General features: G+C 69.0%; 100 protein-coding genes (2 of these 100 cut by a window edge). 37 read left to right on the top strand and 63 right to left on the bottom strand.

What is annotated here, in order from left to right; genetic code table 11:
• Positions 1–249, top strand: partial view of a cupin domain-containing protein gene (locus tag FJ887_RS00750; RefSeq protein WP_137826539.1) — the 3' portion only. 63 nt of this gene lie to the left of the window's left edge; the window shows 249 of its 312 coding nt (coding positions 64–312); its start codon lies off the left edge, out of view; it ends in the stop codon at positions 247–249.
• 305 nt (positions 250–554) lie between these two features.
• Here FJ887_RS00750 and FJ887_RS00745 read toward each other — a convergent pair whose 3' ends face one another.
• Positions 555–2,033, bottom strand: coding sequence for a glutamate-cysteine ligase family protein (locus FJ887_RS00745; protein WP_140954870.1), 1,479 nt, complete (start codon positions 2,031–2,033; stop codon positions 555–557).
• A gap of 159 nt (positions 2,034–2,192) precedes the next feature.
• On the opposite strand from FJ887_RS00745, the gene FJ887_RS00740 reads away from it, so the two are divergent.
• Positions 2,193–3,365, top strand: coding sequence for a M20 family metallopeptidase (locus FJ887_RS00740; protein ID WP_140954871.1), 1,173 nt, complete (start codon positions 2,193–2,195; stop codon positions 3,363–3,365).
• Between the two features lie 338 nt (positions 3,366–3,703).
• Here the strand turns inward: FJ887_RS00740 and FJ887_RS00735 are convergent, their stop codons facing one another.
• Complete coding sequence (locus FJ887_RS00735) at positions 3,704–4,648, bottom strand: FkbM family methyltransferase (RefSeq protein ID WP_140954872.1); 945 nt, start codon at positions 4,646–4,648, stop codon at positions 3,704–3,706.
• Between the two features lie 134 nt (positions 4,649–4,782).
• On the opposite strand from FJ887_RS00735, the gene menC reads away from it, so the two are divergent.
• Positions 4,783–5,907 (top strand): o-succinylbenzoate synthase, encoded by a 1,125-nt coding sequence (menC, locus tag FJ887_RS00730; protein WP_137826570.1) that lies wholly within the window; start codon positions 4,783–4,785, stop codon positions 5,905–5,907.
• Positions 5,908–6,026: 119 nt separating this feature from the next.
• Here the strand turns inward: menC and FJ887_RS00725 are convergent, their stop codons facing one another.
• The gene (locus FJ887_RS00725) at positions 6,027–7,652 is read right to left on the bottom strand and encodes an SLC13 family permease (protein WP_249356880.1); all 1,626 of its coding nucleotides are present in this window, start codon (positions 7,650–7,652) and stop codon (positions 6,027–6,029) included.
• A 94-nt stretch (positions 7,653–7,746) separates the two neighbouring features.
• Here FJ887_RS00725 and FJ887_RS00720 point away from each other — a divergent pair, with 94 nt between their 5' ends.
• Together FJ887_RS00720 and FJ887_RS00715 are read left to right on the top strand one after the other, a co-directional pair.
• Positions 7,747–8,673 (top strand): LysR family transcriptional regulator, encoded by a 927-nt coding sequence (locus FJ887_RS00720; protein WP_137826571.1) that lies wholly within the window; start codon positions 7,747–7,749, stop codon positions 8,671–8,673.
• A gap of 99 nt (positions 8,674–8,772) precedes the next feature.
• On the top strand, positions 8,773–9,891 hold the full coding sequence (locus FJ887_RS00715; RefSeq protein ID WP_137826572.1) for a tartrate dehydrogenase: 1,119 nt from the start codon (positions 8,773–8,775) through the stop codon (positions 9,889–9,891).
• 97 nt (positions 9,892–9,988) lie between these two features.
• Here FJ887_RS00715 and FJ887_RS00710 read toward each other — a convergent pair whose 3' ends face one another.
• The 4 genes from FJ887_RS00710 to FJ887_RS00695 all read right to left on the bottom strand — a co-directional run bounded on the left by FJ887_RS00710 (position 9,989) and on the right by FJ887_RS00695 (position 16,365).
• Complete coding sequence (locus FJ887_RS00710; RefSeq protein ID WP_137826573.1) at positions 9,989–10,897, bottom strand: cation diffusion facilitator family transporter; 909 nt, start codon at positions 10,895–10,897, stop codon at positions 9,989–9,991.
• 428 nt (positions 10,898–11,325) lie between these two features.
• A complete protein-coding gene (locus FJ887_RS00705) occupies positions 11,326–13,278 on the bottom strand; it encodes a flotillin family protein (RefSeq protein WP_137826574.1) in 1,953 nt (650 codons plus the stop codon).
• Between the two features lie 272 nt (positions 13,279–13,550).
• The gene (locus FJ887_RS00700; RefSeq protein WP_137826575.1) at positions 13,551–14,003 is read right to left on the bottom strand and encodes a DUF3817 domain-containing protein; all 453 of its coding nucleotides are present in this window, start codon (positions 14,001–14,003) and stop codon (positions 13,551–13,553) included.
• A gap of 322 nt (positions 14,004–14,325) precedes the next feature.
• Positions 14,326–16,365, bottom strand: a complete 2,040-nt coding sequence (locus tag FJ887_RS00695) for a M28 family peptidase (protein WP_137826576.1) — start codon at positions 16,363–16,365, stop codon at positions 14,326–14,328.
• A 348-nt stretch (positions 16,366–16,713) separates the two neighbouring features.
• On the opposite strand from FJ887_RS00695, the gene FJ887_RS00690 reads away from it, so the two are divergent.
• Positions 16,714–17,823 carry a VIT1/CCC1 transporter family protein gene (locus FJ887_RS00690; protein WP_137826577.1) on the top strand — a complete coding sequence of 370 codons (1,110 nt, stop codon included), beginning with the start codon at positions 16,714–16,716 and terminating at the stop codon, positions 17,821–17,823.
• Between the two features lie 215 nt (positions 17,824–18,038).
• Complete coding sequence (locus FJ887_RS00685; protein WP_137826578.1) at positions 18,039–18,914, top strand: aminodeoxychorismate lyase; 876 nt, start codon at positions 18,039–18,041, stop codon at positions 18,912–18,914.
• A gap of 27 nt (positions 18,915–18,941) precedes the next feature.
• On the opposite strand, the gene FJ887_RS00680 is transcribed toward FJ887_RS00685, so the two are convergent.
• Entirely contained in the window at positions 18,942–19,235 is a 294-nt protein-coding gene (locus FJ887_RS00680; protein WP_137826579.1) for an MFS transporter, read from the bottom strand.
• A 190-nt stretch (positions 19,236–19,425) separates the two neighbouring features.
• On the opposite strand from FJ887_RS00680, the gene FJ887_RS00675 reads away from it, so the two are divergent.
• Positions 19,426–19,722, top strand: a complete 297-nt coding sequence (locus FJ887_RS00675) for a DUF4235 domain-containing protein (RefSeq protein ID WP_137826580.1) — start codon at positions 19,426–19,428, stop codon at positions 19,720–19,722.
• A 151-nt stretch (positions 19,723–19,873) separates the two neighbouring features.
• On the opposite strand, the gene aroD is transcribed toward FJ887_RS00675, so the two are convergent.
• The gene (aroD, locus tag FJ887_RS00670) at positions 19,874–20,743 is read right to left on the bottom strand and encodes a type I 3-dehydroquinate dehydratase (RefSeq protein WP_137826581.1); all 870 of its coding nucleotides are present in this window, start codon (positions 20,741–20,743) and stop codon (positions 19,874–19,876) included.
• A 459-nt stretch (positions 20,744–21,202) separates the two neighbouring features.
• Here aroD and FJ887_RS00665 point away from each other — a divergent pair, with 459 nt between their 5' ends.
• The 4 genes from FJ887_RS00665 (at position 21,203) to FJ887_RS00650 (ending at position 25,155) form a co-directional block, all read left to right on the top strand.
• A complete protein-coding gene (locus tag FJ887_RS00665; RefSeq protein WP_137826582.1) occupies positions 21,203–22,495 on the top strand; it encodes a quaternary amine ABC transporter ATP-binding protein in 1,293 nt (430 codons plus the stop codon).
• On the top strand, positions 22,495–23,439 hold the full coding sequence (locus tag FJ887_RS00660) for an ABC transporter permease (RefSeq protein ID WP_137826583.1): 945 nt from the start codon (positions 22,495–22,497) through the stop codon (positions 23,437–23,439). The genes FJ887_RS00665 and FJ887_RS00660 overlap by 1 nt, the downstream gene beginning before the upstream one ends.
• Before the next feature lie 46 nt (positions 23,440–23,485).
• On the top strand, positions 23,486–24,394 hold the full coding sequence (locus FJ887_RS00655) for a glycine betaine ABC transporter substrate-binding protein (RefSeq protein WP_137826584.1): 909 nt from the start codon (positions 23,486–23,488) through the stop codon (positions 24,392–24,394).
• A gap of 245 nt (positions 24,395–24,639) precedes the next feature.
• Positions 24,640–25,155, top strand: coding sequence for a methylated-DNA--[protein]-cysteine S-methyltransferase (locus FJ887_RS00650; protein WP_137826585.1), 516 nt, complete (start codon positions 24,640–24,642; stop codon positions 25,153–25,155).
• Between the two features lie 154 nt (positions 25,156–25,309).
• Here FJ887_RS00650 and FJ887_RS00645 read toward each other — a convergent pair whose 3' ends face one another.
• The 10 genes from FJ887_RS00645 to FJ887_RS00600 all read right to left on the bottom strand — a co-directional run bounded on the left by FJ887_RS00645 (position 25,310) and on the right by FJ887_RS00600 (position 35,128).
• Entirely contained in the window at positions 25,310–26,644 is a 1,335-nt protein-coding gene (locus FJ887_RS00645) for a Dyp-type peroxidase (protein ID WP_502799905.1), read from the bottom strand.
• Between the two features lie 109 nt (positions 26,645–26,753).
• Positions 26,754–27,386, bottom strand: coding sequence for a copper chaperone PCu(A)C (locus FJ887_RS00640; RefSeq protein WP_137826587.1), 633 nt, complete (start codon positions 27,384–27,386; stop codon positions 26,754–26,756).
• A 334-nt stretch (positions 27,387–27,720) separates the two neighbouring features.
• Positions 27,721–28,386 carry a hypothetical protein gene (locus FJ887_RS00635; RefSeq protein ID WP_137826588.1) on the bottom strand — a complete coding sequence of 222 codons (666 nt, stop codon included), beginning with the start codon at positions 28,384–28,386 and terminating at the stop codon, positions 27,721–27,723.
• A gap of 129 nt (positions 28,387–28,515) precedes the next feature.
• Positions 28,516–28,986, bottom strand: coding sequence for a cysteine hydrolase family protein (locus FJ887_RS00630; RefSeq protein WP_137826589.1), 471 nt, complete (start codon positions 28,984–28,986; stop codon positions 28,516–28,518).
• A 46-nt stretch (positions 28,987–29,032) separates the two neighbouring features.
• Entirely contained in the window at positions 29,033–30,223 is a 1,191-nt protein-coding gene (locus FJ887_RS00625; RefSeq protein WP_137826590.1) for an N-acetylglucosamine-6-phosphate deacetylase, read from the bottom strand.
• Positions 30,220–31,023: a DeoR/GlpR family DNA-binding transcription regulator gene (locus FJ887_RS00620; protein WP_137826591.1), complete on the bottom strand. Its 804-nt coding sequence runs from the start codon at positions 31,021–31,023 to the stop codon at positions 30,220–30,222. Before FJ887_RS00620 ends, FJ887_RS00625 begins: the two co-directional genes overlap by 4 nt.
• 10 nt (positions 31,024–31,033) lie before the next feature.
• Positions 31,034–31,990 (bottom strand): class II fructose-bisphosphate aldolase, encoded by a 957-nt coding sequence (locus FJ887_RS00615; protein WP_140954873.1) that lies wholly within the window; start codon positions 31,988–31,990, stop codon positions 31,034–31,036.
• Entirely contained in the window at positions 31,987–33,258 is a 1,272-nt protein-coding gene (locus tag FJ887_RS00610) for a PfkB family carbohydrate kinase (RefSeq protein ID WP_250786136.1), read from the bottom strand. Before FJ887_RS00610 ends, FJ887_RS00615 begins: the two co-directional genes overlap by 4 nt.
• On the bottom strand, positions 33,255–34,202 hold the full coding sequence (locus FJ887_RS00605; RefSeq protein WP_137824978.1) for an ROK family protein: 948 nt from the start codon (positions 34,200–34,202) through the stop codon (positions 33,255–33,257). Before FJ887_RS00605 ends, FJ887_RS00610 begins: the two co-directional genes overlap by 4 nt.
• Complete coding sequence (locus FJ887_RS00600; RefSeq protein ID WP_137824977.1) at positions 34,199–35,128, bottom strand: SIS domain-containing protein; 930 nt, start codon at positions 35,126–35,128, stop codon at positions 34,199–34,201. The genes FJ887_RS00605 and FJ887_RS00600 overlap by 4 nt, the downstream gene beginning before the upstream one ends.
• Positions 35,129–35,247: 119 nt before the next feature.
• On the opposite strand from FJ887_RS00600, the gene FJ887_RS00595 reads away from it, so the two are divergent.
• Entirely contained in the window at positions 35,248–36,648 is a 1,401-nt protein-coding gene (locus FJ887_RS00595) for a sugar porter family MFS transporter (protein ID WP_137824976.1), read from the top strand.
• Positions 36,649–36,774: 126 nt separating this feature from the next.
• Here the strand turns inward: FJ887_RS00595 and FJ887_RS00590 are convergent, their stop codons facing one another.
• From FJ887_RS00590 to dcd, 11 genes are all read right to left on the bottom strand, one after another.
• Positions 36,775–37,449 (bottom strand): hypothetical protein, encoded by a 675-nt coding sequence (locus FJ887_RS00590; RefSeq protein WP_249356693.1) that lies wholly within the window; start codon positions 37,447–37,449, stop codon positions 36,775–36,777.
• A gap of 8 nt (positions 37,450–37,457) precedes the next feature.
• Entirely contained in the window at positions 37,458–39,482 is a 2,025-nt protein-coding gene (locus FJ887_RS00585; protein ID WP_249356692.1) for a sensor histidine kinase, read from the bottom strand.
• Positions 39,479–40,231: a response regulator transcription factor gene (locus tag FJ887_RS00580; protein ID WP_137824974.1), complete on the bottom strand. Its 753-nt coding sequence runs from the start codon at positions 40,229–40,231 to the stop codon at positions 39,479–39,481. The genes FJ887_RS00585 and FJ887_RS00580 overlap by 4 nt, the downstream gene beginning before the upstream one ends.
• Entirely contained in the window at positions 40,221–40,616 is a 396-nt protein-coding gene (gene mnhG, locus FJ887_RS00575) for a monovalent cation/H(+) antiporter subunit G (RefSeq protein WP_137824973.1), read from the bottom strand. The genes FJ887_RS00580 and mnhG overlap by 11 nt, the downstream gene beginning before the upstream one ends.
• Positions 40,606–41,247: an MrpF/PhaF family protein gene (locus tag FJ887_RS00570; protein WP_137824972.1), complete on the bottom strand. Its 642-nt coding sequence runs from the start codon at positions 41,245–41,247 to the stop codon at positions 40,606–40,608. The genes mnhG and FJ887_RS00570 overlap by 11 nt, the downstream gene beginning before the upstream one ends.
• Positions 41,244–41,837, bottom strand: coding sequence for a Na+/H+ antiporter subunit E (locus FJ887_RS00565; protein WP_137824971.1), 594 nt, complete (start codon positions 41,835–41,837; stop codon positions 41,244–41,246). Before FJ887_RS00565 ends, FJ887_RS00570 begins: the two co-directional genes overlap by 4 nt.
• On the bottom strand, positions 41,837–43,417 hold the full coding sequence (locus tag FJ887_RS00560) for a Na+/H+ antiporter subunit D (RefSeq protein WP_137824970.1): 1,581 nt from the start codon (positions 43,415–43,417) through the stop codon (positions 41,837–41,839). The genes FJ887_RS00565 and FJ887_RS00560 overlap by 1 nt, the downstream gene beginning before the upstream one ends.
• Positions 43,414–44,109: a Na(+)/H(+) antiporter subunit C gene (locus FJ887_RS00555; RefSeq protein WP_249356691.1), complete on the bottom strand. Its 696-nt coding sequence runs from the start codon at positions 44,107–44,109 to the stop codon at positions 43,414–43,416. Before FJ887_RS00555 ends, FJ887_RS00560 begins: the two co-directional genes overlap by 4 nt.
• Complete coding sequence (locus FJ887_RS00550; RefSeq protein WP_137824983.1) at positions 44,106–47,156, bottom strand: Na+/H+ antiporter subunit A; 3,051 nt, start codon at positions 47,154–47,156, stop codon at positions 44,106–44,108. The genes FJ887_RS00555 and FJ887_RS00550 overlap by 4 nt, the downstream gene beginning before the upstream one ends.
• Positions 47,157–47,281: 125 nt before the next feature.
• Complete coding sequence (locus FJ887_RS00545) at positions 47,282–48,280, bottom strand: hypothetical protein (protein WP_137824969.1); 999 nt, start codon at positions 48,278–48,280, stop codon at positions 47,282–47,284.
• The gene (gene dcd / locus FJ887_RS00540; RefSeq protein WP_137824968.1) at positions 48,277–48,855 is read right to left on the bottom strand and encodes a dCTP deaminase; all 579 of its coding nucleotides are present in this window, start codon (positions 48,853–48,855) and stop codon (positions 48,277–48,279) included. The genes FJ887_RS00545 and dcd overlap by 4 nt, the downstream gene beginning before the upstream one ends.
• 484 nt (positions 48,856–49,339) lie before the next feature.
• Here dcd and FJ887_RS00535 point away from each other — a divergent pair, with 484 nt between their 5' ends.
• The 3 genes from FJ887_RS00535 to FJ887_RS00525 all read left to right on the top strand — a co-directional run bounded on the left by FJ887_RS00535 (position 49,340) and on the right by FJ887_RS00525 (position 53,056).
• Positions 49,340–50,698: an LPXTG cell wall anchor domain-containing protein gene (locus FJ887_RS00535; protein WP_137824967.1), complete on the top strand. Its 1,359-nt coding sequence runs from the start codon at positions 49,340–49,342 to the stop codon at positions 50,696–50,698.
• Between the two features lie 6 nt (positions 50,699–50,704).
• Positions 50,705–51,817: an ABC transporter gene (locus tag FJ887_RS00530; RefSeq protein WP_140954874.1), complete on the top strand. Its 1,113-nt coding sequence runs from the start codon at positions 50,705–50,707 to the stop codon at positions 51,815–51,817.
• A 279-nt stretch (positions 51,818–52,096) separates the two neighbouring features.
• The gene (locus FJ887_RS00525) at positions 52,097–53,056 is read left to right on the top strand and encodes a hypothetical protein (RefSeq protein WP_140954875.1); all 960 of its coding nucleotides are present in this window, start codon (positions 52,097–52,099) and stop codon (positions 53,054–53,056) included.
• A gap of 72 nt (positions 53,057–53,128) precedes the next feature.
• On the opposite strand, the gene FJ887_RS00520 is transcribed toward FJ887_RS00525, so the two are convergent.
• The 3 genes from FJ887_RS00520 to mmsB form a co-directional block, all read right to left on the bottom strand.
• Positions 53,129–55,186, bottom strand: a complete 2,058-nt coding sequence (locus FJ887_RS00520) for an NHL domain-containing thioredoxin family protein (protein ID WP_140954876.1) — start codon at positions 55,184–55,186, stop codon at positions 53,129–53,131.
• Positions 55,187–55,316: 130 nt separating this feature from the next.
• Entirely contained in the window at positions 55,317–56,048 is a 732-nt protein-coding gene (locus FJ887_RS00515; protein WP_137824963.1) for a YggS family pyridoxal phosphate-dependent enzyme, read from the bottom strand.
• Positions 56,049–56,318: 270 nt separating this feature from the next.
• Positions 56,319–57,230 carry a 3-hydroxyisobutyrate dehydrogenase gene (mmsB, locus tag FJ887_RS00510; protein WP_137824962.1) on the bottom strand — a complete coding sequence of 304 codons (912 nt, stop codon included), beginning with the start codon at positions 57,228–57,230 and terminating at the stop codon, positions 56,319–56,321.
• A 132-nt stretch (positions 57,231–57,362) separates the two neighbouring features.
• Between mmsB and FJ887_RS00505 the strand changes: the two genes are divergently transcribed.
• Entirely contained in the window at positions 57,363–58,238 is an 876-nt protein-coding gene (locus FJ887_RS00505) for a LysR family transcriptional regulator (protein ID WP_140954877.1), read from the top strand.
• An 81-nt stretch (positions 58,239–58,319) separates the two neighbouring features.
• Here FJ887_RS00505 and FJ887_RS00500 read toward each other — a convergent pair whose 3' ends face one another.
• From FJ887_RS00500 to rpmB, 7 genes are all read right to left on the bottom strand, one after another.
• Entirely contained in the window at positions 58,320–59,069 is a 750-nt protein-coding gene (locus FJ887_RS00500; RefSeq protein WP_140954878.1) for a 3-hydroxybutyrate dehydrogenase, read from the bottom strand.
• 296 nt (positions 59,070–59,365) lie between these two features.
• On the bottom strand, positions 59,366–60,721 hold the full coding sequence (locus FJ887_RS00495; RefSeq protein WP_140954879.1) for an MFS transporter: 1,356 nt from the start codon (positions 60,719–60,721) through the stop codon (positions 59,366–59,368).
• Between the two features lie 492 nt (positions 60,722–61,213).
• Positions 61,214–63,280: a bifunctional copper resistance protein CopD/cytochrome c oxidase assembly protein gene (locus FJ887_RS00490; RefSeq protein WP_140954880.1), complete on the bottom strand. Its 2,067-nt coding sequence runs from the start codon at positions 63,278–63,280 to the stop codon at positions 61,214–61,216.
• Positions 63,281–63,499: 219 nt separating this feature from the next.
• The gene (locus tag FJ887_RS00485; protein WP_137824957.1) at positions 63,500–63,787 is read right to left on the bottom strand and encodes an HU family DNA-binding protein; all 288 of its coding nucleotides are present in this window, start codon (positions 63,785–63,787) and stop codon (positions 63,500–63,502) included.
• 69 nt (positions 63,788–63,856) lie between these two features.
• Positions 63,857–64,162, bottom strand: coding sequence for a 30S ribosomal protein S14 (rpsN, locus tag FJ887_RS00480; RefSeq protein WP_009376593.1), 306 nt, complete (start codon positions 64,160–64,162; stop codon positions 63,857–63,859).
• 6 nt (positions 64,163–64,168) lie between these two features.
• Positions 64,169–64,336: a 50S ribosomal protein L33 gene (gene rpmG, locus FJ887_RS00475; protein WP_035756283.1), complete on the bottom strand. Its 168-nt coding sequence runs from the start codon at positions 64,334–64,336 to the stop codon at positions 64,169–64,171.
• Positions 64,336–64,572, bottom strand: coding sequence for a 50S ribosomal protein L28 (rpmB, locus tag FJ887_RS00470; RefSeq protein WP_137824956.1), 237 nt, complete (start codon positions 64,570–64,572; stop codon positions 64,336–64,338). Before rpmB ends, rpmG begins: the two co-directional genes overlap by 1 nt.
• 712 nt (positions 64,573–65,284) lie before the next feature.
• Here rpmB and FJ887_RS00465 point away from each other — a divergent pair.
• Positions 65,285–66,409, top strand: a complete 1,125-nt coding sequence (locus FJ887_RS00465; protein WP_140954881.1) for a protein kinase — start codon at positions 65,285–65,287, stop codon at positions 66,407–66,409.
• A 271-nt stretch (positions 66,410–66,680) separates the two neighbouring features.
• On the opposite strand, the gene FJ887_RS00460 is transcribed toward FJ887_RS00465, so the two are convergent.
• The 6 genes from FJ887_RS00460 to FJ887_RS00435 form a co-directional block, all read right to left on the bottom strand.
• Positions 66,681–68,120, bottom strand: a complete 1,440-nt coding sequence (locus FJ887_RS00460; RefSeq protein WP_140954882.1) for a dihydrolipoamide acetyltransferase family protein — start codon at positions 68,118–68,120, stop codon at positions 66,681–66,683.
• A 15-nt stretch (positions 68,121–68,135) separates the two neighbouring features.
• Positions 68,136–69,110 (bottom strand): alpha-ketoacid dehydrogenase subunit beta, encoded by a 975-nt coding sequence (locus tag FJ887_RS00455; protein WP_140954883.1) that lies wholly within the window; start codon positions 69,108–69,110, stop codon positions 68,136–68,138.
• Positions 69,110–70,204 (bottom strand): pyruvate dehydrogenase (acetyl-transferring) E1 component subunit alpha, encoded by a 1,095-nt coding sequence (gene pdhA, locus FJ887_RS00450; protein WP_249356690.1) that lies wholly within the window; start codon positions 70,202–70,204, stop codon positions 69,110–69,112. The genes FJ887_RS00455 and pdhA overlap by 1 nt, the downstream gene beginning before the upstream one ends.
• A gap of 431 nt (positions 70,205–70,635) precedes the next feature.
• Complete coding sequence (locus FJ887_RS00445; protein ID WP_140954884.1) at positions 70,636–72,153, bottom strand: hypothetical protein; 1,518 nt, start codon at positions 72,151–72,153, stop codon at positions 70,636–70,638.
• The gene (locus FJ887_RS00440) at positions 72,150–72,956 is read right to left on the bottom strand and encodes a hypothetical protein (RefSeq protein WP_140954885.1); all 807 of its coding nucleotides are present in this window, start codon (positions 72,954–72,956) and stop codon (positions 72,150–72,152) included. The genes FJ887_RS00445 and FJ887_RS00440 overlap by 4 nt, the downstream gene beginning before the upstream one ends.
• A 10-nt stretch (positions 72,957–72,966) precedes the next feature.
• Positions 72,967–73,212 (bottom strand): hypothetical protein, encoded by a 246-nt coding sequence (locus FJ887_RS00435; RefSeq protein ID WP_137824949.1) that lies wholly within the window; start codon positions 73,210–73,212, stop codon positions 72,967–72,969.
• 394 nt (positions 73,213–73,606) lie between these two features.
• On the opposite strand from FJ887_RS00435, the gene purB reads away from it, so the two are divergent.
• Positions 73,607–75,040: an adenylosuccinate lyase gene (gene purB / locus FJ887_RS00430; protein ID WP_140954886.1), complete on the top strand. Its 1,434-nt coding sequence runs from the start codon at positions 73,607–73,609 to the stop codon at positions 75,038–75,040.
• Positions 75,041–75,152: 112 nt separating this feature from the next.
• Here the strand turns inward: purB and FJ887_RS00425 are convergent, their stop codons facing one another.
• The 4 genes from FJ887_RS00425 to FJ887_RS00410 form a co-directional block, all read right to left on the bottom strand.
• Positions 75,153–75,890, bottom strand: coding sequence for a maleylpyruvate isomerase family mycothiol-dependent enzyme (locus FJ887_RS00425; protein ID WP_140954887.1), 738 nt, complete (start codon positions 75,888–75,890; stop codon positions 75,153–75,155).
• Positions 75,891–75,895: 5 nt separating this feature from the next.
• Complete coding sequence (locus tag FJ887_RS00420; protein WP_140954888.1) at positions 75,896–76,849, bottom strand: fumarylacetoacetate hydrolase family protein; 954 nt, start codon at positions 76,847–76,849, stop codon at positions 75,896–75,898.
• Positions 76,846–77,949: a cupin domain-containing protein gene (locus FJ887_RS00415; RefSeq protein WP_140954889.1), complete on the bottom strand. Its 1,104-nt coding sequence runs from the start codon at positions 77,947–77,949 to the stop codon at positions 76,846–76,848. The genes FJ887_RS00420 and FJ887_RS00415 overlap by 4 nt, the downstream gene beginning before the upstream one ends.
• A 799-nt stretch (positions 77,950–78,748) precedes the next feature.
• Positions 78,749–79,585, bottom strand: a complete 837-nt coding sequence (locus FJ887_RS00410) for an IclR family transcriptional regulator (protein WP_137824944.1) — start codon at positions 79,583–79,585, stop codon at positions 78,749–78,751.
• An 82-nt stretch (positions 79,586–79,667) separates the two neighbouring features.
• On the opposite strand from FJ887_RS00410, the gene FJ887_RS00405 reads away from it, so the two are divergent.
• The gene (locus FJ887_RS00405) at positions 79,668–80,951 is read left to right on the top strand and encodes an MFS transporter (protein ID WP_140954890.1); all 1,284 of its coding nucleotides are present in this window, start codon (positions 79,668–79,670) and stop codon (positions 80,949–80,951) included.
• A 52-nt stretch (positions 80,952–81,003) separates the two neighbouring features.
• On the opposite strand, the gene FJ887_RS00400 is transcribed toward FJ887_RS00405, so the two are convergent.
• The 3 genes from FJ887_RS00400 to FJ887_RS00390 form a co-directional block, all read right to left on the bottom strand.
• On the bottom strand, positions 81,004–82,371 hold the full coding sequence (locus tag FJ887_RS00400; RefSeq protein WP_140954891.1) for an MFS transporter: 1,368 nt from the start codon (positions 82,369–82,371) through the stop codon (positions 81,004–81,006).
• Between the two features lie 232 nt (positions 82,372–82,603).
• On the bottom strand, positions 82,604–83,662 hold the full coding sequence (gene bla / locus FJ887_RS00395) for a class A beta-lactamase (RefSeq protein ID WP_140954892.1): 1,059 nt from the start codon (positions 83,660–83,662) through the stop codon (positions 82,604–82,606).
• A 105-nt stretch (positions 83,663–83,767) separates the two neighbouring features.
• A complete protein-coding gene (locus tag FJ887_RS00390; protein WP_140954893.1) occupies positions 83,768–85,669 on the bottom strand; it encodes a penicillin-binding transpeptidase domain-containing protein in 1,902 nt (633 codons plus the stop codon).
• 95 nt (positions 85,670–85,764) lie between these two features.
• Between FJ887_RS00390 and FJ887_RS00385 the strand changes: the two genes are divergently transcribed.
• Together FJ887_RS00385 and FJ887_RS00380 are read left to right on the top strand one after the other, a co-directional pair.
• The gene (locus tag FJ887_RS00385; RefSeq protein ID WP_181365619.1) at positions 85,765–86,763 is read left to right on the top strand and encodes a LysR family transcriptional regulator; all 999 of its coding nucleotides are present in this window, start codon (positions 85,765–85,767) and stop codon (positions 86,761–86,763) included.
• Entirely contained in the window at positions 86,760–87,650 is an 891-nt protein-coding gene (locus tag FJ887_RS00380) for a serine hydrolase (RefSeq protein WP_140954895.1), read from the top strand. Before FJ887_RS00385 ends, FJ887_RS00380 begins: the two co-directional genes overlap by 4 nt.
• Positions 87,651–87,674: 24 nt before the next feature.
• Here FJ887_RS00380 and FJ887_RS00375 read toward each other — a convergent pair whose 3' ends face one another.
• The 3 genes from FJ887_RS00375 to FJ887_RS00365 form a co-directional block, all read right to left on the bottom strand.
• A complete protein-coding gene (locus FJ887_RS00375) occupies positions 87,675–88,406 on the bottom strand; it encodes a response regulator (RefSeq protein ID WP_140954896.1) in 732 nt (243 codons plus the stop codon).
• 128 nt (positions 88,407–88,534) lie between these two features.
• On the bottom strand, positions 88,535–90,793 hold the full coding sequence (locus tag FJ887_RS00370; RefSeq protein ID WP_250786135.1) for an ATP-binding protein: 2,259 nt from the start codon (positions 90,791–90,793) through the stop codon (positions 88,535–88,537).
• Positions 90,794–90,944: 151 nt separating this feature from the next.
• Positions 90,945–92,816 carry an MOSC domain-containing protein gene (locus tag FJ887_RS00365; protein WP_140954897.1) on the bottom strand — a complete coding sequence of 624 codons (1,872 nt, stop codon included), beginning with the start codon at positions 92,814–92,816 and terminating at the stop codon, positions 90,945–90,947.
• Positions 92,817–92,927: 111 nt separating this feature from the next.
• On the opposite strand from FJ887_RS00365, the gene FJ887_RS00360 reads away from it, so the two are divergent.
• The 3 genes from FJ887_RS00360 (at position 92,928) to FJ887_RS00350 (ending at position 95,860) form a co-directional block, all read left to right on the top strand.
• Positions 92,928–93,218 (top strand): metal-sensitive transcriptional regulator, encoded by a 291-nt coding sequence (locus FJ887_RS00360; RefSeq protein WP_137824935.1) that lies wholly within the window; start codon positions 92,928–92,930, stop codon positions 93,216–93,218.
• A gap of 129 nt (positions 93,219–93,347) precedes the next feature.
• Positions 93,348–93,560, top strand: a complete 213-nt coding sequence (locus FJ887_RS00355) for a heavy-metal-associated domain-containing protein (protein ID WP_140954898.1) — start codon at positions 93,348–93,350, stop codon at positions 93,558–93,560.
• Positions 93,560–95,860: a heavy metal translocating P-type ATPase gene (locus FJ887_RS00350; protein ID WP_140954899.1), complete on the top strand. Its 2,301-nt coding sequence runs from the start codon at positions 93,560–93,562 to the stop codon at positions 95,858–95,860. Before FJ887_RS00355 ends, FJ887_RS00350 begins: the two co-directional genes overlap by 1 nt.
• 308 nt (positions 95,861–96,168) lie before the next feature.
• Here FJ887_RS00350 and FJ887_RS00345 read toward each other — a convergent pair whose 3' ends face one another.
• Positions 96,169–96,894, bottom strand: coding sequence for a MerR family transcriptional regulator (locus FJ887_RS00345; protein WP_181365687.1), 726 nt, complete (start codon positions 96,892–96,894; stop codon positions 96,169–96,171).
• Between the two features lie 68 nt (positions 96,895–96,962).
• Here FJ887_RS00345 and FJ887_RS00340 point away from each other — a divergent pair, with 68 nt between their 5' ends.
• Positions 96,963–98,015, top strand: a complete 1,053-nt coding sequence (locus FJ887_RS00340) for a hypothetical protein (RefSeq protein ID WP_137824931.1) — start codon at positions 96,963–96,965, stop codon at positions 98,013–98,015.
• A 378-nt stretch (positions 98,016–98,393) separates the two neighbouring features.
• Complete coding sequence (locus tag FJ887_RS00335) at positions 98,394–99,338, top strand: endonuclease domain-containing protein (protein ID WP_249356688.1); 945 nt, start codon at positions 98,394–98,396, stop codon at positions 99,336–99,338.
• Positions 99,339–99,755: 417 nt separating this feature from the next.
• Here FJ887_RS00335 and FJ887_RS00330 read toward each other — a convergent pair whose 3' ends face one another.
• Complete coding sequence (locus tag FJ887_RS00330) at positions 99,756–100,019, bottom strand: hypothetical protein (RefSeq protein WP_137824930.1); 264 nt, start codon at positions 100,017–100,019, stop codon at positions 99,756–99,758.
• Between the two features lie 284 nt (positions 100,020–100,303).
• On the opposite strand from FJ887_RS00330, the gene FJ887_RS00325 reads away from it, so the two are divergent.
• From FJ887_RS00325 to FJ887_RS00310, 4 genes are all read left to right on the top strand, one after another.
• Positions 100,304–100,966, top strand: a complete 663-nt coding sequence (locus FJ887_RS00325; protein WP_249356687.1) for a hypothetical protein — start codon at positions 100,304–100,306, stop codon at positions 100,964–100,966.
• A complete protein-coding gene (locus tag FJ887_RS00320; RefSeq protein WP_137824929.1) occupies positions 100,966–101,916 on the top strand; it encodes a response regulator transcription factor in 951 nt (316 codons plus the stop codon). The genes FJ887_RS00325 and FJ887_RS00320 overlap by 1 nt, the downstream gene beginning before the upstream one ends.
• A 3-nt stretch (positions 101,917–101,919) precedes the next feature.
• Positions 101,920–103,200, top strand: a complete 1,281-nt coding sequence (locus FJ887_RS00315; protein WP_137824928.1) for a sensor histidine kinase — start codon at positions 101,920–101,922, stop codon at positions 103,198–103,200.
• A gap of 341 nt (positions 103,201–103,541) precedes the next feature.
• Positions 103,542–104,381, top strand: a complete 840-nt coding sequence (locus FJ887_RS00310; protein WP_250786134.1) for a M15 family metallopeptidase — start codon at positions 103,542–103,544, stop codon at positions 104,379–104,381.
• 368 nt (positions 104,382–104,749) lie between these two features.
• Here FJ887_RS00310 and FJ887_RS00305 read toward each other — a convergent pair whose 3' ends face one another.
• Positions 104,750–105,265 carry a DUF1990 domain-containing protein gene (locus tag FJ887_RS00305; protein WP_137824926.1) on the bottom strand — a complete coding sequence of 172 codons (516 nt, stop codon included), beginning with the start codon at positions 105,263–105,265 and terminating at the stop codon, positions 104,750–104,752.
• 133 nt (positions 105,266–105,398) lie between these two features.
• Here FJ887_RS00305 and FJ887_RS00300 point away from each other — a divergent pair, with 133 nt between their 5' ends.
• Positions 105,399–105,851, top strand: a complete 453-nt coding sequence (locus FJ887_RS00300) for a MaoC family dehydratase (protein WP_137824925.1) — start codon at positions 105,399–105,401, stop codon at positions 105,849–105,851.
• 46 nt (positions 105,852–105,897) lie between these two features.
• Here the strand turns inward: FJ887_RS00300 and otsB are convergent, their stop codons facing one another.
• Both otsB and FJ887_RS00290 read right to left on the bottom strand, forming a co-directional pair.
• Positions 105,898–108,543 carry a trehalose-phosphatase gene (gene otsB / locus FJ887_RS00295; protein WP_137824924.1) on the bottom strand — a complete coding sequence of 882 codons (2,646 nt, stop codon included), beginning with the start codon at positions 108,541–108,543 and terminating at the stop codon, positions 105,898–105,900.
• A gap of 49 nt (positions 108,544–108,592) precedes the next feature.
• Complete coding sequence (locus FJ887_RS00290; RefSeq protein ID WP_137824923.1) at positions 108,593–109,243, bottom strand: hypothetical protein; 651 nt, start codon at positions 109,241–109,243, stop codon at positions 108,593–108,595.
• A 93-nt stretch (positions 109,244–109,336) separates the two neighbouring features.
• Here FJ887_RS00290 and FJ887_RS00285 point away from each other — a divergent pair, with 93 nt between their 5' ends.
• The 4 genes from FJ887_RS00285 to FJ887_RS00270 all read left to right on the top strand — a co-directional run bounded on the left by FJ887_RS00285 (position 109,337) and on the right by FJ887_RS00270 (position 112,332).
• Positions 109,337–110,014 (top strand): ArsR/SmtB family transcription factor, encoded by a 678-nt coding sequence (locus tag FJ887_RS00285; protein WP_137824922.1) that lies wholly within the window; start codon positions 109,337–109,339, stop codon positions 110,012–110,014.
• Between the two features lie 287 nt (positions 110,015–110,301).
• Positions 110,302–111,558 carry a serine hydrolase domain-containing protein gene (locus FJ887_RS00280; RefSeq protein ID WP_137824921.1) on the top strand — a complete coding sequence of 419 codons (1,257 nt, stop codon included), beginning with the start codon at positions 110,302–110,304 and terminating at the stop codon, positions 111,556–111,558.
• On the top strand, positions 111,555–111,935 hold the full coding sequence (locus FJ887_RS00275) for a hypothetical protein (RefSeq protein ID WP_137824920.1): 381 nt from the start codon (positions 111,555–111,557) through the stop codon (positions 111,933–111,935). Before FJ887_RS00280 ends, FJ887_RS00275 begins: the two co-directional genes overlap by 4 nt.
• A 184-nt stretch (positions 111,936–112,119) precedes the next feature.
• Entirely contained in the window at positions 112,120–112,332 is a 213-nt protein-coding gene (locus tag FJ887_RS00270) for a hypothetical protein (protein WP_137824919.1), read from the top strand.
• 154 nt (positions 112,333–112,486) lie between these two features.
• On the opposite strand, the gene FJ887_RS00265 is transcribed toward FJ887_RS00270, so the two are convergent.
• Positions 112,487–112,906: a Rieske (2Fe-2S) protein gene (locus FJ887_RS00265; RefSeq protein ID WP_140955807.1), complete on the bottom strand. Its 420-nt coding sequence runs from the start codon at positions 112,904–112,906 to the stop codon at positions 112,487–112,489.
• A gap of 102 nt (positions 112,907–113,008) precedes the next feature.
• Between FJ887_RS00265 and recQ the strand changes: the two genes are divergently transcribed.
• Complete coding sequence (recQ, locus tag FJ887_RS00260) at positions 113,009–114,844, top strand: DNA helicase RecQ (RefSeq protein WP_137824917.1); 1,836 nt, start codon at positions 113,009–113,011, stop codon at positions 114,842–114,844.
• On the opposite strand, the gene FJ887_RS00255 is transcribed toward recQ, so the two are convergent.
• Positions 114,832–114,894, bottom strand: the 3' end of a protein-coding gene (locus FJ887_RS00255) for a VOC family protein (protein WP_137824916.1). Its footprint extends 387 nt past the window's final position; only the last 63 of its 450 coding nucleotides appear in the window; the start codon falls outside the window, past its right edge; the stop codon is at positions 114,832–114,834. The two genes, recQ and FJ887_RS00255, sit on opposite strands and share 13 nt — an antisense overlap.

The raw sequence follows: 114,894 nt of genomic DNA, 5'->3' as shown, positions 1-114,894 counted from the left end.
GGAGTGTTCCGAGTGACGAAGTGGACGATCGAGCCCGGCGGGATCATTCCGATGCACCGGCACGAGCACGAGTACGTCGTCGTGCCCATGGTCACCGACACGATGCACGTGCGCAATGCCGACGGCACCGAGCTCACAGCGGAGCTCGAGGCCGGCGTCGCCTACACGCGTGCCGCCGGTTCCGAGCATGAGGTCTCCAACCCGGGCAGCGACGAGGCGGTCATCTTCGTCGAGGTCGAAAGGCTCTGACGGGGCTGAGCTGGCGGGCTGGCTTGATGCTCGCTGGTGAGCAGTTGGCGCGACTCAGCGTCGGCGCCTCTCGCGCCGGAGCCGATTCTCCGGACGCAAAGTGTCGAATTTCGCTGGCAGAATCGACACTCTGCGTCCGGAGAATTGCCGGCTTCCCGTCGATTCGCCGCCGCCCACTGACTTCAGGTCGTTCTGGGCAGATTCTTCAGCCGAAAATCTGTCCAGAACGACCTGGAGTCGGGGCGTGGGGGCATGGCGAGAGGGGTAGTGAACTCAATACCCGTCCGGCAGTGAACTCAACCCCCTCACGCGGGGACGTCCCACGTGTGGACGGGGCGGCCGCTCTCCTGGTTCGTCAGGTAGGCGTCCATCATCGCCTTGAGCCCTTCGTCCCGTTCGCGCGTGTTCTTCCGGCTGCCGGGCGCAAGCCGGTCGAGCATCCGCAGCTGCCACGTCGCCCCGTTGGCTTTGCGCTCGGCACGGCCCTCGATGATCGACATGTACTCGTCGATGACGTCCTTGTCGATGTTGAGCCGCCGCAGACCGCGGCGAGCCTGCGGGATGAGGACGTCGATGACGAGGTCGGAGACGGCGATGTGCCCGATCTTCGGCCACGTCACCCGGGCGGTGATGCCATCCTTCGCGCACGCGAAGAAGTTCTCGCGCGCCTCGGCGAAGGACATCCGCGACCACACGGGACGGTTCTCTCCGACGAGGAACTCGGCGAGACCGTAGTAGAACGCGGCATCAGCGACCATATCGACGGGGGTCGGACCAGCCGGCAGCAGACGATTCTCCACCCGGATGTGCGCGCCGTTGTCGCCGGCGTCGTAGATCGGCCGGTTCCACCGCCACACGGTGCCGTTGTGGAGGTTGAGCTCGAAGAGCTTCGGGGCATCGGCATCGCTGAACTCGACGAAGTCCTTGATCTCCGGCAGCAGCGGCGGGAAGTAGCGGACGTTCTCCTCGAAGAGGTCGAAGACGCTCGTGATCCACCGCTCCCCGAACCACACGCGCGGGCGCACCCCCTGGGTGACGAGCTCCGGGGTGCGGGTGTCGATCGACTGACCGAAGACGGGGATCCTGGACTCGTGCCAGAGCTTGTGGCCGACGAACAGCGGGGAGTTCGCGCTCACCGCGACCTGCGCGGCGGCGATCGCCTGCGAGGCGTTCCATGCCTCAGCGAACTTGTTCGGGGCGACCTGGAGATGGAGCTGCATCGACGTGCACGAGGACTCCGGGGCGATGTCGGAGAACTCCTGGCGGTACGTCTCCTTGCCGTCGAGTTCGATCTGCACGTACTCGCCGCGCGCGTCGATGACCGAGTTGCTCAGCGCCTCGTACCGGTTCTCCTCGGTCATCCACGGCTCGGTCCTGAGGAACTGCGTCGTCAGCGTCGGCAGGGTTCCGATCGACGCGATCCTCAGCCCCTTCGCCTCGGCGGCGCGCTTGGCTCGGGCCAGGCGATCGGCGACCCCGGATTCCAAGGTCTTCAGCCCGCGCCCGGCGACCTGGAGGACCGGGTGGTTGAGTTCGAGGTTGAAGCCGCCGATCTCGGACTGGAACTCGTCATCGAGGTCGGCGAGCACCTCCTTGTTCCGCAGGCTCGGCTGATTGTCCTCGTCGACGAGGTTGAGCTCGAGTTCGAGTCCGATCGTGCCCGCCGACTTGAATTCGGCATGACGAAGATACGTGTCGAAGAGCTCCAGATTCTCCGCGAGCTTCTCGCGGTACAAGGTCCGCTCTTCCGGTGTGTACCGCTTCGAACTCACTGCCTCACCCATACGACAAGCAAACCACACACTGCAGAGGTTGTGCCTGCCCGTCCCCCGACTTCTCTCAGCGCGAACACCGCCGGACACCCCAGCTGCGACTGCCACTGCCCGAGCGCGCGATGCGGACAGGGCGGGTTACCGTTGGGCTCCCGCACTAGAATCGAGCCCATGTCGACCTCTGTGAACTCCGCCACTCAGCCCTCTGACCTCGTCCGCAGCGCCGAGGACCGCGTTCCGACCATGCTCGCCGACCTCGAACGGGTCATCTCGCTCGAGACTCCGTCGGCCGACAAGGAGGCAGTGGCACGCGGAGCAGCCGACTTCGCGGAACTCCTGCGCGAGCGCCTCGGTGCCGAGGCGGAACTCCTCACCGTCGACGGCGTCACGCACGTGCGCCTGCGGTTCGGCGACAGCGCTCCCCACGTCGTCCTCCTCAACCATCAGGACACCGTGTGGCCCCACGGCACGCTCGATCGCCTCCCGTTCTCCACCGCCGACGGCGTCCTCCGCGGACCCGGCAGCTTCGACATGCTCACCGGGGCGATCATGAGCGTCCACGCGGTCGCGATGCTCCGCGACCGCCTCGGCGAGGACGGCCTCGATGGGCTCTCGATCCTCATCACCGGTGATGAGGAGGTGGGGTCGGTGACGTCGTCCGATCTCATCCGCGCCGAGGCGGCCGATGCCGCAGCCGTGTTCGTCATGGAGGCGAGCGCCGACGGTGCGCTCAAGCTCGAGCGCAAGGGCACCGGAATCTACACGCTCGTCTTCCGCGGCCGGGCCGCGCACGCGGGGCTCGAACCGGAGAAGGGCATCAATGCGGGGATGGCGCTGGCGCTCACTCTCCCGCTCATCGCCGGTCTCTCCGACGCCGAGGCGGGCACCACTGTCGTGCCGACCGTGATCTCCGCGGGTACGACGTCGAACACGGTCCCCGCCGAGGCGCGCGTCGACGTCGATGTCCGTGCCCGCACCGCGGTCGAGCTCGAACGCGTCGACGCGGCTATCCGGGCACTCGCCGCAGACCCGCAGCTCGAGGGGTCGACGACCGAGGTGATCGGCGGAATCAACCGCCCGCCGTTCGAGCCCGAGCAGTCGGCTGCCCTCTTCGACCGGGCGACGGCACTGGCCGCCGAACTCGGGATCGCTGCCCCGCGCGGGGTCGCCGTCGGCGGAGCCTCGGACGGGAACTTCACCGCGGGTGACGGGATTCCCACGCTCGACGGCCTCGGGGCCGTGGGCGACGGGGCGCATGCCGAGCACGAGCACGCGCTCATCGCCGAGATCGCCCCGCGCACGGCGCTCCTCGCTGCCCTCATCGCCGATCAGCTGGGACGCTGAGAGCGGCGGGGCTGAGAGCGGGGCGCTGACAGCGGGGGGCTGAAAGCTGGGTCGGGTCGCCGCCACCGCCTGGTTCCAAGCCACGTTCAGGGTGCCACCACCTGGTTCTGCGCCGCTTCCAGGGTGCCACCACGGAATCTGCGCCACTTTCAGGGTGAGATTCGCGGAAATATCACCATGGACGTTCCGCGCAATCGCCTTCGAGTCGGCGCAGACTGCTCAAGCCCCTCTGCCGTGGCCCGCAAGGTCCACACGCTTCCGGCTCAAAGCCTCACGCCCCACGCTCCAGCCACGCCCCAACCCCAGCCCCAGCCACACCCCAGCCTCGGCCCGCCCGTTCACGCCACAGGGTACCCGCTCGCGCTCAGCTCCTCCGGCGTCTGCACCGTGAACAGCCAGTCCCGGAAGTGGGGGTCGGGAACGATGCGTTTGAAGTGGGTGAGTTCCTCAGACCCGACGAGGAAATAGCTGTACCCGTGCGGCTCGAGCAGTCGCATGAGCTCACCCGGCTGGGCCCGATCGTCGAGGACTTCGCAGAGGATGTCCGGCCGCAGGGTGGCCAGGAACTCCGCCCCGTGGCCGAGGACGTCGTTCTCCGCTCCCTCGACGTCGATCTTCACCGTCACCCGTGACGTGCCGGCCGGCAGTTCGGCGAGCAGTTCGTCGAGGGAGGAGAAGCGAACCTCGACGCCGTCGGCGAAGTCCATGCTCGCGGCGTAGAACGACGGCAGCGCCGATCCCCCGTCCCCGGTGGGCACGCGCATCGTCGTGCCCGGTGCGCCGACTCCCGTCGGGTGGACGGTCACCCGCTCGCCGAGGTGGTTGCGCTCGATGTTCTTCTCCAACCCGGCCACGACGGCGGGGATGATCTCGAAGGAGTGGGCGACGGCGGTGGGGTTGGCGGCGAGGACGGCCATCGTGAAGACCCCGGTGTAGGCGCCGATGTCGACGAACACCTCGGCGTCGCGACTGAGGTCGACCATGAGGTCGAGGGCGAAGGCGTCCTCGGGTTCGGTGCGCCGGCCCTTCCCCCAGTAGAACTCCTTGGCGATCTCGCAGCGGAAGGGATCGACGAGGACGAAGGAGGCTCCGCCGGCGCGTCCGGCCACCTCGGTGAGTCCGATCGGGGCGGGCAGCCGGCCGATCCGGATGCCGGCGATGTGCGGGGCGAGCGCGCGCATGAGCGGGTGGAGCAGCGGCTGCGCGAGGGCCGCCTTGACGGGGAGTTTGAGCCCGAACCATGACTGCTTGCGGGCGGTGAGACTCCGCAGGTAGTCGTTCACGGTGGGCCCCTCTTCGTCGTGTGCCCTCTTCGCCCCACCGTACCAATCCACGGCCCGACGCACTACCGCCTCGGCGCCGGGGCATAGGGTGGTGACGATCACCTTTCCCTTTTGCGAAGCAGGAGCCGCGGCCGATGAAGCTCACGTCGATCACCCTTCACCAGGTGTCCATTCCCCTCGTCACCCCGTTCGAGACCTCGTTCATGCGGGAGACGGAGAAGGACTGCTACCTCGTCGAGGCGCGGTTCGACACCCCTCAGGGCGAGATCACCGGGTGGGGCGAATCGGTCGCGATGATCTCTCCGCTCTACTCCTCCGAGTACGTCGCCGCGGGCATCGACGTCACCCGGCGGTGGCTGGCTCCGATCCTCTTCGCCGTCGACGACCTCACGGCCGAGACGGTCGGCTGGCACCTGCGGCACGTCGTCGGGCATCCGATGGCGAAGTCCGCACTCGAGATGGCCGTCATCGACGCCCAGCTCCAGCTGACGGGGCAGTCGTTCAAGTCCTACCTCGGCGGGGTCGTCGATTCCGTGCCCTCAGGGGTGTCGGTCGGCATCCAGGACTCCGTCGAGGAGACGGTCAGGGTCATCGGCGGCTACCTCGACGAGGGCTACTCGCGGATCAAGCTGAAGATCAAGCCGGGCAAGGACATCGCTCCGGTCGCCGCGGTCCGTGAGGCCTTCGGCGACGACTTCGGGTTCCAGGTCGACGCGAACGCCGCGTACACGCTCGTCGACGCCTCCCACCTGCGCCGCCTCGACGACTACGGCCTCCTCCTCATCGAACAGCCCCTCGGTGAGGCCGACATCCGTCAGCATGCGGAGCTCGCGAAGCTCATGGAGACCCCGATGTGCCTCGATGAGTCGATCGTCTCCGCCGAGGCGGCCGCCGACGCGATCGCCCTCGGGGCAGCGGCCGTCATCAACATCAAACCCGGGCGGGTGGGCGGCTACATCGAGGCGAAGCGGATCCACGACCTCGCCGCGGCCAACGGCGTGGCCGTGTGGCACGGCGGGATGGTCGAGACCGGACTCGGACGCGCGGCGAACGCCGCCCTGGCCTCGCTGCCCGGCTTCACCCTGCCCGGCGACATCTCCGGGTCGAATCGCTTCTTCCACGAGGACATCACCGAGGAGATCGTCATGCACGACGGCCGCGTCGACGTCCCCGACACCGTCGGCTTCGGGGTGACGATCGACCCGGCGAAGCTCGAGCGGTTCCGCACGGAGTCGGTCGAGATCCTCCCCCAGAGCTGAGGCGCCGGCCTCCCGCTGGGATCAGGCGCCGAGGCGGTCGCAGGCGAGCCGGGTGACTCTCCTTCGGCGGTGCCGATGAGCTCAGTCTCTCGAGGCGCGGCCGAGTGCGCGGGCCGCCCCTACTGCCCCAGACCGACGACGCCGATCATGATCGGAGCGAGGACGATGATGAGGATGGCACCGGCGATGTCGAAGGTGAAGCCGGTGCGGATCATCTTCGTGATCGGCACCGCCCCGGTGCCGTAGACGATGGCGTTCTGCGGCGTCGAGACCGGAAGCATGAACCCGAAGGAGGCGGCCAGTGTCGCCGCCATCGCCGGCACGAACGGGTCGACTCCTGCCGCCTGGCAGAGCGGGATGACGATCGGGACGATGACGGCGGCGGCCGCAGTGTTCGACGTCGTCTCCGAGATGAGGATCGCGAGGATCACCGAGACGATCGTGATGGTGAACAGGCTCGTCACGCCCAGCGTCTCCGCGAACCCGTTGCCGATCGTCTCGGCGAGTCCGGTGTCGGCGAGCAGCGACCCGAAGATGATGCCGCACCCGAAGAGGATGATCGTTCCCCAGTCGATCTTCGCCGCCTGGCTCCACGTCAGGGTCGGCTCGCGCTTCCTCCAGTTGACCGGCAGGATGAAGAGCAGCGACGCGCCGATGACCGCGACGACTCCCTCGTCGAGGCGGGAGTCGAGGAACTCGTAGATCGCGGAGTCGGTACCCGCGAACAGCGCGGCGAAGGCCGGCAGCAGCCAGAGGACGACGGTGAGACCGAAGGCGAAGAGAGTGTTCTTCTCCGCGCGGGAGACGGGTCCGAGTTCGGCGAGCTCCTTCCTCACATACTCCTCGACGCCTTCGATCCTGCGGATCTCCGGCTTGTTGAGGAGCAGGAGGACGAGGGCGAGCACGATGAACATCGCCACACAGATCGGGAATGCGACGGCCATCCACTGACCGAAGGAGATCTTCTCGCCGGTGGCCTCCTCGATGAGGCCGCGCCCGATGAGGTTGGGCGGCGACCCGACCGGCGTGAGCAGACCGCCGACGCTCGCCCCATAGGCGAGCATGAGCAGCAGAGCCGCTCCCACCCGCAGCCGCAGCGGGTCGAAGTCGGGTTTGACGATGCCGCGCGATTGGAGGAGCTCGGCGATGACCGCGAGGATGCCGAGCGCGGTGGGCATGAGCATCGCCACCGTCGCCGTATTCGACACGAACGCGGAGAGGATGCACGTGATGAGACCGAAGGCGATGATCACCCGGTACACCGATCTGCCGACCCCGGGCAGGGAGAGCACGGTAAGCGCGAGCCGCTGGGCGATCCCGTGGTGGAGCATCGCCTGCGCGAGGATGAACGCGCCGATGAAGGTGAAGATCGTCGACGACCCGAACGGCCCGACGGCGTCCGCGGCCGGCACGATGCCGAGCACGACGACGACACCGACACCGAGGAGTCCTCCGATCGGGATCGGCACCGGCTCGGTGATCCAGAGGACGATGACGCCGAGGAGGACGGCGGCGAGCATGTGCTGCTGATACGTCAGGTCGAACGGGATGAGCGCGAAGATGATCGCAACCGCAGGAGCGAGGATGAACCCCGAGGTCATCCGGGCCCGTTCGAACCTCTCCTCCCGTGGAGAGAGCTTCTGTTCGCTCAGGCTGCGGAAGGTCTTGCCGCCGAGCAGCGCTTCGCGCACATCTGTCTTCTGAACCGACGAGCCGCCGTTGCCTCGTCCCTGCGAGATATCCACCGTCTTTGGTCCTTTCATCGCTGTGAGTCCAGCGTGACCGAGCGGACCGATATAGTCCAAGGCCTGTTTCCGATCAGACCAATAGCATGTGCCTATGGATATTCGTCAGCTCCGCCAGTTCCTCGCCGTCGTCGACACCGGCAGCTTCACGAAGGCGGCAGAGGCCATGCTCGTCGCCCAACCGTCCTTGTCGCAGACGATCAAGGGCTTGGAGCGGGAACTCGGCGTCTCGCTCTTCCACCGCATCGGCCGCACCGTGCGTCTGAGCGAGGCCGGACGTGAGTTCGAGGGTCCCGCACGGCTCGCGGTTCGCGACCTCGATGCGGCGAAGGCGCACATCGATCGTCTGCGCGGACTCCAGGCCGGTCGGATCGAGATCGCGGCGATGCCGTCGCCGAGCATCGAACCGCTGTCGTCGCTGATGGCGAGCTTCACGCTCGCGCATCCGAAGATCGCCTTCGCCGTCGACGGCACCTTCACCGCCGAGGAGACTCTCGAGGCCGTCCGCCACGGTCGCGCTGAGATCGGCTTCCCCGGCAGTCGTGAGCCGCTGAAGGTCAAGGACCTCGACGTCCTCGATGTCACCGCGCACCCCCTCATGCTCGCCCGCCCGCGGTCGCAGACGCCGCACGGACCAGTGCCCGTCGACCCGAGAGCGCTCGCGGGCACCCGCTTCATCGTCTCCCACCCGGGCTCGCTCATGCGCGCCTACGTCGATGAGCTCATCGCCGATGGGATCGAGATCGACATCACCGCCGAGGTGGCGCATCGTTCGTCGATCCTGCCCCTCGTCCGTGCGGGGCTCGGCTCAGCCGTCCTGCCCTCGGCCTGGCAGGTCTTCGCGGCGGCGAACGACGTCGAGATGGTCCCTCTGCGCGGTGCGCCGGCGCTGCATGTCTCTGCCGTCTCCCGGCCCGCGGGGCTCACGCCGGCCGCCGCGGCGTTCCTCGACACGGCAGTCCGCCTCGGCGACGGAGGGCCGCTCCCCCGAACGGGCGAGGAGTCACTCCCTCAACCATAGGCAGATCCGATGAATGGGATCGGGAACTCGTCTTGGACTTATGACTCGTCGACGCGCTCAATGGAAAGAGCCCACTCCCCCTGACGATCGAGGACCGACATGACCGATACTCAGACCTTCTCCATCGCATCGATTCCCGGCGACGGCATCGGCGGCGAGGTCGTCGCCGCTGGACTGCGCGTGCTCGACACGGTCGCCAAGCTCTCCGACGGCGCGGTCGCCTTCGACATCACCGAATACCCGTGGAGCTCGGAGTACTACCTCGAGCACGGCCACTACATCCCCGCCGGCGGCCTCGACGAGCTGCAGAAGCACGACGCCATCTACTTCGGTGCCGTCGGTTCGGCCGACGTCCCCGATCACACAAGCCTGTGGGGGCTGCGTTTGGCGATCACGCAGCCGTTCGACCAGTGGGCGAACATCCGGCCCGTGACCTTCCTGCCCGGAGTCGAATCCCCGCTGCGCAAGGCCGATGACACCGAACTCGACTGGATCGTCGTGCGGGAGAACAGCGAGGGCGAGTACGCGGGCATGGGCGGGCGCAATCTGAGCGGACGCGGCCCCGGCAACGAAGTCGCCCTGCAGACGAGCCTCCACACGGAGAAGGGCACCGAGCGGATTATCCGCTTCGCCTTCGACCTCGCCCGCACCCGCCCGGTGAAGAAGGTCTCGAGCGTGACGAAATCGAACGCCCAGCAGTACGGCATGGTGCTCTGGGATGAGATCTTCGCCCGCGTCGCCGAGGACTATCCGGACGTGGCGACCGAGAGCGTCCTCGTCGATGCGATGAGCGCGAAGTTCGTCCTCCACCCAGAGGAGCTCTCCGTCGTCGTCGCCTCGAACCTCCACGCCGACATCCTCTCGGATCTCGGCTCCGCACTGGCCGGCAGCCTCGGACTCGCCGCGAGCGCGAACCTCAACCCCGAACGCCGATACCCCTCGATGTTCGAGCCGGTCCACGGCTCGGCACCCGACATCGCCGGGCAGGGCGTCGCGAATCCCATCGGAGCGATCTCCTCGGCCGCGCTCATGCTCGACCATCTCGGTCGACCCGCCGAGGCCGACGCGGTGCGTCAGGCCGTCGAGAACGTCACCGGGGCAGGGATCCTGCCGCGTGACCTCGGCGGAAACGCGAACACGATCGAGATGACCGAGGCGATCGTCGCACAGCTCGAAGCGATCCACGCCGAGGCGGCCGCACCGTTGCCGACCCCCTGACCCTCCAGCCCAGCACAGCCGCGCCCGCCGTCTCCCCGCTCTGCGGGGGAACGGCGGGCGCTCTGGTCTGCTGCGCGACCGCCTCGGTGCCGGAGGCTCAGCTGTGGGTCTGCTTCTCCTTCTCCGCGTCCTTCGCCGTGTCGAACTGGAACGTCGAGTGCTCGATCGAGACGTCGAAGTGGTCGGCCACGCAGGCCTGCAGGTCCGCGAGGATCTTCGGGGCGTGCCCGTCGTAGAAGCACTCGTCGGCGAGGACGACGTGGGCGGTGAGCACGGGCAGGTTCGAGTCGATGCGGGTGACGTGGAGGTCGTGGACCGCCTCGACGTGGTCGACGTCCTCGATGTGCTTCTTCACGGCCTCGAGGTCGAGCTTCTTCGGCGCGGACTCGAGCAGGATCGATCCGGTCTCCTTGAGGATCGCGAACGCTCGGGGCACGATGAGGGCCGCGATGACGAGGGCGGCGACAGCATCGGCGCGGGTCCAGTCGAAGAGCCAGATCGAGACGGCGGCGACGATGACGGCGACGGAGCCGAGCGCATCGGCGATGACCTCGAGGAATGCCGCGCGCAGGTTGAGCGAGGAGTTCTTCGACGAGGTGAGGATGAGGATCGAGACGACGTTTCCGGCAAGTCCGACGACGCCGAAGATGAGCAGTTCGGGGCCGGGCACCTCGGGCGGCGCGAAGAAGCGACGCACACCCTCGATGAGGCTGTAGATGCCGAGGCCGAGGAGCAGGGTCGCCTGGGCACCGGCGGCGAGCACTTCGGCGCGCTTGAAGCCCCACGTTTTCTGCCCCTTCGGCGGCCGCGCGACCAGCGTCGCGGCGAACAGTGCGATGCCCAGTCCGATGAGGTCGACGGAGTTGTGTCCGGTGTCGACAAGCAGGGCGAGCGAACCGGTCCAGATCGAACCGAAGACCTGGAAGGCGAAGATCACCAGGACAATGCAGAACACGATCGCGAGCCGCTTGCGCGACCCCGTTTCGTGTGAGTGGTCATGAGACATGAGGACTCCTTTCACACTCACATTAACATATGCGTATGTATTTATGAATATGGGTGAAGTGGATGCTCTGGTGACGGAGAGCAGCGGGGGTCGTGGAAGGAGCGGGGATCGCGGACATGACAACGCCCCGAGGTGGCGCCCGCAGACATGCCGACGCCCCGAGGTGGCGCCCGTAGACATGCCGACGCCCCCGAGGTGGATTCCGCTCGATGATCGCGTGAATATCGAGCCGGATCCACCTCGGGGGCGCAGGATCCTCATCGTGCAGAGTCCTCAGCGTGGCGGGTCCTCAGCGTGGCGAGTCCTCAGCGTGAAGGATCCTCGAGTGCGGGTGACCCGCAGAGGAGGAGGACCCTCACGGCGGAGGCGAGCCGCCGCTCAGCTCAAGCCGAGCGGCGCAAACAGGCTCCGCTGGAGACTGACCGACGTCAGTTCGACGTCGGACCGCTGCCGGTCTCATCGTCGTCGGACGCACCGCCGGCCGAGCCAGGGGTGCCGCCGGTCGAATCCCCGGTGCCGCCGGTCGAGCCATCTGTGCGGCCGTCGGATGCACCGCCGGAGGGGGTCGATCCTGACCCCGGTCCACCTGCGGGTCCCGAACCGGGACCCGAACCTGTGCCCGCACCCGAGCCGGCGCTGCCGCCCGCGGCACCGCCGTCGCGGCGGCGCAGCGCCTCGTCGATGTAGGCCTGGACGTCGATGCCTGTCGCGCGCTTGACCTCGTCGCCGATGTGCTGGATGTCGAGACCGCCATCCGGGTCGAGGAAGTCCTTGGGGTCGAACCCGGCCCACTGACCGCTGTCGCGCTCACCGGCGCGGCCCCCGGTTCCCCCGCTGCCCGGACGACGACCGCCGGAGCTGTCACGGGCTTCGCGCCGGGCCTCCCGGCGAGCGGCCGGAGTGTCGTCGGCGAGACGACCCTCGATGACCTGACCGCGGCCACCTGATCCGCCGGAGCCCGAGCCGGAGCCCGAGTCGGGACCACCCGAGCCCGGTCCGTCCGCATCGTCGTCGCCGTCACCCGAAGCTGACCCTCCGCCCTGCGCCTTGTCGACGAGGTCGGTGAGGTCGATGCCGGTCGTCCCGCGGACGACCTCGAGCACCTGGGCGAGGTTGTTCGACACCGAGTTCGCGAGCTTCGACTCGCCGTCGGTCGACACGATCGACAGGTCCTTGATGTTCGCGTACGGAGCGACGAGTTCGCCGGCGATGTCCGGCAGCACCTCGAGCACCTTGGAGAGGACGGCGGCGTCGTTGAACTTCTTGTACGCCTCGGCCTGCGCCTCAAGCGCTCCGGCCTCGGCCTCACCGCGAGCCTTGATGGCATCGGCCTCGGCCTGACCTTCGAGGCGGATCGCTTCGGCTTCCTTCGACCGGCGGTGGAGTTCGGCAGCGGCCTCGGCTCGACCCTGGGCTTCGATCTCGTAGGCCCGGGCGTCGGCTTCGGCCTGCTGGCGGTAGCGCTCGGCATCGGCCGGGCGGCGCACCTCGGCGTCGAGCTGTTCGGCACGCAGCTCCGCGGCCTCCTTCGCGACGACCCGGTCGCGTTCGAGGAGCTTCTGCTTCTCAGCCGCGGCCGCGAGCGGACCGGCGTTGTCGGCCGTCGCCTGCCGCTGGTCGGCCTCCTCCTTCAGAGCCGCCCGACGCAGCGCGAGCTGCTGCTGCTGTTCGGCGATCGCCTGATCGGTCAGCGCCTGCTGCTTCTGCGTCTCCTCGTTCTGCTGCGCTTCCTCAACAGCCGCGGCACGGGAGGCATTCGCCTCGGCGATGGCGGCGTTCTTCGCGACCTCAGCGGCCTGCGGGCGACCCCAGTCGCGCAGGTAGCTGCCCTCGTCCTCGACCGCGGAGATCTGGAAGGTGTCGATGACGAGACCCTGGTTGTTCATCGAGTGCGCGGATTCCTCCTGCACCTGCGCGGCGAAGGAGGCGCGGTCCTGGATGATCTGCTCGACGGTGAGCGTGCCGACGACCGCGCGCAGGGTGCCGGAGAGGATCTCCTTGCTGTAGTGGTCGATCTGATCCTGCTGGTCGAGGAAGCGCTGCGCGGCCTTGCGCACGTCATCGTCGGTGCCGCCGACCTTGACCTGGGCGACGCCGCGCAGCTTGAGCGCGATGCCGTTCTTCGAGATGCCGTCGATCTCGACGGAGATCTGCCGCGACGACAGCGAGAGAATGAACGCCTTCTGCACGATCGGGTAGACGACTGCGCGTCCGCCGATGATGATCCGCCCCGACCCGGACGCTCCCGAGGCGTTGCGTCCGGTGATGATGAGGGCCTCGGACGGCGAGGCGATCTTGTACGACCGGAGAATGACGACGAGTGCGATGAGCACGACGATGGCGATGGCGCCGATGATGACGGCGCCGAGTATGAGGTCCATGAGCGGGCCTTTCGTTTCCTCAACGGGGATGCAGGCGAGCCGACGCTTGTAGTCGGCCCGTGCTCACCACCCTATCGGAGGGCACGACGCCTGCCCAGGCCGCAGAGCGCGGAGATGTTCCAGGTCAGGAACTCGCCGAGGCGGTCGTCCCACACCGCGGGACCGTGCAGTTCGTCGGGCGACCGGACGAGAGGCCTGAGTCGATCACCGGGTCTGCGTGGCTCGGATGACCTGAGTCGATCACCGCGCCGAGGCGGTCGGGCTCGTGCGGCTCAGCTGCCGGGAGGACCGACGATGAGGAGTCCGGAGAACACCGCGATGACGACGACGGCGCCGACCCCGGCGGCCACCCACGGCGAGCGCAGCGCCCACGCGCTCAGCTTCTCCAGCGGTCCGCGCGGCGCCCGGCCGCCCCGGCCGAGTCCCCAGTCGCCGTCGAGGGCTCCGGCCTTCGCCGAGGCGATCTCGAACGGGATCGTCGCGAACGGGATGACTGCGGAGACGAGGCCTGCGAGGATGCGCCCGATGCTCCACTTCTGGGAGATGCCGACGAGGAGGACGACGACAACGAAGCAGAGGAAGACGAATCCGTGGATTCCGCCTCCGATGCGCACCCCCACCTCGGTGGTCTGAGTGACGTACTTGAGGAACATGCCGACAAGCAGGAGGGCCCACGTGATGGCCTCGGCGACGGCGAAGAAATTGAAGAGCTTCTTAGGGGTCACGGAACCTCATTGTGCCGGGCGAAGCTGGGCGGATCCTGCGTTGCCGAGACCAGGTGAGCATCGTCGCTCCTGGTCAGACGCACCAACGCCCGAGCGGTGCCGTGCAGGGGCGTGTCCGGGGTCACGCCGGCGCGGTGCAATTCCCGCCGCCGTCGCGGGTGCCGGCCGACGACGATGCGGGTGCCGACAGACTCCGATGCGAGTGTCAGCAGACAACGATCACGCGGGCCGGCGAACTTGTCCAGTCACCGGCCCGCGTGGCTTCGGGGTGGGTCAGCCCGGGTCGGTGCGGTCATCACCGCGCCGACCCGGACTCACCGTCTCACTCGAGGCTGCCGGCCTTCCTGCGGCGGGCGCCCATGGTCATGACGACACCGAGCACGATGAGCGCTGCGGCCGAGGCGACGAGCGGAAGAGCCTCGTTACCGGTGCGCGGGAGGTCTCCCCCGCCTCCGCCGCCGGCGCCCGGATCGTCGGCTCCGGCCGCGACGACCTCGAACGAGCCGTTGAGCGCGTCGCCGCCTTCGCAGTCGACGGTGACGTCGTACTTTCCGACGTACTCGGCCGACTTCGACTCATCGAGTCCGCGGACACCGAACTTCGCCACGCCGTCGGCGTCGACGGTCGCGGTCTGCTCGAACTTCTCGATGGTGCCGTTCTGCGGATCCACCGTCATCGTCGCCGTCGTCCCCGGCGTGCAGCCGGTGGCGGTGACCTGGACGCCGGTGTCGGAGACGAAGTCGTTCTCATCGATCGTCGTCGGATCGATCGTCAGACTCCGCTCGTCGGGAGCGTCCGTCGGGGTCGAGGTCGGCGAATCCGTCGGGGTCGAGGTCGGGGTCTCGGTCGGCGTGGAGGTCGGCGTCTCCGTCGGGGTCTCCGTGGGAGCCGGCTCGAGGTCGTAGGCGAGCGTGTGGACGGAGTAGGCGATCGCAGGTCCGAAGATGTCGATCGCGTCCCGGCTCACGTTGTCGATCGTGTCGGTGGGCTGATGGTAGTTCGTGTCCTGCGGCTTGCCCTCCTCACCACCGAACCACTCGACCTGCTCCGGCGTCTTGATCTCGTCGGCTCCGGAGAACAGACCGCTGACCGGCACACCGGCGTCGAGGAACGCCTGGTAGTCGGAGCGACCGGAGAACTCGGTGCCGATGTTCTTCTGGTCGTTGTCGGCGAAGTAGTCGGTGAAGACCTTCTCGAGCTCGGCCGAACCGGCGGGGACGTTGACGCCGTCGGGCACCGGAACGTCGGAGCCGTCGGAGTCGAGGGTGCCGACGACGTAGTTGTCGGAGCCGATCATGTCGAAGTTCATGTAGGCCTTGACCTTGGCGAGTTCGTCCGCGCTCAGGCTCTCGACGTACTTCGTCGACCCGACGAGACCGACCTCCTCGGCACCCCACCAGGCGAAGCGGACCGCATTGTCGACCTCGGTCGGCTGCTGGGCGAGCGCCTCGGCGCTGGCGAGCAGAGCAGCCGAACCCGAGCCGTTGTCATTGGCGGCGGGTCCTTCGGGCACACCGTCGAGGTGGGCACCGAACATCTGCACATTGTCCTTGTCGCCGGCCTTCGTCTCGGCGATGACGTTCCACGTCGTCGACGTCTTGTACTCGGTCTCGAGCGTGAAGTCCGTTGCTGGCGCCTCACCGTCGGCGGCCGCCTGCACCTTCTCGAGCAGTCCGTTGCCGAGATTGTAGGTCGTGCCCACAGTGGGCGCGCCGTTCTCGATGCGCTCGCCGAGGGTGGCGTTGAGCTCCTCGTCGGGGGCGTCCTTCGTGTTGTTGTAGATGATGACGGCGGCTGCTCCGGCGTCCGTGGCGGCCTGTGCCTTTTCCCCGAAGGTGCAGGAACCGCGGGCGACGAGGACGACCGCGCCGTTGGCGGAGTCGTCGTAGTCGCTGGCCTGGCAGCCGAGCTGGCCGCCGGCGAGGTCGGAGTAGTCGTCATCGACGGGCACGACGAGCGGCAGATCCGTCAGCGGCGCCGAGGTGCCTTCGGTGTAGCTCGCGGGGGTGACGGCGACGTCCTCCCCGTCGACCTTGACGGAGACGGTGCCGAAGTCCTGGTTCTCGACGTCGAAGGCCTGCCGGCTGACGTCGTAGGCGCCCGTGGCCTCGAGCGTCTGCTCGACGTACTCCACGGCCTCCTCATATCCCGGGGCGCCGAGCGACCGGTACCCGGTGTCGGCGTTCTTCACCGAGATGTCGGAGATGTTCTGCAGCTGTTCCATCACGGCGTCGCCGGTGACGCCCATATCGGTGTGCTCTGTCGGACCTGCGGTTCCGGCGGCCATCGCCGGGGCCATGCCGCTGAAGACCAGTCCCGCGGATGCGGTGACGGCCAACGCGGCTTTCATGCGCAACTTCATGGAGTTCCTTTCGCTCCTCAGGTGCCACGCGAATCGACCTCGCCTCACGGGCCGTCGACGGTGCACGACCCCACGTGCTCACCCGGGCGCGGACTGCGGACACCCGGTGTCTGTCGTCCCTGGGTGCGGTGCGCTCGGGGCTGGGAGAGCCTGACTCTGGTGTTTCGCCGAGTGGTTCGCCGTTGGTAACGAATCACAAACATCTATAACGAAACGGTGACACAACTCACATGGTTCATTAACCTATCGCATCAGTAACATCCTTAGGTCACGAATGGATAACAACCCATACTTAAGCAATTGCGCAAGTGTTGAACTGAGTGGGAGTTCTCCGATAGCATCGCACCAGTGACGAATCAGCAGTCTGCGCCCGCCGCGCCCACCGACCCTCCGCCCGACCGCCGGACCATCCGGCGGTGGCAGCGCTACCTCGCCAACGAGCGCCTCGAAGAGCGCGTCTACCGTGATCTCGCCGAGCGCCGCACCGGTGAGGACCGGGAGATCCTCCTCGGACTCGCCGCCGCCGAATCCCGGCACCAGCAGCATTGGATCCGCCTCCTCGGCGCGCATGCCGCGAAGAAGCGCACCCCCGACCTCGTCACCCTCTTCCTCGCCTTCTTCGGCCGGATCTTCGGTTCGGTCTTCATCCTCGCGCTCGCGCAGCAGTCGGAGACGAGCTCCCCGTACCAGAACGACGACGCGGCATCCCCGGAGATGGCCGCCGATGAGCGGATCCACGCCGAGGTCGTCCGCGCTCTCGCCGCCCGTTCCCGGGCCCGCCTGTCGGGCAACTTCCGGGCCGCCGTCTTCGGCGCCAACGACGGTCTCGTCTCGAACCTCGCGCTCGTCCTCGGCGTCGGTGCCGCCGGTGTGCCGAACACCGTCATCCTCCTCACCGGCGTCTCGGGTCTCCTCGCGGGCGCCCTGTCGATGGGCGCCGGCGAGTACATCTCCGTGCGCTCCCAGCGCGAGCTCCTCGACGCCTCGACCCCGGACCCGGAGTCCCGGCACGCGCTCGCCGACCTCAACATCGATGCGAACGAGCTCGCGCTCGTCTTCCGCGCCCGCGGCATGGACCCCGACGAGGCGGAGATCCAGGCGCATCGGACGATCTCCGAGGCGAAGACGACGAACGCCCCGCAGCTGCCGAGCCTCGAATCGGGCATCGAGAGCTCTGCGCTCGGCACCGGCATCGGGGCGGCCCTCTCGAGCTTCGCGTTCTTCTCCTCGGGCGCGCTCATCCCGATCCTGCCCTACATCTTCGGCATGTCGGGGCTGCCCGCTGTCTTCCTCTCCGCCGGCCTCGTCGGCATCGCCCTCCTCTTCACCGGCGGCACCGTCGGCCTGCTCTCGGGCAAGGCGCCGGGACCGCGGGCGCTGCGGCAGATGGCGATCGGCTTCGGCGCCGCCGCCGTGACCTACGGACTCGGCCTCGTCTTCGGCATCAGCACCGGCTGAGTGCGCGGAACCGGCTGAGTGCGCGGGATCGACTGCGAGTCCACTGACTGAGACGGCCGGCTGGGACTGCGCCGCCGGCTGGGATTACGACGCCGGCTGAGGAGTCAGCCCCCGGCATGCGGCGGCGTCGAACCGCGCCGGCACCGGTGCTCGACGACATCATCACTTGCCGATGAGGACTCCCGGACTCGGACCGGCGACCGTAGACTGTCCCCATGACCCAAGTCCTCGTCCTCATCGATCCCGGCACTTCGACGGTCACCACCGCCGATCTCGCCTCCCCCCAGCTGCCGGTCACGGACCTGGCCGCCCACCGCGGCGACGGCATCTTCGAGACGGTCCTCGTCCGCGTCAACCCGGACACCCGTGAGGCCACCGTCGTCTCCCGCGAACGCCACTTCGCGCGGTTCCATTCGTCCGCCTCGGCGCTCGATCTGCCCGAACCCGACCGCAAGCTGTGGCGGCAGGCCGTCGACCGACTCATCGCCGAAGCGATCGCCGCGAACCCCGAGACCACGGAGTTCGCGGTCCGCTACACGCTCTCCCGCGGCGGCGACGCCCCGCGCGGGTGGGCCTTCACCGTGCCCATCGAGGATACGATCGTCACCGCCCGCGCCGAGGGCGTGAGCGCCGTGAGCGTCGACCGCGGCTACGACGCCTACGTCGGTCGGCGCGCACCGTGGCTCCTCCTCGGCGCGAAGACCCTGTCGTACGCGGTCAATCAGGCGGCCCTGCGGTACGCGCAGGGGCAGGGAGCCGACGAGGCCCTCTTCGTCTCCCGCGACGGCGTCGTCCTCGAAGGTCCGACCGCGAACATCGTCATTCGCCGAGGCGACCACCTCCTCACCCCGGATCCCGCCGCCGGTCTGCTCGCCGGGACGACCCAGCGGCTCCTCTTCGACCATGCCGGTCGACTCGAGCTCAAGGCCGATTACGCCGACCTCAGCGTCGACGATGTCCTCTCCGCCGATGGCGCATGGTTCGTCTCGTCGGTGCGCACCGCGGTGACGCTGCGCGCGCTCGACGGGAAGTCGCTTTCGCGCGACGAGGCGCTGACCAGGGAATTCCAGAGGATCATCGCCGCCGGGTGAACGGGGCGGGGCGGCCTGGCGGGTGCGTCAGTGCCGATTGCGCGACATCCGAGTCGCGGACTCACGCGGTGATCCGTCGTCCGACCCGCCGCGGCGGCCCGCTTCGCAGTGCCCCGCTTCGCCGCGGCAGTTCGCATGCCGCTCAGCAGCAGGCCGGGGCACGGTGACGGCGAGGATGAGGCCGAGCATCGAGGCCCCGCAGCCGATGAACCAGAGGACCCAGAAGAACGCGGCGAGCTCGGGGGCGAGTCCGAGGACGAATCCGCAGATGCCCAGCACGAAGAGACCCGTGACCATGACGTTCTTCCGTCTGGTGAGCACGCGGACCTCCTCCCTGCATCGGTGGTCTCACGCTATCGGTCGGCGGCGCGTCGCACATCGCACAAAAGTATGAAATTCAGGCGCCTGCGATAGTGTGGATGACGAAGGACTCCTTCATCCGACGGCGGTCGTCGCCGTTGCCGGATCACCGGAGGAGTCGCTCCTCGACTTCGAACGAAAGGACACGGGCATGGGAAAGCTCGCTTGGCAGATCATCGGCGTCGGAGCGCCCATCGTGGCAGCTGTCGCAGCCCGGAAGGTGCTCACCTTCGCGTGGGAGAAGTCGACTCATCGTCCCGCACCGTCGAACCCCGTCGACGAAGAGATCTCGATGTCGGAGGCCCTGGCCTGGACCGTCGTCTCGGGTGTCGGGGTGGCCATCGCCCAGCTCGTCGTTCAGCGCCTGGCCGCGAACACCGTGCGCAACAACTTCGGCGACCAGGCTCTGCCGAAGAAGTTCCGCAAGCAGATCGCCGAAGGCGTCTGAGCCGACCGCTCACCGACACACGAGCGCCCTGCCGAGTGGATTCCCACCCGGCAGGGCGTTCGTCGTCCATGGCGACGTCGAGAAGCCGGGTCGCTCGTCCGCGCCCGCGCGCATTCCGCCGCCGGATGCGCTCAGCGGTCCCGCGGTGCGGTCAGGCGTAGAGCCGGTCGAGGATGACGGCGAGTTCGCCGGCGGCGATCTGTCCCGGCGCCGAGGCGGTGCCCATCTGCGCGAAGGTCGCGCAGCTGCCGAAGTCGGCGCCGAGGATCCGACTCGTCCGGCCCAGCTCCCCCATCGAGATCCCGAGCACGGGGCAGTCGAGGTCGGCGTCGGCCTCGGCGGTGGCCCGGAGCAGGTCGGCGACATCGGCGGCAGTCGTCGGCATCATCGCGATCTTGACGACATCGGCTCCTGCCGCCCGCATCTCGATGAGCGTTTCGCGCATGTCGGCGACGCGTTCGGTGTCCGAGAAGTTGTGCCGGGAGGCGACGACGGGCACGCCGACGGTCCGCAGCACCCCGATGACGTCCTGCGCCGAATCCCGGGCGATCTCGACATCGATCGCGATCGGGACCGTCGCACCGGCGGCCGCGTTCGCGTCGGTCAGCGCCGCCGCGAGGCCGGCGACCACCTCGGCGTAGGAGGCATCACTGAGCTCGGCCTCCCCGCCTTCGGCAGCGGTGCGCAGCGTGGCGAGGACCGGCAGACCGGCGGCGGTGACGTGCGGGGCGAGCTCTCTGATCGCCTCAGCGACGGCATCGACTCCTCCGCCGGCGGGATCGAGGGTGTCGGCGACGAGGGGGTCGACGCGCCACTCGATGACATCGACGAGGCCGCTGTCGGCGGCTTCCCGACAGCTGAGCGCCAGCAGCTCGGCATCGGTGTGGAGGACGGGCACGATGACTGCCGGGCGGCGGGGGTTGCGCGTCGCCGGGGTCGAAGACGGAACGGTCGGGGCGGAAACCTCCGCACCGGAGTCGGTCGCGGGAGCGGAGTCGAGAAGGAACGGCAGCGGCTTCATGGTCTCAAGAGTAGAGGCTCCCGCACGTGCAGTCGCCCGCTCGACCGGCGTCCGAGCACCGCGAACCACTGCGCCGCGAACTTCAGCAGTGATGGGCACGAGAATCAGCGGGGGAAAATCGCCCGCATTGCGGAATTATCGATCGATCAATGGCAAATGCCATCGTCGAACGGTTAGCGGAATAAGGCCATGACGACCTTCCGCAAGGCGCAAATGTAACGATCAAGTAACGCATCGCCTTACATCGTCCCAGGTCAGATACCCTGTCAACCACAACACTCCCGACGACAGGAATATTGTTCCCGCCGAAAAGTGTGGAAAATTCTATAATGAGGACTGAGATTTCCGTGAGCGGTGAGGCCATGTGATCGACTCCTGTTCGATTCGACAGTCGCCGAACCGCGCGACAGGGTGAGGCCTCTCGTTCTGCGGACAGTCAGGACTCCAAGGAGGTATTCCGTGAGCGTCGTCAAGGCATCACACGTCTACAAGGTCTTCGGCAAACGCCAGAACGAAGTCGTCAAGCGCCTCGAAGAGGGCGCCGACCGTGACGAGCTGACGAAGCTCGGCACCGCCGCAGTCATCGATGCGAGCTTCGAAGTCGAGAAGGGCGAGATCTTCGTCGTCATGGGCCTGTCGGGCTCCGGCAAGTCGACTCTCATCCGCACGCTCAACGGCCTGTGGTCGACGACAGCGGGGTCCGTCGAGGTGCTCGGCACGGATATCGCCAAAGCCGACGCCCGCACCCTACGCAAGGTCCGCAGCGACCACATCTCGATGGTCTTCCAGCACTTCGCCCTCCTCCCCCACCGGACCGTGCGGGAGAACGCCGCCTATGCCCTCGAGCTGCGCGGCGTCCCGAGAGCTGAGCGACTGGCGAAGGCCGAGGAATGGCTCAAGGCCGTCGGACTCGAAGGCTGGGGAGACAAGTTCCCCGAGCAGCTCTCCGGTGGCATGCAGCAGCGCGTCGGGCTCGCCCGCGCCTTCACAGCCGAGACCGACATCCTTCTCATGGACGAAGCCTTCTCTGCTCTCGACCCGCTCATCCGCCGAGAGATGCAGGAGCAGCTCGTCGAACTGCAGGCGAAGTTCAAGAAGACGATCATCTTCATCACTCACGACCTCAATGAGGCGATGTTCATGGGCGACCGCATTGCGGTCATGCGCAACGGACGCATCGTCCAGATCGGGACGCCGGAGGAGATCCTCACGGATCCTGCCAACGACTACGTCGCGCAGTTCGTCCAGGACGTCGACCGCGCTCGCGTGCTCACGGCGAGAAACGTCATGGAGAAGCCCCGCCAGGTCGTCTCCGACCAGAGCGGACCGCGCGTGGCCCTGCGGGCGATGCGTGACAGCTACGCCTCGGCGCTGTGCGTCGTCGATCGCGATCGTCGCCTGCTCGGGGTGGTCAGCGACCGTGACGCCGTCGCGCAGATCCGCAGCGGAGCGACGACGCTCGACGGCATCGTCAAGCCGCCGGCGATCGTCGCCCACCCCGACGACGTCCTCATCGATCTGTTCATCCCGTCGGCTGAATCGCCGCTGCCGCTGCCGGTCGTCAACGACCTGGGGCAGCTCGTCGGAGTGATCCCGCGTGCCACTCTGCTCGCAGCGCTCGGCCATCACAGCGGTGACGGAGAGGTGCAGCAGCCGGCACCGCCTGTGGCGGCCAGCGAGATCGAAGACGTGCTCGGCGATGATCCGCACACCGTGGTCGTCGACAACTCCGTGGAGAGGGAGGCCCTGTGATGGAGGACATCAGAATCCCGGTCGGCGCCTGGGCCGACTCGGTCTTCGACTGGCTCAAGGACAATCTGGGGTGGCTCTTCGACTTCATCACCGTGGTCGTCCGCTTCCTCGTCGAGGGTCTCACCACCGTTCTCGTCGACCTTCATCCGCTCGTCATCATCATCATCCTCGCGTTCCTCGGATGGCTTGTGCGGTCGTGGCAGTTCGCCCTCGGCACACTCGTCACGATGTTCTTCATCATGACGATGGATCAATGGGTGTCGGCGATGCAGACGCTCGCGCTCGTCGTCCTCGCCGCCCTCGTCGCGGTCATCATCGCGATCCCCGTCGGCATTCTGGCCGCGAGGAACGACACGGTGTCGGCGATCGTCAAACCGATCCTCGACTTCATGCAGACGATGCCGGCGTTCGTCTACCTCATTCCCGCGGTGACGTTCTTCAGCATCGGCGTCGTGCCCGGCCTCGTCTCGACGGTGATCTTCGCCCTGCCGCCGGGCGTCCGCTTCACCGAGCTCGGCATCCGCGGCGTCGACAAGGAGACCGTCGAGGCCGGCTATGCCTTCGGAGCCACCCCGAGGCAGATCCTGCGCGGAGTCCAGATCCCGCTGGCCACCCCGACGATCATGGCCGGCATCAACCAGGTCATCATGCTCGCCCTGGCGATGGCCGTCATCGCCGGCATCGTCGGTGCCGACGGCCTCGGCAAGAACGTCGTCGAAGCCGTTGCGACGCAGAACCTGCCGCTCGGAGTCGAAGCCGGACTCGGCGTCGTCATCCTCGCGATCTACCTCGACCGCGTCACCGCGGCTCTGGGCACGGCGAAGGACTATCCGAACTCCCTCCTCGGCGCCCTCAAACGACGCAGGGCCACAGCCGCGAACACCCGTGCGGCAGCCGAACCGGACACTGTGGAAGAGGTAGAGATCGTCCGCACTCAGAGTTGACACACCGTTCTCAGCAGACCACACAACCAGTAGTTAGGAAACCACGATGAAGAAGCGTTTCGTCACGAAGATCGCCGCCGTCGGCGCGGCTCTGGCCTTGGCTCTCACCGGCTGCTCGCAGGAAGCCAGCAACAACAGCGGCGGTGGCGAAGGCGGGGACAAGGGCACCATCACCCTGGGATTCATCCCGTCATGGACCGATGGTCTCAGCACCGCGTACCTGCTGGAGAACCAGCTGACCAAGCTGGGCTACAACGTGGAGATGGAGACGATCACCGAAGCCGCGATCCTCTACTCGGGTCTCGCGAACGGCGATGTCGACATCTACCCGTCAGCGTGGCCGGAGGTCACCCACAAGCAGTACATGGACGAGTACGGGGATCAGCTCGAAGACCTCGGCGCGTACTACGACAATGCGAAGCTGACGATCGCCGTGCCCTCGTACAGCAACATCAACTCGATCGAGGACCTCAAGGGCAAGGCGAGCGAGTTCGACGGGAAGATCATCGGCATCGAGCCCGGCGCCGGTCTGACCGCGCAGACCAAGGACACGATGATGCCCGAGTACGGTCTCGACGGCGAGTACGAACTCGTCACGTCGTCGACCGCGACGATGCTCACCGAGCTGAAGAACAAGATCGACAACAAGGAAGAGGTCGTGGTGACCCTGTGGCGTCCGTTCTGGGCGAACAGCGCCTACGACGTCAAGGACCTCGAAGACCCCAAGGGCGCGATGGGCGAAGCGGAAGCGCTCCACTTCCTCGGCACCAAGGGCTTCGCGGAGGAGAACCCTGAGGCCGCCGAGTACATCAAGGGCATCAAACTCGACGACCAGCAGTACGGTTCGCTCGAGGATATGGTCGTCAATGAGTACGGTGAGGGCAAGGAAGCTGAGGCTGTGGCCCAGTGGATCAAGGACAACCCCGACGCCTACTCCACCGAGATCAGCGAGTGACGCACTGCGCCGTTGACCGTGTGATCAGCTGACCTCCGGGCGCAGCTGTCTGCGGTCTCCGCTGACTTGGCCGGGCCCGTCGGTTCGCATCGCGAATCGGCGGGCCCGGTCTCGTTCTGCAATCGTGCCCCGAGCGCAGAACGACCACCGTCGGCGGTGCCGCGTGCGCGGTCGCCCCGTCATCCGGCGCAGTCGTTTCGGCCCTAACGCGCCGATCGCTGCCGCCGGCGGGCGATAATCGTTGCATGGAGACCACCGAGGCGACCCACCCGGCAGCGGCGACCCTGACCACTCCGGTCGGGATCATCGCGGTGACGAGCACGCGCATGGCGATCGTCCGCGTCGAATGGGTCGACGCCGATTCCGAGCCCACTCCAGACGACGAGAATCCTCTCCTCACGGAGGCGCTCGGACAGCTGCGCGCCTACTTCGACGGCCGCCTCGGCGAGTTCGATCTTCCGCTCTCGCTCGACGGGATCTCCCCGGTCGCGACGACCGTTCTGACAGTGCTCGCCGACACCGTCGACTATGGGGCGACCGTGACCTACGGGGAACTCGCCGCACGCTCCGGGACCGGCATCCCGGCGCGGGCGATCGGGAGCATCATGGGGCTCAACCCGCTGCCGCTGCTCATCCCCTGCCATCGCGTCGTCGCCGGTGACGGCCTCGGCGGATACTCGGGCGGTCACCGCGGAGTGGGACTGGCGACGAAACGCCGACTCCTCGAGCTGGAGGGAGCTCTCCCGAGCCCGTTGTTCTGAGGGACTCGGGACGAGCCCGCTGTTCTGAGGAGGACTGGACGAGGCCGCGGATCGGAGGGTGTGATCCCCCGGGCCGCGGCCTCGTTCGTCGTTGTCCGACTCCCCAGTGCGCAGCCGCCGAAGTACCGGTGCGCATCCTTCGCTGTGCCGGTGCTCAGCCTCCGAAGAGCGTCTGGCCGACGTACTCGCCGTCCTTCGCCCCCGGCGGAATCGCCCACACCGTCGACCCGATGGGCACGGTCCAGACGTTGAGCAGATCCACCTCGGCGAGCCGCCGCTGGATCGGCAGGAACTGCCGGGCGATGTCCGCCTGGAACGACGCGAACATCAGCCCCGACTGACCCCCGGCACCGGTCTCGTAGTTGTACGGCCGGCGCACGATCTGCACCTCCGGTCCGAGCCCGTCGCGGGCCCTGGCCATGTGCGAGGCCGCCGAGATCACCGTGAGACCCCGGTCGTCGACGGCCGTGAAATCGGGCTCGTCGAACTCGTCGGTGCCCGTCGTCGGCGCCCCCGAGTCGACGAAGCGACCGACGGAGAAGTCACGCGCCGGACGGTCCGCCTCGTCCCACGTCTCGAGGTTCATCTCGATGTCACGCAGCACGAGCGTCGTCCCGCCCTGCATCCACGACGGCAGCGCCTCGCCGAGGTCGGTCGGCGGTTCACCACGGGCGGAGAAGACCGCGTCCGTCCGTCCGGTCGCCCGACCCCACACGAGGCGGCTGAAGTCCTCGGACCCCATGCCCGGGTTCGCGGTGCCGTCGAGCTGGCCGAAGAGATTGCGCTGCGTCTGCCCCTCGCCCTTCGTGCCGTACGAGTTGCGGAACCCCGTGCGCTGCCAGGCGATGTCGGCGAACGCGCGGGAGTCCTTCCACAGCATCCGGCGGGCGTGGGCGACTCCGAGCGGATCGTCGCCGCAGATCTGCAGGAGCAGATCCCCGGTCGAGCGCTGCGGGTCGAGCCGGTCGATCGAGAAGCTCTCGAGCGGCCGCAGCCACTCGGGCACCGCCTGGCTGCCCGCGAGCGCGACGAGGTTCTGGCCGAAGCCGAACGTCACCGTCAGGCGGGCGGGATCGGCCGCCATCTCTGGTTCGGAGTCCGCCAGGGGCGCGGTGCCCTGCGTGAGCGCGGCGGCATCCGCGGTGAGCAGACGCAGCCACCGCACGACGGCGGCGGCGTTCTTCGTCTCCGGCTTCATCGTGAACGCGAGGAACTCGCCGTGGGCCTGCGGGGCCGTCTCGATCCCGGCCTGGTGCTCGCCGAAGAACGGCACCGCGACCTCACCGTTGACGCCGGTGGTGTCGGCACGCGGCGGTCGCGGGGAGTTCGCCTCGGTCGCCCGCCCGATGCCGAACCCGGCGAGCGACCCGACTGCTCCGACGCCGCCGGCGACGGCCGCCGAGGCGATGAGGCCCCGACGGCTGAAGCCGCGGCGGGTCGGAGCCGCTTCGGCGCTGTCCTCACCGGCCCCGGCGGCCGAGGACGTCACGTCCTCGGCGGCCGACCCGCCCGGCGCAATCGCCGACTCCGCCGATGACGACGTCCGCTCGGCGGCGGGCTCGGTGTCACGACCCGACGCGGAGTCCGGGTCGCGGGGGTCACTTGTCACCGGAGTCCTCATCGCTCATGCCCGACATGTCGCCCATGCCGTCCATTCCGTCACCGCCGTCGGAGGCGGCATCGGGCTCGCCGGGCGCGTAGGTCTCCTGCGCACCCGTGTACTCCTTGGCGACCGCGGTCGCGGGGATCGTCTCGTCATCGGCGGTGACGAGTTCGACGGTGATCTCCTCGCCCGGCTTGATCGGGCGCGTCATGTCCATGACCATGATGTGGTCGCCACCCGGTTCGAGGTCGAGGGAGCCGCCGGCGGGAATGACGAAGCCGCCGTCCTTCTCCTGCATCATCATCGAACCGGAGCCGTCGTCGATGGTCTCGTGGAGCTGGACCATGTTGGCTCCGTCGTAGTTGGCGCCGACGAGGTTGATGTCGGCGTCGGTCGTGTTCGTCACCTTGCCGAAGATTCCGGTCATGCCCTCGTCGGCGGCCTTGACCCACGCGTCGTCGAACGTCAGCGAGGCCGAGGCGTCGACCGAGGCACTGCTGCTCGAGGCCGAGGGTTCCGAGGCGCTGCTCTGGCTGCCGCTCTGACCGCAGCCGCTGAGACCGAGGACGAGGGCCGCCGACATGGCGAGCGCGGGCATGGTGGACTTGAGAATGGTGTTCTTGCGCATTTCGTCTGCACTTTCGTGTGGTGGCGTTCGTCGGCGGTCGGGTGCGGATCATGCCGTCGCCGAGGCGGTTCCGACGCGGCCATGTGGCGATCCCTGTCAGGAGGTCCCGCAGTGCGGGAGGCTCACCGGGACGTGCGCTCTCTGCCGCGCCGGGTGTCGACGCGCGGCCGCGACCGAGTTCGTAGGAATGACGGCCTGGGCACGAGACCGGCGCCGGGTGGCGCTGGGCAACCGCGCCCGCCGGAGCAGCATGATCGCATGACTGTTCGACGAATGCCGAGGGTGATGTGGGGTGCAGCGCGACGTCGGATCGCGCGCTGCCGGTGGTGAGGTGTCAGACGAGCGCGGGAGGACCGCGACGGTAGTTCGGGCCGATGACGGCCACCGGCACCATGTGCGGGAGTTCGCGCATATGGCGGACGACGCGCAGGCGCGCGCCCGCAAGACTGTGTTGCGCCGACGCGAGTGCGCGCAGGGCGATGACAACCGGCCCCAGTGCCAGTTGGAGGATGCTGAAGAGGAGATCCTCACCGCGCTTGAGGATGATCGCGGTGACGATGACGGCGACGATGTGGGCGATGATCATGCCCGGGCCGGCGCCGTTGGCGTGGCCCATCGAATGGCCCATCGGGGTGGCCTGACCGAGGTCGAGAGACCCGGTGGCCGGGGTCATGAGTTCGTGTTCGGCTGCTGACATCGTCGGATCCGGCGACGCCGAGGCGGATGCGCCGGCGGTCCCCCGCATCATCGACGACATCGGGCCGAACCAGCCCATCGAGGCATGCATGAGGAGCTGACCGAGGCCGAGGATCGCGGCGAGAGCGAGGTATCCGAGGCGACGTCCCGCGAGGATCATCGCCGCCCAGAGGACGAGGATGAAGACGAAGCCGGTGCCGAGGGCGGAGAAGTCACCGCCGGCGCCGACGTGCATGAGCACCGCGAGCATCGTCGTCATCACGGCTGCGAAGAGAGCACGGATCGACTTGTGCCAGCCGGTCATGCCACCTCCTCACCTCAGGGTCCATGCAGGCTCCATTTACCCACTACACAGTGTAGAACCGGGCCCGGCGACCGTGCCAGTCAGAGCCGACAGCTCAGAGCAATGTCACACTGCCGAGGCGGGCAGGAGTCACATGCGCAGCCAGGTGTCCTCGGTGCGCTTGACCATGGCGCCCGCCTCTTCGGCCGCATCGGCCCAGGTGACGGGCTCGCCGGCGGCGCTGACGACGGAGTCGGAGAGGACGATGACGTCGAAGTTGCAGACGAGGGCCGCCATCGCCGAGGCCCACACCGCACCGGGATTCTCGTCGACTCCGGCGATGACGATCCGATCGACGGCCATGTCGTGGAGTCCGGCGGCGAGGTCGTCGACGCCTTCGAAGATGTCGGGATTGTCCGAGCGGAGGACGAGGTCCTCCTCGTCGGGGCCGAAGACGCTGATCTCCTCGTCGTCGCGGCCGGAGACCTCCTCGTTCGTCGTGGCGAAGATGAGCACTCCGCCCACCGCACGGGTGCGGCCGACGATCCCGCCGAGGGTCTCGACGGCCCTCTGAGAGGTCAGCGCTGTGTCGTCGGTGTCGATGAGGAGCAGAGCATCCATGCCGACCATCCTCCCACGACATCGGCTCCGCCGGGCAACCGGATCCTCAGCGCCGGTCCCCGATCCACACGGTCGTCACCCGCATGTCGGCGTCGAGGAGGACGCAGTCAGCGGGTTGGCCCACCCGCAGGAGGCTGTGGACGTCGGGGGCGAGACGACCGAGCGCCCGCAGGGGAGTCAGCCCCGCGGCCTGGGCGGCGGCGATCGGACTCATCCCCACCTCGGCGACGGCCCGATGCACGGCATCGTCCATGGTCAGCGTCGATCCGGCGATCGACCCGACCGAGCCGTCAGCGGCCCTGACCCGGGCCACCGAATCCTCGACCCGCACCGGCAGACTGCCGAGCACATAGTCCCCGTCGCCCATCCCGGTGGCCGCCATGGCATCGGTGATGAGGGCGACGCGACCGGGCGCGAGCCCCGTGATCAGCCGCGCGGCCGGGGCCTGGACGTGGATGCCGTCGTTGATGAGTTCGAGCGTGACGTGCGGGGCGTCGAGGGCGGCGAGGATGGGACCCGGGCTGCGGTGGTGGATGCCGGGCATCCCGTTGAACGCGTGCGTGAGGATGCTCGCCCCCGCCTCGAAGGCCCGCATCGTCTCCGCGTAGTCGGCGGCGGTGTGGCCGACGGCCACGGCCACCCCGGCTGCGACGAAGCGGGCGATCGCCTCGGGCGCACCGGGCAGTTCGGGTGCGAGGGTGACCTGGGCGAGCTGCCCGTCCGCGGCCGCGAGGATGGTCTCGACCGCCTCCGGGGTGGGAGCGGTGAGCACCTCCGGGGAGTGCGCGCCCCTGAAGTCCGGGGAGAGAAACGGGCCTTCGGCGTGGAGTCCGAGGACTGCGGGATTCTCCCGCACGAGCCCCGCCCCCACCCGCAGCGACTCCGCGAGCCCGGCGATCGTGTCGGAGACATGGGAGAGGACGAGCGCGCGGGTGCCGTGGGCGCGGTGGACGTCGAGAATCGCGCCGAGGTGGTCGGGGCCGTCCTCGACGTTGTGCCCACCGCCGCCGTGGGTGTGGATGTCGACGAACGCGGGGGCGAGGTAGGCGCCTTCGGCGTCGATGATCCGCGTCGCCGGGCTCGCGCACTGGTGCCACATCACGCCCCGACCGCGGTCGACGACGATGCCGTCGGCGACGGCGATCCACGTGTCGGCGAAGTCGGTCGAGAACGTCGCCGGGTCACTGTCGAGGATGACGGCGTTATGGACGACGACGTCGGGAAGGGGATCCGTCACCGTGTTCCTCCTGTCGGGCCGTCCGTCACCGCAAGGTCGACGTCGAAGCCGGCGGCGGTGAGCTCCGTGACCGCCTCGGCGCCGAGGCCGTCGTCGGTGATGATCGACGCGAACACGTCCGCCCCGCCCACCGAGGCAAACGAGCGCCTGCCGTACTTCGAGGAATCGGCGACGACGACCGCCCGCTGTGCACGCTGCGCCATGAGCCGGTTGACGTGCGCTTCGGCCTCGTTGACGGTCATCACGCCGGCACCGGCCGAGAACGCGTGCACCCCGATGAACGCGAGGTCGAGCCAGATGCTCGCGAGCACCGAGTCGACGAAGGAGCCGACGAGTTCGAAGCTCGAGGGGTTGATGATGCCGCCGCAGACGACGACCTTGATGCCCGGGTGCACCGCGAGCTTGTGGGCGACGTTGACGGCGTTCGTCACGACCGTGAGGTCGCTGACGAGGTCGTCGCGTTCGCTGATGGCATCGGCGACCTGGAACGTCGTCGTCCCCCCGGAGAGGCCGACGGCGGTGCCGGGGCTGATCTGGGCGACCGCGGCGCGCGCGATCGCGGCCTTCGCCTCCGTGGCGGCCGCCTCCTTGTAGCGCAGGGACAGGTCGTAGTTGACGTTCTTGCGGGTCGCACCGCCGTGGGTGCGCTCGAGCAGGCGCCGCTCCTCGAGCAGGTCGAGGTCCCGGCGGATCGTCGCGAGCGAGACGCCGAGCTCCTCGCTGAGCGCGTCGACGCCGACCGTGCCCTCCCGGTCGAGGCGACCGAGAATGCGGTCGAGGCGGTCTTCGCGCGTGCTCATAGTGCCACTCTCAAGCCTCGCGTGCGGGTTTGGCAAGCGGTCTATGCGCCCTCGCCTCGGTGAACAGCGCGAGCAGACGGGTGACCTCGGCGGCGAAGGCCTCACGCCCGGGCGCGAGGTACTTGCGCGGGTCGACGAGGCGCGGGTCGACCGCGAGGGTCTCCCGCACCGCTCCCGTGAAGACGGAACCCAGATGAGTCGAGACGTTGATCTTCGCCATGCCCGCCCCGATCGCCCGCTCGAGCTCAGCGTCGGGAACCCCCGAGGAGCCGTGGAGGACCAGCGGCACGGGGACCGCGGCGGCGAGCCGGGTGATGAGGTCGAGGTCGAGACGACTCGTGCGCTCGAGCATGGCATGGGAGCTGCCGACGGCGACGGCGAGCGCATCGACGCCGGTCGCGGCCGCGAAGTCGACCGCCTCGGCGGGATCGGTGCGCACGCCCGGAGCATGGGCGCCGTCCTTGCCGCCGATCTCCCCGAGTTCGGCCTCGACGCCGATGCCGCGGCGGTGGGCACGGCGGACCACCTCAGCGGTCGTCGCGCAGTTCTCCGCGTAGGGCAGATGGGCGCCGTCGTACATCACGGAGTCGAACCCGAGCTCGAGCGCCTCGTCGACGAGCGAGAGATCCGTCGCATGGTCGAGGTGGACGGCGATGGGCACGCTCGCGGCGGCGGCGATCGCGAGCGTCGCCCCGGCGATCGGCGCGAGGGCCCCGTGGTATCTCACGCAGTTCTCGGAGATCTGCATGATGACCGGGCGCCCGGCGGACTCGGCGCCGGCTGCGATCGCCTCGGCCGATTCGAGAGTGATGACGTTGAACGCGCCGATCGCCGAGGCGGGGGCGAGGGCGGCGGCCGAGACCGGCGAGGCGGGGGTGCCTGTTGTGCCGGCCTGGCCGGGGGTCGTCGCCTCCGAGGCACTGCGCCCGAGTGCGGCGAGGAGATCCGTCGTCGCTGCCTTCGTCATGGTCTCGCTCCGTCAGTGTGAGGGGTCGGGGTGGTCGTCGGGGCCGCAGCGGTTGCCGTGGAAACGATGGCCGCAGGTGCCGGCGCCGGGGGCGTTCCCGGCGCGGGATCGGGAATGTCCTCGGTGATGACCTGATGGCCGAAGTCGCGCCACCGCTGGTGGATCTGCCCGGCCTGCGGCATGAGCACGGCGGCGGCCGAGACCGCGACCGCGCGCGTGAGCAGCACGCCGATCTCCGCATCGCCGAGGTGGTCGCCCGCGGACTCCCGCGCGACGTCGTCCCCGGCGTCGGCTCCCGCCCCGGCGTCCCCGCCGCTCCCCTCGATCCCGGCCTCGCGGGCGGCGAGCGTCCAGGCCAGCGCGGCGACGGCCGCATCCCCGGCCCCGGTCGGATTGCCGTGCAGGGTGCGGGCGAGCCGTGCCCGGCGGCGCGGACCGGTCGCATCGACGAGGTCCATACCGTCGGCTCCGCGGGAGACGAGGACGTGACGGGCGCCGGCGGCGATGAGGCGACCGGCGCCGCGGAGCACGGGATCGCCGCCCGCGGCGACGGCGATCGACGTGTCGCTGAGGCGGGCACCGGCACGCGCCGTGCCGGGTGAGAACGCCCGCTCGAACGCCGCCGCGCACTTCGCGCGCTCGGTGTCGGCGTCGTCGGCGAAGAGCTCGCGCAGCTCCTCGTCGTTGGGTTTGACCCAGTCGGCGCCCGCCTCGGCGGCGGCGAGGAGGCCGGTCGCCGAGGTGTCGACGATGACCGTGATCCCGGCCGCGTGCGCGGCGGTGATGAGCCCGGGCACGAGATCGGCGGGACAGTCGTCCGGGGTCGACCCGGAGATGACGAGGACCCGCAGGCCCGGCTCGCGCAGTCGGGCTTCGACTCCGGAGCGCAGCGTTGCCCACACGTGCGCCGGATGCGGGTGGGCGGTCTCGTTGATGAGCGTCGCACGCCCCGAGTCCTCGATGACGGCGATGCTGCGGCGCAGCGGTGCCGGAGTGTCGGTGAGCGCCCACCGCACCGTCTCCGCGTCGCCCGCGGTCGGCCAGTGCTCGCGGGCGACGGGACCGAAGGCGACCGACGGCACTCCGAGGGCGGCGAGCACGCGGGCGACGTTGACGCCCTTGCCGCCGAGCACCTCGGCGGCCGGTCCCGCACGATGCGTGCGCCCCCGGTCGAGCCGGGGGACGGTGAGCGTGCAGTCGAGCGCCGGACTGAGCGTGAGCACGACGACCGTCGGCGCTGCATCCTGCGACGGGCTGCCCGCGGTCATGCGTGCCCTCGGGTGAGCAGGCCCGCCCCGATGAGGCCGGCGACCGGACCGAGACCGGCCCGCCGGATGTGCGGGGGACGGTGGAAGTCGAGTCGTGAGCGCAGCGCGGCGTCGACGCCGTCGAGGAGCTCGTCGGCGCTCGAGAGACCGCCGCCGAAGACGATGACCTCGGGCGCGACGACCGCGACGAGCTGTGCGCACATCGCTCCGAGGGCGTCGACCGCCTCGGCGAACACCGCAGCGGCGATCGGATCGCCAGCGTGCATCGCCTCGAGCACCCCGAGCGAGCCCGAGACCTCGCGGCGGCTGCGCGCCGTATAGCGCCTGGCGATCGAGGCGGCCGAGGAGATGTGCTCGATGGGACCGCGGAACACGCCGTCGGCGATGTCGACGGTGACCTCGGTGAACCCGACCTCGCCGGCGAAGCCGCCCGCGGACACGAGCGTGCCCTCGACCATGATCGCCGCGGCGATCCCCGTGCCGATCGTCACCATCGCCGCGTTGGCCGGCATCGCCTCGGCGAAGGCGAACTCCGCGCGCCCGGCCGAGCGCACATCGTGGGAGACGGTCACCGGCACGCCGAGGCGCTCGGTGAGGATCGCCGCGAACGGGACGTCTCGCCATCCGAGGTTCGCCGAGAACACTCCGGTCCCCGTCGCCTCGTCGACGATCCCGGGAAGGACGACGGCCGCCTCGGCGATCGGATGGTCCGGATGATCGGCGGCGAACCGGTCACGGAAGTCCGCGACGACGTCGACGACCTCACCGGCGGCGGTGTCCGTGCACTCCGGGGTCGGGGCGGTGATCGCGTCGACGAACCGGCCGGCGGAGTCGAAGAGCACCGCCTTCATCCCCGTGCCTCCGACGTCGACGGCGAGCGCGACGGGACCCGGGCCGAGGCTCTGGCCGGCAGCGACCCGGTGGATCTCCTCCCGCGTCGTCATCGGTCGAGGACGACGGAGCGGGTCAGCGAGCGCGGATGGTCGGGGTCGACGCCGAGGCGGCGGGCCTTGATGAGCGCGAGCGCGTGGAGGCGGACGAGGTCGGCCAGAGGATCCCGGTCGGCCTCGACGAAGCGGGCGCCCGTGGCCTCGACCTGCGCGGCGAGCCCCTCGGGGGCCTCACCGAACTGCCAGGTCACCCGACCCGGGGCGGCGATCGCGATGGGCCCGTGCCGGTACTCCATCGAGGAGTACGACTCCGTCCACGCCTGTGCGGACTCGCGCAGCTTGAGCGCCGCCTCATTGGCCACGCCCCAGGTCCAGCCCATGCCGAGGAAGCTGAACTGCTCGGCATCGATGAGGGCGTCGTCGAGGATCGCCGGGTCGACCTCGGTGAAGTCGGCGGAGATGCCCTCGAGGACGGTCCGCGCCTGGCCGATCGCCTGGTCGACCGCCGCGGCGTCCCCCGCCCACGCCCGCAGCAGGGCCATCGTCGAGGTGCCGAAGCGCGTCTGGACGACGGAGCGCTCGTCGGCGAAGTCGAGCGCGATGACGTCGGTGGCCGCCTCGGCGATCGGAGTGTCGGCACCGCCGACGATCGCGGTCACCGGCACGGACCCGTCGAGGCGGGCGAGGGTGTCGATGACCTCGGTCGTCGTTCCCGAGCGGGAGATCGCGACGACGCGGTCATACGCGCGGTCGAAGGGGTACTCGCTCGCCGTGAAGGCATCGGTCTCCCCCTGCCCCGCTGCTTCGCGGAGGTTCGCATAGACTTGCGAGCCGAACCATGACGATCCGCACCCGATGACGGCGATCCGCTCGCCGTCGGCCGGGACAGCCGCCTCGGCGACGGGGTGGGACAGGGTGGTCTCCCACATGTCCGGCTGACTGCGGAGCTCCTCCGCCATGAACGCGCCACCACTGGCCATTGCTCATTCTCCTGATCGTTTTTTGATTCAATCAATCATTATCATGGCATATTTCCCACCATGGGGATAGTATTCATGTACGGTTTGCTTAGATTCATTTCTCGCAAAGGAGCAGTCACGTGGCATTCCTCTCCGACCTAGGGCGGGCACCGCGGCTCGTCACGATCGTCGCGTTCGCAGCCGTCGCGCTCGGCATCACGTACGGGTACGACATCTCCAACATCGCCGGCGCCCTCCTCTTCCTCGAAGGCGACCTGGGGCTGAGCAGCGCCGAGCTCGGCGGGCTCGCGACCGCGGTCGTCATCGGTCAGATCGTCGGCGCGATCATCGGCGGCCCGCTGTCGAACGCGATCGGCCGCAAGAAGTCGATGTTCCTCATCGCCGCCGGCTACATCGTCTTCTCCGTCATCTCCGGCTTCGCCCCCGGCTACGTGTCCCTGCTCCTCGCCCGCCTCCTCCTCGGCGTCGCGATCGGCATCGCCCTGGCCGTCGTCCCCGTCTTCATCGCCGAGTCCTCCCCGACGAACGTCCGCGGCGGCCTCCTCGTCGCCTACCAGGTGACGACCGTCATCGGCATCATCGCCGGCTACCTCGTGTGCTGGGGACTCGCGCTCATCGAATCGTGGCGTCTCATGCTCGGGCTCGCCGCCGTGCCCGCGGCGATCGTCTTCCTCCTGCTGCTCAAGGTCCGGGAGACCCCGCACTGGCTCATGCTCAAGGGACGCGACGCCGAGGCGGCCGATGCCCTCCGTGCGCTCGATCCGGACCGCGACGTCGACCGGGATCTCGGGCAGATCCGCACCGAGCTCAACCAGGAGAGCGGCCGCCTCGTCGAGATGTTCCGCGGCCACCTGCTCAAGGCCACGCTCTTCGTCATCGGTCTCGGCTTCTTCATTCAGATCACCGGCATCAACGCGACGATCTACTACGCGCCCTCGATCTTCGAGTCGATGGGCTTCAGCGGCTACGGCGCACTGCTCGGTCTGCCGGCGATCGTCCAGACCTTCGCGCTGGCCGCCGTCATCGTCTCGATGTTCATCGTCGACCGCTTCGGGCGGCGGCCGGTGCTGCTCACCGGCATCGGGGTGATGATCGTCTCGACCGTCGTCCTCGTCCTCACCTTCAGCCTCGGCGGCGAAGCGGGCAGCACGACCGGGGGCACGGTCTTCGGCGTCATCGGCATCATCGCGTTCACGATGGGCTACACGTTCGGCTTCGGCTCGCTCGTCTGGGTCTACGCGGGTGAGACCTTCCCCGCGAAGTACCGGGCGCTCGGCGCCTCGCTCATGCTCACCGCGGACCTCGTCGCCAATGCGATCGTCGCCCAGTTCTTCCCCGGGCTGCTCGAGCTCATCGGCGGTGCGGGCGTCTTCCTCGTCTTCGGTGCGCTCTCCGTACTCGCGTTCCTCTTCGTCTTCCGCTTCGCCCCGGAGACGAAGGGCCGCGACCTCTCGGAGATCTCCGCTTACTGGGCCAACGGCGCGAAGTGGCCGACAGGCCTCGAGAGCTCGCGCCGGTAGGACGGCAGGTGCCCTGCGACCGCACCGGGCACTGGCGGTCGCCCGGTGCGGTCGCGCGGTGCGGTCGCAGCCGCCCGGTAGGCCGGGCGTCGGCAGTCGCCCGGTGCAGTCGCCGCTGCCGTCAGCTCATTTAAAGGTCGGTGAGGGCACCGATTCGCCGTCGACGGTGAGCGTCGGCAGCATCTTCTTGAAGTCCTCGGCGGCGGCCTCATCGGTCTGCAGCGCGCGCATCTCGACGCTGATGTTCACGAGGCGCCCGTTCGTCTGATACCCCAGGGTCGCGCCGTACATGACGGTCGGCTCCTGGTTGATCGCGAAGATCTCGTTCTCCCCGAGCACCGCCTGGTACGTCCAGAAGTAGCCCGAGCCGATCGAGCCGGTGCGCTCGGCGTTGACCGTCGACCCCTGTTCGGAGAACTGGTACTGCTTCTTCCCGTCGACGACCGCCTTGGGTGAGTCGTCGAAGGCCTCATTGCACGAGATGATGATGGCGTCGCTGTCGTTCAGCGACGTCCCCCGGCTGTAGACGATGAACGCCGGGCTGCTGCTGCCGTCGAACCAGTCGGGTCCGATCGCGAAGCTGACATTGACCGGGCATTCCGCGCCGAGGTTGTGCGACTTCATCTCCATGCCCTCGGGGACCGTGGGTCCGGTCGGCTCCTCCGTCGGCTCGCCCGGCTCCTCCTGGACGCCGACGGCGAGCGGCCCCGAGTCGCGTTCAGCGGTGCGGACCTGCAGGACGGCGCACCCGCTGAGCAGGAGGGAGGCGGCGGCGCCGACCGCTGTGACTGTGCGGACCACCGGTCTCGTCATCGCGAGTCGTTCCTCTTGCGCAGATCGCGCCGACTCGGGAACGGCTGGTCAGCCGAGCCGGGCGGAGCAGTGCCGGGCTGGCCGGGGGCGGGCTGACTGCCCTGGGGCTGCGCGGTGCCCGGCCGGCCGCCCTGAGGGTGGACGGTCTCTGACGGCGTTGGGGCGGGCCGGCCACCGTGCGGGCGCCCGTTCTGCGGCTGTCGATCGCCGTATCCCGGCTGCCCGTTCGGCTGCGGCTGGCCACTGACCGCCTGACGGCCGTCGTTCGGCTGCGGCTGTCCGCTCTGTGGCGGTTGACCACCGGGTTGCGGTGTCGGACGGCGCGTGGGATCGGCGAAGCGCCGGTGCTCCGGGACACCGAACGGCTGACCGCCCTGCTGCCCCTGGACTCCGGAAGGAAGACCCTGGCCGGGCCGCTGGGGTGCTCCGCCCGGAGCACCGGGGACGCCCTGGTGGGGACGCTGCCCGAAACCAGGACCCGAGTGCTGTCCGGCAGCGTGCGCCGGATAGCCGCCGGGCTGACTGCCCACCGACTGCTGACCGCCGTGCGGTTGCGGGCCGGGGTGGCCGCCGGGCGGCTGCGCGCCCGGCCCCTGCTGCATCGCCACGGGCCGACCCTGCGGAGATTGCGCTCCCTGCTGCTGCGGGATCCCCTGCTGCGGACCGCTGTCGGACTGTCCGCCGCCATGAGGCATCCGCTGGGGTCCACTGTCAGGTTGCGGCGCACCCGCCGGCACACCGCGGCCCTGCGGCTGACTGCCCACCGGCACGCCACCACTCTGCGGCTGACCCTCGACTGGCACACCACCGCTGTGAGGCTGGCCACTTTGGGGCTGACCGCTCTGCGGCGGGCGCGTCCCTGGCTTGAATTGCGAATGCTGACCGGAGTCGACGGGGAACCCGCTGCCGCTGCCGACGGACTCCCCCGTCGACCGATCGATGAGCGTGCCGTCGACGCGTTCGAGGCGGCGCTTCGACGTCCGCCTCGGCGTGCCGAGGATCCGCCCGTTGAGTTCGGCCTCGCTCGGCTGACGCGGCGGGAGGAACCCGGGGGCGTGGCGCATATCGGGATTCTGCACCGGCTGCACGGGGTGCGAGCCGGCGGCAGCGTGGGCGCCGCCCTCGGCCATCGGCGGTGCCCCGACCGGGTCGGCGTCGGCGAGGACGGGAAGGACCATGCGCACCGAGGTGCCGACGCCCTCCTGGCTGAAGAGCTGCACCGACCCGCCGTGGCGGGCGACGATCGAGCGGACGAGGGAGAGGCCCATGCCCGACCCGGCGACGGCGCGCACCCGCGAGCCGCGGGAGAGCTCGTCCCACACCTGGTCCTGCTCCCCCAACGGGATGCCGCTGCCGGTGTCGGCGACCTCGACGACGACCCAGCGATGGTTGTCGATGATCTGCTCGTTCGCGCGGAGCTCGACGACCTCGGCCTGCGAAGAGTACTTGAGCGCATTGCCGAGCAGGTTGAGGATCGCCGTGAGGAGGAGATCCTCCTCCCCAGCGACGTCGGGCAGGCGCCAGGGAGCACGCGCGACCGTCGCCACGATCATCCGATCCTCGGCACCCGGCGCAGTCGAGGCATCCTCGACGGCCTGGTGGATGAGACGGTCGAGGTCGACGCGGGAGTACTCGATGATCCGCGTCTCGACGTCGGCGAGTTTGCGCAGGTCGGCGAGGAGACGCGCGACCCGGCGGGAGGAGATGTCGACCTGCTTGGCCGAGGGCTCCACCTCGGCGAGGGTGCCGCCCTGTCGGGACACCTCACGGATCGTCGCCGCCGACGTCCGCAGGGCGGTGAGAGGATTCTTCAGCTCGTGGTCGAGGCGGATGAGCATCCGATTGCGCTTGGCGAGCGAATCCTCGGCAGCCGCGGTCTCGATGGACTCGCGCAGTGCTGCCTCGCGGCGCTTGAGCCGTCGCCAGCCGAAGAACGCGGCCGCCGCGAGCCCCGCGAGGACGAGGAGGAGGATGAGGAGGAACAGCCAGATCTGGACCTCGATGACCAGGAAGTTCGTCATATCCGTCGGAGTCCTTCCTCACCGTGGACGTCGCCGACGAAACGGTAGCCGCGGCCCTGGACGGTGGCGATCCACCGCGGTTCGGCGGCATCCTCGCCGAGCACCCGGCGCAGCTCCGCGACCCGGGAGTCGACGGCGCGGGTCCCCACGGCTTCCTCGAACCCCCAGAGGACTTCGAGGAGCCGGGCGCGGTCGATGAGTTCGTCCTGATGGACCATGAGGTATTCGAGCAGGGTGAAGCCCTTGGGTGTGATGACGAGTTCGCGCTGCCCGAGCCACGCGCGCCGGCCGACCCGGTCGACCCGCAGCCCGAAGCTCGAGACGAGCACCGGGGCGGTCGCGAGCGGCGGGCCCTCAGTCCGGGTCCGGCGCAGCACCGCGCGGATCCGGGCAACGAGTTCATGGGGGTCGAAGGGCTTGTTGAGGTAGTCGTCGGCGCCCTCTTCGAGCGCCATCGCCCTCTCCACGGCCTCCCCGACCTGGGTGAGGAGGAGGACCGGCACCCAGTTCTCCTCCTGCCGCAGGGTGCGCAGCACCTGCCGGCCGTCGGCCCCGGGCATGAGCACGTCGAGGACGCAGACGTCGGGCTGGTGGCGGCGGATCTCATCGAGGGCGAGCAGGCCGTCACCGGCGGCGAGCACCCTGAACCCAGAGCGCTGAAGGAAGGGCACCACCGCGCCGAGCACATCCGGCTCGTCGTCGGCTACGAGCACCAGCGGCTGCTGGTCTCGCTGGTTGTCAACCGTCATGTTCGTCCGTTCCGAACTCTCGTCGGCGCTCACGGGCCGTCTCCCTGGCCTCTGCGCGATCGACGGCTTCGGCCAGCTCATCTCGATACAGCATAGATCGACGCAGGTGCTTGGTGCGATAGCCGGCGCGACCGACCATGTGAGTGGCGACGGGAATCGTCACGAGCTGGAACGAGACGATGATCGCCAGTGTCGTCACCGTTGCCCACGTCGGGAACTGGATGGCGATGGCGATCGCGATGAGGACGAGGCCGAGCACCTGGGGCTTCGCACTCGCGTGCATCCGCGAGAGCAGATCGCCGAACCGGAGCAGACCGACCGCGGCAGCGAGCGAGAGGACCGCGCCGAGGAGGATGAGGATCGCGCTGATGAGATCAAGGACCATCGTGTCCCCCCTTCCCGTCGTCGTGCCGGTGCCGCCCGACCTCATCGGTGGGCCCGGCGAGGCCGTCGTCGGGACCCGCGTCGGGGCCGCTGCCGGCTCCTTCCCCGCGCTCGTCGTCGGGTGTCGCCGAGGCGGTCGTCGCCTCGGCGGGGCCCGGGTCGGGGACGACGACCTCGTCGCGGACGGTGATCTCGACGGGTCCGTCGGGGACGTTCGAGATGCCGCGGGCGACGTCCTCGGCCCACGCCGCCTCCCGAGCGGACTGCGCGTCGTCGGTCGCGGCGGTCTCGCTCTTCGGCATGTGCCAGTCGGAGGCGGAGAAGTCGCTCAGCGCCCCCGCCTCGGCGCCCGGGGTCATCGAATCGGACTTCGAGACGTAGCGGGACACGCTCACGGACCCGACGAAGCCGAGCATCGCGAGCACGATGAGCACGGGCAACAGGTCGGTGCGGCCGGTCACGGCCATGAACGCGCCGAGACCGCACATGATCGAGGCGAGGATGACGTCGGTGCCGATCATGCGGTCGAGGATCGAGGGACCGCGGATGACGCGGTAGAGGGCGACGAACACCGAGGCGGCGAAGAGGATCGTCGCGACGGCGATGATGACGGTGATGACGAGGCCGTTCATCGGGTCCCTCCTCTCTCCGCGGAGGCGGCGAGCGGGTCGGGGTCGACCTTGAGCGCGGCGAGGTCACGGGTCGACCCGAGCGCCTTGATGAGCAGGCCCTCGATGTCGTAGACCTGCTTCTTCGCGGCGAGGATCTTCTCGTCGGTGTCGGCGTCGAGGACGTGGAGGTAGAGGCGGCCGCGGGCCCGGTCGCTGTCGACGATGATCGAGCCGGGGATGAGGCTCGCGGTGTCGGCGACGAGCGTCATCATGAGGTCGGAGCGGGTCCGCAGATCCGCGGCGATGACCGATCCGGCGCCCACGGCCTTCGGGCGGAACGAGAACCACGCGACCTCGACCGACGCGATGACCATCGAGTAGAGGAACCAGCCGGCGAAGACCGCGGCGTGGAGGATGTTGAACCGGCCGGAGAGGACGACCGGCGGCAGGTAGAACACCCGGGTGACGAGGAACGCGAGGATGATGCCGGTGACGACGCTGAGCACCGTGAGCGAATCCCACAGCATCACCCAGAGGACGACGAGGAAGAAGACGAGGACGAGCTGCTGGACGATCCGGCGGCCCTTGTTCACCGGTGTGCGCGGCGTCATCAGCCACCACCTCCGAGCACCTGGTTGACGTAGTTGAGCGGGTCGGCGAGGTTCTCCGCGGCGCGCATCGACAGATCCCACAGGGGCCCGGCGAAGATCGTCAGCAGGATCGAGACGAGGACGATCGCCGAGGTGGCCGCGAACATCGGTCCCGGCACGCCGATCCGCGAACGCCAGGTTCCCCCGGCGAGGATCGTGCGCTTGCGCTCGGCGAACTCCTCGACGAGCTCCTCGTTCGGCTCCTCGGCGTCGGCCGGGTCGCGCCAGAACGCGAGGTTGAACGTGCGGCCGATGACGTAGAGGGTGAGCAGACTCGTCACGGTGCCGGCGACGATGAGCGCGGTGGCCAGCCAATTCTGGTCCTCGAAGCCGGCGGCGAAGAGCGCGACCTTGCCGATGAACCCGGAGAACGGCGGGATCCCGGAGAGGTTGAGGGCGGGGAGGAAGAAGATGATCGTCAGCGCCGGGGAGAGGACCATGAGCCCGCCGAGGGAGCGCGTCGACGTCGACCCGCCGCGCATTTCGACGAGTCCGATCGCGAGGAACAGCGCGGTCTGGACGATGATGTGGTGGACCGTGTAGTAGATCGCCGCGGCGAGCCCGAACGTCGTGCCGAGCGCGACGCCGAAGAGCATGTACCCGATGTGGGAGATGAGCGTGAAGGACACGATGCGCTTGATCTCCGACTGCGCGATCGCCCCGAGGATGCCGACGAGCATCGTCAGCCCCGCGGCGATGAGCAGCGGGACCCGCAGCGAGGAATCGGAGAAGAGCAGGGTCTCGGTGCGGATGATCGCGTAGATGCCGACCTTCGTCAGCAGGCCCGCGAACACCGCGGTGACCGGAGCCGGCGCCGTCGGATACGAGTCGGGCAGCCAGAACGAGAGCGGGAAGATCGCCGCTTTGATGCCGAAGCCGATGAGGAGGAGGACGTGGAGGACCATCTGCACGTCCGGGGGCAGCTGGTCGAGGCGCTCGGCGAGCTGGGCCATGTTGACCGTGCCCGTCGCCGCGTAGATGACGCCGATCGCCGTGAGAAAGATGATCGAGGAGACGAGGGAGACGACGACGTAGGTCACGCCCGCCCGGATCCGCTCGGCCGTCGCACCGAGGGTGAGGAGGACGTAGGACGCGAGCAGGAGCATCTCGAATCCGACGTAGAGGTTGAAGAGGTCGCCGGCGAGGAACGCGTTCGCCACGCCCGCGCAGAGCACGAGGTAGCTGGGGTTGAACACGGAGATCGGCGTCTCGTTCGAATCGTCGTTCGCGTCCTGGCTGAGCGCGTAGATGAGCACGCAGAGGGTGACGAGGGAGGACACGACGAGCATGAGCGCCGAGAGCCGGTCGGCGACGAGCGTGATGCCCTCCGGCGGCTCCCAGCCGCCGATCGCGACGACCTGCGGCCCGTACTGGTCGACCCCGAGCAGCACGACGAACGCGATGACCATGACCGCGGTGAGCGTGAGGACGGAGACGATGTTCTGCGAGCGCGTGTGCTTCGAGAGCACGAGGGCGAGGCCCGCGCCCATGAGCGGAAGCAGGACGGGCAGGGGGACGAGGATGGGCAGGAGCTCGGTCATCGGTCCTCCCCCTTCTCCCGTGTGCTGTCGGTCGTGTCAGAGCTGTCGGTCGTGTCGGTGTTGCCGCTCGTGTCGGTGCTGCCCGTCGAGTCAGGGCTGTCGGGGTCGGCTGTTCGGTCAGCGTCGGCTGCGCGATCAGTGCCTCCGGTGGTCCTTCCCGACGCCGAGGCGGGGCTCTCGTCCGCCTCGGATCCTTCGGTGGTCTCGGCGGCCTTCCGCTGGGCCGGGGTGCCGTCGTCGTCGAGGTCGACGGCCCCGCGGATCGGGCTTTCGGCCTCGTCGCCGAACTCGGTGTCGTCGTAGTCGGTGCCGGCCTCGGCCTCCGAGTTGATCATCTTCGTGATCGCGACCTGAAGGTCGGCGGCGTCGTCCTGGAGGGAGTCGGCGCGCACGAGTCGCCAGGAGCGGTAGATCATCGCGAGGAGGAACGCGGTGACCGCGAAGGTGATGACGATGGCGGTGAGGACGAGGGCCTGGGGCAGCGGGTCGGACATGCCGACCGTCGAGAGGTTCTTCCCGTCGGTCAGCGGCGGCCTGCCGCGCCCGGCGGTGAGGATGATGAGGAGGTTGACGGCGTTGCCGAGGAGGATGAAGCCGAGCAGCACCCGGGTCAGGGAGCGTTCGAGCATGAGGTAGACGCCGCACGCGAAGAGGACTCCCATCGCGAGGACCATGACGAAGGGCAGACTCACAGCCGTCCTCCTTCAGCGCCGTTGTCGACTTCGAGGTGGTTGACGCGGTTGAGGATCTCGGAGACCGCGTGGTGCTCGGCTTCGTCGCCGATCCGCTCGGTGAGGCCGAGCGAGGTGTTGAGCCGGTCGGTGAGCAGGAGCTCGTCGCGCTCCTGGTGGAGGTCGACCTCGGCGCCGAGGGAGCGGAGGATGTCGAGCATGAGGCCGACGACGATGAGGTAGACGCCGATGTCGAAGAACGTCGGGGTGCCGAACTTGAGCTCCCCGAGGAGCGGGAGCGTGCCCTCGACGTAGATCGACTTGAAGACCGCATCGCCCCAGAACCAGCCGCCGACCGCGGTGAGCACGGAGAGGATGAGCCCGGTGCCGAGCAGGCCCGAGGGAGTGAAGCGGGCCGCCTCGGCGAGTTCGAACTTGCCTCCCGCGAGGTAGCGGACGACAAGGGCGAGACCGGCGACGAGACCGCCGGCGAAACCGCCGCCGGGGGTGTTGTGCCCGGTGAAGAGCAGGTAGACGGAGAAGACGAGGACGGCGTGGAAGATCAGGCGCGCGGTGACCTCGAGGATGATCGAGCGGTTGCGCGGGGCGAGCGTGCGACCGGCGATGAGCCACGAGGCCCGGCGCTCCTCGACGCCCTCGTGGTCGCTGTCGGCCTCCCGACGCGGGCCGATCTCGTCGGGCACGGGCTGGAAGCGCAGCTGACCGGCCCGGCCGAAGCCGGTGCGGTCCGGGGAGAAGCGGCCGAGGTGGCCTTCGCGGCCGCGGACGAAGATGAGTCCGGCAACACCGGTGCCGGCGGCGACGAGGACGGAGATCTCACCGAACGTGTCCCACACGCGGATGTCGACGAGGGTGACGTTGACGATGTTCTGGCCGTTGCCGATGACGTAGGCGAGTTCGCCGAAGTCCGCGGAGACGGGGTCGAACATCCGCACGCCGGCGGCGAGGAGGACGACGACCATCATCGTCACGCCGACGCCGGCGCCGATGATCGCCCGCCACGCCGGGGTGAAGCGTCCCGTGCTCTGTCCGATCCGGGCGGGCAGGCGGCGGAGGACGAGGACGAAGACGACGATCGTGATCGTCTCGACGAGGACCTGCGTGAGCGCGAGGTCAGGGGCGCCGATGAACGCGAAGAACGCGACCATGGCATAGCCGGAGATGCCGGTGACGACGACCGCGGTGAAGCGCTTCTTCGCGCGGGTCGCGGCGATCGCGACGACGATGAGGACGGCGGCGACGATGAAGTCGAGCGGACTCGCGGCGAGCTGGAAGCGGATGGGCCACGTGTTATTCGTGATGAGCGCGAGCCCGACGCCGCCGATGAGGACGAGGTAGATGACGCTCTGGTAGAACGGCAGCGAACCGCGCTGCGTGCGTGCGGTGACCCAGAGCGCGAGCGCTTCCATCCCGCTGATGAGGCGACGGTAGACGTTGTGGAAGTCGATGCCCGCCGGCAGAGTCGACTGGACCTTCGCGACGGTCCGGCGGAACCAGAACAGGAGGAGGCCGGCGGCCACGGTGACCGCGGAGAGGCCGAGTGCGGGTTCGAAGCCGTGCCAGAGCGCGAGGTAGTACTCGCCGTCGGCCGGGTTCGTCGTCGGCAGCACCGAGGTCCAGGCCTGGAGATAGGGGTCGAGGACGCCGGCCGCGGGCCCGAGGATGAGGGTGAGGGCGGCGAGGATGATCGGGGAGATGACGAGGGTGACGTTCTCGTCGCGGCGGGCGATATCGTCGACGCCGGGCTTCGAGGAGAACGCTCCCCACACGAAGCGCGCGGAGTAGGCGACGGTGAGGATCGAGCCGATCATGATGCCGATGAGCGCGATGACCCCGGCCTTCGTCCCGGACTCGAGCAGCGTCGAGTAGACGGCCTCCTTCGCGACGAACCCGAGCGTCGGCGGGATGCCGGCCATCGAGGCGGCGGCGATCGTCGCGCACACGGCGACGACGGGGAACGCCTTCCAGCCGCCGGAGAGCTTCGTGAGATCGCGCGTGCCGGCACGGTGGTCGATGATGCCGACGCAGAGGAAGAGGCAGGCCTTGAAGAGGGCGTGGCCGACGAGGAGCGCGAGCGCCGCCAGCGTGAGGTCCGGGGACCCGAAGGCGGCCATGACCGTGAGGAACCCGAGCTGGGAGACGGTGCCGAAGGCGAGCAGCAGTTTGAGGTCGGTCTGCCGCAGCGCCTGCCACCCGCCGATGAACATCGTCAGCAGACCGAGGGTGAGGAGGATCTCCGTCCAGCCCGGCAGATTGTGGTAGCCGGGAGCCAGCCGCAGGATGAGATAGATGCCGGCCTTGACCATGGCCGCGGCGTGGAGATAGGCGCTGACCGGGGTGGGCGCGGCCATCGCGCCGGGCAGCCAGAAGTGGAAGGGCAGGAGCGCGGACTTCGAGACCGCGCCGACGAGGATGAGGATGACGGCGGTGGTGATGACCGGGCCGGTGTCCATGCCGAGCTGCGCGCGCTCGACGAGGGCCGACATCGATCCGGTGCCGGTGGCGGTGATGAGCAGGACCATCCCGACGAACATCGCCAGGCCGCCGGCCGTGGTGACGATGAGCGCCTGGAGTGCGGCCTGCCGGGACCGCCGCCGCGACTGGCTGTGGCCGATGAGGAGGTAGGAGAAGACCGTCGTGCCCTCCCAGAACACGAAGAGGACGAGGAGTTCGTCGGCGAGGACGAGTCCGTACATCATGCCCGCGAAGGCCATGAACACCGCGGCGAAACGGGCGAGGCCCGGTTCGTCGGCGGGGAAGTAGCGGGCGCAGTAGATGAGGACGAGCGTGCCCACCCCGGTGACGATGAGGCTCATCACCCACGAGAGGATGTCGAGGCGGAAGATGCCGGAGAGGCCGAGCGCGGGAAGCCAGTCGAGGTTCTCCACGACCGGGGCGCCGTCGGGGCCGAAGAGCGCCGAGGTGGCGCTGAGGGTGAGGATGAATCCCGCCAGGGGGACGAGGGCGAGGAGGAAGAAGGCGTTGCGCCCGAGGATCCTCACCAGCGGATAGGCAATGACAGCAGCCCCGAAGAAGGCTCCCGTCATGGCAATCACCGGCGGACACCTCCGTCTTCACAAGGGGATTATGGGGTCATTTCTGCTCAACAGTATTTTCTCATGGAACACCCCTGATCTCCCAATCAATGGGCTGCTCGCTCAGTTCGGAGGATTCAGCCCCGCAGCTGCCCCGAAGTGACAAGGAACCCGTTCTCATCGAGCCCCGTGCCGTCGCTGCGCGAGAGCAGCTCCGCGCCGATCCGATCGACGAGGTCGGCCACCTCGGCGCGCATCCGACGGAACCGGCGGGGACGGCCGGGGCGGTACCGCAGCTGTTCGGTGTCCATCCAGTGCACGTGGTACTCGATCTGCGGCTCCGCGGTGCTCGCGGCGATGATCGGCGGCACCCATTCGGCCTCGATGACGCGGATCTCGATCTCCCCGGCTCCCTCGTCGATCTCCCCGAGCGGGATGAGAAGGGAGTATCCGTCGAGGACGACCGGCGCCGTGGCGTCGAAGAGCGGATCGTCGAGCGTTGCCTGCGCGAGCACCGCGGCATCGGGGGTCGGCAGCGCCTGCTGGAAGGCGTGCGGAGCGTGCCGGCGGACGACGGAGAGCGCGACCTCGGGTTCGAGCCAGTACTGCGAGTAGATGTAGAGGTCGACCTTCGCATCGGGGTCGGGGACGAGGACGCGGGTGGGCAGTCCGTCTTCGTCGGCGAGGCGGACGGCCAGGTGCAGGCGAGAGGCGATCGACAGGAGGAGGCTGAGCTGACGCTCCTCCTCACGGTCGGGCAGTCCCTTGGGGAACGCCTCGTGGAGGCCGTCGGCATCGGCGAACCAGTCCGGCGGCGGGGCCGGTTCCCGGTCGCGCGGGCAGTCGAGGACGACGGCGTGGGTCGCCCATTCGGGAACCTCGAGGGCGGCCGCGGTCGCCGGGTCGAGGTCGACTCCGGCGCTGAGGCGCGAGTGCCGGGACAGGCGCACCTGGCCGTTGTCCCCGAACCGCGCCGGGATGTCGGGCAGTCGGTTGTGGACGAGCGCGAGGACGTCGGAGACCTCGACCTCGGCGTCGAGGAGCAGGAGGTGGAACCCTCGCAGATCGGCAGCGGCCGCCGTCGGAGCGGCCTGCTCCGCCTGTTCCCGCTGCCGCAGCTCGCGCCGGGAGATCACATGGCCCTCCGGAAGAAGTTCGCGTGCGACCGGGAGGCCGTCGGGCCCCGCTGGCCCTGGTACCGGCTGCCGGTGATCTGCGAGCCGTAGGGGTTCTCCGCCGAGGAGCTGAGCCGGAAGAAGCAGAGCTGGCCGATCTTCATGCCCGGCCACAGCGTGATCGGCAGCGTCGCGACGTTCGAGAGCTCGAGGGTGACGTGCCCGGTGAAGCCGGGGTCGATGAAGCCCGCCGTCGAATGCGTGAGAAGGCCGAGGCGGCCGAGCGAGGACTTGCCCTCGAGCCGGGCGGCGATGTCGTCGGGGAGCGTGACGAGCTCGTGCGTCGAGGCGAGGACGAACTCGCCGGGATGGAGGACGAAGGGCTCCTCGGGGGCGACCTCGACGAACCGGGTGAGCTCGGGCTGTTCGAGGCTCGGGTCGATGACCGGGTACTTGTGGTTGTCGAAGAGACGGAAGTACCGGTCGAGGCAGACGTCGACGCTGGCGGGCTGGACGAGGGAGAGATCGCACGGGTCGAGGGCGATGCGGCCGGATTCGAGTTCGGCGCGGATGTCGCGATCGGAAAGGAGAGTCACATCCCCGATGGTAGTCGGACGGCCCGTCTCGCGCAGTTCTCGAGGCGCGCGGGATCTGCCGACCGCCTCGACGGGGTTGTGTCGGGGACTGAGGAATCACCTCGCCGAGGTGGCGGTGGGGACTGAGGAATCACCTCGGGGAGGGTGCATTGGAGACTCAGCAGCCGCCTCGGCGAGGAGCGACACGCCGTTACTTGGTCACGAAATGATAACGATCGCGGGATTTTTCCTTGAGTTCCCTCCGTGTGTCTCCCCACCCGCCTGAGTGAATGCCTTAGAGTTGTGTGCTGTACGAACCCGCGCACGATGGTGCCTTCCTCTTTTCAGCCAAGGAATGCCGGGAGTTCCATCGCCTTTCGCGGGTTGAGATCAACCGAAAGGCATTACTGTGAAGACCTCGCGTCTTGTGCTTGCCCCCGCAGTAGCCGTCGCATTGACAGGTCTCGCAGGCGCTCCGGCGTTTGCGACGACGGAGTCTCCTACGGTGCCCCAGGGCCCGCTCTGCGCCTACGACGGCGCGCAGAACTCGACCGACCCCGAAAACAGCTCGGCGGTTCCCGACAGCTCCACTCCGCAGGCCACCGTGTCCGCAGCCCAGATCACCCGCACCGACGTTGCGGACAAGAAGAAGGGCATCGGATTCTCCGGCACCGGATTCACCGCCGATGAGAAGGCGACCGTCACGGTCGTCGGCACCGACGGCACGGAGTACACCCCGCAGACGCAGCTCACCGTCGACGAGAACGGGAAGGTCAACGGCACCTATTACTTCTCGACGACCGAGGGCGCTCAGGTGCCGGTCGGCAAGTACACGCTCTTCCTCACAGACCTCAAGACCGAGAAGGACTCCTCGAAGGTGACCTTCGAGGTCGTCGCCTCGGATGCCGACATCGACGATTCGGGAGCCGGCGGCACCTGCGAGCGTCCGACCGCTCCGGCACCGTCGACGACGTCCCCGGCTCCGACCGAGACGCCGTCGGAGACCCAGTCGCCGACCGAGACCGCATCGCCGACTCCGACCGAGACTCCCACGCAGACTCCGTCCGAGACCGCGTCGCCGTCCGAGACTCCCACGCAGTCACCGACCGAGACGAAGTCGCCGACACCGACGGAGACCCAGTCGCCGACCGAGACGCCGTCGCAGACGCCCTCGCCCACCGAGACGCAGACTCCTTCGGAGACGCCCTCGGAGACCGAGGAGCCGACGCCGTCCGAGACCGCTCCGACCGAGACCCCCCAGCCCACCGAGACCGGCACACCGTCGGAGACCGGCGATCCGTCGCCGTCGACGAGCGAGGGAGCGAACGACGAGGAGCAGCCGGCGGCAGCACCGCAGGCGCTCATCATCGATCCCACGGAGATCAGCTCCGAGGACTTCCTCAACAAGGGTGTGACCCTCGGCGTCACCGGTGCGCAGCCCGGTGAGAAGATCACGATCGTCGTCGAACACGCCCAGGGCAAGGTCGACCGCTACACGATGTCGAAGGACGCCGACGACGAAGGCAAGGCGACCTTCGGCGTCCAGGCCAAGGTCAAGGCCGTGCTCGGCACGTACAACGTCCGCGTCCAGGCCGAGAGCTTCGACAAGCCCCAGGGCGGCAGCTTCACTGTCGTCACCAACGGCACCGACGTGTCCGAGGACGGCAACGGCTCGGGCTCCGGCAGTGGATCCGGCAGCGGTGACTCCGGCAACGGCAGCAGCGCCTCGAACGACCTGCCCCGCACCGGTGCCGAACTGACCGGACTCGCGCTCGGCGCGGGACTCCTCGTCGTCGGCGCGGCCGCCGTCGTCATCACCCGTCGTCGCGCCGATGCGGCCGCCGACGATCCTGCGGAGTTCTAAGATCCGTTGAGCACAGAACTGTCCCTGGAGGGGCTGCACCTCGGCAGACGCCCGATCGACCTCGGTCGTCTTCGAGCAGGGACGGTTCTCGGGCTCATGGGCAGCCCGGACAGCATCACCGAGGTGGTGCTGTCCGCGGCGGCCCTGGCCGGTGTCGCGCCTCCCCCACAGATCCCGACCGGGTTCCGGTCGGGACGTCTGCGTGTGCGCAGATGGGTGAGAACCTACTTCCGTGCCGCCGGTGCCGATCCCGGGGAGGCGGCACTGGCGGCGGCGTGCACCGAGTTCGGCCTGCCGCCCGAGGCGCTGCGCGGACGTCTCAGCGACCTCGACGCGGGAGCGCGCGCGAAACTCGTCCTCGCCCTCGCCTGGGCCACGGGCGCGAAGTGGCTGACCTTCATCGATCCCTTCGCGGGCGTGCCCGGCCACATCCGGACCGGCCTGCGGGCCCGGCTCGCTGACCTCGCGGCCGCCGAGGGCCGGGGCATCGTCTTCTCCTCCGACACCCTCACGGACTTCATCATCGCCGAGGCGGGGGTCGCCGACATCGAGAAGGGCGAACTCGTCGCGTTCGGTTCGCTCGCCTCCGTCGTCAGCGAACCGCGCGGCTCCCTGCCCGCCGAACTCACCGGGGTCAACATCTGGTCCGGCCTGGCCCGCAAGGGCTGGCTGTCGATCGGCCACTCCGCGGTCCGCGCCCGGACCGAGCTCGACGGGAAGGTCTTCGTCACCCTGCCCTGGCGCAGCGCCCTCGTCTCGCTCGACGAGCACGACCCGGCGTTCACCTCGGCGGCGGTCTTCGAGGCCATCGTCGTCGGACTCCGGGACCGCGGCACCGCGATCCAGGCGAAGCTCTCACCCGTCGACACGGAGATGGGGCTCGCCCTCGACGTCGACCTCGCCGATCTCGCCCGCCTCGGCGGTACCTCTGCTGGTGCTGGTGAGGACAGTGCCGGTGATTCCGGTGACGGCAGCGGAGCTGACTCCGGTGCCGGCTTCGGGATCCTCCATCCGGGCCTCGGGGCGACGCTCGCGCAGCTGCGCGCCGCGGTCAGGGTCGGCACGCACGTCTTCGTCGAGGTCGACACCTCGGCGCTGCGGGCCTATTCCGTGGAGTGACCCGCGCGTCCGGACTCGGCTGCGGCGAACCCGCGCACCGAGGCCGCTCCTGCCACGATCATGGGCGGCGCTGAGCCGCTGTCGAACGCCCCGCGCATCAGGGCCGCCCCTGCCGTGATCGCAAGCCGCGCTGAGCCGCTGAACCCGGCCGCCGCCTCGGCGATCCGAGTGGGACGGGCCGGGGACGGGGACAGGCCGACTGTCCACTAAACTGGATTCGACGCCGTTGCGGATCCGCATCACGGTCCGCCCCATCCCCCAAGCCGACGAGGAGAGGCCATGCGCACACCGCGGACACTCCTCATCTCGGCACTCGTCGTCATCGTCCTCACCGTCGCCTCGGTGCCGCTGCTCAATCTCGCGTTCTACACGCCGGCGCGCACGGTCGAGGCGTACATGCGCGCGATCGAGCAGGGCAATGCCGAACGCGCCTTCTCCTACCTCTCCTCCCCCACTCCGGAGTCGACGCTCGCGCTCAACGGCGACGTCCTCTCCGCGGCCCCCGACCTGCCCCGCGAGGCGAGTGCGGAGACGATCTCGACCGACGGCGACCGGGCGATGGTCAAGCTCAGCTACGTGCTGTCCTCGCAGACGCGGTCGGTCGACCTCACCCTCGTCAAGCTGCCGGCCGCCGCGGGCCTCTTCGATCGGTGGGCGATCGAGCAGGAGGCGTGGCCGACGCTCGACCTCGATGTCTCGGGCTCGTCGACGGCGACGGTCAACGGCTTCAGCGTCTCCGCCGGCACCGTGCCCGTGCTCTTCCCGGCCACCTACCTCGTCGGCTTCGACGCGACGTACCTGACGTCGAAGTCCGAGCGCGCCGAGGTGACCGCCCCCGGCGACACCGCCCAGGTCTCCCTCTCCCCGCAGCCGACCGCGAAGCTCGAGGAGTCCGTGGCCCAGCAGGTCAGCGACTATCTCGCCGGCTGCGTGAAGGCGACGACGCTCATGCCCACGGGCTGCGTCTTCGGCTATGAGACGGACAACGAGATCCTCGGCGACGTCAAGTGGTCGATCGTGCGCGAGCCGAAGGTCAGTCTCACGGCCTCCGGCGGCGACCTCGAGCTCACCCCGGCGACGGCCGAGGTGCGGATCCAGGGCCGCTACCGCGACATCGTCACCGCATCCGAGTACGACCTCGACGAGACCCTGTCCTTCGTCTTCGGCGGCTCCGTCGTCGTCCGGTCCTCGCAGGTCCGGGTCGAACCGCGCCGCCTCGGCGAAGTCTCGATCATGTGAGGATCGCGCGGCCCGAGATCCTCGGTTCTGTGACTGCGTCAGGTCTGTGACCGCGTCAGGTCCGTGACCGCGTCAGGCTCCGCGGAGGTCGAGGTCGAGGACGGCCGGGGCCGCCTCGCTCAGCTCGATGGGAATGCCCCAGTCCTGCTGGTAGAGGTGGCAGGCGGCGTGGAGCGGGATTTCCCCGCCGGGTTCGCCGTCGCACGCGGCCGCTCGCGCGGTGACGTGGAGGACGCCCGAGGTGAACCCGGGGTCGATGACGATGTCGCGGCTCAGCCCCTCCGCTCCCCCACCGCCGGAGACGATGAGCTCGGGCGGCGTCGACGACACCTGGAGGTACGTCGGGTCGCCCCAGCGGTCGTCGAGCTTCTGACCTGCGGGGACAGTGAAGCTCACGCTGATCGCCACGGGACCGGAGGCGAGTTCGGTCGAGGGCCGCTTGCTCGTCTGCGCCCCCTCGTCGACGCGCTGTGCGTCTTTGGGCAGGGCGACGCGGGTGAGCGTGTGGTTCGCCGATTCGACGACGAGGAGTTCGGCGTCGCCGGCAGTCGTGTCGCCGGCAGCGGCGTCGCCCGAGGTGGCCGATTCGGCAGCGGCGTCGGCCGTGATCGCCGGGTCGGCAGCGGCGCTGGCATTTCCACCGGCTGCCGGGACGACGAGGATGTCCGAGGGCTCCCGCAGTCCGCGGGCGAGCGTCGTCACCTCGTTCGTCGCGAAGTCGTAGCGGCGGATCGCGCCGTTGTACGTATCGGCGATCGCGAGCGAACCGTCGGGCAGGGTGCGCACCCCGAGCGGATGCTGCAGCCGCGCCTCGGGGGCGGGTCCGTCGCGGAAGCCGAAGTCGAAGAGACCGACGCCGACGATCGTGCTCGCCTCACCGGTGGCCGGGTCGAGGCGGCGGATCGCCGAGGTCTCCGAGTCGGCGACGATGACGTCGCCGTCAGGGTGGAGGTCGAGGCCCGAGGACTGCGCGAACCAGGCGGTCTCGCCGTCGCCGTCAACGAGTCCCTCGTTCATCGTGCCTGAGAGCAGGCGGATGCGGCCGCTGACCGGGTCGAACGACCAGATCGTGTGGTTGCCGGCCATCGCCACGACCACCTCGGCGGTCGCGGGGACGAAGAGGACGTCCCACGGCGAGGATAGCTTGACGTCGAGCGCGGGCCCGTCGTAGCGCCCGAGCGCCCCGTGCGTGCCGCGGACGTTGTCGATCGCGCCGACCATGTGCTGCTCACCGGTGCCGGCGATCGTCGTCACGGTGCCGCCCTCGAGGTCGATGCCGCGCAGGACGTGGTTGACGGTGTCGGCGACGACGAGCTGGTAGCCGACCTGGGCGGCGATGTCGTCGGGCAGGACGGTGATGCCGCCGGGTTCGCTGAATTCGGCGCTCGCGAGGTCGCCGTCGGTGAGTCCGCGGTCGCCTGTGCCGATGCGGCGGAGAATGGTGTGGCCGTCGGGGGCGTATTCGACGAGGCTGTGGTGGCCGGAGTCGGCGACGAGGAGGTTGCCCGACGGCAGGACCGTGACCTTGCCCGGGTAGAAGAGTTCGGTCTCCGGTGCCGGCGGGGGCACGTATGGGCCGTCCCCGGAGTGGAGGGTGCCCTTCGCGGAGTGTTCGGCGATGAGGCCTTCGATGATCTCGCCGAGACCGGCGGCGTGCCCTTCCCCGGAGAGAGTGGCGACGAGGTAGCCCTCGGGGTCGATGACGGCGAGCGTCGGCCACGCGCGGGCCGTGTAGGCCTGCCAGGTGATGAGGTCGGGGTCGTCGAGGACGAGGTGTTCGACCTGGTAGCGCTCGACGGCCTGGTCGACGGCCTCAACGGTGCGCTCGAACTCGAACTTCGGCGAGTGGACGCCGATGATGACGAGCTCGCCTTTGTACTTCTCCTCGAGCGGGCGCAGTTCGTCGAGGACGTGGAGGCAGTTGATGCAGCAGAACGTCCAGAAGTCGAGGAGGACGACCTTGCCGCGCAGGTCGGCGAGGCTGAGCTCCTTGTCACCGGAGTTCATCCAGCGGCGGCCGAGGAGTTCGGGAGCGCGCACCTTGGGTTCGCGCGGGCGGGACGGGGCGGTGGCCTCGGCGGTGGCGTCGTCCGCGGCGGTGGCCGCGGAGCTCTGCGGGCTGGAGTTCATGCGTCCATGGTCTCAGATCCCTCGCCGAGGCGGCAGGGCGGCTGTCATCGTGGGACACAGTGACCGCCGGTGCGGGCCGGGGCGCGGTCGACTGGCGGTGCCGTCGGGCAGTTGAGGCGGTGGGGCCAGCCTACGCAGCCGGTCGGGCACCGAAGACGCTCGAGCCGATGCGGACCATCGTCGCGCCCTCGGCGATCGCGAGGTCGAAGTCATTGCTCATGCCCATCGACAGCTCGGTCGCGGTCTCCGGCAGGGCGCCGGAGTCGATGAGGCGAGCGCTGAGTTCGCGGAGGTCTGAGTAGCTGGGGCGGATCTCCTCCGGCGTCTGACCCGGCAGTCCGATCGTCATGAGACCTCGCAGGCGCAGGCGCTGCAGCTCGCGCACGGCAGTGACGAGCGCCTCGGCGTCCTCCGGTGCGACACCCGACTTCGAGTCCTCACGGGAGGTGTTGACCTGGACGAAGACATCGACGGTGCTGTCGATGACGCCGAGGCGGTTGTCGATCTTCGTCGCGAGGTCGAGGGAGTCGATCGATTGGATGCACTGCGCATGCCGGAGGGTGTGGTTGACCTTGTTCTTCTGCAACGGACCGATGAGGTGGGACTCATGGGGCAGGTCGGCGAGGTCGTCGGCCTTCGCGACGAGCTCCTGAACCTTGTTCTCCCCGATGAGACCGAAGCCGTGTTCGAGCGCGACCCGGATCTTCTCCGCCGGTTGCGTCTTCGTCGCGAGGAGGATCCGTACGGCGTCGGCGTCGCGCCCGGAGGCCTGCGCGGCGGCTGCGGTGCGCTCGGCCACCTCGTCGAGGCGGGCGCGGATGTCAGCGGATTCGTCTGCGGTCAGGGTGTCGGTCGAACTCATGCTCCCAGTCTCGCATGAGCGCGGCCTGGCCGCGGTCGGCACGTCTGCGGCACCATCGCACAGGCGTTCGAGAGTGGGTGTGGGCCCGAGCCGACCGGACACTCATCGCACGACCCGGATTGTGCGGAACATCCAGTGCGATTGTGCGCCAGGTTCATGGCGATCTCAGTGCGAAAATCGCCATGAACCCGGCGCACAACCAGGGTGGCCGCCATGGAGGCGGCGCACAGTTCCTCAACGCGGGCGTGTGCGGAACAGCGAGCTGTTGGCTTACGGTTTCGTCGGCAGGCCCGGAGCCGCGGGGTCGATGTTCTTGATGATCGCCGTCGTGTCGAGTCCCTCGAGGCCCTCGTCGACGAGCTTCTGCAGCTGGGCGTAGACGAGGGAGGCCGCCGGCAGATCGACGCCCTGGGACTCGGCGCCGGCGAGTGCGAGACCGACGTCCTTGTGCATGAGCGCGGTCGCGAAACCGGGCTTGAAGTCGTTGTTCGACGCCGCGGTCTCCGTCACCCCGGGCACCGGATACCACGTGCGCAGCGGCCACGAATCGCCCGAGGAGACCTTCGCGATGTCGTAGAACGCCTTCGGGTCGAGGCCGAAGCGCTGCGCGAGGACGGCGCCTTCGACAACGCCCTCAAGGCTGATGGCGAGCATCATGTTGTTGACGATCTTCGCGGCCTGACCTGCGGCTTCACCTCCGGCATGGAAGATGTTGCCGGCCATCGGCTCGATGAAGGGCCGCGCCGTCTCGACATCGGCGTCGTCGCCGCCGAGCATGAACGTCAGAGTTCCGGCCTGGGCGCCGGTGACCCCGCCGGAGACGGGGCCGTCGATGAAGCGGAAGCCCGCCTCGGCGGCGTCCTTGTGCAGCTCACGCGCGGAATCGAAGTCGATCGTCGAGGAGTCGACGAGGAGGGTGCTCGTGTCCGCATTGGCGAGCACTCCGTCGTCGCCGAGGTAGACGGCTCGCGCATGCTCGCCCTTCGGCAGCATCGTGAAGACGATGTCGGCACCGGCGACCGCCTCGGCGATCGAACCCACCGGGGTGACCCCATCGGCCGCTGCCGCGGTCACGGCGTCCGGCACCACATCGAAGCCCTTGACCGTGTGACCGGCCTTGACCAGGTTCGCCGTCATCGGTCGACCCATGTTCCCCAGGCCGATCCATCCAATCGTCGACATCGCATGCCTCCTCGCATCAACTGTTCATGTGTTCCCCTTCACAGTACGCCAGCAGGCGGTGCGGAGATCAGCCCAGGAAGGCACCTCTTCCGCACCCGCAATGTGCGCGCACGCAGATAGAATGAAGAGACTATGGCCGCTCACGCACCCACCGGTTCCGGCAGGCAGATCTCACCGGAGGATCTGCTCACCCTCCTCGCCGTCGCGCGGCTGGGGAAGTTCACGGCGGCCGCGCACAGTCTCGGACTCAACCACACGACCGTGTCCCGGCGGATCGCCGCCCTCGAGAAGGCGTACGGCCAGCGCGTCCTCGTCGCCTCGCCCGACGGCTGGGAGCTGAGCACCGCGGGGCGACAGCTGCTGCCGATCGCCGAGGACATCGAGGCCGCGCTCGGCCGCATCGACGCCCATGAGACCGCCGCACTGTCGGGGACCATCCGCCTCGCCTGCCCGCAGGCGTTCGCCCTCGAGTTCGCGGTCCCCGCCCTGACGTCCCTGCAGCTGCGCCATCCCGGTCTGCAGATCGAGCTCATCACCGCCACACAGCGCGCTCGGCAGTATCGGTCGGGCGTCGACATCGAAGTCGTCGTCGGTCGACCGGACGCCCCGCGCAGCGCCGCCAAGCGGATCCGCGACTACCGCCTCCAGCTCTACGCCTCGCAGGAGTACCTGCGCACGCATCCGCAGCCGCGCACGCTCGACGACCTCGCCGATCACCGCATCGTCTACTACATCGAGAACTCCCTGCAGGTCGACGACCTCGACGAGGCGGCCGCGGAGCTGCCCGCGGGCAAGGGGTTCTTCCGCTCCACCTCGGTGCAGGCGCATGTGCTCGCCACCGCCGGCGGGGTCGGCATCGGGATCCTCCCGGATTTCACGGCGCGCGGGAACAGTCGACTCGTCCAAGTGCTGCCCGAACTCTTCTCGAAACGCGTGTCCTATTGGGCGTCGGTGCGCCACGAAGCGCTGCGCAGCGCCGGCGTGCGCGCGGTCCTCGAAGTGCTCTGAACCGCGGGACCGCTTGGGCTCAGCCACCCTCCGGGCGGAGGGCGACTCGTCCCAGAGTGGCCGCGTTGCCCGCAGGCTGACTCAGGCGGCGGTCCATCCGCCGTCGACGCTGTGGGCGGCTCCCGTGACGACGCCGGCCGCGTCGCTGGCGAGGAAGAGGGCGAGGGCGGCGATGTCCTCGGGCTCGGCGAGCTTCGGGACCGCCGCGTGCCCGAGGAACACCTTCTCGAGCACCTCGTCCTCGCTGATCCCGTTCGTCCGCGCCTGCTCGGCGATCTGCCCCTTGACCAGGGGCGTGAGGACGTAGCCGGGGTTGATCGCATTGCACGTCACGCCGTGGGCACCCGCCTCGAGCGCCGTAGTCTTCGTCAGCCCCATGAGCCCGTGCTTGGCGGCGACGTATGCGGACTTGTTCGCCGAGGCGCGCAGCCCGTGGACGGACGAGAGGTTGATGACCCGCCCCCACCCGCGGGCGTACATCGCCGGCAGCGCGGCCTTCGTCAGCACGAACGGCGCCTCGAGCATAAGGGTCATGATGAGCCGCCATTCCTCGAGCGGGAACTCCGTGATCGGGTGGATCCGCTGGATGCCGGCGTTGTTGACGAGGATGTCGACGTCGATGTCGATCCCCTCGAGCGCCGAGGTGTCGGCGAGGTTGACCACCCACGCCTGTCCGCCGATGGACTCGGCGACCGCTCCGGCCGCCTCCGCGTCGACGTCGGCGACGGTGACCGTCGCTCCGGCGGCGGCGAACGTCTCGCACATCGCCTTGCCGAGACCGGAGGCGCCGCCGGTGACGAGCGCCCGCTTGCCGGTGAGATCAACAGTCATTCCTCATCCTCATTCCTCGTTCGTCTGTCGGACAGTGCAGTCGGTGGCCCGACCGGTCAGAGCAGTCGGTGGCCCGACCGGTCCGCGCCGGGTGCCATCGTCTCACCTCACCGCGACGGCCGGTGGATCTTCGCCGAGGCGGGGCCATGCCACCGCGCCGATCGGCCGACGCGTACCCACTCCCCCCACGCCCCGCACGGAATGCACCTGGCCGTGGTCGTCGCCCCGCCTCGGCGAGGGGAGGACGACCGCAGCCGCCGGCGACGACCCGCCCGCTCAGCCGGGGCACTTCCCGCTCAGCCGGCGACGACTCCGCGGCGGACCTTGTCGGCATGGTCGAGCGAGTGGAGGTCGATGCCCTTCGTCTCGCGCGTGAAGATCAGCGCGACGAGCGAGATGAGCGCCGCCACCGCGAGGTAGATCGCGATCGGGATCGAGGAGTGGAACTCGTCGAGGAGCGCGGTCGCGATGATCGGCGCGAAGGACCCCGCGACGATCGCCGTGACCTGGTACCCGGTCGAGACACCGGAGTTGCGCATCCGGGTCGGGAACATCTCGGCCATGATCGCCGGCTGGCCGGCATACATGAACCCGTGGAAGATGAGGCCGAGCAGGAGGGCGAGGAAGATGAGCCCGGGATTGCCGGTGTCGTACATCGGGAAGGCGAAGAAGCCCCACGACGCAGTGAGGATGATGCCGATCGCGTACGGCGGTTTGCGGCCGATCCGGTCGCCGAGGGCACCGATCATCGGCACGAGCAGCGCATGGATCGCGTGCGCGCCGAGGAGGAGGCCGAGGATCTCGCTCGCCTCGATCTTCGCAACGACCGCGAGGTAGGTGATCGAGAAGGTGACGACGAGGTAGTAGTGGATGTTCTCCACCAGCCGCAGACCCATCGCGGTGAAGACCTCACGCGGGTAGCGCTTGAAGACGGCCTTGACGCCGTAGTCGACGCCCTCCTCGATCTCCTCGGCTTGGATCTTCTCGAAGATCGGGGCGTCGGAGACCCGGGTGCGGATGTAGTAGCCGATGAGGACGATGACCGCCGAGAGCCAGAACGCGATGCGCCAGCCCCACGAGAGGAAGGCCTCTTCGCTCAGGGTCGCGGTGAGGACGAAGAGGACGCCGGTGGCGAGCAGATTGCCCAACGGCACACCCGACTGCGGCCACGACGCCCAGAAGCCGCGCTCCTTGTCCGGGGAGTGCTCGGCGACGAGGAGCACCGCCCCGCCCCATTCGCCGCCGACCGCGAAGCCCTGGACGATGCGCAGGAGGACGAGGAGGATCGGCGCGAGGTAGCCGATCTGCCCGAAGGTCGGCAGACAGCCCATGAGGAACGTCGCGGCGCCGACGAGGATGATCGAGAGCTGCAGGAGCTTCTTGCGCCCGAACTTGTCACCGTAGTGGCCGAAGACGATGCCGCCGATGGGACGAGCGATGAAGCCGACGGCGTAGGTCGCGAAGCCGAGCAGGATCGGCGTGAGCGGATTGTCCGACGGCGGGAACAGGATGTGGTTGAACACCAGCGTCGCCGCTGACCCGTAGAGGAAGAACTCGTACCATTCGACGACCGTGCCGGCCATCGACGCGGCGACGACCTTGCGCAGCTGCGCGCGCACCGACTTCCTCTCCGTGGGGCTCTGTGCAGTCATGACTCTCCTCGATTTCTCCGATCCGCGCCGCGACTCTGCGGGCTGATCGTGCTGACCTGTCACCGTGTCCGGTGCGGCGGCCGTGGCAGGACTCTCGGCGATGAGAGCTCTCACGGGTCTGCGCACACCGATCCTCACCGTGATCCGGTGATGGCGGTTCCCTCTCAGTGTGCGCTACTTCACAGGCGATTGGGATGCACCGAGGCGCGAAAACGAGAATTTCCTGTGCATATTCGTGCACAGCGGGTGTGCGTCGTGCGCAGACGTGCGCGACCTCGCCGAGGTGACCGGACGTCCCGTGCATCGGCGGTGTCAGGGTGGCGCGGGGTCAGCGGCGTCGAGGCGGTCGGGTGTCCCGTACGACAGTGCGGGCCGGGTGGCGCCGGGGCGGGCGTGCCACCAGAGTGCCGGTGCACTCGGGCCTCCTGTGCGCCAACGGGGGGCTACCGCCGACGAGGCGACCCGGTCACGAGGACCCGCACCCCGGCCGCGTCAGCTGCGGCGCTGTTCGGCGCGGGAATCGCTTTCGGCCATCGTGGCGAGCATGTCGTTGTACGCGCGCAGCTCGGCGTCGTTCGTCCGGGCTTCGCGCCGGTCGACCCGCTTGGCTTCGCGATCCGAGGACTTCGACCACTGGAAGGCGACCATGATCGCGAGGAACAGGGTCGGCAGCTCGCCGATGCCCCACGCGATCGCGCCGCCCTTCTGCTGGTCCTCGATCGCGGTGTAGCCCCAGTCGGTGCCCATGTTGCCGAACCAGTTGCCTTCGATGAGGACTTCGGAGCTGAGCAGGGAGATGCCGAAGAACGCGTGGAAGGCCATCGTGATGAGCAGCGTGAGCAGCCGCAGCGGGTACGGGAACCGCTTGACCCCGGGGTCGACGCCGATGAGCGACTGGGCGAAGAGGTAGCCGGCGCCGAGGAAGTGGAAGATCATCAGCTCGTGTCCGAGGTGGTACTCGAGCGCGTACCGCATGAGACCCGCGTAGTAGAAGACGACGAGGGACCCGGCGAAGTTGACGCTCGCGACGACGGGGTTCGCGAGGAACCGCAGGTACGGCGTGTGGACGAGCCAGAGCACCCATTCGCGGATGCCGCGGGAACCGTCGGTGCGCGGGGTCGTCGCCCGCATGAGCATGGTGATCGGCGCGCCGAGGACCATGGGGATCGGCACGACCATGACGAGCAGCATGTGCTGGATCATGTGCGCGGAGAACTGCACCTCGCCGTAGACGACGGGACCGCCCGAGGTGACGTAGATGAGGAGCACCATGCCGACGAGCCAGCAGACGAGGCGCGCGACCGGCCAGGAATCGCCTCGGCGCTTGAGATGGATGAACCCGGCGACGTACGCGAGGCCCAGGCCCACAGCGATGACGAGCCACAGCGGGTCGACCGACCATTCGGTGAAGTAGCGGGAGAACGTCGGCTGCGGGGGCAGCGGCTCCCCGGAGAGGATCTCGGAAGGCGTGGGATTGCCGACCGGTTCCTGGGGCACGGGCGGCTGCGACCGGGCCAGTGCGGCGGCCAGGCCCATGGTCGCGCCGAAGATGACGAACTCGGTGATGATGAGGCGCCAGAACTCCGCGGTCACCGAGGCGACGGTGCCGAGGCGCGCGATGACGTAGCGGCGGTGCCAGAAGCCGATGAGGCCGAGGAGGATCGTGCCGATGACCTTGCCGATGATGACCTGCCCGTACGGGGTCATGAGGTCGGCGAAGGACTGGACGCGCAGAAGCGAGTTGACGACGCCGGAGAACGCGACGAGGACGAACGCGAAGAGCGCGTACGACGAGTACCGGCTGATGATCGTGCTCAGGTGCGGTGACTTCGCGAGGCGGCCGCCGAGGAGGGCGACGACGAGGAGACCGCCGAGCCAGATCGTCACGCCGAGGAGGTGGAGGCCGATGCTGTTGACGGCCTGCGTGTGACCCGAGGCCTGCGCGGAGTGGCCCATGAGCGCCATGGGGATCATCACGCTGATGGAGATGAGCCCGGCGAACGCGATTCCGAGGTAGGACCGGGAGCCGAAGCACAGCGTCGAGGCGACGGCGATGAGGACGACGATGAGCGTCCACAGCTGCCCGAAGGCGATCTGCGTGACGAAGACGCCGAGCTGGTTGGAGAAGTCGATGTAGGCCTGGGCGCCGACGGTGTCCATGAAGGTGAAGATGAGGACGGCGACCGCGGAGACGGTCCACGCCACCGAGGCGACCTCGGCGATCTTCAGTGACTTCTCCCAGAGTGCGTCGAGCGGCGGCTGGTCGGCTTCACCGGCCTTCTTCCCGCCCTTGTGCCGTGTGCGGCCCTGCGTGCGCGGGAGGATGAGGAGGGCGAAGAGCAGGGACCCGATGGTCACCGACATCGCGACGTTGAAGAGGGACTTGGCCGCGGGGAGCCCGAAGCGGACGACACGGCCGGGGTCGTTGAGCAGAGTCGCCTCGGCGGCGCCGGTGTAGAGCATCGCGAGGAATCCCACGATGAGGCCGACGACTACGACGATGGGCACGGCGGCCCGCGTGGTGAAACCGACGAGCGGTGCAATGATCTTGGAGGTCACAGGTGCCTGCCCGCCGCTGAATCCATAGCCCCAAGGATATCGTCCCGGGCTTCCCCCCTGCCAATTCGCACCCGCCGAGGTGGCGCAGATCTCCCTGGGAATCCGCGCTCGACGTTCACGGACACGGCGCCCCGCCTCGGCGACGGATGCCTCAGCCCGGACAGCAGAAGACCCGGACCGATGATCGATCCGGGTCTTCGTGCGCGTGAAGCGCGAAGGTCACTTCGGGGCGCCGGCGGCAGCCTTGAGCTTCGAACCAGCGGACAGCTTGACGGAGTAGCCGGCCTTGATCTGGATCTCTTCACCGGTCTGCGGGTTGCGGCCCTTGCGAGCGGCACGCTCGGTGCGCTCGACGGAGAGCCAGCCCGGGATGGTGAGCTTCTCGCCCTTGTCGACGACGTCGGAGAAGACATCGAAGACTCCGTCGAGAACATCCGAGACCTGCTTCTGGGTCAGGCCGGACTTCTCGGCAACTTCTGCAACGAGCTCACTGCGGTTCTTAGCCATAAAAGTGTCCTCCTTAGGACAAGTCGGTCGGTTACCGGTCCGTTTTTCCGATAACGAACTTCCTCGAGATTACCAGCTGGACTTCGTGATGCCCGGCAACTCGCCGTCGTGTGCCATTTCGCGGAAGCGGACACGGGAGAGTCCGAACTTGCGCAGGTAGCCGCGGGGGCGGCCGTCAACCTGGTCACGATTGCGCACGCGCACTGGCGAGGCATCGCGAGGAAGCTTCTGCAGGCCGAGGCGTGCTTCTTCACGCTGCTCGTCGGTGCTGTCGGGGTGGGTGAGCTGACGCTTGAGGGCCGCACGGCGCTCTGCGTAGCGTTCAACGATGACGCGACGCTGCTTGTCGCGGGCGATCTTGGACTTCTTGGCCATGTGCGCTCAGCGCTCCTCTCGGAAATCGACGTGCTTGCGGACGACGGGATCGTACTTCTTGAGCACGATACGGTCCGGGTTGTTGCGGCGGTTCTTGCGGGTCACGTAGGTGTACCCGGTGCCGGCGGTCGACTTGAGCTTGATGATCGGACGAACGTCTTGTGCCTTCGCCATCAGAGCTTCACTCCCTTGGCAATGAGTTCGGCGACCACGGAGTCGATGCCGCGCACGTCGATGACCTTGATGCCCTTGGCGGACACGTTGAGGGTGACGTTGCGACGCAGCGACGGAACGTAGTAGCGCTTCGTCTGAATGTTCGGGTTGAAGCGGCGCTTGGTGCGGCGCTTCGAGTGGGACACATTGTGTCCGAAACCGGGAACGGCCCCGGTGACTTGGCAGGTTGCTGCCATGACTCTCCTCCAGTTCACAAGTTACCGACTCTCGAAACAAGCCCGAGCTGAACCGGTCGACGGTCCTGACTCGCTTGCGCCGATGTCGGAAGACATCAACAAATTCTCGCGATGCTGCTGTGCTCACGCGGGCCCTGAGCAGGCACGTCGAAGGACGGTCCGAAGGGTCCGAGTCGCAAGCACGCGGCGTTCGCAATGGAAATTGTGTACGCCGAAACAGGCTTGCCCGTTCGGGCGAGATGTCTCACCAGCGCTGAAGCCGTAGCCTGTGAGAGATGGCCGAAGCTGGAGTGCAGCGGTGGGTGAGCACCATGTCGGTCATAGCAGATCCGTCGAGGACGGGCCCGTTACGACACAACAGACATCCAGTTTAGAGACGTTCCGGCCTTCAGAGCAAATTCACACCGTCCCCGGATTCACGGGGCTCGCGCCGAGGCGGCGGGCGGATCGGAGCAGAGGCCGCTGCCGCGCGGCGGTGACCGGGGCCCTGCCGTGTCGCCCGAGTTCACGCGGATCCCGCGTGCTGTGGTGTGGCCGCACGGGTGTTCGGCGTTGTCAGGGGGCCGCCGGCGGGCGTCTCGGCGCCGTTCTCAGGGTCCGACCGCCTCGGCGACGGAGGCCCGTCAGGCCGTCCTGACCGTGTTGAAGACCCACCGAACTCGTGCCAAGGTAAGAGGATGATTGCCACCACATCTGGCACTCTGGAGGACAGATGAGCGACGTTCCACCGAGGCCGCGCATCCGTCCCGCGACCAGTGATGACTGGGATTCGTCCGATCGATCCGGCCGGAGTCCGCAGCCCGGGTCGCAGGGAGCGGACGCCCACTCAGCCGATGCCGAGTTCGATGGCTCGACCTACTACGAATACATCGAACGTCACACCGGTGACCTTCCCCTTTCGCGAACTCGTCGGGCCAATGTCTTCGCCCCCGCGGGCAGCTCGCCGTTCCAGGATCACGTCAATGCCGCCGGCAGCGGCGGTGCGGCCGGCCACGCGGCCGGCTCTGCCCGGCACTCGGGTGCGCCCGCCCAAAGGACCGGCCTCGGCACTGACCCCGGCGAGGCAGGAGCCTTCGAGACCGGCGGCGCTGGGGTTCCCGGCCCGGGTGGTTCGGGTGCGCACGGTCAGGGCGGCTACGGGCCCGGGGGCTATGGTCCTGGGGGTTACGGGCCTGGGAGTTACGGGCCTGGGAGTTACGGTCCTGGTGGCTACGGCCCTGGGGGGCCGAATTCCGGCATCGGTCCGGCCGTCGCCGACTCCGGCCCCCGCAAGGGGTCGGTCACGAAGGTCGTCATCGTCATCGCCGCGATCCTCGCGGTGCTCGCACTCCTCGGCTATTTCGGTGTGCGCTGGCTCGCCCCCGAGTCCGGCACGGTGCCCGTCGACGTCGGCGGAGAGGCGTCGAGCTCGGCAGCGCCAACGCCCTCGGACGAACTCGTCCGGCCCACCGGGACCCCGGAAGAGGAGCTCGACGGGTTCGTGACGTCAGGCACCGAGGCGGCCGCAGACCTCGAAGGCCAGTGGGTGACCCAGGTGAGCGCGAAGAAGGTCGGACTGGAAGCCGACGGCAAGACGTGGTCGGCACAGGACATCCTCGACGAGTTCAAAGCCAACCAGGTGAAGTATCCCGGGTCGATCCTCATCTACAGCGGCGACTGGAGTGCCTACAAGTCCGGCGACTACTGGGTGACGGTCGTCGACACCGGCTACAGCGATGCGAAGCCGGCGCTCGACAAGTGCCGCTCGTGGGGTCTCGACCGCGACCACTGCCTCGCCAAGCGACTCGTCAAGGACGGCGAGTACTCCGAGGACAACAGCGCCTACCTCGACAGCTGACACCGCGGCACCCCTCCGCTGAGCGGCGGCTCGGACTGCCGACAGCGAGACGCCCTACCCGCAGCGGCTCACCGTCCACGGAATGGCACCTTTCCGCTCAGCGGCGAACACAACCCCTGGCTTCGCACGCCCAACCCTGAACTCCACATCAGTCGCCAGCACGAGGTGTCTGGGGAGCCGAGTGGTGTGGTCGGCAGCATCCGCCTCCCTCAGACGACCGAAGCCGCATATCACCTCGTGCGCGGGGTGATATGCGGCTCCAGTGTCGGCCTCAGGCGAGGAGGACGCTCGGATCCTCGAGGCCGCGGCCGACATCGGCGAGGAACTTCGAGATGATCTCGCCGTCGACGACGCGGTGGTCGGCGCTCACGGACAGGGTCGTGATCTCACGCGGCACGATCTCGTCGTCGACGACCCACGGCTTCTTCCGCACCTGCCCGAAGGCGAGGATCGCGGCTTCCCCGGGGTTGATGATCGGCGTTCCGGCATCGACGCCGAAGACGCCGACATTCGTGATCGTGATCGTGCCCCCGGCCTGGTCAGCGGGCGGAGTCTTGCCCGAACGAGCGAGGGCCGTGAGGTCCTGCATCTCCTGCGCCAGCTGCGTCAGGCCCATCGTGTGCGCGTTCTTGATGTTCGGCACGATGAGTCCGCGCGGCGTGGCCGCAGCGATCCCGAGGTTGACGTACTTCCTGACGACGATGTCATCGCCGTCGAGTGTCGAGTTGATCCGCGGGTTCCGCGCCACCGCCCATGCCACGGCCTTCGCGACGATGAGCAGCGGAGACACGCGCACATCCTCCCCGAGGACCTTCGACGCCTTGAGACGGCGGACGAACGCCATCGTCTCGGTGACGTCGACATCGAGGAACTCGGTGACGTGCGGCATCGTGAACGCCGAGTCGACCATCGCCTTGGCCATCATCTTCACGACGCCCTTGAACGGGATCCGCTCCTCGAGAGCGGCCACGTCAGCACTCGCCGAGGCGGTCGCCCCAGCCGCGGTGGCTCCAGTCGCAGCAGGTGCCGCGGTGCCGTCGGCCGCGGCCTGGACATCGGCGCGCGTGACCTCACCGCGGGATCCGGTGGGCGTCACCGATGCGAGGTCGATGCCGAGGTCCTTCGCGAGCTTGCGCACAGGAGGCTTGGCCAGCGGCTTGCCCGCCGAGGCGGCCTCGGCAGACTCAGCTGCGCCATCGGCCGCGGCCGAACCGGTTTCAGGCTGCGCGGGCGCTGTCGCAGGCGCGGCGGGGCCGGAAGACTCCGCCGTGCCCGAGGCCTCCGCGGCACCCGACTGCGACGCGGCGGCCGACCCGCCCTTGCGGGGGCGGCGCTTCGATGAGGCGGCCTTGGCGCCGTACCCGACGAGGGTGGCACCGCCCTCGTCGTCGCTGGTCACAGCACCGTCAGAGGCCGGGGCGGTCGCCTCGGCGTGCGGTGCGCTCATCGTCTCCGCGCCGGCGCCGGCATCATCGGCACCTCCGAAGCGGATGATCGGGGTCCCGACCTCGACGGTCTGCCCCTCCTCGACGAGGAGGGCGCCGACGGTCCCGGCCTGCGGGCTCGGGAGTTCGACGAGGGACTTCGCGGTCTCGATCTCGACGAGGATCTGGTTGACCGTCACCTCGTCGCCGGGGGCCACCTTCCAGGAGACGATGTCCGCCTCGGTGAGGCCTTCGCCGACGTCGGGAAGAGGGAATTCGAACGCCATTCTTGCTTCCTTTCGTCAGTAGGCCAGGGCCCGGTCGACACCGTCGAAGATGCGATCGAGATCGGGCAGATAGTGCTCTTCCATCCGCGAGCCGGGGTACGGCGTGTGGTAGCCGCCGACACGGATGACCGGGGCTTCGAGGTTGAAGAAGCAGCGCTCGGAGATGCGGGCGGCGATCTCCGATCCGAGGCCGAGGAACGTCGGTGCCTCGTGGGCGACGACGAGGCGACCCGTCTTCTGGACGGACTTCTCGATCGTCGTGAAGTCGATCGGGTTGAGGCTGCGGAGGTCGATGAGCTCGACGCTCTTGCCCTCCTCGGCGGCGGCCGCGACGACATCGGCCGCGGTGGGCACGAGGGGTCCGTACGCCACGAGCGTGACGTCGGTGCCCTCGGAGACGACGCGGGCGTCGTGCATGCCGAGGTCCTTCGCCGAGGTGTCGACGTCCCCGCGCTGCCAGTACCGGCGCTTGGGTTCGAAGAACATCACCGGGTCGTCGCTGCGGATCGCCTCCTGGATCATCCAGTACGCGTCGTTGGCGTTCGACGGGCTGATGAGCTTGAGTCCCGCATGGTGGGCGAAGACGGTCTCGGGGCTCTCCGAGTGGTGCTCGGGCGAGCCGATGCCGCCGCCGTAGGGCACGCGGATGACCATCGGGATGCGCTCATTGCCCAGGGTGCGGTTGTAGAGCTTGGCGACCTGGGTGACGATCTGGTCGTAGGCGGGGAAGATGAACGCGTCGAACTGGATCTCGACGACGGGTCGGTAGCCGCGGATCGCCATGCCGACCGAGGTGCCGACGATCCCGGATTCGGCGAGCGGCGCATCGATGACGCGCTGCGGGCCGAAGTCCTTCTGCAAGCCCTCGGTGACGCGGAAGACACCGCCGAGCTTGCCGATGTCCTCACCAATGAGGACGACCTTCGGGTCGTCCTCCATGGCCTTGCGCAGACCGGCTGTGATCGCCTTGGAAAGCGGAAGTTTCTCCATCAGGCCTCACCTGCATCGGCGAATGAGGACTGGTACGCGAGGTACTCCGCACGTTCCTCATCGACGAGGGGGTGAGGTTCGGAGGTGACGTGAGCGAACATCTCGACACCGTCGGGGTCTTCCATGGTCATGCAGTTGTGGCGGATGCGCGCGGCGAGCGTGTCCGCCTCGGCGTCGACCTCGGCGAAGAACGACTCATCGGTGTCCGAGTGCTTCTCGAGGTAGGCGCGCAGACGGGTGATCGGGTCGCGGTCGGCCCAGATCTCCTCTTCGGCGCGGTCGCGGTACTTCGTCGGGTCGTCGGCGGTGGTGTGCGCACCGCGACGGTACGTGTAGGCCTCGATGAGCATCGGGCCGTTGCCGGAGCGCACCGAGTCTAGGCTCGCGCGGGCCACGGCGTACATCGCGATGATGTCGTTGCCGTCGACGCGGATGCCGGGCACGCCGAATCCCTCGCCGCGCTTGTAGAGCGGGGCCGGGGTCTGGACGTTCGTCGGCTCGGAGATCGCCCACTGGTTGTTCTGGCAGAAGAAGAGCACCGGGGCGTGGAAGGCACCGGCGAAGGTCAGCGCCTCCGAGACGTCGCCCTGCGAGGTCGCACCGTCGCCGAAGCACGCGATGGCCACCGTGTCGCGTTCGAGGTCACCGGTGCCGACGTCGCCGTCCATCGACACACCCATGGCGTAGCCGGCGGCGTGGAGGGTCTGCGAGCCGATGACGATCGTGTACGTGTGGAAGCGGTGCTCCTGCGGGTCCCAGCCGCCGTGGTTCTGCCCGCGGAAGATGCCGAGCAGCGTTTCGGGTTCGACGCCGCGGGTGTACGCGAGACCGTGCTCACGGTACGTGGGGAAGACGAAGTCCTGGGGGCGGGCGGCGCGGCCCATGCCGATCTGGGCGGCCTCCTGGCCGAACATCGGGGCCCACAGTCCCAGCTGACCCTGGCGCTGCAGGGCTGCACCCTCCGCATCGACGCGGCGGACGAGGACCATGTCCCGGTAGAACCCGCGCAGATCCTCATCGGTGAGCTCTGCGGCGAAGGCGTCGTACTCGCCCGAGGCAACGCGGTTGCCGTCCTCGGTGAGCATCTGAATCATGCGAGGCTCCGCTGACTGACTGTGGGCAGTCCCGGATCCCACTGAAATGTTCGAGGTCATTTCAGCTCTCCTTATTCTCAAGGTCCTTACAGCACCGGAGGTGACCGGTGGCGGACAGTGTGCTGCGGGCAACGCCTCTGGTGGAAGGAATCGCCCTCGCGTGATCTGATTCACAGGTACCCCTACGATACAGAATCCGGGGTGCCCGTGCCACCGCCAGGGTGCTGTCGGCACCGCTGCGAACCGGTGGTCCGCAGCGACGTCGAAATGCATCGGTCGTGGTCAGCCTACGGATGGCACCGATGTCCTGGCGGGCGTCGCCAAAGCCCGGAGGCGGAATTGTCGATCCTCGCCGAGGTGGTTGGGAGTCCGACCACCGCACGTGAAAGAGTCGCATGTCGAAGGGTTGGTCCCGCCGCTCCCGTCCCCGCTCAGTTCCGCTTCCGCTTGCCCTGGTAGTCCCTCGTCTCCGTGATGTCTCCGGTGAAGAACCCGGCATTGCGGGAGGTGAAGCGCCGCAGTGCCGGATGCCCGGCACCGACCATGAGAGCCAGTGATGCCGAGTACGCCGCGGAGGAATGCGCGGCGCCGGCCGAGGAGAACATCTCATCGAGTTCGGCGTCGGATTTGTCGGCGAGGTTCGGGGCCGTCCGCAGCTCGTCGGGGTCGTAGTCGACGGTGATCGTCGTCCAGCGGTCCCGAGTGGGGTCCTCGTTCCCGTCGAGGTCGGGCACCAGGTCCTGTTCGTGTTCGATGGCGAGCACGTCGACGCTCTCGTCGATGGCGAAGTCGGAGATCGGGGCGCCGACGGTGACGAGTGCCGTGACGTTGACGTCGGCGAGGAACGCCGGATCCGCCGCGAGGGAGCCGGCGGTGATGCCGCCCTGGGAGTAGCCGACGAGCATGACCTCGGCGTCGCTGCCGATCCCGGCGTCGGCGATGGCCTGCCGGACCATTTCGCGCATCACGGTGTCGTTGCCGGCCATGCCCTCGACGTTCGTCGTCAGATCGGTCGTGTTCTCCCCCGGCTCCGGCGACCAGTCGGTGGTGGCCGGCACGTAGACGATGTAGCGGGTCGTGCCGTCCGGTGACCTCACCTCCTCGATGCGCACCTGCCCCGAGTCGACGCCGCGGTGCTGCGCGGCCTCCCTGCTGTAGAGCTCGGCGACATCGGCCGGCGGCTTCGCATGGGCGGGGGTGAGACCCTCCGCCTTCCAGACCTCGACTTCGGAGGGGGTGAGGAGTCCGACGAGGTTCGCCGCGGCGAGCACCCAGGCGGTCATCGACCCGGAGTCGTGGGGCCACAGGGTGGTGTCGCTGTCGACGGCGAGCAGCTGCGGCGGCAATCCGAGGAACCCGACGACCATGCCGGGCAGGACGTGTTCGATGACGGCGCCCGTGGCGTCCGAGTTCTCGAACACGAGACGGGTGAGGTCCTCCTTGAGCCGATCCGCCGTCTGTGCGAGGTCGATCCCGAACCGCTGCTCGACGAGGTCGTCGGCACCGACCGCATCGAGGACCGTAGCCGCGGCGTAGACCGGGATCCCGACGACGACGGCTGTGGGGATGACGACGGGCAGGCTGATGGCGATGACGCGGCCGGTGACGTAGCCGAGCCCGTCGAGGAGTCCGCCGAAGACCTCACTCACCCCCTTCTCCGCCTCCCGGTAGGCGAGCGCCGCCGTTCGGATCGCGAGCGTGGTGGCTTCGAGTTCGAGGAGGACGAGGGTGAGGTGCTGGTGGTAGACGATCCGTGCGCGGTCGAGGTTGAGCGCGGTCAGGGGCGAGGGCACCTGGGTGAGCAGGGTGGCGAGGTCGAAGTCGGCGACGGCGCCTGCGGCATTGAGATCGCCGATGCGCCGGACGATCCGGTCGAGGTCGGTGCCGCTGAGCTCGGCCCGGTCGTCGATCGTCATCCGACCCCCGCCGCGGGTGCGCGTGGCGATCATCGGGCCGCCTCCTCGGTGCGGGTGAGCTCGGTGAGGGTGGCCGCGATGAGCATCCGCACCGCCTCGGCGCCGACGTCCTCCATCTCCGCCACGGTCACCCCGGCCGCGCCGCGCTCGAGGAGCGGACGGTGCCAGGAGTCGCTCTGCCGGTGGAGGAACTCCATCCCGGACCGGGTCCGCACCCCGGCATACGTGAGGGTGAGGACGCAGTCGCCGGTGATGAGGTCGGTGAGCTCCTCACCGACGACGGCGAGATCGGTGATGTCGAGGCGGCGGAGGAACTCGAACCCGGCGAAGTCGGAGAAGTCCGAGCCGCGCAGGGCGAGTATCGCGAGGGCAGTGTCGGCGCAGACGGCGATCTCGAGGGTGAGGGCGGCGTCTGCGCCGCCGACGACGATGCCGAGCCGGAACCGCGTGAGATTGAGTTCGCTCGCGAAGCCGGCGAGCCAGGCGGAGAGGACGTCGAGGTCGCGGGGTCGGACGACGTCGGTGGGATGCTCGGGCAGGCCGGCCGCGGTCGGGGTGACGACCATTCCCGCCGAGGTGGTCGCCCGGGATGAGGCTGCACCCGCGCGGTCACCGGTGGGCAGCAGCTGCTTCGGCCACAGGCAGCGCAGACGGTGGGGCAGCCGCCGGATCCGCTCGAGATCGACGGTGATCCACCGGGTGCCGAGCACACTGTCCTTGGCCGCCGCCCGGTCGTGGTTGAGCACGTGCCGGGACGCGAGCAGCCGCTCGGTGGCGTGGTGTTCCCCGGCGTGCCCGTCGGCGGCGTGCCCGTGGCCTGCCTCCGTCACGATCATCCCCTCCTTCTCACAGCTGGATCCGTCCGCCGACGGAGACGACCTGCAGGTGGAGGTCGTAGGCTTCGGCGAGGTCGTCGGCCCGGTCGGCGAGGCCCGCGATCGCCTCGGCGCACGAACCGAGCCGGTCGACGAGCATCCTGCCGGCGGGCGAGTCCCATCCGTCGATCTGCCGGGCGGCGGTCGCGAGCGAGCGCAGCTCATTGGCCCGCTGCCGCCACCCGTCGCGGCTGGCCGCGAGTTCGTCGGTGATCATCGCTCCATCCCCTTCCCCTGCACGAGCTGTGTCGCTGTCAGCTGCACGAGCTGTGCCCCTGACAGCTGCACGAGCCCGGTGCTCGTCGGCTGCACGAGCCCAGTGCTCGTCGGCTGCACGAGCCCTGCACGACCCGTGCCCCCGTCTGCTGCACGGGCCGGTTCCCCTCCCCTGTACGAGGAGACCGGCACGGGCCCGGTGCCCGATCCTGTCCCGGCACCCTAAGAGACGGGCGCGCTTCCGCTGAAGACCCGGCGTCGCCCCTGTGGACAGCGACTGAGCGTCCACAGGCCCCACGCACGCGAGTCCCTGCGCCGTCCACAGGCACCGACCCGTGAGTGAGCGGTACCGTGCCCGTGAGTGGACGGTGCCGGGCCCGTGAGAAAATGAGGTCATGCCGACCGTTTCACTCGCTGAAGTCTCGCCCGCCATCGCCCTCGGACCGCTCGACGGCCGTTACCGCAAAGACACCGCTGACCTCGTCGATCACCTCTCCGAGGCCGCCCTCAACCGCAACCGCATCCGGGTCGAGGTCGAATGGTTCATCCACCTCGCGCAGAACTCCGTGATTCCCGGTGTGCGCACCCTCACCGAGGCGGAGGTCACGGCCCTGCGGAAGTGGGCCGACGGGTTCGACGCGGACACGATCGCCACGCTTGCCGCCCATGAGGCGGTCACCGTGCACGACGTCAAGGCCGTCGAATACACAATCAAGGACGCGCTAGTGGCGATCGGCGCCGAGGATCTCAGCGAACTCGTCCACTTCTGCTGCACCTCGGAGGACATCAACAACCTCTCGTGGGCGCTCGGCATCAAGGGCGCCACCGAGGAGGTCTGGCTCCCCCGCGCCCGCGCCCTCATCGACACCCTCGCCGAGACCGCCGAGAGCCTCGCCGAGGTCCCGATGCTCGCCCACACGCACGGCCAGCCCGCCACCCCGACGACAATGGGCAAGGAGCTCGCCGTCTTCGTCCACCGGCTGCGCCGCCAGTACGAGCGGATCGCCGCGACGGACTTCCTCGGCAAGATCAACGGCGCCACCGGCACGTACTCCGCCCACCTGGCCGCGGTCCCCGGTGCGGACTGGCCGCAGATCGCGCGCACCTTCGTCGAGGGCAGCCTCGACCTCACGTTCAACCCGCTGACCACGCAGATCGAGTCGCACGACTGGGACGCCGAGCTCTTCGCCGACATCTCCCGGTTCAACCGGATCGCGCACAACCTCGCGACCGACATGTGGACGTACATCTCGATGAACTACTTCAAGCAGATCCCCGTCGCCGGTGCCACCGGCTCGTCGACGATGCCGCACAAGGTCAACCCGATCCGCTTCGAGAACGCCGAGGCGAATCTCGAGCTCTCCTCGGCACTGCTCGATTCGCTCGCCGCGACCCTCGTCACCTCGCGGATGCAGCGTGACCTCACGGATTCGACCTCGCAGCGCAACATCGGCGTCGCGTACGGCCATTCGGTGCTCGCGCTGGGCAACCTCGTCAAGGGCCTCGGCCAGCTCGCGATCAACGAGGACGCGCTGGCCGCAGACCTCGATGCGAACTGGGAGGTGCTCGGCGAGGCGATCCAGTCGGTGATGCGCGCCGCCGGCCTCCAGGGCGTGCCCGGCATGGAGAACCCGTACGAAAAGCTCAAGGAGCTCACCCGCGGCAAGCGCATCCACCAGGCCGATCTTCAGGAGTTCGTCTCCGGTCTCGGTCTGCCCGCGGAGGAGACGGCCCGTCTCACCGCGCTCACCCCGGCGACCTATGTCGGGCAGGCCGCTCAGCTCGCCCGCGATGAGGTCGCGGCCTGGCAGGCGACCGACCGCAGCTGAACCCGCACGTCCCGCACCGGGGAGTCTCCTCCGGGGCCGACGAGAGGCTCACCTGCGGTGATCGCTGCAGGTGAGCCTCTCGCCGGCGGTTCCGTCCCCTCACCGGGGACGGCTAGATCCACCTCGGCGCCGGTGGGATCTCTCCCGTCGATGACGCCACTCCGGTGTCACCGCGACCCGATGCCCAGCGGACGAGATCCGGCAGCTCCCCGCTGACGATGGTCGGGGAGTCGGACTCGACATCGCCGAGGCGGTCTGGCCATCCGTCGACCGCGACGACGAGTCCCGTGTCGGTGCCCCGGGCTCGCCAGGCTCCCGTGATGTCGCGGAGGAGCCGGGAGAGGACGGGGCCGGGGACGTCGGAGAAGCGCGCCCCGTTGTCGAGGTCGATCGCGTGGAGCCAGACCTCGCGGGTCCGCATCCACACGGTCTCCCGGGCCGGAACCTCCCGTCCCTGCGCGGTGCGCACTCTCGCCTCCCACGCCGCATCCGGGCTGTCGCGCCATTCGACGTCGAGGCTGATCGCGGCATGCTCGATGAGATGGCGCAGGGCGCGCACGGGCAGGGTCGCACCGAAGTCGATCTCGGCGTCGCGAGCCTCGGACGAGTCGTACATCGGCGTCTCGACACCGGTGTTGGCCCACTGGACGAGGCGCGTCAGGGCGCGGGCGTTGTAGCCGACGTGGGCGATGAGGTGGCGCCGCGACCAACCGGGCAGGAGGCTCGGCTCATCGAAGTCGGCGTCGGAGAGTTCGGTGACCTTCCGGGCGAAGAACGCCGTGCCGCGGCGGACGGTGAGCAGTTCGTCCCGGAGTTCGGGATCAGTCGTGAGATCGTGTCGGGCGACCATGGGCCTCAGCCTGCGTTGACGGCGCTGCCTGCGTCGACGGCACTGCCCGCGTCGACGGCATTGCCCGCCGCCGCGAGGCGGCCGGCAGCGGGTTCGCCGGGATCGGACGCGTCGACGATCCGGTTGGCGATCTGTCCGATCCCGTCGATCGACACGGTCACCTCGTCGCCGACTGAGAGGTAGACCTGCGGGTCACGGGCCCGCCCGACCCCGCCGGGGGTCCCGGTGAGGATGATGTCGCCGGGTTCGAGCGTGATCATCGTCGAGATGTAGGAGACGAGGTGAGCGGGGGAGAACACGAGGTCGCCGATCGCATGCTCCTGCATGACCTCGCCGTTGACGGTGGTCGTGAGCACCGCCTCGGCGGGGTCGAAGTCATCAGCGGTGGTCAGGACCGGACCGAGCGGGGTCGAGTCCTCCCACATCTTGCCCTGCAGCCATTCCTTCGTCCGGAACTGCCAGCCGCGCATCGAAATGTCGTTGGCGATCGTGTAGCCGGCGATCGCCGCAGCCGCCTCGGTCTCATCGACGCGGCGGACCGACCTGCCGATGACGACGACGAGCTCGCCCTCCCAGTCGAGCTCGGGGTCCTCCGGAGCGAACGGGACGTCGGCGTAGGGTCCGGTCAGCGTCTCGGCGAACTTCGCGAACAGCGTCGGGTAGGCGGGCAGGTCGCGTCCCATCTCGAGGATGTGGCTGCGGTAGTTGAGCCCCACGCAGATGATCTTGCCCGGGCGCGTGATGAGCTGGAGCACCTCGGCGTCGGCAGCGGGCACGGTCGCCGCGGGGTTCGCGACCGCCTCGGCGACGGTGGCCTCCCAGTTCTCGGTGGCGAGCAGCTCGCCGACGTCGGTGAAGCCGTCGATGACGAGGTAGTCATCGCCGCTGAGCACGGCGGCGGCCGAGGCGGGGCCGGTTCCGGCGGCGGGGGTTCCGGTGGCGATGGTGGCAAGTCTCACTGGTGTTCTCCTTCGACGTGGGTGCGAGCGAAATTCAGGGTCTCGATGATGGGGCGGTCGTTGAACGCGAAGAGGTCGAGGCCGGTGTCGGCCTCCACGCTCACCGCCGACCACGAGGGGAGGACGACGAGGTCGCCCTTCTCCACCGCGAACGTCCGGTCGTCGACGAGGATGCGTCCCCGTCCGTCGAAGACCTGGACGACTTCGGAGCCGACGCGCCTGGTCACCGGGGTCTTCGTGCCTGCGCGCAGGCGATGGAACTCGGCGCGGATCGTCGGCATGACGTCCCCGCCGGTCGTCGGATTGACGTAGCGGATCGCCGCATGGCCCTGGCCGACGGTCGCGGGGAAGCCCTCGTCCTCGAGTCGCAGCTGTTCGGTGAGCGCGCGGTCGGTGTGCTCCCAGCGGTAGGCGCCGATCGGCGAGCTCACAGTGTTCGCCAGTCCCGAGAGCGGCCGCAGACCCGGATGGCCCCACAGTCGCTCGGACCGGGAGATGTCCGGGGTCGATTCGTCGGTGACCCGGTCGATGCCGAACTCGAAGAACGACGTGTCGGCGTAGTGGACGAAGGGAATGTCGAGGCCGTCGATCCACGCCATCGGCTGATCGGTCTCGTTGTGGTGTCCGTGGAAGTTCCAGCCCGGGGTGAGCAGGAAGTCCCCGCGTGACATCCGCACGGGATCGCCGTTGACGACCGTCCACACGCCCTCCCCTTCGACGACGAAGCGGAACGCGTTCTGCGAGTGCCGGTGCTCAGGGGCGACCTCATGCCCGCCGAGGTATTGGATCGCCGCCCACAGCGTCGGCGTCGCGAACGGGGCCCCGCCGAGGCCGGGGTTGGCCAGCGCGATCGCGCGGCGCTCCCCTCCGCGGCCGACGGGCACGAGGTCGCCGGCGCGTTCGGCCAGCGGCAGCAGCGTCTTCCACTGCCAGAGGTGCGGCACCGCCGCCGAGGCGGGGGTCGGCGGCATGAGCTCGTCGAGCTGCGTCCACAGCGGGATCATGTTCTCCGCGGCCATCGTCTGGTACATCGCGTCGAGTTCCGCGGCTTCCTCCGCGGTGGGATCTGGGTTCGTCATCGTCGGTGCAGGGCGCGTCATCGGGACCTCCTCGGCCGCAGTGCTGATTCTGCGCCGAGGCTATCGAGGATCAGGGCGCGGGCGGGAGCACATTCCGCTGGACGGAATCTGCCGGGAGCGCCGAGGCGGTGCGACGACACGCGGCCGTGTCGGCGTCTCCGGGGCGGTGGCGACGTGACGGCGGCGGCGTGTCGGTGGTGGCGTGACGTCACGCAGCCGTGTCGGCGTCTCCGTGACTGCGTCTCCGAGGCGGCGGCGGCGTGACGGTGGCGGCGTAACGGCGGCGGGACCTCAGGTCGGTATGGTCCGATTTTCGGCGGGCGGGTTCAGGTTTCCCGTGCACCATCGGGATGCCACCGGGTCGCGCTCGCAAGGAGCATGCCTCCCCGCACCTCTGCCGGAGTTCCGGACGCAGAGTGTCGATTTCGGACTCGATGATCGACACTCTGCGTCCGGAGAACGGCAGCGCGGGGCACCGGAAACGTCGGTTCGGCGAGTAGGTGTCGGTTCACCGCGTAGGTGTCGGTTCACCGCGTAGGTGTCGCTCCACCGCGTCAGTGCACGGGGCGGCTGGACGCACGGCGCCGTGCTGGGCCGGTCACAGCCGCGCTGGGCTGGGCGGCCGGGCGTGCGGGGTCGCGCTGGGCTGGTCGCAGTCGTGCTGGGCTGGTCGCAGCCGTGCTGAGGTCGTTCTGGGCAGATTCTGCGCGGGCACACCTGACCATTTCGTCCTGGAGTTGAAGAGCCATTCCTGAACCTCATGCGGCGACGAAGAGACGGCAGGGCGATCAGTGTACGAGCGCGAGACCGCTCGCGCGGGTCAATCGGTATCGGCCGCGCCGTCGGGCTCGGCTGCGCTCCCGGGCTCCGGGTTGTCGATCTCCGCCGCGATGCGCGCCAGATCGGCACAGGCGCGGCGCACGAGGTCGATCGAGGACTCCGAGATCAGCTGCTTCGTCCGCACCGCCGGTGCGCTGAGCGCCACCGCGTTCTGCGGCGGCAGGCCCGCGGCGCGGGGCACAGCGATCCCGAGGGCGCTGATGTCGGCCTCGGTCTGGCGGAGGTTGAGGGCATAGCCGACGCGGCGCACATCCGTCATCTCCGCAAGCAGTCTGACGAGGTCGTGGGCGGCGAGGCGTTCGGCCGGGGTCCGTCCCCCGGCGTAGAGCGACCGGATCGACGCATCGTCGAGGGCGGCGAGCAGGGCCTTGCCGCCCGAGGTCAGCCGCGCCGGCAGCACGGTCCCCGTCCGCTCCCCCACGCGCAGACGCTGCCGGGATTCGACGGTCGTGAGGAACTCGACACTCACCCCGCGGCGGCGCAGCAGCGAGACGGTCTCCCCGGTGTCAGCGCTCAGCTGCGCGAGGACGTCGAGGACGGGACCGGGCACGGACTGGGTGCCCTGCGAATCGGCGACGCCGAGCGCCGGTCCCGCCCGGTACTGGCGGGCGGTGCCCCGGGTGACGAACCCGCGGTAGAGCAGGGTCGAGAGCAGCCGGTGCGCGCTCGACGGCGCGACCCCGAGGTAATCGGCGACATCGGCGACCCGCACCCCCTCCTGCGGATGACGGCGCAGCAGATCGATGAGCAGCAGGGCGTTGTCGACGGATTCGATGGCATGGTCAGGGCGTTTGACGATGCTGAAGTGCTGCGGCATAGCCCAACCGTAACCGACTCACAGATTCCGCAGAGCAGAATTGTCTCGTGATCGGATTCACACGCTCCTTACGGTGTCACCCATGACCGAGACCACGCTCAAGGCCCCGGTGCGCAGCGAAGCGCACCGCTGGGCGGCTGTCATCATCTGCTGGCTTCTCATCGTCATGGACGGATACGACCTCATCGTCTACGGCGCCGTGCAGAACTCACTCATCGAAACCACTGATTGGGGGCTGACGCCGGGATCGGCGGGCACCCTCGGATCGCTCGCGTTCCTCGGCATGATGATCGGCGCGGTCGTCGCCGGCCGCCTGGCCGACACACTCGGCCGAAGGCGGACGATCCTCGTGTGCGTCATCGTCTTCGCCGTCGCCACCGTCCTCTGCGCCCTCGCCCCGAGCCCCGGGGTCTTCGGGGCGCTGCGCCTCATCGCCGGGCTCGGCCTCGGCGGACTCGTGCCCTCGGCCAATGCGCTCACCGCTGAGCTCATTCCCCCGCGCTGGCGCGGGTCCATGGCGACCCTGATGATGTCGGGGGTGCCGATCGGCGGGGCCATCGCCGCACTGACCGGGCTGGCCCTCATCCCCGCGTTCGGGTGGCGGTCGATGTTCTGGATCACCGCAGTGTCCTTCATCCTCCTCGCCGTCGCATGGAAGGTGCTGCCGGAGACCTCGACCGTGCGCACACCGGTGACGGACCTGGGACCTGCCGGCCGCGAGAAGGCCGGGTTCAGCACCCTGCTCGGCCCCCACTGGCTGACCTTCTCCATCCTCTTCGCCCTCACCACCCTCTTCACGCTCTTCGCGTGGTACGGCCTCGGCACGCAGCTGCCGAAGATCATGCGCGACTCCGGAGCCGACCTCGGACCCGCGCTCGCATTCACCCTCGCGCTCAACCTCGGCGCCGTCCTCGGATCCGTGATCACGGCGTGGGCCGGGGACAGGTTCGGCATCCTGCCGACCGCGACCGTCGCCGCGGGTGTCGCCGGGGTCGCCCTCGTCTCCCTGATGAGCGGAACGACGGCGACGGCCGCGATCTACATCGCGCTCGTCCTCGCAGGCATCGGCACGCACGGCACGCAGTCGCTCATCATCGGGGCGATCGCCTCGCACTACCCGGAGAATCTGCGCGGCACTGCGCTGGGCTGGGCGCTCGGCGTCGGTCGGATCGGCGCGGTGCTCGCCCCGCAGGTCTCGGGCATCCTCCTCGGGATGCAGGGGGTCGCCCCGTCGATGAACTTCCTTCTCTTCGGCGGGTCGGCTCTGGCCTCGGCGCTCGTCCTCGGCCTGCTCACCGTGCTCAGCCGCCGGCAGCGGAACCGGGTCCCCGAGGAGGCTGCGCCGGCCACGGCCATCGTGCCGTGACTCTTCGCACCTCACCTCGCCGGCGAGGCCCCTGGCGCCGCCTCGACCCGTCCTACGCCGGGACGAGGTGGCGGTCGGCGTCGACCTCGGCGAGCGTCTTCTTCCCCATGCTCCGGGCCAGCAGCAGCGCCGGGACACCGGCGACGATGACGACGACCGTCGCGTAGATCGCCGGGGCCAGGGTGATGCCGGTCGAGCTCATCAGCGCGGTCGCGATGAGCGGGGAGAGCCCGCCGAAGAGGACGGTCGCGACGTTGTAGCCGATCGCCATGCCGGAGAAGCGGCTCGTGCCGGTGAACTGCTCGGGGATCATCGCCGCAGCCACCGCGCTCCAGCCAGCGGCGGGAATCGCGAGGAAGGCCGCGCCGCCGATCGCAATGGCCGCCGAGTCGTTGCTCAGCAGCACATAGGCGGGAATCGTCGTGAAGACGAAGACGACCATGAGCCCGGCCAGCGCGATCTTGCGTCCGAACCGGTCGGAGGCGACGCCGAAGAACGGGGTGACGACGATCGCGACGACCGCGGCGACGGTGCCGAGCGCCAGTGATCCGGAGTTCGGCACCTGCGCGACCTCCTCGATGTACGTGGGGACGTAGGTGATGTTGAGGAAGTAACTCACCGAGCCGATCGAGGAGATGAGGAAGGCGACGAGGATCGCCCGCGGCTGTTCGAGAAGCGCAGTGATGAGCGGTGACCGCTGGAGGGCGGTGTCCTTCTTCTCCGCCTGCTGCAGGCGCTTGAAGGTGTCCGTCTCCACCATCATCCGGCGCAACGGCACCATGAGACCGGCGAGCACCGCGCCGAGGACGAAGAGCACGCGCCAGCCCCACGTCTCCATCGCCTCGGTCGACAGGGTGTTGGCGAGCAGCGCCCCGGAGCCGACGGCCAGCAGCGCCCCGACCTCGCTGTTCGCCGCGGCCCAGGATGCGGCGACGCCGCGTTTGCCGGGCTTGGCCGATTCCATGAGGAAGACCATGATGCCGGTGTATTCGGCGCCGACGGAGAAGCCGGAGAGGCAGCGGAAGAAGACGAGGCCGACACCCGCCCAGATGCCGATCGTGTTGTAGTCGGGCATGACGGCGATGCCGAGCATCGAGACGGCCATGAGGACGGCGGAGACGACGAGTGCCTGCTTGCGCCCGACGCGGTCGCCGAGATGGCCGAAGACCATCGCGCCGAGGGGCCGGAAGAGGAAGCCGGCGGCGCCGACGCCGAGAGTGAGCAGGAGCGAATCGGCCTGCCCGCCGAAGAACTCCTTCGTCAGCGTCGTCGCGACGTAGAAGAAGATCGAGAAGTCGTACCATTCGACGACGGTGCCGAAGGCGGCGACGAGCATCGACCGTCGCCGTCCGCGCTCCTTCTCGGGAGTGCCGGACCCCGGTTCGGTGCCGGGACGTGACGCAGATTCGAACTCGGACATCGCTGATTCCGTTCGCTCATGGGAAAGGTGCACTCAGGGTGGTTGCTCGCCGGCAAGTTTCCCTTACAGGTGATCCGCGCTTGAGACTATCAGCTGACCTGGACACAGGGGAGGCTTCCGCGCAGATTTTCCCCGTCGTCGGTGGTCAGCGACCCATCGCCGAGGCGGTCATCCCCTGCCGAAGGCACCGCCGATCGTGCGCGCGTCCGGCCCGGCGAGCGTTCCCGCCGGCTCACCGGATCGCATCGACGGCGGAGGCCGCGGCGCGTGCGATGAGACGGTCGTCCGCCTCGGCGTCCTTCTCCTTCTTCGACGACAGGACGGAGATGACGATCGGTCCGCCGTCGTCCGGCCAGATGATGCCGAGGTCATTCCGGGAGCCGTAGGACCCGGTGCCGGATTTGTCCCCGACGGTCCATTCCTCGGGCAGGTCGGCGCGGATGAGGGTGTCCCCGGTCTGGGTCGCCTTCATCCAGTCGGTCAGGGTCGTCGCCTCGTCGTCGCTGAGCACTCCTCCGAAGACGTACTTACGGAGATTGCTCGCCGAGGCGCGCGGGGTCGTCGTGTCGCGCGGATCCCCGGGCGTCGCCTCGTTGAGCCCGGGTTCGATGCGGGAGACCGTGGTTCCGGTGTCGCCGAGGTCGTCGAGGCGGGAGTCCAAGGAGGCCGGTCCCCCGAGTTCGGCGACGATGAGGTTCGCCGCGCCGTTGTCGCTTTGCGTCATCGCGGCCTCGCAGAGCTCGGCGAGTGTCATCGTGCCCCCGACGTTCGTCTCGGTCACCGGCGAGTGGCTGACGAGGTCGTCCTCGTCGACCGCGATGTCCTTGCTCAGGCCGTCCGTCCCCACCTCGTCGAGCAGCGCCGCGGAGGCCATCGCCTTGATCGTCGACGCGTACGCGAACCTCTCATCTGCGCGCCAGGCGATCTCCCGGCCAGTGTCGAGATCGACGGCGTAGACGCCGACCCGGGCATCGAAGTCGTCTTCGAGCTGAGTGAAGGCGGAGTCCGCAGCGTCGGCTGGGGCGGTCGCAGTCGATTCGCCCGCTGGGGTCGGTGACGCTGTCACCGTCGTGGAGCCGGGTGACGTCTCGTCGGACGCCGAGGTGGTCCCGGACCCGGTGCACCCGGTGAGCAGAGCGAGCCCTGCCGCGCAAGCGACCGCAGCCACCACGCGGCGCCGGACCGGAGTGCGCAGGCTCCGGGTGCGTTGGCCGAGTTCGCGCGGGCTCCACGATCGCGGATCCCGGCTGCTGTTCGCTGCGGTCGGCAGCGGCGAGTGTGCGTGAGACATCTCTCCTCTTCCTCTCTGATGCGCTGTGAGCGCGGCGGGTGTTATGGACGCGGTTCGGGTGCTCTGGCGACGGTCCAAGATGATGGGCGGGCGCGGGTGACGTCCTCATGAGTTGAGCTCCGTGAAGAAGCGGTCGGCGACGGGCACAGCCGCCTCGGCGCCGAATCCGCCGTCCTCGACGAGCACGGCGACCGCCACGTCGTCCTGGAATCCGGCGAACCACGAATGGGTGCGCGGGGGCACGTCGGTGCCGTACTCCGCGGTGCCGGTCTTGCCGTACACGGGCCCGCCGGGGACGTCGGCGAGCGCCGAGGCGGTGCCGCCGGTCACGGTCTGACGCATCATCGCCTTCACCTCGGCGAGCGCCTTCTGATCGGGGGCGGGGACATCGCCGTCCCTGCGGTCGGGCAGGACGAGGAGGGGTTGGACGGTGCTGCCGGCGGCCACGCTCGCGGCCATCGTCGCCACCGCCAGCGGGGTGGCGAGCACCTTGCCCTGCCCGATCATCGCCGCCGCATGCTCGACGGTGTCGTCGACCTCGGGGACCGAGGCCATGTACGAGTCCGTGCCGATGTCGACCTCGCCCATGCCCAGCGCCAGCGCCGTCTCGCTCAGCGCCGCCGGGGTGACGTCGGGTGCGGAGTCGACGAAGGCGGTGTTGCACGACTGGGCGAAGCTCTCGGTGAAGTCGACATCACCGAGGACGTGGTCTTCGGCGTTCTTGAAGCGCTTGCCATCGACCGTCGTCGTCTTCGGGCAGCTGAGCGTCGCGTCCGGAGCGATGCCGGTGCCGACCATCGCCGAGGCGGAGACGACCTTGAAGACCGACCCCGGCGGGTACTGCCCGGTCAGCGCCCGGTCCCAGGCCGCGCCCTTCGGATCGGCATTGGCGACCGCGAGCACGGACCCGTCGCTCGGGCGCATCGCGACGATCGCGGTGGGCTTCGTCCCCGTCTTCGCGGCCTCGTCAGCGGCCGTCTGCACGGCGACGTCGATCGTCGTCTCGACGTCCGCACCGTCGGTGCCGGCGACCTCATGCAACGGCGCCGAAGCGGTGGTCCCCGCTCCTGCGTCGGACGCCTGGCCCGGGGCCGGGCGCGCGAGGACCGTGAGTCCGGGGGCCGGCCGCAGCGTCCGGTCGTAGAGGAGCTGGATGCCGCTCGTGCCGACGTAGGACTCGGGGGTCAGCGCCTCGGGTTCGGCGGCGACCTCATCAGGGCCGGCCAGGGTGGTGCTGCCGAGGGTCGCCGCGGCGAAGTCCTTCGTCCGCGACAGCGGCTGCATGCGGGTCCGGAACACCGTGCCCGGCAGGTCGACGATCGCACCCTTGACGAGTTCGTAGTCGTCCCGACGCAGGGTGATGACGGGGACGAAGGCGTCCGGGTCGGCGGCCTTGACGCGGTCGGCGAGTTCGTCCGGATCGACGTCGAGGGACCTCTTGAGCTGGTCGAGCGTCGCTGCCTCATCGTCGAGTCGGCTCGGCTGGAGTCCGACATCGACGACCTCCCCATCGGAGACGAGGACCTCGTCGCCCTGCCCAAGGATGCGACCCCGGGTCCCCGGCGTCTTCGTCACTGCGAGGACCTGGCCCGCCTGCAGGTCGGGGTGGACGACGCTCTCGGCGAAGTCGGCGGCCCAGGTCGCACCGCTGCGGCGCAGCGGCACCTCGGTGGTGTACGACCAAGGACCGTCGGAACTCCCGGTCGGGACGGCCCACTCCCAGCGCAGCGTCGCCGTCGACGAACTCACCCCGCCGTCGACGGAGTCCACGGTGACGCGGCGCGTGGGCACCGCCTCGGCGAGGTCAGCGACGACCGCATCGAACCTCTGCTGCGAATCCGCGGTCGACCAGACCGGGGACTCCAGGCTGCCGGAGGTGAGATCGGCGGCGATCTCCTCGGCCGCGCTCGAGGGGAAGACGGGCAGGGTGCGCAGCGCGAGCAGGCCGATGCCGATGAGGACGAGCACGACGGCGGCGCCGATGATCCTGCGAGAACGTGGCTTCATGGTGCTATCGTCGGCAGGAGCATCGTCGCATGTCCAATATCACATGGAGTTCAAACTATGCGCTTTCTGATATACAGCCTGTTCGAAACGGGTCGATGAACCTCCTCAAGAGCCTCGAAATGTTCCGCGCCGTCGCCGAACATGAGAGCTTCACGCGGGCCGCCGACGCGCTCTCGCTCGCACAGCCGCCGATCTCCCGGGGTGTCGCCGACCTCGAGAAGCACCTCGGCGTCCGCCTCTTCGATCGCAGCTCACGGCGGATCCGGCTCACCGCCGCCGGTCGCGCGGTGCTGCCCGATGTCCTCGAGATCCTCCGCCGCATCGACGGGCTCGCCGAGACCGCCGGCCGTCGCGACCGGGGGCTCGTCATCGGGGTGAGCGGGCAGCTCGACCCCTCGGTCCTCATCGCCGCCACCCGCGAGCTGCGCCTCGCCGGGGCACCCCCGCGCTTCGCGCCCGCGCAGGCGGCGGAGCTCGATGACCTCATCGGCGCCGGGGAGATCGACGCGGGCCTCGACGTGCGCGGCCTCGGGGCACCGGCGGCGACATCACGGCGGCGTCAGGTCAGCGACCTCGTCGTCGATCTCGTCGTCGCCTCGCCGAGGTTCGCCCCGCACTCCGAACCCTCAAGCATCAGCGCCGCGGACCTGCGGGGCATGCCGCCGGGCATGGGCTTCGGTCGGCACGCGGAGCGGGAGTCGGTGACGCTCCTGCCCGAGGACGCCGGGCTCCTCCACGACTCCGGTCTGCTCACCCCACTCGTCGCCCGCGGCGTTCACCTCGGGCAGCTGCGGGTCGCCGACTCCGAGTTCGACGCGGTCACCCACGTCTTCGCCCATGAGTCGGTGCTCCTGTGCACGCCGCAGACGGCGCGCACGCACAGCCTTCCCCACCGGAGTCTGCGCGATGTCGAACTCGCCCGCCGCGTCGAGGTCGTCGGGTCGGAGAGCTGCGATCTCGCCGGGCTCATGGAGACCACCCCAGCGCTGAGAGCGGCGATCGCGGAGATCCTCGGGGCCCGCGCCCACCGCGGACACGCGGTGGTTGAGGGCGGGGACGGCCGCTACGCCGACGAGAGGCTGTTCCGACCATGAGCGAGACGGCCGTCATCGACGAGATCAACGGAGTGTGGACCAGCCTCGGCGCGCAGGGCTTCCTCTACGCGGAGCACCTCGGCACTCACCGGTCGCTGGGCATCCGGGAATCGGCCAGGATTCCGCTCGCCTCGGTCGGCAAGGTCGCCGTCATCGCCGGACTCCTCGACGCGGCCGCCGACGGCACCGTCGACCTCGCGCAGCGCCTCCTCGTCGACCCGGCGCACTCGACCCCCGGCGGGACGGGGATCGCGGGACTCCTCGACCCTGTCGAGATGAGCGTGCGCGACCTCGCCGCGATGGCGCTGTCGGTCAGCGACAACGCCGCCGCGGACACCCTCTTCGACCTCGTCGGACCCGACCGGATCATGGCCGTGCTCCACCGCGGCGGGATCCGGTCGTTCGAGGTGACCTCACCGATGTCCCACCTCTACGACGTCCTCGCCGAGGTGGCCGCCGGCGATGAGGCGCAGGCCCTGGCCGTCGCGGCCGCCGACGCCCGCTCAGGGCGGGTCCCGCTGCTGCCGGATTCGGCGTTCAACACCGGCACCGTGCGCGCCACCGCGAAGCTCTTCGAGCTCATCCACACCGGGCAGCTGCTCGGACCCGAGGGATCGGAGACGCTGCGGCGTCTGCTGCGGAAGCAGATCTTCCGCCACCGCATCGCGGCGGGATTTCCGATGGATGCCGTCCAGTACTACGGGAAGACGGGCACGTTCCTCAACTTCCGGCACGAGGCCGGGGTCGTCGTCGACAGCGACGGATCCGCCTACAGCATCGCCGTGTTCACCCGGTCGTCGATCGCGACATTCTCCCAACCGGAGCTCGATGCGTCGATCGGCTACTGCGCGCGGCTGGCGATCGAGCACCTGCGCACCCTGGGGTGAACCCGCCGACCCGCAGAGGCCGGTTCACTCCTGTTCGACGACGGTGTATTCGAGGACGGGGCGACCGGCGGAGCCGTAGCGGGGACGGCGCTCGAGCATGCCCGCGTCGGCCATCGCCTCGAGGTAGCGGCGCGCGGTGACCCGGGAGACGCCGAGGCTCGTGGCCACCTCGGCGGCGGACTGTCCCGGCTTGTCCGTGAGCACTCCCCTGACCTCCTCCTGCACCCCGTCGGGAACGCCCTTCGGGGTCGCGGTCACGGTGTGCGTGCGCAGGGCCGCGATCGCGGTGTCGACCTCGTTCTGCGTCACCTCGCCGTCGGGGCAGTCGGCGCCGAGGCGATTGCGGAATGAGGAGTACGCGTCGAGCTTCGACTTGAAGACCGGGAAGGTGAAGGGCTTGATGATGTACTGCGCGACCCCGTAGGACAGCGCCTCCTGGACGATCTGCATGTCGCGGGCGGCAGTGACCGCGATGATGTCGACGTCGACCCGCTGTCCGCGGATCGCCCGGCAGACCTGGAGGCCGTGACCGTCGGGGAGGTTCATGTCGAGGAGGACGAGAGCGATGCCCTCGGGGTCGAGGCCGAGGATCTTGCCGGTCAGCGCCGCCATCGCCTGCGTCGCGTTCTTCGCGACCCCGGCGACGTGGTAGCCGTCGATGCGTTCGATGTACTTCGCGTGGGCGCGGGCCGCCACGGCCTCGTCCTCGACGACGAGCACACCGATGCTCGAATCAGGCTGAGAACTCTCTGACATGCCGCCAGTCTAGACCGCCGTCCGGCGGGCGCTGAGGCGAATGTGTTCCAGGCTCGGCACATCAGCGACGACGGCTGTCGTCGCCCGGCGGCACCGGTCGGCAAGCCTCCCTGTGGCCCGCACCGGCGCTACTGTTCGGTAGTCCGAGTCCGCTGTGCCACGGCCATGTCGTCGGGCAGCCAGACGGTGAGCGAGGCCCCGCTGAACTCGTCTCCGTCCTCGCCGCGGCCCTGGACGTCGATGGCCCCGCCGAGGCGGCGGACGGCCTGGACGACGAGTGAGAGTCCGACACCCCGCGTGCCCGTCTGCTGGCGTCCGCGCCCGCTGTCGGTCGTCACCCCGTCGTGCTTCGTCGACCAGCCCCGCTCGAAGATCGCATCGAGGTCCTCCTCGGCGATGCCGGGGCCATCGTCGCTGACCTCGATCGTGAATCCGCTCGCACCCCCCGCTCCGCTGAGGTGGACGTGGACGCGCTTGTTCTCCGGCAGCACATCCTGCCTGCTCAGGGCGTCGAAGGCATTGTCGATGAGGTTGCCGAGGATCGTCGCGAGGTCCCGGTCGTCCCCGCCGAGGCTGCCGGTGAGTCCGACCGTGTCGACCGTCATGTCGATGCCGACCTCCCCGGCCTGGGCGATCTTCGAGAGCAGGAGCGCCGAGAGCACGGGATGGTCGAAGCTCATCTGCCCGTCACCGGTGACGCGGCTGAGGTCGTCGAGGTCCTTCGCGGCGAAGTCGATCGCCTCGTCGACGTGACCGGTCTCGAGGAGGGAGATGACCATGTGCAGGCGGTTCGCGTACTCGTGGGTCTGCGCGCGCAGCGAATCGGAGAACGAGCGCACCGAGACGAGCTCACCGGTGAGTTCAGCGAGCTCGGTGTGATCGCGCATCGTCACGACCCACGTGTCGCTGCCCTCATCGGTCGGCTGCTGGTTGACGATGAGCACCCGATCGTCGGTGTAGTGGAACTCGTTGCGGGCCCAGCGGCCCGAGGCGAGCAGGTCGATGAGCGCCTCGGGCAGCTCGAGGTCCGACAGTGGGATCCCGCCTTCGGGTGTCGTCGATTCGACCGCGTCGGGGGTGGTCGTGGTGGGCCTTGCGCTCGCCGAGGCGGTGGTGGGATTCGCGCTCGCCGAGGCGGTCGCGGAGGCCCCGGTCGCCTCGGTGTCCCCGGTCGCCGCGGTGTCCTCTGTCGCCGCGGTGTCCCGCTTCGCCCCGGATTCCGCACTAGCCCCGGAGTCCGCGACTGCCGTCGACTCACTCGTCGGCTCGGTCTGCTTCCGACCCTCGGCGGATCCCGCACCGGCCGCATTGTCGGACGCCCCGCCCATAGCGGTGTCCTCACCCACCGCGTCACGGGATCCCGCACCCGTCGCGGTGCCGTGACCTGCCGCCTCGGCGGGACCCGCTGCGGACCCCGCACCCGCATCCTGCCGCTTCGTGCCGACGCTCGGCAGACCGAGGAGTTGGCGCGCCTCGGCGTTGATGAGGACGATCCCGAGCGACCGGTCGATGAGCAGCAGACCTTCGGAGACCGCTTTGAGCACGGAGGAGTAGAACTCGATGATGCTCCGCAGCTCGTTGGCGCCGTAGTCACCGGTGACCCGGCGCAGACCGCGCGATGTCACCCACGAGGCGCCGATGCCGAGCAGCAGAGTCGCGATCGCGATGCCGATGAGCCATTTGCTCTGGGCGAGGAATCCGGCCCGGACGGCGTCGGCGGAGTTGCCGACGATGACGGCGCCGACGACGGTGTTCGGTCCCACCTCGTCGATGCCCAGATGCTTGGCGAAGACCGGGGTGACGACGTACATCGTGCCGCCGCCCTCCCCGCCGTCGTCGAGGAATCGGACGACGGAGCGGCCGCTGAGGATCCGGGTGGGACCGATCGACGCGGCGAGCTGGTCGATCGAATCATCGGGGATGTCCCCCGAGGAGGCGGTGACGATGTTGCGCTCCATCGCGACCCGGCGGTCGGCGGACCCGAGCGAGGGCGGGGTGCGCAGGTAGTCGATGGGCACGACCGCTGCCGTGTCGAACCGGTATTCGTTGACGACGTTGTCGAGCATCGAGCGCACGTCGGCGCGGGAGGACGGCGCGAGGAGGTCGTCGCTGAGGTCGGTCCCTCCGGCGTCGACGATGCCGAGCGACAGCGAGATGCTGTCCGCTGCCGAGCGGAGGAGATCCTGCTGCCGGGCGGTGTTGATCTGCGAGAGCTGGAGGTAGAGCAGACTCGTCGTCAGGATCATGATGCCGACGAGCATGACGGAGTTCGCGAACATGATCCGTCCGGCGACCCCGTAGCGCACCCGGCGGCTGAGCCGCACGACGGGACGCACGAGCGCGCGCGAGAGCGTCGGACGCGTCGTCTCGTCAGCCGGGGTCGTCATGGCCCCATTGTGTCACCCGGCCGTGCTGGGATTGTGTCACCCGGACTGTCCGGCTCGGCCTATCCGGCCCGGCCTGTGCTGCCCAGACCGTCCGGCCCGGTCTGTCCGGCCCGGCCTGTGCTGCCCAGACCGTCCGGCCCGGTCGGAACGCTCAGAGGGCGAGGCTGATCGGACCGGCGGGGACGGCCGAGCACACGAGCACCTCGTCGGCGTCGACCTGGGCGGCCGGTTCGATCGGGTAGGCGACGGAACCCGCGGCAAGCCGGACCGAGCAGGTGCCGCACGATCCGCCGCGGCATGAACTCGCCGCCTGCATGCCGCGCGCCTCGAGCGCCTCGAGGAGAGTGCCCTGGGCCGGCTCCCAGAGGAAGCTCGTCCCCGAATCGGCCAGCGTCACCTCAGCGGGTGGCCATTCGGCGATCGCCTCGGTCATCCCGGTCCGCGGGGACGCGAAGGTCTCCTGGTGGACGCCGGGCACCCCCGCCTCGTCGGCCGCGGCGAGGACGGCGCGCGTGAAGTCCGCGGGCCCGCACACCATGACGTTGTCGCAGCCGGCGAGCAGTCCGACGAGCTCGGCGTGGTCGGGCCGGCCGGACACCGCGGTGTCCCAATGGTGGGCCTCGACGGGGAGGCCGGTGCCATGGGCGCGGTCGAGGAGCCGATTCCATAGGCACGCCGTGCGCTGGTCCCGGTCGACGTGGAGGAGCCTGAGCCGCTCGGCTGCGGGCACACCGCTGCCGCCGACGGACCCAGCGGCCCCGTCGGCAACGCCGCCGGCACGTGCATCAGCCTCACTGTCGGACCCGGCGGCCGCGCCGACCCCGACGGCCACCGGCTCGCGGGCCGCCTCGCGGAGCAGTCCGAGGCTCGGGGTGATCCCGATGCCTGCGGTGATGAGCGCCGTCGTTCCGCCGAAGACGCGATCTGCCGTCATCGTGCCATGCGGTCCTGACGCGAGCACCCGCTCGCCGGCCGCCAGGCCCGCCACGGCTCGCGACCCTTTGCCCTGCGTGCGCACGGCGATCGAGACGATGTCGTCGGTGACGTCGGTGATCGTGTAGGTCCGCCAGAACGGTGCCCCGAGCTCGAGGTGGACGCGCAGATTGGTCCCCGGCTCGTCGAACTCCCGGATCCAGCCGAGCTCGTCGCGCAGGGAGATCTCCACGGTGTCGTGGCAGATCTGCCGGGAGTCAAGGACCGTCATGAAGCGCGGGGTCCGCGCTGTGGGCACGAACTCCCGGGGCGCCTCGCCCTCGATGACGATCTCATCGCCGGCGGCGATCACCCCGGACTCGAGGATCCGCCCATAGACACCGCAGTGGACATGGCCGCATGCGGAGGCCAGCAGGCGCGGAACGTTGACGTCGACCTCGGTGGTCACCGGGTTGACGGTCGTCGCCGGGCAGCGCTCGATGGCCTGGCTGATCGCCAGACGCACCCCGCCGACGCGGACGATCGTGCCGATGAGTCCGAACTCGGCGAACGGCGCGAGCCCGTCGAGGAGGATGTTGCCGCGGAACCGCAGCGGGTCGAGGTCGTCGCCGGCGCCGAGCGCCGCCCGCCCCTCGGCGGTCGCGCCGATGGCCGCGACCGTGGCGGGGTTGATGAGCGAGATCCCGGACTCCCGGGAGTCGAACATGCCCTGTCCGGCGACGACGAGACTGCGCGGAAACCTGCCCTGAGGGGGTATGCGGGCACCGAGGAACTCCGCCGCCTCGGCCCGACTCTCGAGGTCGTCGGCGCGGAAGGTCGTCGCCTCCCCGTCCGGCGCGGTCAGGGTGAGCTCAGGGACCGCCTCGGCGGGGGCACTGGCGACGTGCCATCTCTGCAGGTCAGGGTCGTTCTTCAGGACCGTGAAGGCGGAGTATCGCTGCCACTGGTCGGCGGGGACGTCGAGGCTTCCGTTCGTGAAGGCGGCGACCCGGTCGCCGAGGATGCCGCGGTCGGCATCGACGACCACCTCGGCGATCTCCTCTGCCGGGAACCCCTTGACGGGGAAGCGGAACAGTCTGACAGCACGCATGCCTCGATTCTAGGAGCACCGAGGCGGAGCGGGCGGGGAGATGAGACGAATCGCACAGGGACCGCCTCGGCGGGGGTTGCGCCATACCCTATGGGGGTATAAAGTCGGGTCATGACTGAGCAACATGGATACACCCCGCAGAAAGACGCTCTGGAACGCCGGATGAAGCGGATCGAAGGACAGGTCCGCGGGATCGCGAAGATGATCGATGAGGACAAGTACTGCATCGACATCCTCACCCAGGTCTCGGCAGCCACAGCCGCACTGCACGCGGTCTCCATCAACCTCCTCGAAGAGCATATCGCTCACTGCGTCGTCGACGCCTCCGCCGCCGGCGAGGACGAAGCGCGCAAGAAGATCGAGGAGGCTTCAGCCGCCATCGCCCGACTCATCAAGAGCTGAGCGCCCCTCCAGGGCTCCGTCCCCCTTCCTCTCGGGACGGTCATCCCGCCGAGGCGGCGCTGACCTGATGAGGCACGGCGTCAATCGCCGGTCGACCGGCCGGCGAGACGTGCGAAGAAAGCAGGAGACATGACCACCACCACGATCACCGTCAGCGGAATGACCTGCGGCCACTGCGTCGCCTCGGTCACGGAGGAGATCGGCGCGCTGTCCGGCGTGACCGACGTCGCCGTCGACCTCAACGCCGGCGGGGACTCCCCCGTGACGATCACCTCGACGGCCGACCTCGACGACGCGGACATCCGCGCCGCGGTCGACGAAGCAGGCTACGAGGTCAAGTGATGTCGCGCGAGGTTGATCTCGACATCACGGGAATGACCTGCGCATCGTGCTCGGCCCGGATCGAGAAGAGGCTTTCGCGCCTCGACGGGGTGACCGCCGAGGTCAACCTGCCGCTCAACACCGCCCACGTCGTCATCGACTCCGACCTCACCGACGGCGACGTCACCGCCGCCGTCGAGAAGGCCGGGTACGGGGCGAGCGTGCGGAAGGCCGCCTCGGCGGGTCCCGAGATCGTCGACTACGCCCCCCGGCACCTGCGGCCGCGGTTCCTCGGCTCCCTCATCCTCGCCGTGCCGATCATCGCCGTCTCGATGGTGATGAGCTGGCACTTCCCGGGCTGGCAGTGGGTCGTCGGACTCCTCGCCCTCCCCGTCGTCACGTGGGGTGCGTGGCCGTTCCACTCGGCGGCGTTCAAGGCCGCCCGAGGCGGGTCGACGACGATGGACACCCTCGTCAGCGTCGGCATCATCGTCGCCAGCGGGTACTCGTATGCGACGCTGCTGCGGGCAGTCGTCGACGGGCACGGCTGGGCGATTCCCGGGACCTACCACGTGTGGTTCGAGGCGGCCGCGGCGATCACGGTGTTCCTCCTCATCGGCAAGCTCACCGAGGATCGCGCGAAGAACCGAGCGACTGCGGCCTTGCGCAAGCTGCTCGACCTCGGAGCGAAGTCGGCGACCGTGCTGCGTGCGCCCGGTGAGGTTTCTCCCGGTGAGGTTTCTCCCGGTGACGTTTCTCCTGGCGCCGAGGTGGGGGCAGGCGACGGCGCATCCGGTACCGGTGCGGGGTCTCCTCTTTCAGGTGACCTGTCCGGTTCCGGCGAGCGCGTCGAAGTGCAGGTGCCCATCGCGGAACTCCGCGTCGGTGACGTCTTCCGGGTCCGTCCGGGCGAGAAGATCGCCACCGACGGGGTCATCGTCGCCGGTCACTCGGCCGTCGACGAGGCGATGCTCACCGGCGAATCCGCCCCCGTCGAGGTCGGGGTCGGCGACACCGTCACCGGTGCGACGATCAACACCTCAGGGGTGCTCGAGGTCCGAGCCGAACGCGTCGGCGCGGAGACGACGCTGGCGGCGATGGCCGACCTCGTCAGCCGCGCACAGCTGGGCAAACCGGCCGTGCAGCGCCTCGCCGATCGCATCTCGGCGGTGTTCGTGCCGATCGTCTTCGTCATCAGCGTGCTGACGTTCCTCGCATGGGGGCTCGTCAGCGGCGACTGGGCGATGGGCCTGCATGCGGCACTCACGGTGCTCATCATCGCGTGTCCGTGTGCGCTCGGCCTGGCGACCCCGACGGCCCTCGCCGTGTCCTCGGGCCGCGGTTCGCAGCTGGGGATCCTCGTCTCCGGCCCCGAGGCACTCGAGTCGACGCGGTCGATCGACACCGTCGTGCTCGACAAGACCGGGACCCTGACGACGGGCGTGATGACGCTCATCGGCTCGCAGCTGACCGACGCGGACTTCGCCGTGCTCGCGCGCCTCGAAGAGCAGAGCGAGCACCCGGTGGCCCGCGCGATCGTCGAAGCGTCACGGGCAGAGCGTGTCACGGCCGGGGCGGCGACCGCCTCGGGGAGGGTCGAGGACTTCACCGCGATCCCCGGCGGAGGGCTCGAGGCGAGGATCGACGGACGCGAGGTCATCGCCGGTCGGCCCGATCTGCTCCGCGAACGCGGGATCACGGTCGACGTCGCCCCCGACGCGGTTCCGGCGGGCGCGACGATCGTCGCACTCGCCGTCGACGGGGACTTCCGCGGGCTGACGTTCGTCGCCGACGAGGTGAGGGACGGGGCCGCCTCGGCGATCTCCGAACTCCATCGCCTCGGACTGCGCACGGTGCTGCTGACCGGGGACAATGCCTCAGCCGCCGAGGCGGTCGCCGGCAAGCTCGGGATCACCGAGGTCTTTGCCGACGTTCGTCCCGAGGGCAAGATCGCCGTCGTCGACGAACTCCAGGCAGACGGGCGCTCGGTCGCGATGGTCGGTGACGGCATCAACGATGCCGCGGCCCTGGCCGGCGCCGACCTCGGCATCGCGGTGGGTTCGGGCACGGACGCGGCGATGGCGGCCTCGGACATCACGATGGTGCGGTCGGATCCGCGGCAGATCCCGCAGGCGATCCGCCTGTCGCGGCGGACGCTCGGGCTCATCAAGGGCAACCTGTTCTGGGCCTTCGCGTACAACACGGCAGCGATCCCGGTCGCCGCGGCCGGGCTGCTCAGCCCGATGATCGCCGGGGCCGCGATGGCGTTCTCCTCGGTGTTCGTCGTCCTCAACAGCCTCCGGCTCCTGCGGTTCCGGTAGACGGGCCCAGTGTTCTGCGCCGCTTCCAGGGTGATCTCAGCTCCGAAATCACCATGGGGGCGGCGCACAATCGCCTCCAGACTTCCGCAGACCTGAGTGGCGGTGCCAGACCCGGTTCTTCTAGGCCCCGTCCGGCCCTTTCCCGGACTCCTCGGGCGACCTCGGCGGCCCCTCGCCAGCCTCAAGGCGGGCCCCAGTGTTCTGCGCCGCCACCAGGGTGATCTCAGCTCCGAAATCACCATGGGGGCGGCGCACAATCGCCTCCAGACTTCCGCAGACCTGAGTGGCGGTGCCAGACCGGGTACTTTCTAGGCCCCTTCCGGCCCTTTCCCGGACTCCCCGAACTCCCCGGCCTCCGCGGAATCCTCGCGAGCGGCGCGGGCGATGTCCTCGGCCGGCCAGAAGAGGCGCCTCGCGCGGTCGGAGTGCGCGAGTTTGCGCAGGCTGTCGATGAAGACCGAGCCGAGCACCGTGCCGAGAACGGACTTCTCGACGATCGCCGCGGGGTCGTCGGTGGGGGCGAGGCTCGCAATGTCGGCGCCGGCGATGCGCTCGGCCGCCTCGGCGTAGACATCGAGATGACCGAGCAGATCCTCATGCCCCGTGTCGATCATCGTCTCCACTGCGGTGATGAGCGGGGCGAGCGCCGGCTCATCCGCCGCGAGATTCCAGTCGCGATCGGCGATGAGGGCATCGATGAGGGCGGCGGCCCGCTCGCGGGAACTCGGCGTCCCACCACCGGGATCGGGGTCGCCGGGGCGGGCATTGACCCCGATGATCCCCTGACCGAGCGCGACGGGCACCTGCGGCTGCGGCGAATCGAGCTCGGCGAGCACAGCCCGCGCCGACGCGATCGACATGCCGCCGATCGTCACCATCGCGCGCACGAGCCGCACCCGGTGGACATGGTCGCTCCCGTAGCCGCCGGGATCCTCGGCGGTGACGGTCGCCCGCGGCACGAGGCCCTCGCGGATGTAGTACTTGATCCGCGGGATCGGCACCCCGGTCTGCTCGCTGAGCTGAGATATCCGCATCGCCCTCCCCATCCGTTCCCTCGCCGAACACTCTTGCAGGCCCACGTCGGATAGTCTACTATCTATTTATGGATAGCGGACTATCTGACAACGACGTCGGACTGCCCCGGGAGAACGGCGTGACCTCCGCATCGACGGGCCGCCTCGGCGAGACCACTCTGCGTCCGGCGACGATCGTTTCCGGACTCTCCCGACTCCATCGCCCCCTCATCGCAGCCGCGGTCTTCGCCGCCCTCATCGCCGCCATCGCCACGGTCGGGTACTTCACCGACGACCGCACCCTCGTCGGCGCCCCGATCTGGCACAAGGCCGCGAAGTTCGGCATCTCGATCGCGATCTACACCGTGACTATCGCCTGGATGCTCCAGTTCCTGCCCCGCCGCAACCGCATCGGCCGGGTGCTCGGAACGATCATCGCAATCGGGATCTCGGTCGAACTCGCCTTCATCGTCGTGCAGATCATCCGCGGTCAGATGAGCCATTTCAACGTGCGCACCCCTCTCGACGCGGGCCTCTACTACGGCATGGGCGGGCTCATCACCGTGGTGTGGCTGGCGAATCTCGTCCTCGGCTTCGTGCTCGCGTTCCGTCGGCTGCCCGACCGCGGCATCGCCGCCGGCATCCGCTGGGGCACCGCGATCGGCCTCATCGGCATGGCGATCGCGTTCCTCATGACCGTCGGCGAGCTCAACGTCGTCGACATGGACGCCGCCGAGGCGCAGGGCCTGGCCGGCGCCCACAGCGTCGGAGCCGTCGACGGCGGACCGATGATGCCGATCACCGGCTGGAACACCGAGGCGGGCGACATCCGCGTCCCCCATTTCCTCGGGATCCACGCGCTCCAGATCATCCCGTTCGTCGCTCTCGGACTCGTCCTCCTCGGGCGCCGGTGGCCGCGGCTGCGCCCGGCGTCAGTGCGGGTCGGCCTCGTGCGGATCGTCGCGCTGCTCTATCTCGGCGTCGTCGCCCTGGCCACCGTGCAGGCGCTCCGCGGACAGTCCGTCGCCCAGACGGATGGCCCGATGTTCGCGGCCCTCGGCGGCCTCGTCGTCCTTGCCGGTGTCGGCGTCCTTGCCGTCATCCTGCGCCGAGGCGGCTCCCGGGTCGAGCGTGTGAGCTGAGGCGGTGTTCCGGGGGAGTCGAAGTCTGATTGACGGCGCCGACGGTGAGATGGCGGTCTGTGCGCCCGAGCGCAGGCCGGTCGAGGGTCGTTGACTCATGTGCTCTCCGCTGTGCACGGGCAGGCCCGCGCGGCCGGCGGGATCGCACCGGCCACCTCGGCGCATCTCACCGCTCCCTCCGTCACTGTCCGGGCAGTCGTCGTCAGCGCGTTTCTCACCTGGGGCGATGGAGTCGATGTTCACGCATTCGGGGCGGGTGTAACTCGTACCCACAGGACCGCCGGCTCGTGCGCGGGGCGCCTGTGGACGCACGCGCGCCGTCCACAGGGCGATCGGCGGCTGTTCACACTGCCGCTCACTCGGGGTCAGCCTCGGTGGATGGATCTGCACGTTGAGTATCGCGAGTACCCGTCGCTCTTCAGGTCAGCGGACGCCGGCCGTCTGGGCGTCACCACGCACGCGCTCAAGTTCGACCGCACACGCAGGCACCTCTACCGCGGAGTCCGGATCGACGAGACCGCCAAGGTGCGGCACCCCACCCCGTCGTGGGCCGATGAGGAGTGGATGCACGAGAACGTCAGGCTGCGGGCAGTGCGTCTGCTGTGCCCGACGGCAGTCGGTGTCGGGCCGACGGCGGCGCGCCTCTACGGCCTGCCGATTCCCGCTGATCGCGCGAACTCCACCCTGCATCTCGCGTCGACCGATCCCCTGACGAAGGTCAGTCGTCCCGGCATCAGGTTCCATCGGCCGCGCACTCTGCGGATGCGAACGTGGCTGGAGCTGCCGCTGCAGGCGCCCGAAGATCTCTTCGTCGATCTCGCGGGCGTGCTCGGTCGCAATGCGCTGGTCGCGCTCGGCGATGCGATGGTCGGCGGATGGCATGGCCCGCCGCTCTGCTCGCTTGCGCAGCTGCAAGGCGCCCTGCGGCAGCGCCGTTACCTTCGCGCCCGAGCGAACATCGAAGCCGCCTGCGCGCTCATCCGCGAGACCGTCGACTCTCCCCAGGAGACCGACCTGCGGCTGTGGGCGATCGGCCGCGGACTGCCCGAGCCGACAGTCCACCCGCAGGTGTTCTGCCCGATGCTCGGAAGGGTCGTCGAGCCCGACTTGGGTTATGAGCAGGCTCGACTCGCGCTCGAGTATGAAGGCGGACATCATTTCGAGTCGAAGGACCAGTGGAATCGCGACATCCGCAGGGACGAAGCTCTGCAGGCAGCAGGGTGGACGACGCTCAAGGTCACCAGTCGCACCGATCGAGTGCTTCTGGAGCGGAAGATCCGCGCGCACTTGACGCGCTGGCACACGGACACCCTGGTGATCTGAGGGTGAGGCCTGTGGTGGTCCGAGGTTGAGGTCTGTGGTGATCTGCGGGTGAGCGAGTGCTCTGAGCCCGAGCGCTGGTGGTGATCCGAGGGCCGGTGGTGGCCCGAGAGCGAGAGCAGGTGGTTGTTGGGCGCAAAGACCGGAGCACGCACGACGAAGCGCATCAGAGCGTGCGCATCACACCGCAGGCACCAAGAACTGCGGAAGGTCGACAGCGATTGCGCGCCAGGTTCATGGCGAATCTGCTTCGAATTTCACCATGAAAGTGGCGCAGAAGCCGGGTCGGCACCATGAAGGTGGCGCAAAAGCCGTGGCGGCACCGTGGAGGTGGCGCAGAGAGGTGGCGCAGAGAGGTGGCGCAGAGAGGCGGCGCGACGATCCTCGTGCCCGCCCCGGAGGCCCTACTTCCCGCAGGCCCTACTTGAGGACGGGGTAGGACTGGTCGTCGTTCTGCGTGTCGTTGCGCATCACCCAGTTGAGCACCGCAGACAGGGCGCTGACGAGGACGAATGCGATGCCGGCGTAGATGAAGGCGTAACCGAACGCGTCGGAGTCCTGCCAGGCGCGGGTGACGATGATCGAGAGGATGAGGACGGCGACGCCGCAGACCAGCCCGACTTTGAGCGCATCCTTGTAGGACACGGTGCTGGAGGACTTCTTCGCAGAGTTCGACGTTGCCATACCACCAGGGTACCGATTCGGGCTGAGAGGCGACAGCCGAGTGACCCCCGACCCGGGGGCCGGGCGACTGTGTCCCGGCACCTGACCACCCCACGCACCCAACAGGCCAACAGCCGGCGGCCTGACCCCCCGGCACCCGACAGGCCAACAGCCGGGGACCTGACCGCCAAGCACCACCGAGCACCCCCGACCCCTGCACTCGACCACCCCTGAACCCGGCTCCTGGCCGCTCCCCGATCCGGGACCAAGTGGACGAGTGCGGGCGAACACGCGAAAATGACAGCGTGCCCATCCCCACTCCAGTGCGCAGGTCTGCGCACGCGTCGCGCGCTGCCGTCACGGCAGGCGTCCTGACCAGAGGCGGTCTCAGGACGCTGGTCGCGTGTGCCTGCGCGCTTGCGCTGCTCGTCGCGCTCGCGGCCTGCGGGCCGGACAGGGGGCTGCGCGTCGAGCCTGCGGGAAGCACCTCGCCGACGCTCTTCGACGAATCGAATGAGGACTCCGGGCCCGCGGACAAGCCGTATTCGCTCGATGACATCCGCACCCTCATCGAGGACAGTTCGGGGGTCGCGGTGACCGGTCGGGCGTCGGAGACGGCGAAGGTCGTCGCCGACTGCCAGGAGTGCATGAAGTTCGGCACCCCGTTCCTCAGCGGCGACCGGAAGTTCCAGGTCGTCACGGTGCTCAACCCGCAGCAGATGAGCGAGGTCATCGCCGGGGTCGTCGTCAGCGAATTCGAGGGCGCACCGCGCCTCGAGCTCATCGCCACAGGCAATCAGCTCACGCTCAGCCCCGGCAAGAACGGCACGCTCGTCGTCCAGGAGGCGATGTACGCCGACGGTGATGAGGACTGCTGCCCCTCGGGCTGGTCGGTGCAGGTATTCCGCCTGCATGACGGTAGGTTTGAACCGGGACAACGCTTCACGCGTCTAAATGGAGAGTCGTAATGCATATTGTGCTGGTCGAGGATGACGAGGTCATCCGCGAGACAACCCAGATCGGACTCGAGCAGTTCGATTACACGGTGTCGGCGTTCGCCGACGGCCGTGAGGGCTATGAGTTCGTCGCCGCCCACGGTGCCGACGTCCTCCTCCTCGACCTCATGCTCCCGACGATGAACGGCGCGTCGATCTGCCGCGCGATCCGCGAGCGCTCCTCCATCCCGATCATCATCATCTCCGCCCGCTCGGATGCGATCGACATCGTCCAGGCCCTCGAGGCCGGAGCCGACGACTACCTCACCAAGCCCTTCGACATGCAGGTGCTCAACGCCCGCATCCGCGCCGTCGTCCGCCGCTTCATCACCGCCGGCACCGACCGGCTCGGCTACTCCCCCACCACCGAGGCGATCGACGAACACGAAACCGTCATCGGCCCCGGCGGCGTCATCACCGGCGACGGGATCCCCGAAGTCCTCGGGCCGAGCCCCGGCATGGACACCCGGGAGCGGATCAAGTCCCGTCTCGCGGCCGATGACACCTACCTCGGCGCCGGCGGGAAGTTCACGTCGTCACCGGGCCCGGACACGCACGACGTGGCGATCCCCCCGCGCCCCGCGTCCTCACCTCAGACGACCGCCGAGGCGGCCCCGGAGTCCGGTGAGCTCGGACCGTTCCGCACCCGGCTGGGGTCCCTCGTCCTCGACACCGGACGGCTCACCGTCGAGGTCGACGGCGAGGAGGTCCACCTCACCCCGACCGAGCTGCGCGTCCTCCTGCTGCTCACCGAACAGCCCGAGCACGTGTACTCTCGGGAGAAGATCGCGTTCACGGTGTGGGGGTACGAGTGGGCCGGCGACTCCCGGGTCGTCGACGTCCACATCCAGCGCCTGCGCAAGAAGATCGGCGCGAACATGATCGAGACGGTCCGCGGCTTCGGGTACCGTTTCGCAGGCTGAGCCATGTCGCTGCGCTGGAAGATCTCCCTCCTCATCGTCGCGTCCGTGATCATCGCGGTGCTCTCGTGCAGCATCATCCTGCGCCAGTCCGCGGCCCGGGCCGAGGACGACCGGATGCGCTCGACCGTGACCGACCAGCTGACGAACGCGGTCAACATCTTCTCCGAGACCGGGGTGCTCACGCTCAACGCCCGCATCGACGATCCGCAGCTGCCTGCCGATGCCCGCGCGCAGGCGCTCAAGGGACAATCGGTGACGATCCGCTCGGAGGTCGACGGGGAGGAGATCGTGTGGGCGGCGGCCCCGATCGAGGTCGGCACGTACACCGAGGTGATCTCCGTGCGCGCGTCGACGGCCGACAGTCAGGAGCTCATCGGCCGCATCGACCAGGCCCTGCTCGTCGGCATGATCGGCTCCGCCCTCGTCGTCGGCGGCGTCGGCTCGCTCGTCGCCGGCCGCATCTCGCGCCGACTCACCCTCGGCGCCCAGGCGGCGCGGAAGATCGCCGCCGGGGACACGTCGATCCGCATCGCCGATGTCGTCGACGAATCGGATCAGGAGGTGTGGGCGTTCGCCTCGGCGGTCGACACCGCGGTGACGCGGCTGAGCGAGCGGATCGACTCCGAACAGCGCTTCACCGCTGACCTCGCCCACGAGATGCGCACCCCGCTCACGGGGCTCGTCAACGCCGCGAGCCTGCTCACCGAGGATTCGCGCCCGGCCGAGCTCGTCAAGGATCGCGTGCAGCGGATGCAGGTCCTCGTCGAGGATCTCCTCGAGGTCTCCCGACTCGACGCGGGACGCGCGAACCCGCAGTTCACCCGCATCGACATCGACCAGGCGATCCGCTCGCTGCTCGGCACGATGTCAGCCTCCGGGGCCCTGGCCGGGCATGAGATCGACGCGGAGTACGGCGCCCGTGGCGCCCTCCTCGTCACCGATGTCCGCCGATTCGAGCGCATCATCTCCAACCTGCTCGTCAACGCCATCAAGCACGGGGCTGATCCGATCCGTCTCACCACGAGCCCCGAGCACATCGTCGTCACCGACTCCGGCTCCGGCTACCCGGCCGACATCGTCGAGACGGGACCGACCCGGTTCGTCTCCGCCGGCGGCGGCGGCATGGGCCTCGGTCTCGTCATCGCGCAGGGGCAGGCGCGGCTGCTCGGGATCCGGCTCGTCTTCAGCAACGACCCCGACACCGGGGGTGCCCGCACCGAGGTGATCTTCCCCGATGCCGAAGCGCAGGCGATCGCCCTGCGTCAGCAGCTCGGAGTGGAGTAGGGATCCCTCGCCGAGGCGACCGCCGGCGGCCGTGGAATGCGTCGACCGGATCGGTCACGGTTTCGTTCGCGGATATGACACGGTGTTATGTAACCGTTACACTCCTGTAACAGTGAGTTTTCCAGCCGTCGGGACCTCTCGACGGCTGAACTATGGGTACGACACAGGTGACTTGGAGCATGATGACGGGTGAGCTGACGGCAGCGGGAACGGTCCGGCGGAGAGACCTCCGCAACCGGCAGTCGACCCCCCAGACCCCGCCCACAGCACCCCTCCCCACCACTCACCCCACCCCCTCTCACCTCACCGGACACTCGACTCTCTCACCCCGCCGCGCTGCGATGGCCGCAGAGGCACGCACGGCTGCAGGATCGCCTCGGCGCGAGGCGATGGCCAAGGAGGCCGGTCACGGAACGGTCGGTGCCGCGCACTTCGGTCACCGCGGTTCCGACGGCGCGCTGCTGCGGTCGGTGCGCCGGAAGCGTGCGACGACGGTCACGGCCCTGTCGGGTCTGTCCGTGACCGGTGCCGCGGTTGCCGCCGTGATGTTCGCCACCGCCGGCGGTGGCAGCGAGGTCAAGGTCGAGGCGACCGCCGATTCCGGCCCCAAGCAGGTCAGCGCCGAATCCGTCGACGCCGCGATTCCGGCCTCCGACGACACGACGAGCGTTGAGATCGGCGCGCCGAGCGCGAAGCAGGACGGAGCACAGGCCGCGAGCCGCGCGATCGAGAAGAGCGCACTGCCCGGCTGCTCGGCCGATCAGAAGTACAGCGCGGGGGCGAGCAACGGCGAGCTGCCCGAAGAGTGGCTCTGCGACCTCGGCAAGGGCGGACACCGACTGCGCGCCGATGCCGCGGTGTCGTTCGCCGAGATGAACGCCGCCTACAAGAAGGAGACGGGCAAGGAGATCCCGATCACCGACTCCTACCGCGACCTCGCCGGTCAGATCTCCGTGGCCGGCCGCAAGCCCGGCCTCTCCGCCCGCCCCGGCACGTCGATGCACGGCTGGGGCATCGCCCTCGACCTCGGCGGCGGCACCGAATCGAAGACCGGCCCGTGGGACTGGCTGGTCAAGAACGCCGGCAAGTACGGCTGGGAGAACCCGGACTGGGCCAAGTCGTCGAAGTACGAGCCCTGGCACTGGGAGTACGTCCCCGCCCGCGACAGCATCAAGGGCTGAGACTCCTCTACGTCTGCTCAACGCACGCACTGCGCTCGCTGTTCGAGGACCGGTCGTTGTCGACGCGCTGTGGCGGGCGCGGGCGGCTGACTCCCCGGCGCGCCGCACGCGGGACTCTCTGCCCGCTCACTGCTCTGCCCTCTCACTGCTCTGTTGGCGCCGCTCTGTCGCCGAGGTGGTTCCCCGGATGTCGCTGCCATGGTCCGATACGGTGCCGCGGACACGGTCCCCGCGCGACTCCGAGGTGGATCCGGCTCGAGATCGGGCGATTCTTCGAGCCGGATCCACCTCGAGAACGGCTCCTGGCCCGGGATTCGCCCCAGCCACGCCCGCGGCTCACCGTGTCCGCAGCTCACCGGGCCCGCAGCTCACTGCCGTCGCAGGGCGCGGGCGTAGCGCCGTCGGTAGATGACCTGCGCGATCCGCACAAGAGGCTCGCCGAGGCGCCAGATCCCCATCCTTGCCCGTGAGGCCGAGCGGAGGACGAGGAAGACCCGATCGTCGGGGAGATGGACGAGGAGGAATGACTCCTCACCGGTGATCGGATGACCGGGCTTCGTGCCGTAGGTGAAACCGCGGACGTCGGCCGCCTCGATGACAGCAAGCACCTGCGAGGGCTCGGGCAGGCGGAACGGACCCAAGCGCACCCGGATCGTCGGCTCCTGCCCCGCCTGCACCCGGACGCCGGCGGGGTCGATGTCGAAGCCGCTGCGGGTCTTCACCTCCCAGTGGAGAAGCTCCTCGGCGCAGCGCTCGAACGTCTTCCGCCCGTGACCGACGAACGATGCGGCCTCGTAGGTGCGGTGGTCGGCGGGACGGTCGAGCCACCTCGGCGAGTGCGGTTGTGTCAGCAGTGGAGAGTCGTCGGTGATCGGCGAAGTCATCTCCCCAACCTATCGAAGGGGTGTCGTTCGGCAGTAGAGTGCGAGGGGACGGCCGCCGTCGAACGAATGTCCGATCAGTGACTCGATGTCGGCCGCCGACCGGACCACGCCATCGGATCGAAGGGGAACCCACATGCGCACACTCACCGGCATCGATGAGGTCGAGGCGGCCGTCGGCACGGAGCTCGGGACGTCGGAGTGGCTGACCGTCGATCAGGACATGATCACTGCCTTCGCCGATGCCACCGACGACCATCAGTGGATCCACCTCGACGAGGAGCGTGCGGCCGCCGGGCCGTTCGGCGCGACGATCGCCCACGGCTTCTACACGCTCTCGCTCCTGCCGAAGTTCTCCGCCGAGATCTTCGCGATCGAGGGAGTGTCGATGAAGATCAACTACGGGCTCAACAAGGTCCGCTTCCCGCAGCCCGTCCTCGTCGACTCCCGACTGCGCGACACCGCCACCCTCACCGAGGTGACGCGCAGCCCGAAGGGCACGCAGCTGATCATCAGGCACGTCATCGAGATCGAGGGTCAGGAGAGGCCGGCCTGCATCGCGGAGATGGTCAGCCTCCTCGTCGAGTGAGGCGACGCGTCGAGCCATATGACGCGACGAGTGAGGCGCTGGGGGCTCAGCTGGGACGGTACTCGTCGAGCATCTGGGCGACGCGGATGTAGCCGAGATGCGAGTAGGCCTGTGGGTGGTTGCCCAGGTGCATCTCGGCGACGGGGTCGTACTCCTCGGGCAGCAGGCCGGTGGGCCCGAGCAGATTGTCGAGCTGCCGGAAGAGATCCCACGCATCGTCGATACGGCCGACCTTGATGAACGCCTCGATGAGCCACGTCGTGCAGATGTGGAACCCGCCCTCGAGACCGGGCAGGCCGTCCTCGTAGCGGTAGCGGAAGACCGTGGGCCCGACGCGCAGCTCCCGTTCGATGGCGTCGACGGTCGCGATGAACCGCGGGTCATCGGCCTCGAGCAGACCGCTCAAGCCGACGAACAGACCCGCCGCATCGAGATCCGGTTCGCCGTAGGCGACGGTGAAGGCACCGACCTCCTCGTTGAAGCCATGGGTGAGGATGTCGCTCTTGATCTCCTCGCGCAGCTGACGCCACGCCCCGGGCAACTGCTTGTCGAAGCGCTCAGCGATCCGCAGGGCGCGGTCGACGGTCACCCAGCACATCACTCGCGTGTAGACGTTGTGCTTGGGCGCGCGCCGGGCCTCCCAGATGCCGTGATCGGCCTCGAACCAGCGTCGGCTCACCGCCTCGACCATCTGGGTCGTCAGCGTCCAGTAGGCCTCGGGCAGCTCGCCGAGGCGCTCGGTGAGTTCGTCGAGGAGTTCGGTGACCGGCCCGAAGACGTCGAGCTGCACCTGGTGCTCAGCGGCGTTGCCGACCCGCACCGGGCGCGACCCGGCGTATCCGGGCAGATGCGCGAGCACCGCCTCGGTGGTCAGTGCCGAACCGTCGACGGCGTAGAGCGGGTGGAGCTGTTCGGGAGCGACCGTGTGGGAGAGGATCCCCGTCAGCCACGAGAGGAACCCTTCCGCCTCGGCGGTGGATCCGAGGGCCAGCAGCGCCCGCGCCGTCATCGATCCGTCGCGCAGCCACGTGTAGCGGTAATCCCAGTTGCGGACGCCGCCGATGCCCTCGGGCAGGGAGGTCGTCGGGGCGGCGAGGATGCCGCCGGTGGGCTCATGGCAGAGCGCGCGCAGGGTGATCGCGGACCGGATGACCTCCTCGCGGTGATGGCCGGGGATCGCGAGCGTGCTCGCCCAGTTGCGCCAGAAGTTCAGCGCCCGATCCCGGACATGGCCCTCTCCGCCCTCGGCGATGAACCGGGCGTCGCCGGTGCCCGACCCGCACGCGAGGACGAGGACGACCTGGCCGCCGGGGAAGTCCGAGGGCACGACGACCGCCTCGGCGGTCTGGGACTGTCCCGACTCGACGATCTCGAAGTCGACGCCGGGAGCGATGAGCCGGATCGGCTCCGAGGTGCCGAGCACGCGCACCCCGTCGCGGATCGGCGCGAGCCGGGTGGGCACGGTGGCGTAGTCGAGTCGCGGGGCGAAGCGGATCCGCGCGGGCGCGTCGCCGGTGAGGACACGGACGACGATCGTGTCGTCGCTCGCGCCGTCGACGGGCGCGAGGTAGTCGATGCAGCTCAGCCCCGGCCACCGGGTCTCGAGCAGCGTCGAATGCGTGAGGTAGCGCTGAGTGAGCGGGTCGACCCCGGATTCGGCGCCCACGGCGAAGTAGCCGGCGGCGGCGGAGCCGAGGATCTCGGAGAACATCGACGATGAGTGCGGCAGCGGGTGAGGCATCCAGCAGATGCTGCCGCCCGGGTCGACGAGGGCCGTCGACTGCCCGTTGCCGAGCATGCTGTGCCGCTGGATCGGGATCGCCTCGCGACCGAACAGCCACGACTTGCGCAGCTCGTAGATCGCGGCGAGGACGACGGAGACGACGTCGGGCGAATCGATGCGGAACTCCGCGTGGGTCTCCGTCCCGTCGTCGCCGACCTTGAGACCGAGGTCGAAGTCGCCGAGGATCTCGAGGGCGAGCTCGTCGGAGCGGTCATCGCCGATGAAGACGACGACTTCGGCACCCGTCTCCGCGCGCAGGTTCGCCAGAGCCTCGGCCTTCGACGAGGGCACGACGGAGAGGTCGACGACCTGCTTGCCCCGGGTCGGGAAGATCTCGTGCTTCTCCACGAGCGCGGCGATGCCGTCCTCGACCTTCTGCCTGGCATCGTCGTCGAGACCGCGCAGGTGGACTGCCGCACCCGCCGTCTTGTGCTCGATCACCTCGGCGGGCAGGGTGTCGACGAGGTCGCGGCGGAAGGCCTCGAGTGCCGCCCGCTGCCGCGGTTCGAGCGCGCGGTGCACCTCGCTGTCGGTCTCGCCGCCGTGGGAGCCGAAGAGGTGGACCTCGCGCGGCAGCCGGGACATCGCCGCGAGATCCCGAAGGCTGCGACCGGAGATGACGCCCGCCGAGGTCGACGGCAGCAGCGCGAGCGCGCGGAGCGAATCGACCGAGCTCTCGAGCGGGTACGCCTCGGCGGGGTTGGCGACGATCGGCGCGATCGTGCCGTCGTAGTCGGTGGCGATGAGCAGCGACGGTGACCGTGAGACCTGGAAGAGACGCCGGAAGAGCTCATCGGGCAGGGCGCGACTGGCCTCGGCGAGATCGCCGAGGAGGCCCGACGACGACACGGACGCCGAGATCGGAGTCAGGGGGGACACATGGCCGTAGTCGTTCTCGACAGTGCTCATCTCACCTCAGGCTTCGGGTCGGAGGTCGGGTGTCGGTCGGTGGTGCGGGTTATTCGGCTGCGGTGTCGTGCGCGTCGTCGGCGGCATCCGCGCTGCGGGCGGCCTGTCTGCCCTTGCTGATGCGCGAGTACCCGCCGATGATGAAGATCACTCCCGCGATGAGCGAGGCGGCTCCCGTGAAGCCGATGATCGCCAGTGCCTGGAAGTCGGTGCCGAACAGGAGGATGATGCCGAGCAGGACGTGGACGGCGGCGGAGATGAGGAAGTCCGAGGCCATCGGGTGGTGGACGAGCTTGCGGTAGTTCCACAGCTCGATGAGACCGTGGAGGACGGCCCAGATGCTCAGGGCAGCGCGCACCTCGGCGGGCTGGTCGGCCATGAAGAGGAAGACGATCGCCGGAACCGTGATGATCGCCTGGCCGAAGATCGCAGTGCGCACCGACAGCGGCGAGCGCAGAGCCTGGTAGACGAGGGCGAGCGCGAGCAGCGCGAGGTAGCCGATGCTGAGCAGATCGACGATGTCGACGCCGAGGGACAGCTGCATCGGATTGACCGCATCACGCGGCCAGAACACGGTGGCGAAGCCGAAGAGGACACCGAGGATGCCGCGGACGATCATCGGCGCGCCCATCGTCCTGGCCTCGGCGATCAGCTCCGAGGCGGGGGCGACGGGTTCGGTGCGGGATTCTTCAGTACTCATCACCCGTCCAGTTTAGGTCTCCGACCCCACCGAGTCCCAGTAGCCAAATATTCTTCTATTTACGTAATTACGTAATTCATGTATTCTCGAGCCATGAGCACCGCGTCATCCGATTCCGCGCACACCCCAGCGACCGCGAGCACCGCCCTCGAGGCTCGCCTCGGGGCCCTCGAAGCGCGGGTGGCCGAGCTCGAAAGCACGCGGGGGCTCGACGGTTCTCGGGAGGGGGAACCGGCCACCGCGAGCGAGGGTGCGCAGGCGACCGATGGTGGGCACACACGATCGGGTGAGCGCGCGACCACTGGAGAACAGGCGACCACCCGCGGCGCCTCGGCGCCCCGCTTCTCTGCGGGCGGGCCGGATGACGACACGTTCTGGGTCCTCAACGGACTCGTCGAGCGCCTCGGCGACGGCGGCGGCGTCACCTATGCCGGTCAGGTCACTCCGCCGGGCACCGATTCCCCAGTCGCGTGGCAGATGGGGCTGACCGCGACAGGGTTCGACGAGATCGATTTCGCACAGGCCGCACCAGCCCTGTCGGCGTTCAGTCACCCCGTCCGGCTCGCACTCCTCCAGGCGATCCACTCGGGCGCGACGACCGTCGCCGAGCTCAGTGCCGACGACCGCTTCGGCACGACCGGCCAGATCTATCACCATCTCAAGGCGCTGGCCGCCGCCGGCTGGCTCGAGAACTTCCCGCGCGGCCACTGGCGCGTGCCCGCGCAGAAGGTCATCCCGCTCCTCACCCTCATCCTCATCGGAACCCAATGACCCCACCGGCGGCGATCGCCGCGCCGCCCGACACACCCTGACCTGCCCGAGGCACCACGACCAGCCGTTTCATCGACCAACCGACACCACGACCAACCCCACCACATCACCGACCAGTCGCTTCACCGATCAGCCGCCTCACTGACCATTCGACTCACTGACCAGCCGCCTCACGGACCGCTCGACTCACCGGATCAGCGCAGCCCTGGTCAGGCACATCGTCGACCCGTCACATCACCTCTGCCTCTGCATCGCATCACCTCAATCACTCGATATCAGGAGTTGCCATGACTATGACATCCGCCACTGACACGGATACCCGGCGGACACCTCGGCGCCGGGCGATCGCCGTCACCGCGGCCGCGCTCACGGCGATCGTCGCCGTCCTCCTCACCCCTCTCCCCCGCGGATTCCAGGGTGACGTCACCGGCGATGAAGCGCTCATGGAGGCCACCGCGGCCGCGCTCGGCAGCGGGCACTGGCAGCACGTCGCCGTCGCGAAGGTCGACGGGGACACCGTGACGACGGCGGGCACGGGTGCCGACGCGACCACGGAGTTCGAGATCGGCTCCCTGACGAAGACCTTCACCGCCGCCCTCTTCGCCGATGCGATCGACCGGGGTGAGGTGACCGAGGGGACCCGCCTCGGCGAGATCTGGCCTCAGCTCGACGGGAAAGCCGCCGAGGTGACCCTGTCCTCACTCGCGATGCAGCGTTCCGGACTGCCCAGGGTCGAACCGGCGCCGAGCGTCGGTGATGCGGTCGCATCGGTCCTTGCGTCCTACCTCCACCGCGATCCGTACCGCGGCAGCGTCGACGACCTCATCCGCACCCTCGGCGACACCGACGTCAGCGATACGACCCCGGAGTACTCGAACTTCGGGTTCGCGGTCCTCGGGCAGTCGCTCGCGAAGGTCAGCGGCATGAGCTACCGGGAGCTCGTGAAGCAGCGGATCACGCAGCCGCTGGGGATGAGCAGGACGTACGTGCCCGCCTCGGCGACGGGGCTCTCGCACGGATACACGGCATCGGGACTGCCTGCGGCACCCTGGACCCTCGGCGCATCGGCCCCCGCAGGGGCGATCCGGTCGACCGCGGACGACATGGCGATCTGGCTGCGCGCCACGATGGAGGGCACCGCGCCGGGAGCCGTCGCTGCCCTGCCGCGGGCCGACTTCGACGAGGCCGACCGCATCGGCTTCGCGTGGATGACGACGACAGGGCGCACCCCGGCCATCACCTGGCACAACGGCGGCACCGGCGGGTACAGCTCGTTCCTCGGCTTCACTGCGGACGCAGGCACGGGGATCGTCGTCCTCGCCGACTCCGCGATCTCCGTCGACGGCGCCATCGACCTCATCTCCACTGCGTCCGGCTCCGCTGCGCCCCAGCCCACCGGAACAGCTCCCGCTGGGTCCCCCTCCGCTGGGTCCCCCTCCACTGAGTCCGCCGAGGTGGGGGCCGCCTCGGCGCGATCCGTCCCCGGCACCGTCTTCCCTCCCACCGCACCCCGTTCCGCCCGAATCGAAGGAGACCGCTCATGAGCGCAGCCCTCGTCTCAACGATCGTCACGACCCTCGTCCTCGCGTACGCTGCGTGGACCGCGCTGGCCGCCGGCCGACGGGCCCAGTCGCGCCGTCAGCTGCTTGCGGGCCTGCTCCCGGCCGTCGCGTTCGTCCTGCTCATCCGTCTCATCGGAGCTTTCGGGGGATGGACGGACGCCGCGCTCTGGGTGTGGCTGGCCGCGCTGGTCGCCTGCGTCTGGGCGGCATTCCGCGCCGCCTCGGTGTGGCCGGACCTGCCGTGGAGCGCTGCCGATCCGAAGGTCGCACGCGGTGAGGTTCCGCGCCTCGTCGTCGGAGCGGCGTTCGCCGCCGCCATCGCCGGAGCACTCGTCCTCCCCGGCCTGTTCCTGGGGTGAGCGCCATCGGTCGCGATGCTGGGCACCACCGGCCGACGACCGCCGATCAGAGCACGACGACTACCGAACAGAGCACCGACGACCGCCGAACAGAGCACCGACGATCACCGTTTAAGGCACAACGACCGCCGGTCGGATAACTCGAGAGAAGACACGCACGAGAACACATCAAGGAGAATGCATCATGGTCAATCGACAGCTCCCGCGTCCGAGCGCACAGTCGTGGACGGCCGCAGTCATCGCAGCGATCCTCGGCGGGATCGTGGGATTCCTGCTCTTCGATCCGCTCTTCGCGGTCCCGTTCGCCGTCATGGGCTTCTTGGTCGGCATCGGAGGCGCCTACAGCATCCAATCGGCGAAGAAGCCCGACGACCGCCCCGACTCCCCCGGCGACTGAAGACGCGAGCGTCACCGCGGAGTGACGGCGGGGCCGCAGCGACAGCTGGGCCGCAGCGACAGCTGCTGAGCCGTGAAGCCCAGGTGCTGGACTGCGAAGTCAAGCTGCTGCGCCGTGCGGTGCGGCTATTCGGCCGAGCGGCCGAGCGAAAGAACTACTTGGCCGAGAGGTTGAGGGTCCCGTCGGAGTCGGTGACCTGGTAGGTCGGCAGCGCTTCGGTCGCCGGACCGGAGAGCACTTCGCCGCTCGTCGCCGAGTAGCGCGAGGAGTGGCACGGGCACACGATCTCGGTCTCGGTCACGGTGCGGACCTGGCACCCCTGGTGGGTGCACACGGAGGAGAAGGCATGGAACTCCCCCTCCTTCGGCTGGGTGACGACGTAGGCCTCGTCGACGACGATGCCCGACCCGACGGGCACATCGCTCGCCGGCACGGTCGCATCCGGCGGCGCCGACGCCGAGGACCCCGCACCGGATCCCGAATCGTCGGAGCTGCACGCCGAGGTGAGTCCGACCACCGCGGCTGTGCCGACAGCCCCTGCGGAGGTGATCATCGTGCGCCTGTTCGGTTCCATGCAGCTCTCCTCAGCTCGCCGGTGGGTCTCCCCACCCAGCCTATCGCGGCCCCCGCGCCGGTCCTGAACACTCGCGTCAGGGTCGTCCACTAGGCTGGGCGCATGACCGCCCCAGCCACGACCTCCGCCCTCGACGTCCTCCACGATGTCTTCGGCTACGAGGACTTCCGCGGCCAGCAGGCGGCGATCGTCGACCGCCTCGTCGGCGGCGGTGATGCCGTCGTGCTCATGCCCACCGGCGGCGGCAAATCGCTCTGCTATCAGATCCCCGCGCTCGTGCGCGAGGGCACCGGCATCGTCATCTCCCCACTCATCGCCCTCATGGCCGACCAGGTCGCGGCGCTCGACAACCTCGGCGTGCGGGCCGCCTACCTCAACTCCACCCTCGACATCGACGAAGCGCAGGACGTCGAACGCCGCCTCCTCGATGGGGAGCTCGACCTCCTCTACCTCGCCCCCGAACGCCTTGTCCTCCCCCGGACGATGCAGCTGCTCGAGCGGGCGGACATCTCCCTGTTCGCGATCGACGAGGCGCACTGCGTCTCCCAGTGGGGTCACGATTTCCGCAGCGACTACCTCGGCCTCGGGGTGCTCGCCGACCGCTTCCCCGCCGTCCCCCGCATCGCCCTGACCGCGACGGCGACCCCGGCCACGCATGCCGAGCTCACCGAGCGCCTGCAGCTGCGCGACGCCGAGCACTTCGTCGCGAGCTTCGACCGCCCCAACATCACCTACCGGATCGAGCCGAAGGCCTCGGCCCGCTCCCAGCTCATCAGCTTCATCACCACCGAACACCCCGGTGACTCCGGGATCGTCTACTGTCTGTCCCGGCGCGGGGTCGAACAGCTCGCCGAGGCGCTCGTGGCCCGCGGCATCCCCGCCCTTCCGTACCACGCAGGTCTGCCCGCCGAGGTGCGCGCCGAGCACCAGGCCCGCTTCCTCCGCGAGGACGGTCTCGTCATGGTCGCGACGATCGCCTTCGGCATGGGCATCGACAAACCCGACGTCCGCTTCGTCGCCCACCTCGACCTGCCGCGCAGCGTCGAAGGCTACTACCAGGAGACCGGACGAGCCGGTCGCGACGGCCTGCCCGCGGATGCGTGGATGGTCTACGGCCTCGGCGACGTCGTCTCCCAGCGCCGCCTCATCGAATCCGGGGAGGGCGACCAGGCCCACAAACGCCGCGTGATGGCCCACCTCGACTCGATGCTCGCCCTGTGCGAGACAGTCGACTGCCGCCGCGTCCAGCTGCTGCGCTACTTCGACGAGGAGTCCGCTCCGTGCGGCAACTGCGACACCTGCCTGACACCCCCGGCGACGTGGGATGCGACCGTGGCCGTGCAGAAGCTGCTCTCGACGGTCATCCGCCTCGACCGCGAACGCGGCCAGCGCTTCGGCTCCGGCCAGGTCATCGACGTTCTCCGCGGCAGTGCCAACGACCGTTCCCGGGCCTCCGACCATGAGAGCCTCAGCGTGTGGGGCGTCGGCGCCGACCTGTCCGAGGGCGAATGGAAGGCCGTCATCCGACAGAGCCTGGCCCGCGGACTCCTCGAATCCCACGGTGACTACGGCGTGCTCGTCCTCGGGCCCGCCGCCGACCCGGTGCTGCGGGGGCAGACCGAGGTCTCGATGCGCGTCGATCCGGTGAGGAAGTCCGGTGGCTCGCGCTCAGGATCGAAGCGCCGAGGCGGTCCCGAGGTCGCACTCGACGCCGCCGACTCCGCGCTGTTCGACGCCCTGCGGTCCTGGCGCGCGGGACAGGCGAAGGAACAGAGCGTGCCCGCCTACGTCATCTTCCCCGACGCGACGATCTACGGCATCGTCGAAGCCAAACCGACATCGCTTGACAGCCTCGGCCAGGTCAGCGGTGTCGGACTGAAGAAGCTCGAACGCTACGGCGACGCTGTGCTCGAGGTCCTCGCGGCTCACAGAGGCTGATCGGCTGTCGCCTCCGTCTGCGCGAACGCCTCCGGTCCCGCCTCGGCGGC

Source organism: Brevibacterium sp. XM4083, from assembly GCF_006489205.2.
GTDB lineage: Bacteria > Actinomycetota > Actinomycetes > Actinomycetales > Brevibacteriaceae > Brevibacterium.
This window is presented reverse-complemented; position numbering and strand designations above follow the sequence as displayed.

Coding starts and splice junctions, on each gene's coding strand:
- FJ887_RS00710 (WP_137826573.1), bottom strand. CDS start 10,897: ATGTCTCATGACCACTCACACGAAACGGGGTCGCGCAAGCGGCTCGCG.
- FJ887_RS00330 (WP_137824930.1), bottom strand. CDS start 100,019: ATGGCAACGTCGAACTCTGCGAAGAAGTCCTCCAGCACCGTGTCCTAC.
- FJ887_RS00465 (WP_140954881.1), top strand. CDS start 65,285: ATGAGCGACGTTCCACCGAGGCCGCGCATCCGTCCCGCGACCAGTGAT.
- purB (WP_140954886.1), top strand. CDS start 73,607: ATGCCGACCGTTTCACTCGCTGAAGTCTCGCCCGCCATCGCCCTCGGA.
- FJ887_RS00705 (WP_137826574.1), bottom strand. CDS start 13,278: ATGGACCTCATACTCGGCGCCGTCATCATCGGCGCCATCGCCATCGTC.
- FJ887_RS00345 (WP_181365687.1), bottom strand. CDS start 96,894: ATGCGGATATCTCAGCTCAGCGAGCAGACCGGGGTGCCGATCCCGCGG.
- FJ887_RS00305 (WP_137824926.1), bottom strand. CDS start 105,265: ATGACTTCGCCGATCACCGACGACTCTCCACTGCTGACACAACCGCAC.
- bla (WP_140954892.1), bottom strand. CDS start 83,662: ATGTCTCACGCACACTCGCCGCTGCCGACCGCAGCGAACAGCAGCCGG.
- FJ887_RS00370 (WP_250786135.1), bottom strand. CDS start 90,793: ATGACGACCCCGGCTGACGAGACGACGCGTCCGACGCTCTCGCGCGCG.
- FJ887_RS00405 (WP_140954890.1), top strand. CDS start 79,668: ATGACCGAGACCACGCTCAAGGCCCCGGTGCGCAGCGAAGCGCACCGC.
- FJ887_RS00315 (WP_137824928.1), top strand. CDS start 101,920: ATGTCGCTGCGCTGGAAGATCTCCCTCCTCATCGTCGCGTCCGTGATC.
- FJ887_RS00485 (WP_137824957.1), bottom strand. CDS start 63,787: ATGGCTAAGAACCGCAGTGAGCTCGTTGCAGAAGTTGCCGAGAAGTCC.
- mmsB (WP_137824962.1), bottom strand. CDS start 57,230: ATGTCGACGATTGGATGGATCGGCCTGGGGAACATGGGTCGACCGATG.
- FJ887_RS00390 (WP_140954893.1), bottom strand. CDS start 85,669: ATGAAGCCACGTTCTCGCAGGATCATCGGCGCCGCCGTCGTGCTCGTC.
- FJ887_RS00650 (WP_137826585.1), top strand. CDS start 24,640: ATGGAGACCACCGAGGCGACCCACCCGGCAGCGGCGACCCTGACCACT.
- FJ887_RS00630 (WP_137826589.1), bottom strand. CDS start 28,986: ATGGATGCTCTGCTCCTCATCGACACCGACGACACAGCGCTGACCTCT.
- FJ887_RS00740 (WP_140954871.1), top strand. CDS start 2,193: ATGTCGACCTCTGTGAACTCCGCCACTCAGCCCTCTGACCTCGTCCGC.
- otsB (WP_137824924.1), bottom strand. CDS start 108,543: ATGAGCACTGTCGAGAACGACTACGGCCATGTGTCCCCCCTGACTCCG.
- FJ887_RS00310 (WP_250786134.1), top strand. CDS start 103,542: ATGGCCGCAGAGGCACGCACGGCTGCAGGATCGCCTCGGCGCGAGGCG.
- rpmB (WP_137824956.1), bottom strand. CDS start 64,572: ATGGCAGCAACCTGCCAAGTCACCGGGGCCGTTCCCGGTTTCGGACAC.
- mnhG (WP_137824973.1), bottom strand. CDS start 40,616: ATGGTCCTTGATCTCATCAGCGCGATCCTCATCCTCCTCGGCGCGGTC.
- FJ887_RS00435 (WP_137824949.1), bottom strand. CDS start 73,212: ATGATCACCGACGAACTCGCGGCCAGCCGCGACGGGTGGCGGCAGCGG.
- FJ887_RS00520 (WP_140954876.1), bottom strand. CDS start 55,186: ATGAACTCCAGCCCGCAGAGCTCCGCGGCCACCGCCGCGGACGACGCC.
- FJ887_RS00265 (WP_140955807.1), bottom strand. CDS start 112,906: ATGGAACCGAACAGGCGCACGATGATCACCTCCGCAGGGGCTGTCGGC.
- rpsN (WP_009376593.1), bottom strand. CDS start 64,162: ATGGCCAAGAAGTCCAAGATCGCCCGCGACAAGCAGCGTCGCGTCATC.
- FJ887_RS00655 (WP_137826584.1), top strand. CDS start 23,486: ATGAAGAAGCGTTTCGTCACGAAGATCGCCGCCGTCGGCGCGGCTCTG.
- FJ887_RS00350 (WP_140954899.1), top strand. CDS start 93,560: ATGTCGCGCGAGGTTGATCTCGACATCACGGGAATGACCTGCGCATCG.
- FJ887_RS00355 (WP_140954898.1), top strand. CDS start 93,348: ATGACCACCACCACGATCACCGTCAGCGGAATGACCTGCGGCCACTGC.
- FJ887_RS00615 (WP_140954873.1), bottom strand. CDS start 31,990: ATGACGAAGGCAGCGACGACGGATCTCCTCGCCGCACTCGGGCGCAGT.
- recQ (WP_137824917.1), top strand. CDS start 113,009: ATGACCGCCCCAGCCACGACCTCCGCCCTCGACGTCCTCCACGATGTC.
- FJ887_RS00685 (WP_137826578.1), top strand. CDS start 18,039: ATGACCCAAGTCCTCGTCCTCATCGATCCCGGCACTTCGACGGTCACC.
- FJ887_RS00525 (WP_140954875.1), top strand. CDS start 52,097: ATGCGCACACCGCGGACACTCCTCATCTCGGCACTCGTCGTCATCGTC.
- FJ887_RS00605 (WP_137824978.1), bottom strand. CDS start 34,202: ATGACGACGCGGGAGGAGATCCACCGGGTCGCTGCCGGCCAGAGCCTC.
- aroD (WP_137826581.1), bottom strand. CDS start 20,743: ATGAAGCCGCTGCCGTTCCTTCTCGACTCCGCTCCCGCGACCGACTCC.
- FJ887_RS00285 (WP_137824922.1), top strand. CDS start 109,337: ATGAGCACCGCGTCATCCGATTCCGCGCACACCCCAGCGACCGCGAGC.
- FJ887_RS00660 (WP_137826583.1), top strand. CDS start 22,495: ATGGAGGACATCAGAATCCCGGTCGGCGCCTGGGCCGACTCGGTCTTC.
- FJ887_RS00715 (WP_137826572.1), top strand. CDS start 8,773: ATGACCGATACTCAGACCTTCTCCATCGCATCGATTCCCGGCGACGGC.
- FJ887_RS00675 (WP_137826580.1), top strand. CDS start 19,426: ATGGGAAAGCTCGCTTGGCAGATCATCGGCGTCGGAGCGCCCATCGTG.
- FJ887_RS00440 (WP_140954885.1), bottom strand. CDS start 72,956: ATGATCGTGACGGAGGCAGGCCACGGGCACGCCGCCGACGGGCACGCC.
- FJ887_RS00375 (WP_140954896.1), bottom strand. CDS start 88,406: ATGTCAGAGAGTTCTCAGCCTGATTCGAGCATCGGTGTGCTCGTCGTC.
- FJ887_RS00425 (WP_140954887.1), bottom strand. CDS start 75,890: ATGGTCGCCCGACACGATCTCACGACTGATCCCGAACTCCGGGACGAA.
- FJ887_RS00550 (WP_137824983.1), bottom strand. CDS start 47,156: ATGACGGGAGCCTTCTTCGGGGCTGCTGTCATTGCCTATCCGCTGGTG.
- FJ887_RS00360 (WP_137824935.1), top strand. CDS start 92,928: ATGACTGAGCAACATGGATACACCCCGCAGAAAGACGCTCTGGAACGC.
- FJ887_RS00340 (WP_137824931.1), top strand. CDS start 96,963: ATGGATAGCGGACTATCTGACAACGACGTCGGACTGCCCCGGGAGAAC.
- FJ887_RS00290 (WP_137824923.1), bottom strand. CDS start 109,243: ATGAGTACTGAAGAATCCCGCACCGAACCCGTCGCCCCCGCCTCGGAG.
- FJ887_RS00600 (WP_137824977.1), bottom strand. CDS start 35,128: ATGGCCAGTGGTGGCGCGTTCATGGCGGAGGAGCTCCGCAGTCAGCCG.
- FJ887_RS00410 (WP_137824944.1), bottom strand. CDS start 79,585: ATGCCGCAGCACTTCAGCATCGTCAAACGCCCTGACCATGCCATCGAA.
- pdhA (WP_249356690.1), bottom strand. CDS start 70,204: ATGATTCAGATGCTCACCGAGGACGGCAACCGCGTTGCCTCGGGCGAG.
- FJ887_RS00300 (WP_137824925.1), top strand. CDS start 105,399: ATGCGCACACTCACCGGCATCGATGAGGTCGAGGCGGCCGTCGGCACG.
- FJ887_RS00275 (WP_137824920.1), top strand. CDS start 111,555: ATGAGCGCAGCCCTCGTCTCAACGATCGTCACGACCCTCGTCCTCGCG.
- rpmG (WP_035756283.1), bottom strand. CDS start 64,336: ATGGCGAAGGCACAAGACGTTCGTCCGATCATCAAGCTCAAGTCGACC.
- FJ887_RS00415 (WP_140954889.1), bottom strand. CDS start 77,949: ATGACGCGCCCTGCACCGACGATGACGAACCCAGATCCCACCGCGGAG.
- FJ887_RS00380 (WP_140954895.1), top strand. CDS start 86,760: ATGAGCGAGACGGCCGTCATCGACGAGATCAACGGAGTGTGGACCAGC.
- FJ887_RS00335 (WP_249356688.1), top strand. CDS start 98,394: ATGGATCTGCACGTTGAGTATCGCGAGTACCCGTCGCTCTTCAGGTCA.
- FJ887_RS00495 (WP_140954879.1), bottom strand. CDS start 60,721: ATGACTGCACAGAGCCCCACGGAGAGGAAGTCGGTGCGCGCGCAGCTG.
- FJ887_RS00640 (WP_137826587.1), bottom strand. CDS start 27,386: ATGCGCAAGAACACCATTCTCAAGTCCACCATGCCCGCGCTCGCCATG.
- FJ887_RS00515 (WP_137824963.1), bottom strand. CDS start 56,048: ATGAGTTCGACCGACACCCTGACCGCAGACGAATCCGCTGACATCCGC.
- FJ887_RS00445 (WP_140954884.1), bottom strand. CDS start 72,153: ATGATCGCCACGCGCACCCGCGGCGGGGGTCGGATGACGATCGACGAC.
- FJ887_RS00565 (WP_137824971.1), bottom strand. CDS start 41,837: ATGACGCCGCGCACACCGGTGAACAAGGGCCGCCGGATCGTCCAGCAG.
- FJ887_RS00320 (WP_137824929.1), top strand. CDS start 100,966: ATGCATATTGTGCTGGTCGAGGATGACGAGGTCATCCGCGAGACAACC.
- FJ887_RS00505 (WP_140954877.1), top strand. CDS start 57,363: ATGGCCGCTCACGCACCCACCGGTTCCGGCAGGCAGATCTCACCGGAG.
- FJ887_RS00455 (WP_140954883.1), bottom strand. CDS start 69,110: ATGGAGAAACTTCCGCTTTCCAAGGCGATCACAGCCGGTCTGCGCAAG.
- FJ887_RS00610 (WP_250786136.1), bottom strand. CDS start 33,258: ATGACCGCGGGCAGCCCGTCGCAGGATGCAGCGCCGACGGTCGTCGTG.
- FJ887_RS00500 (WP_140954878.1), bottom strand. CDS start 59,069: ATGACTGTTGATCTCACCGGCAAGCGGGCGCTCGTCACCGGCGGCGCC.
- FJ887_RS00270 (WP_137824919.1), top strand. CDS start 112,120: ATGGTCAATCGACAGCTCCCGCGTCCGAGCGCACAGTCGTGGACGGCC.
- FJ887_RS00635 (WP_137826588.1), bottom strand. CDS start 28,386: ATGACCGGCTGGCACAAGTCGATCCGTGCTCTCTTCGCAGCCGTGATG.
- FJ887_RS00385 (WP_181365619.1), top strand. CDS start 85,765: ATGAACCTCCTCAAGAGCCTCGAAATGTTCCGCGCCGTCGCCGAACAT.
- FJ887_RS00280 (WP_137824921.1), top strand. CDS start 110,302: ATGACTATGACATCCGCCACTGACACGGATACCCGGCGGACACCTCGG.
- FJ887_RS00560 (WP_137824970.1), bottom strand. CDS start 43,417: ATGACCGAGCTCCTGCCCATCCTCGTCCCCCTGCCCGTCCTGCTTCCG.
- menC (WP_137826570.1), top strand. CDS start 4,783: ATGAAGCTCACGTCGATCACCCTTCACCAGGTGTCCATTCCCCTCGTC.
- FJ887_RS00745 (WP_140954870.1), bottom strand. CDS start 2,033: ATGGGTGAGGCAGTGAGTTCGAAGCGGTACACACCGGAAGAGCGGACC.
- FJ887_RS00580 (WP_137824974.1), bottom strand. CDS start 40,231: ATGACGGTTGACAACCAGCGAGACCAGCAGCCGCTGGTGCTCGTAGCC.
- FJ887_RS00460 (WP_140954882.1), bottom strand. CDS start 68,120: ATGGCGTTCGAATTCCCTCTTCCCGACGTCGGCGAAGGCCTCACCGAG.
- FJ887_RS00720 (WP_137826571.1), top strand. CDS start 7,747: ATGGATATTCGTCAGCTCCGCCAGTTCCTCGCCGTCGTCGACACCGGC.
- FJ887_RS00400 (WP_140954891.1), bottom strand. CDS start 82,371: ATGTCCGAGTTCGAATCTGCGTCACGTCCCGGCACCGAACCGGGGTCC.
- FJ887_RS00620 (WP_137826591.1), bottom strand. CDS start 31,023: ATGAGCACGCGCGAAGACCGCCTCGACCGCATTCTCGGTCGCCTCGAC.
- FJ887_RS00585 (WP_249356692.1), bottom strand. CDS start 39,482: ATGACGAACTTCCTGGTCATCGAGGTCCAGATCTGGCTGTTCCTCCTC.
- FJ887_RS00365 (WP_140954897.1), bottom strand. CDS start 92,816: ATGCGTGCTGTCAGACTGTTCCGCTTCCCCGTCAAGGGGTTCCCGGCA.
- FJ887_RS00695 (WP_137826576.1), bottom strand. CDS start 16,365: ATGAAGTTGCGCATGAAAGCCGCGTTGGCCGTCACCGCATCCGCGGGA.
- FJ887_RS00570 (WP_137824972.1), bottom strand. CDS start 41,247: ATGAACGGCCTCGTCATCACCGTCATCATCGCCGTCGCGACGATCCTC.